Below are 115,343 nucleotides of genomic sequence, written 5' to 3'. Positions count from 1 at the left end.
GACCACCACGGATCCGCGTCCGTCGTGACCGGCGCCGACCGGGACCGAGGCGTGTGACTCGACGGTCGCGCCGAGCGACGACACGACCCGGTACGGCAGATCGCCGATCCTGCGCACGGCAGCGCCGTCGACGAACGGGTCGATCTCGTCGAGTGTGACCGGGCCGCCGGCCATGAGGGCAGCTGCCATGGACGCGGCGCCCGTGGGCTCCGCACCCACGACAGACGTGCTCGGGGACCGCTCGGCGAGGTATGCCGACACTCCTGTCATGCACCCACCGCCGCCCACCGCGACCACGACGATGTCCGGAACCGCACCGAGCTGATCCAGGATCTCGGCGGCGATGGTGCCCTGTCCGGCCACGGTCCTCGGGTCGTCGAACGGGGGCACGATGGTGGCGCCGGTGGTGCGGACATCCGCGAGAGCGGCCGCGGCGGCCGCATCGAACGTAGAGCCGACGCTGATGACCTGCACCATGTCGCCGCCGTGGAAGGCGATACGGTCGCGCTTCTGCCTCGGGGTGTTCGTCGGAACGTAGATCCGACCGCGGATGCCGAGCGCCCGGCACGCGAACGCGACGCCCTGCGCGTGATTACCGGCGCTCGCCGCCACGACGCCGACCGCGCGCTCGTCGTCGTCGAGTTGCAGCATGAGGTTGTACGCGCCGCGCAACTTGTACGAGCGCACGCGCTGGAGATCCTCGCGTTTGAGGTGGATCCGTGCGCCGGTCTGCTCGGACAGTCGGTCGCAGTACTCGAGGGGAGTCCGGGCAGCCACGTCCCGCAGCCGTACGACCGCGGCATCGATGTCGTCTGCGGTCGGCGCAGCGGCGTCGGTACGGCTCGTCGTCTCGGTCACACGAACATGCTGCCACGGTGGTGCGACGACCACCGACCCACCCTCACCTGCGGAACGGCCGCGGACGAGGGCGACGAATCAGCGCTCAGGCCCGCTCGAGCACGAAGACCGGAATCTCGCGGTCGGTCTTCTTCTGATAGTCCGCGTAGTCGGGGTATGCGGCGACCGCACGCTCCCACCACTGCTCCTTCTCCTCGCCGTGGACCTCACGCGCGACCATGTCCCACTTCTCGGTCTTGTCGCGCAGTTCCACGTGCGGATCCGCGATCACGTTGAAGTACCAGACCGGGTGCTTGGGCGCTCCGCCGAGCGAGGCGACGGCCGCGTACGCACCGTCGTGTTCGACGCGCATCAGCGGGGTGCGACGCAGCTTCCCCGTCTTGTTCCCGATGGTCGTGAGGAGGATGACGGGCATCCCCCGCATCTCGGTGCCCTCGGTCCCTCCCGAGCTCTCGTACAGGTCGGCCTGATTGGCGGCCCAGGTGGACGGACTCGGCTCGTACTCTCCGTGCAGCGGCATGATCCCAGTACACACACCTCGGCGGTCTCCGGCAACCATCCGCAGGGTGATCAGCAGGTTTCGGTCGCCCTAACTTCCATGTACGTGTAGCCTGGGGAGCAACGCATGGCACACGGAACACGAATGGTTCGGGAGGCGAACATGACCACGGTCGACCTGCAGTTCACACGCCCGCGGCACTCGACCAGCGTTCGTACCGTGGACGTGGCCGGCACCGACTGGCCGCTCTACAAGCTCGAGAGCATCATGGTCGCCGTCATCCTCTTCGCCGCTCTCGCACTGTCCGTCAGCATGCAGACGGCAGTCCTCACCTCCGCCGCTGTCGGCGTGACGCTGTGGTGGGCCCTCGGCGCGACCGAGCGGTTCCGCACCCGACACTGATCACGGACAGACGCCGACGGGGCGCCCATTCCATGTGGGCGCCCCGTCGGCGTTCGCGTGGTCCGGCCGCGGATCAGGAACCGAACGGCAGGACACCGGGGGCCAGGTAGAGACCGCTGCTCCCGGCGGCGATGCCTCCGACGAGTTCGAGCACGGCGTTGATGAAGTTGGTGATCATGGGGGTCGTCCCTTTCGGTCGAGTTCGGCGTGACGATCCGACGGTACCGTCCGTTCCTGTGAACAGTCACGAGCTCGTCTGGTACGTCGGCTACGGTTCGAACACCCTGCCCGCACGCCTCGACGCCTACCTGGGTGGCTCCGCGTCAGACAGCAGATTCGGTGCACACGCCACTCCTCGGACACTCTCGCCTCCGCGCGAGCATCGCTGGATCACCGTGCCGCACGCGGTGTACTTCGCCGGCGTCTCGGCGCGGTGGACCGGAGCGTCCGCGTTCCTCTCGCTCGCGCTCTCCCCCGAATCCGACTCCGACTCCGACTCCATCGCCCGCGCCTACCTACTGGACTGGGCCGCCCTCGACCACATCGCGACGGTGGAGAACGCGCAGACGGAGCAGACACTCGACGTCCGCGCGTCCGCACCGACACGGCCGGGAGCGTGGGCGCTGCTGCCCGTCGAGGTGTCGTCCGAGCCGCATCGCGGCAAGTACGACGCGGCACTGCGCCTGGACGACATCGACGGCGTCCCGGCGATGACTCTGACGTCGAGCCACGTGCGAGAACGCGGAGTGCCGGCCGACCGCTACCGCGACGTCATCGCGGAGGGCTTGCGGGACAACCCGTTCGGCGTCGATCCCGATGCCTACCTCTCGGCGGCCGTCGAGCGGTCGGCCGGCGTCCGACGGTGAAGCAGCGTCAGACGGTGAGGCAGCCGGGTCCGAGCAGCGCCTTGAGATCGCCCATCAGCGCCGACGACGGTGTGACGCGCAGCTTCTCGTCCACCTTGAGCATGGTGACCCGGTCGCCACTGATGAGGCGCAGGTGCACGTCGGTGGTGCCGGGATGGCTGGCCAGCACCCGCTTGAGCGCCCCGACCTTGTCCGCGGTGCACTGACGCGTCGGCAAGCTGACGGCGACGGGCTTGGCGACACCGACGGACGACAGATCGGGAACCGCGATGTCGTTCGCGATGAGCGAGATCCGATCGTCCCGAGCCGACACCCTGGCCTTCACCAGCACCACGGCGTCCTCGGCGACGTCGGCCCCGAACACCGAGTACGCCTGCGGGAAGAACAGCACCTCGATACCGCCGGTGAGATCCTCGAGCTGGGCGGACGCCCAGGTCAGACCGTTCTTGTTCACCCGTCGGTTGACCGACGCCAGAATGCCGCCCACCGTGACCTGCGTGCCGTCCTTCAGACTGCCCTCGAGGATCGTGGGAATGGCGGTGTCCGACTGCGCGGCGAGCACGTGCTCGACCCCGTTCAGCGGATGCCCGGACACGTACAGCCCCAACATCTCCCGCTCCAGCGCGAGGCGGTGCTTGCTGTCCCACTCCTCGGCCGGGATCTTCACGTTGAAGACGGAGGTGATGGACTCGTCGGCGTCGACGCCGCCGAACAGGTCGAACTGGCCGATGGCCTCCGCCTTCTTGGTGCCGAGCACCGAGTCGATGGCGTCGGCGTGGATCAGCATCAGACCTTTGCGCGGGTGGTCGAGCGAGTCGAACCCACCGGCCTTGACGAGAGACTCGGTGACCTTCTTGTTGCAGGCGGTGGCGTCGATCTTGGCCAGGTAGTCGGAGAAGTCGGTGAACTTACCCTTCTCCTTGCGCGCCGCGATGATGGAGGCCACGACGTTGGCACCCACGTTGCGCACCGCGCCCATACCGAAGCGGATGTCCTCGCCCACCGAGGCGAAGTTGAGCTCGGACTCGTTGACGTCCGGCGGCAGCACGGTGATGCCGAGCCGCCTGCAGTCGGCGAGATAGATCGCCGCCTTGTCCTTGTCGTCGCCGACACTGGTGAGCAGTCCGGCCATGTACTCGGCCGGGTAGTTGGCCTTGAGATACGCCGTCCAGTAGGACACCAGCCCGTACCCCGCCGAGTGCGACTTGTTGAACGCGTAGCCGGCGAACGGGAGCACGGTGTCCCAGAGCGCCTTGATGGCGGCCTCGGAGAAATCGTTGTCCAGCATGCCCTGGCGGAATCCGGCGTACGCCTTCTCCAGCTCGGACAGCTTCTTCTTTCCCATGGCGCGCCGCAGCAGGTCGGCCTGGCCGAGCGAGTATCCGGCGACCTTCTGCGCCAGCTGCATGATCTGCTCCTGGTAGACCACCAGGCCGTACGTCTCGCCGAGGATGACCTTCAGCGGTTCCTCGAGTTCGGCGTGAATCGGCTTGACTTCTTGACGGCCGTTCTTGCGATCGGCGTAGTCGTTGTGCGAGTTCATGCCCATCGGACCGGGCCGGTAGAGCGCCAGGACGGCGACGATGTCCTCGAATCCGGTGGGCTGCATCTTGCGCAGCAGGTCTCGCATCGCGCTGCCGTCGAGCTGGAACACGCCGAGAGTGTCTCCGCGTGAGAGCAATTCGAACGTCGCCGGATCATCGAGAGGCAGGGCGTCGAGGTCGATGTCGATGCCACGATTGGCCTTGATGTTGTCGATGGCGTCACCGATGACCGTGAGGTTGCGCAGCCCCAGGAAGTCCATCTTCAGCAGGCCGATGGCCTCGCAGGACGGGTAGTCCCAGCCGGTGATGATGGCGCCGTCCTGCGGACGCTTCCACACCGGGATGGCGTCGGTGAGCGGCTCCGAGGACATGATGACCGCGCAGGCGTGGACGCCGGCGTTGCGGATCAGCCCCTCGAGACCCTTGGCCGTCTGGTAGATCTTCGCGACGTCGGGGTTCGAGTCGATCAGCGAGCGGACCTCGGTGGCCTCCTTGTACCGCTCGTGCGTCGGATCGGTGATGCCCGCGACCGAGATGTCCTTCGCCATCACGGGCGGGGGCAGCGCCTTGGTGATCTGGTCGGCGATGGCGAAGCCCGGCTGCCCGAACTGCACGCGGGCCGAGTCCTTGATGGCGGCCTTCGTCTTGATGGTGCCGAACGTGATCACCTGCGCGACACGATCACTGCCCCACTTCTCGGTGGCGTAGCGCACCATCTCGCCGCGTCGGCGATCGTCGAAGTCGATGTCGATGTCGGGCATGGAGACGCGCTCGGGATTGAGGAACCGCTCGAACAGCAGACCGTGCGGGAGCGGGTCGATGTTGGTGATGCCCATCGCGTAGGCGACGAGCGACCCGGCCGCCGAACCTCGACCGGGGCCGACGCGGATGCCGACCTCCTTGGCGTGGTTGATGAGGTCACCGACGACGAGGAAGTAGGCCGGGAAACCCATCTCGAGGATGACGCTGATCTCGTAGTCCGCGCGGGAGAGATACTCCTCCGTCGGACCGTCGGGGAACCGGCGGTGCAGGCCGTCCATGACCTCCTTGCGGAGCCAGGTGCCCTGCGTGTAGCCCTCCGGCACCGGGAACACCGGCATCCGGTCGCGGTGCTCCCACACCTCGTCGTAGGACTGGACGCGCTCGGCGATGAGCAGCGTGGAATCGCACGCACCCGGCACCTCGTCGTCCCAGAGGGCGCGCATCTCCTCCGCGGACTTGAGGTAGTAGCCGTCGCCGTCGAACTTGAACCGGGTGGGGTCGCTCAGCGTCTTGCCGGTCTGGATACACAGCAGCGCTTCGTGATTGACCGACGCGTCCTTGGTGACGTAATGGCAGTCGTTGGTCGCGAGCGGGGGGATGCCGAGCTGCTGCCCGATACTCAGCAGTCCTTCTCGCACCCGCCGCTCGATGGACAGACCGTGGTCCATCAGTTCGAGGAAGAAGTTGTCGGGGCCCCAGATCTCCTGCCACTTGGCCGCCGCCTCGAGCGCCTCACGCTCGTGGCCCAGGCGAAGCCGCGTCTGGATCTCGCCGGACGGGCAGCCGGTGGTGGCGATGATGCCCTCGGCGTGGTTGGCGATGATCTCCTCGTCCATGCGCGCCCACTTGCCCAGCTGTCCTTCGGTGGACGCGAGGGACGACAGCTTGAACAGGTTGCGCAGACCCGTCGCGTTCTCCGCCACCATCGTCATGTGCGTGTACGCGCCGCTGCCCGAGACGTCGTCCGACTTCTGGCTGCGGTCTCCCCACAGCACCCGCTTCTTGGTGAAACGGGACTCCGGGGCGACGTAAGCCTCGATCCCGATGATGGGCTTGACCCCGGCCTTCTTGGCCTCGTTGTAGAACTCACTGGCCCCGTACATGTTGCCGTGGTCGGTCATCCCGACCGCGCTCATCCCCAGGCGCTGGGCCTCCGCGAACATCGGCGCGATCTTCGCCGCCCCGTCCAGCATGGAGTACTCGGTGTGATTGTGGAGATGAACGAAGTCCGACACGGGAGCCACTCTAGGTCGTCGGGCCGACAACATTCTCCGCACACGCGGCGTGTGACGACTGTGACGGATGAGGACTAGCGCGGGGTGTCCGCGGACGCCGCCTCGACCGGCACCGACGCCACGCGATGCGCCCGCAGACGCCGCACGGAGTCGACCGTGAAGATCGCCAGCGCGCACCAGATGAGTGCGAAACCGATCCACCGCGACGCGGGCATGTCCTCGTTCAGCACCAGCACTCCCCACGCGAGCTGCAGGCCCGGTGTCAGGTACTGCAGCAGACCGAGGGTGACCAACGGCAGCTTCTGCGCGGCGACCCCGAACAGCAGCAGCGGCAGTGCGGTGACGGGCCCGGCGAGGACGAGCAGCAGGGCGTGCGGCACCCCGAGCGAGAGGGCGCTCGCTCCCCCGGTGACGCCCAGCACCACCAGGTAACCGATCGCGATCGGCGCTCCCACGAGCCCCTCCGCGGTCAGCGACGTGGTGGGTTCGAGTCGGACCACCTTCTTCATGACGCCGTAGAGCGCGAACGAGAAGGCCAGGGTGAGGGCGATGACGGGAGGCCGTCCGTAGTCGACGGTGAGCACGACCACCGCGACGAAGGCCAGCGCGAGGGCCGCGATCTGCGCGCGCCCCAGCCGCTCCCGGAACACCACGACGCCGAGCAGGACGCTGACGAGCGGATTGACGAAGTATCCCAGGGCCGCCTCGACCACCCGGTCCTGGGAGACCGCGTAGATGTACACGCCCCAGTTGATCGAGATGAACGCCGACGACAACGCCACCACACCCCACGTGCGCGCCGGGAGACCGCGCAGCGTGGACAGGCGTCCCAGCACCGCCAGGACGACGAGCATGAGCACCAGCGTCCACACGATGCGGTGCGCGAGGACCTCGACCGGTCCGGCGAAGGACAGCACGCCGAAGAAGGCCGGGAACAGTCCCCACAGTCCGTACGCACCGACACCGCTGGCCATGCCGACGCTGGAGGACGACCGGGGAGCTCCATCGCGCCGGGAGCCGAGAGAGGACGTGAGACTGCGCACGCGCTCACGCTATCCCCGACCGGTGCACAATCGACGAGGTGGCACACAGGAAGAAGGCACCGAGCGGCGAGGCCGAGGCTCGGGCGGACAAGACCTGCGTCGTCTGCGGTCGACGGATCGAGTGGCGCAAGAAGTGGGAACGCGACTGGGACTCGGTGAAGTACTGCAGCGACGCCTGTCGACGCACCGGCTCCGCGGGAGCCGACGACGGTCTCGAGGACGCGATCCGGCGGCTGCTCGACAGTCGCGCTCGCGATTCGTCGATCTGTCCCTCCGACGTGGCTCGCACCGTGGCGCCGGACGACTGGCGGCCCCTGATGGAACCCGTCCGCCGCGCTGCCCGCCGTCTCGTCGCCTCGGGCGAGGCGGAGATCACGCAGGGCGGGAACGTGGTCGACCCGTCGACGGCCAAGGGCCCCATCCGTATTCGCCGCCCGCGCTGACGGCGACCGGTTCAGGCGCGGGCGGACCGTACTCGCCGCACCGCGTCGTCGACGGATCCGCGATGCACTCCCCCGTGTCCGGGAATCAGAACATCGGCGTCCAGGCCGACGAAGGCGTCGAGCGCGTCGAACTCCCGCGGCCGGTCGTGCGCGAACAGGGGCGGCAGCATCTGCGGTCCGGTCCGAACGCTCAGAGCGTGTCCCGTGATCAGAGCGTCACCGCTGAGAACGGCCCCCGCTCCCGGCACGTGATACCCCGTGTGACCGGACGTGTGTCCCGAGGTGTCGAGCGGCACCGGCCCGCAGGGGAGGTCCAGCGGCCCGCCCGGCACGGATCCGACGACGGAGTCGAAACCCTCGGCATCGGCGACGGCGCCCGATTCGGTTCCCCCCGCGCGGGCGATACGCACCGTCCACGCGAGTGCGCCGCGTCGCCAGACATTACGTGCCACGTCGAGCGGCGATGCCTGTTCGAGAAACTCGCGCCGAGCGTGCCGCGCCTCGGTGTCCGAGGTGAGCACCGGCGTGCCGTACGTCGAGGCGAAGTGGCCGGCGCCGCCGATGTGGTCGATGTGCGCGTGCGTCAGCAGGATCGCCCGCACGTCCTCCGGACGCCGACCGACACGACGGAGCGATTCGACGACCGCACCGACGTACCGCGGATATCCCGAGTCGACCAGCGTCACGTCCTCGCCGTCGACCAACAGTGTCCAGTTGACGTCCGGCCCGAACGCGACGTGGACGCCGTCGGCGACGGTCGTGACTTCGAGTGTGCTCACGACTGCCGAGTATGGACGGTCGGGAGCCCCGGGGGAAGACCGACGAGTCTGCTGACGCGACACGCCGATGACACGACCGAGCGGAGCCGGGTGTGTCATGACGTTGGTCACCGACGACGCGAAAAGCACGAGGCGACAGCCGCTCCCGCTCCTCGGGCCTCGTGTCGTGCACTACGCTGGTTCGACGTGATCGACGATCGAAATCTCGGCTCCGGCGCCTCCTCCACGATGACCACCACCTCACCCCACGACACCGCTGCGGACGACACCCCCGTCACCCGGCGGTGGAGTCCCGGCGGCTGCGTGTGGTGCGGCAGCCGGACCGACATCGAGATCTACCGGGACGAGCCCCGGTGCGGTGAGTGCCGTGAACACGAGAACACGATCGACGCGGCGCGTCGCTTCATCGGCATGTACGGCCTGCGTCCCCTGGGCGGCGCGGTGACGTCCGACGACGACGAGGAACTCGAGCACCGCACCGCGGCTCGCAGTGCGCGTGCCGCTCTCGACCGGGTCCGCCTGCCGAAGCGTCCCGCGGCCGCCGACGTCCGGAAGGCCTCGGCCCGCGCCGGTGCGTCCGCCGCCGTCCGCACCACCCCGTCCCGCTCGGCGTCCTCAGCTCCGTCGGGTGCCGTCAGCACGGTGGACGTCGCCGTGCTCGCCGACCGCGTGACCGGTCTGCTCGAGCAGCTCACCGCCATCGAGGCCGGCATCGCCGACGCCGAGGCGTCGTCGGGTCTGCCCGCGCGTGCCCGGCTCAGCGACCTGCAGCGCCAGCGCGCCACCGTCATGTCGACACTGGCCGCGCTGGAGAAGGCCCGCCGCGGCAGCGCAGGCTGACCGACACGCTCGATCAGGCCGGCTGAACCTCACGCAGCTCACCGCTCGCCACGTCGAACACGAAGCCGCGCAACGACGTCGTCCGCGAGACGAACGGACTGAGCTCGATGCGCCGGAGCTGTTGCCGCACATCGGTGTCCAGGTCGCCGAACGCCTCGGCCGCCCGGGTCGGTTTCACGCCCACACCTCCGGCGATGTCGGTGGAAGCGGGAGCGGGAACAATGCCGCGCAGTCCGTGGTTCCGCGTCAGCCGATCTCGACGGCGCGGCGCACCGCGTCGGTCGGTGGCGACTGCACCGCGGGCGCGGAGCCGCGGAGCACGTCCAGCACGGCCTTGGGACGCGCGAGCATCTCGCGTACGAACTGCCGCAGCAGCGAGCGCCGGGAACAGTCGCAGAGCGCGACGACGCCGGCGGCGTCGATCCCCGCCGCTCGGCACAGAGCGACCGCACGTGCGGCATGGGTGTCCTGACTGACGATGAGGGCCGTCGACACTCCGTACGTCGCCACGGCAAGTCGACAGGTGTCGTGGGTCGTCAGTCCGTACGGGTCGGCCACGATGCGGTCGGGGTCGACGCCGCGGCGCACCAGGTAGCGCGTCATCACCTCCAGCTCGTCACCCGACGTGCCGGCGGCGTTGCCCGACAACAGAAGTGCGCGCACGGTACCGCGCCGCACCAGGTCGAGTGCCGCGTCGAGACGACCGGCGAGGAACGACGACGGTTCGCCGTCCTGGACCCTAGCGCCCAACACGATGGCGACGGGAGCGCTCGGCGCGGTGTCCGCCGTGTACAGCCGACCGTGGGACGAGGCGGCGATCCACGCCGCCGATCCGAGCACGACGACGAGCACCGCCGCGGCGGACCCGCCGACGGCACGGATCAGATGTCGGCGGCCCACACGTCTCATGACCCCAGTCCATCATGTGAGGGTTCCGTGAAGATCCGCGCCGCTGACCGGACCACGAGGGCCTGGCTCGGTAGCGTCGGAGCATGCCCACCACCACCCGCACACGCCGTACCGTCGCCGGCATCGTCGCCGTCGCGGTGGTCGCACTCGCGACGGTGCTGTGGACCGCGCCCGAGCGGTGGTACCCGTGGGACAGCGCCGATTTCCCGGCGGTCGACGCGTCCCTGTCTCCCACGCAGCAGCGCGTGCTCGAGGTGGTGGAGCGCGAGTATCGCGATCCCCGCCCTGCCACGTTCTACTCCGAGGGTGTCGACGAGGCCTGGTGCGCCGACTTCGTCAGCCACGTGATGCGGGAAGCCGGTCAGCCGTTCACCAATCCACACTCGGGTGGGTGGCGCATTCCCGGTGTCTACACGTTGACGGAGTACTACCAGGAGCGGGGCCGTTTCGCGCCGGTCGGCGACCACTCCCCCGCGGTCGGCGACGTCGTCCTGTACGAGTCGGGTGGGCCCGTCGGAGATCTGCTCCTCGGCCAGCACACCAACATCGTGGTCGCGGTGGACGGCGACACGGTCACGACCGTCGGCGGCAACGAGATGGGCGGGATCCGCATCCATGATCTGGACTGGGCGGGCGACTCCGCCGTGCTCGGATTCGGCCGTCTCGGGTCCTGAGGTCAGGAGGCGGGAACCGGGCCGTCGTCGGGCTGCACCGCGTCGCCGTCGCGTTCGGGATACAACGGTGCCACCGCGAACCGGCCGTAGACCGCGTCCCCCGGCAACGCCTCGACTGCGCGGATGCCGTCCCGGCCGGTGAGCGCGGCGAGCTCCGGGACACTTGCACGTACCAGAACACTTGCGACGCACACACAGTCGGCCTGCAGGCGGGAGCTCACCACGGTCGCGATCGCGTTCCCGCGCTCGTCGCGTCCGGGCGGAACCATGCCGGCGGCGAGGCGGACGGACGACGCGAGCACGGAGTCGGTGTCCGGCACCGGGACCACCACGAGCGGGGTCTGCACGCGGTCGATCGGCACGTGCACGTGGACGACCGAGACCCTGATTCCGTCGACGGTGGGCGCGATCTCGTCGGCACGCACCGACCGTGTGAAGGACACCAGCGCCCACCGATCTCCGTCGCCGGAGGGCGGGTCCACCCGAGCCACGTACTGCGCGGCGGTCTCCTCGTTGTCCGGACCGAGGGCGTCGGTGCGAACCGACGAAACACGGACCGGGTCGAGGACACCGAGCACGAGCACCGCGACGATCAGCGCGACGACCGACGCCGCGGACACGGCGCGCACGCGTCTCAGCCCGCTCTCAACACGTCCAGTGCGTGCTGCAGATCCGCCGGGTACGGGCTCGAGAACTCCACGTAGCGGCCGTCACCGGGATGAGTGAACCCGAGCGCGCGGGCGTGCAGCCACTGGCGTTCGAGGCCGAGTCGTTCGGCAAGGCGCGGATCGGCGCCGTAGGTCAGATCGCCGCAGCACGGATGCCGCAACGCCGAGAAGTGCACCCGGATCTGGTGAGTGCGCCCGGTCTCGAGATGCACGTCCAGCAGGCTCGCGGCCTGGAACGCCTCGACCGTGTCGTAGTGGGTGATGCTGGGCTTGCCGTCGGCCGTGACGGCGAACTTCCAGTCGTTGCTGCGGTGTCGTCCGATGGGCGCATCGACGGTTCCGCTGCTCGGGTCCGGATGTCCCTGCACCAGAGCGTGATAGCGCTTGTCGATGGTGCGCTCCTTGAAGGCGCGCTTGAGCACGGTGTAGGCATGCTCCGAGGTCGCCACCACCATCACACCGGACGTGCCCACGTCGAGACGGTGCACGATGCCCTGACGCTCGTGGACACCCGATGTCGAGATGCGGAATCCCGCGGCCGCGAGACCACCGATCACCGTCGGTCCCGTCCAGCCCACACTCGCGTGTGCCGCCACTCCGACCGGCTTGTCCACGACGACGATGTGGTCGTCCGAGTACAGGATCTCCATGCCCGGCACCGGCTGCGCCTCGATGGTCAACGGACGCGCGGGCTCGGGCAGCTCCACCTCGAGCCACGTGCCGCCGCCGAGGCGGTCGGACTTCGCCACAATGGAACCGTCGACCTGGACGGCACCCTCCTCGGCGAGGGTCGCGACGACGGTCCGCGACAACCCCAGCAGCCGAGCCAGTCCCGCGTCCACACGCATGCCGTCGAGCCCGTCCGGAACGGGCATCGACCGTGTCTCCCTCACGCCTTCTTCTCCGATTCGGTCGCCGCGGCATTCTCGGTGACCTCGTGGTCGTCGTTCTTGTCGTCCGTGCGGCGAGTCCCGTCCGGCTCGATCCCGAACAGCGTGATGATCACCAGCAGAACGGCACCGCAGACGATGGCGGAATCGGCGACGTTGAACACCGGCCACCAGCCGATGGACACGAAATCCACGACGTGGCCCTGCAGTGGGCCCGGGGAACGGAAGAACCGGTCGATCAGATTGCCCAGCGCGCCGCCCAGCACCAGGCCGAGGCCCACGGCCCACCAGCCGGAGCGGAGGGTGCGTCCGATGCGGATCACGCCCACCACGACGGCGACGGCCACCAGCGTCAGCAGCCAGGTCATGCCCGTGGCCATCGAGAACGCCGCGCCGGCGTTGCGCACCATGCGCAGGGTCACGGTGTCACCGATGATCTCGATCGGTCGACCGGGCTCGATGACGGCGACCGCGACGATCTTCGTGAGCAGGTCCAGGGCGAGCACGACCGCCGCGACAGCGAACAGCCGTCGGGTGCGTCGGGCCAGGGGTCGGTCCGGATTCTCCACGTCGGTCACGGCACCATTGTCCACTACCTGACCTCACCGCTCACCGGCCGCTCAGGATCCGACGCTAACCTCGGGCCCGTGACACTGCTCTCGACACGACCCCGCAGACGCTCCACCACCCTCGTCGCCGCGGCAGCGGTCACCGTCGTCCTCTCGCTCGGGGCGTGCGGGACCGACACCGACGTACCCGCGACCGAGGAGCTGACGCCCAGTACGTCCGCGGTCACCCTCCCGGTCTCCGCCGTCACCACCACGCTGGTCGATGCCGGAGCCGAGCCGCGGGCCGTCGTCGCCGCGGCCCCGTCGGAGACCGAGCAGACCGCGACACTCGTCGCCGAATCGACGATCAGCCAACAGATCGACGCGGCCGAGGCACAGGACTTCTCGACGCCGCCGCTGACGCTGCCCATGACAGCGACCTCTCGGACGGCCGCCGGAAGCGACGGCCTCCAGGTCGACATGACGCTCGGCGCGGCGACCACGTCGGACGCCACCCTGCAGGCGAGCCTCGGACCCACGGCGGGATCCTCCGCGGGCTTCGCGACCACCGCGTCGGGTGCCGTCACCGCGCTCACCATCGACCCGTCGCCGGACGCTCAGGACATCGCCCGATCAGCCGTCGAGCAGGCGCTGTCGCAAGCGGTGTACCGCGCCGTCCCGTTCCCGGCGGAACCCATCGGCGTCGGCGCGAGATGGACCGTCACCCAGGAGGTCGTCAGCGGGATCTCGCTGCTGCAGACGACAACGGTGACACTCACCTCGTTCGACGACGGCGTCGCGACGGTCGACGTCGCCGTGACCCAGTCGCCGGAGGAACCGATCTGGCAGCTGCCCGACGAGCAGGGCACCCTGAACATCGAGTCGTTCGTCATGGCCGGCCAGGGACAGCTCCGTATCGATCCGGCAAGGCCACTTCCGCTGGGCGGCACCGTGACCGTCGGCGGCGATCAGGTCTACCGGGACGCGAACAGCCAGACGACGTTGAAGCAGACCACCAGCAACACGGTGACGTGGAGCTGAGGCGACTGAGTGCGGCTGCGGCAGCACTCGCGGTGGTGCTCGTCGGATGCGGCACCGACCGGGACGCCGGCGATGCACCGAGCGACGCCGCGCCCGAGGCGCCCACCGTCGGGCTCCCGGCCTTCACCCCTGTCCCGCCGCCGTCGGCCACCACGGGCGCCGGCCCGATCACCGACAGTGCTCTGCTCGCCGGGCGGTTGCTGAGCATCGCTGATCTCCCACCCGGCTACACCGGGTACGACCTGCCACCGCTGGACACGAGTGCGCCCGGAGCGACCGCGGAGGATCGATCGAGCACCGACCCCGCCGAATGCGCCGCGGTGCTGGCACCGATCGCCACTCAGGTACCTGGCGTCATCAGCGCGGCGTCCGTCTCCTACGGCGGGCCCGACTTCTCGTCGATCGACCAGGACGCCGCGAGCTACGACGGTTCCGGCGCACTCACGGCATTCGCGGCCGTTCAGGACTCCCTCACGAGATGCGCGACCTTCAGTGGGACGGACGCCGACGGTGTACGAGTGGACTACCGAGTCGGCTCCTCGACCCTGCTCACGGACGTTCCCCCGATGGGCGACGCATCCGTCGCGGTGCGACTCGCGGTGAGCAGTGACGGCGTCGCCCTGACGACGGACGCGATCCTCACCGTCTCCGGATCGACCGTCACCCAACTGGTGGCCACCGGAACGGAGCCGGTCGATCCCGACCTGGTGCGGACGCTCGCGCGCACCGCCGCCGATCGATTGCGCTGAGACACGACGACGCCGGCACCACCCGAAGGTGATGCCGGCGTCGTGTGGTCGGTACTGCGGTGTCAGGCGGTGCAGGCCGGGGAGGTCAGCTGTGCCAGCGACACGATCGCGCAGGCGTTGTCCTTCGACAGCTTCCACTCGCCGTCCTCGGCCACGTAGGCGACCTGGAGCGGGTTGACCTGGCCACCGAGGTCGATGGTGGCGTTCGAGCTCAGGGTGCCGTCGCCCAGATCCGTGACGTCGAGAACCTGAATCTTGGCGTTGTTCACGCGAGCGGCCTCGGCGACCTTGTTGATGAGCTCCGGATCGGCTTCCGCGCCCTGCACGTACTGAATCTTCTGCTCGAGCGGCACGTTGGGATCAAGGCTCTCCTGCAGGCGCGTGTTCAGCTCCTCGGCGGTGGGAACCGGGGGGAGATCGGACGGTGCCTCGGCGACTGCGCTGGAGGTGGTGGCTGCCGACGTGGTGGCGTCCGTGGTGCCGCCGTCCTCGCCGCTGCTGCACGCCGTCATCGTCAGGGCGGCGGCGACTGCCATGCCTGCCACCAGTGCGCGTCCGGTACGGGGAAGCTTCACGTGTACGTCCTTACATCTCGTGAGTTGACTCGGTATCGAGCGTCGGGCCAGACCTTACCGACCAGTTCTGAGGAAACGGTAAAGCTCGTCCCACCCTCGAGAGGGGTCACAGGGTGAGCGGCGCCGGCCGGCGCGGTGGTTGCCGGTGGCCACCGCGCGCACCGCACGGGGTAGCGCGCACTCTGCATCCTGCGCAGAACACCGCGCGCTGCGCACGGGGCGAACCCCTGGCCGGGTGGAGGATGCCGGGTTCGGCGCCGAACCCGCATGCATCGCGCGCATTCAGCCCACCGAGGTCCGATCAGTCGAACACTGAACGATTCAGCTGATTCGGGAGGCTGCGAATGTCGCGCCCTGACCCGCGCTGCCATTGCTCGCGTAGGTGAGATGCGCAAAGGAATTGAATCCGCCGATCTGGCACACCGGGTCTCCGAAGTTGCAGAAACTGCGAGCGCGCGGGCCGTAGGTGCCGCTCGCGGACTCGATGGTCCTCCCGGTCAGACCGAACGGGTTGCCGAACACGACGACGGCCTCGACCCTGTCGGCGACGCCGGCGGGCAGCACGGAACCGGTGACACTGCTCGGGGTGCGCAGGCCCACGGCATTGGTGACCACAGTGGCACCCTGCGAATACCCACCGATGATGAATTGTGTTGCTGGACATGCTGCTGCGACGGAGGTCACGTGCGCGACCAGGTCACGCGAGCCGGGCCCGGCGCTTGCCTGCGAGAAGTCGGCAGCGTAGTTCACGGCGTAGGTGCTGACGGACCGTCCGGCGAGCGTGGAGGTGACACTGCTGGTGAAAGGTCCACCGGTGATGCCGAGTCCGGGCAGTTCACCGGTCCCGCGTGCGAACGAGACGTCGACGTCCGCACACGGCGCCGCGGTGGCCACAGCGTTGGGAACGACCAGGGCCGCAGCGGCGACAGATGCCGCCGCACACACCCGAGCGAGAAGTCTGACATTCATGACGCGCCTTTCCGCGAGGGTGAGTGGACTCGGTCACAGTAACGGACGGAAATGTCGGGTGACAGTACTTGTTCGCACACATCACGATTGCACGAACGCATTTTTCGCATATCACCGAAAACGCCGAGGACACGGGAGGAACGAGCGCGGAAGACCGTCACGACGAGCAGTTCGGAAGCCGAAACCTCCTCGTGTCGTCCCGGGCGTCGACACATGCTGCCGACACACCGCTCAGACGTCGAGAACGGCTCGGGCCTGGAGGGCCACCGTGCGATCCGCCGCGAACGCCGCCGCCCGCAGCATTGCCGACGCCGCGTGGGCGTCGACCCGGTGACGACCGACGAGGACACCGATGGCGGTGTCGATCAGGTCGCACTCACCGCCCGGATCCGCTGGTACGCCTGCAAGACCGGAGGCCACCACCTCGTCACCCAGCACATCGGCGAGCCTGCCGACTGCCGCCACGGTCCTCTCGTCGGGTGGGAGGAGGGGACCGCGTCCATGGCACTGCAGGGTGCCGACCCGGCTGGTCGCTCCGAGGGCGACGGTCCGGACCCATCGCACTCCCGCCTCGGTCAGAGCGTCGACCAGCAGTGGCCATCGCGCACGATCCGACGCGGAGTCGACCGACACGCTGTGCATTCGACCGTCCGCCATGGTCTCCGCGTGCGGCCCCTCGCCCAGGAGGTACTGCAGATCCGCCAGCTGCACGGCATCATCGCCGGTCGGATACAGCACGCGCCTGCTGTCCGGGGCGTGCATGGAGGTGAGCACGGCGGTCGCTCCGTCCGCGTGCAGGAGATCGGCGCAGACCGCGACCCACTCGGCCCCGCGCAGTCCGGCGAGGGGGTGCCGCTGATCGCTCACCATGGGCGCGACGTGCAGAGTGTGAATCCGGTGTCGGGCACGAGCACTCCTCGCCGAACGGGTGCGGCGACGTACGCCACAGTCACGCGTATTCGGCGGTGCGCGCCCCGTGGATGGGTCGCAGCACTCGATCCGTGAGCCTCAGGCCAGACTCTCCATGGGATCCGCCACCGCGAGGTGTTCGTCGTCTCCGGAGAAGGTCCGCGCCACCCCGGGGCCCGTGCTCCGCGTCTCGAACCGCACGGTCACCACGTCGTGCCCGGCGCCCTGCACCCACCCGTGCCCGTACTCGTCGTGTCGGACGTCGAGACCCGGCCGCCAGAGCAGAACGTCGCTGGTGACGACCGGGGCCGGTTCCGCCGCGGTGACCGAGGAGTCGACGTCGAGACCCTCCTGGTCGAGTTCGGGGAACAGCGATTCCTGCCGGACGGTCGACAGGCCGGCGAGGCCCACACCCACGAGACGGATACTGCCGAGCTCGCGCGGGTCGAGAGCCTGTCGTTGCGCGGTGGCCACGATCGTCGCCAGATCGACCGTCGCGTACGGCAGCGTGGCCGAACGGGTCACGATGCTCATGTCGGACTTGCGGAGCTTGAGGACGACGGTGCGGGCCGCCCGTCCGTCCTTCATCAAGCGGGTGTGGGCGGCCTCCGCGCTCGCGACGATGGCGGATCGCAACCCGCCCATGTCGACGATGTCGGTGGCGAAGGTGGTCTCGGCGCTGACCTGTTTGGACTCTGCACGTTCCGCCACGGGACGATCGTCGAGGCCGCGTGCGAGACGGTGGAGGCTGGGGCCGACGGCGGCGCCGAGCACGGACGCCGCCTCCGCCTCCGGCATCGCAGCGAACGCACCGACCGTGTGCACTCCCAGTCGGCGAAGCTTGTCCTCGGCCACCGGCCCGATGCCCCACAGCTTCCGCACCGGCAGGGTCTCGAGCAGACCTCCCTGGTCCGCCGGGGAGACCACCCGGATGCCGTCCGGCTTGGCCAGACCCGATCCGATCTTGGCGATCTGCTTGCCCGCTCCGGCTCCGATGGAGGCCACCAGACCGGACGCGTCCAGCACCGCAGCACGAAGCGCGGCGCAGAACTCCTCGACCTCGGCGGCAGTCGCTCCCGCCAGCTCCGCCGGCTCCCCGAACGCCTCGTCGAGCGAGAGCTGTTCGATGACCGGCACCGAGCGCCGCACGGTGTCGAAGACGACGGTGCTGAGAGCCGAGTAGACCTTGCCTCGGGGCGGCACCACCACCGCACCGGGCCCGACGAGGCGCCGAGCCTGGTGCATCGGCATCGCCGACCGGGCACCGAACACACGTGCCTCGTAGCTGCATCCCGCCACGACACCTCGACCGCCGCCACCGCCGACGAGCACGGGCCGACCTCGCAACGTCGGCCGGGTGAGCTGCTCGACCGACGCGAAGAACGCGTCCATGTCGAGATGCAGCACCCAGCGTCTGCTGCGCTCGGCCGACCCGCCGCTCACACCGTCAGGCCTTCACCAACGATGCCCGCACTCCGTCGCCGAGATCGACTGCTGCCGATCCAGGATCGCCGACCTGCAGATCGGTGGCCAGGATCTCGCCGGCGATGAGATCCCGGTGCGTGTCGAACCAGGACCGGCGCTCGGCGGGAACGTCGACCGTCACCGCGATGCGGTCGGACACGTCCAGACCCGCCGTGCGTCGGGCGTCCTGGAACTCGCGGATGCGATCCTTGGCCCACCCCTCGGCCTCGAGCTCCTCGGTGACCTCCGAGTCGAGTACGACGAGACCGGCGTTACCCGGCAGTGCTGCCGTCGACTCCGGTTCCGCCGCGACGAGGCGACGGGTGAACTCCTCGGGAAGCAGCTCGAGTCCGGCCGCCGTGACGACCCCGTCGGTCTCGCTCCACTCCCCTGCCTTGACCGCCTTGATGACCGTCTGCACCTGCTTGCCGAGACGCGGACCGGCCACGCGGGCGTTGACGACGAGCTCGAAACGGCCGTGCACGTCGACGTTCTCGGTGAGATCGACACGCTTGACGTTCACCTCGTCGGCGATGAGGTCCGCGAACGGGCGCAGCCGCTCGGCGTCGTCGGCGGCGACGGTGAGCTCCTGCAGCGGCAGGCGGACACGCAGGTTCTTCGCCTTGCGCAGCGACAATGCCGCACCGCAGACGGTGCGGACCTCGTCCATCGCCGCGACCAGCTCGGGATCGGCCGGCAGCTCGGTACCGACCACCGGCCAGTCCGCGAGGTGCACGGAGCGCCCACCGGTGAGTCCCCGCCAGACGACCTCGCTGACGAGCGGGAGCATCGGTGCCGCGACGCGGGTGAGCACCTCGAGCACCGTGTGGAGGGTGTCGATCGCGTCGGCGTCCTCGTTCCAGAAGCGCTGACGAGAGCGCCGCACGTACCAGTTGGTCAGAGCGTCGCAGAACTGACGCAACTCGTCGCAAGCCCCCGCTATGTCGACCGCCTCCAACGCCTCGGTGATGACGCGCGTGGTCCCGGCCAACTTGGCCAGGATGTAGCGATCGAGCACGTTGGTGGAATCGGTCCGCCACGTCCCCGGCTTCGACGCGTACAGCTGCAGGAAACTCCACGCGTTCCACATCGGCAGCAGTGCCTGCCGCACACCCTCGCGGATGCCTTGTTCGGTGACGATCAGGTTGCCGCCCCGCAGGATCGGGGACGACATGAGGAACCACCGCATGGCATCGGAGCCGTCGCGGTCGAACACCTCGTTGACATCCGGGTAGTTGCCCTTGGACTTGCTCATCTTGAGCCCGTCCTCGCCCAGCACGATGCCGTGCGCCGCGACCGTGCGGAAGGCGGGCCGGTCGAACAGCGCGGTCGCCAGGACGTGGAGGGTGTAGAACCACCCGCGCGTCTGACCGTTGTACTCCACGATGAAGTCGCCCGGGTTGTGAGCCGGGGTGGAGTCGGTGCCGTCGAACCACTGCGCGTTCTCGAACGGGTAGTGCACCTGGGCGAACGGCATCGAGCCCGACTCGAACCAGCAGTCCAGCACCTCGGGGACCCGGCGCATGACGGACTCACCCGTGGGGTCGTCCGGGTTGGGACGGGTCAGCTCGTCGATGAAGGGCCGGTGCAGATCGGTCGGACGGACACCGAAGTCGGCCTCGATCTGGTCGAGGCTGCCGTACACGTCGGTACGCGGATAGGCGGGATCGTCGGACACCCACACCGGGATGGGGCTGCCCCAGTAACGATTACGGCTGATGTTCCAGTCGCGCGCACCTTCGAGCCACTTGCCGAACTGTCCGTCGCGGATGTGCTCGGGCACCCAGGTGATGTCCTGGTTCAGCTCGACCATGCGGTCTCGGAAACTGGTCACGGAGACGAACCACGACGGGACCGCCATGTAGATCAGCGGCTGACCGGAGCGCCAGCTGTGCGGGTACGAGTGCTCGATCGTCTCGTGGCGCACCAGCTTTCCCGATGCTTTGAGGTCCTTGATGATGACCGGATTCGCATCGAAGATCATCAGACCCTCGTACGGCGGCACCATCGCGGTGAACTTGCCGCCCGCGTCGAGCGGCTGGACCACCTCGATGCCGTTGGCCGTCGCGACATCCATGTCCTCCTCACCGAAAGCCGGGGCGAGGTGAACGATTCCGGTGCCGGAGTCGGTGGTCACATAGTCGGCCGACAGCACACGGTGGCTGTTCTCGTGACCGAGGAAGAAATCGAACGGCGGCGCGTAGGCGAGACCGATCAGATCGGCACCGGTGTGTTCGGACACCACCACGGGCTCGTCGCCGAACTCACGGGCGTAGTGCGACACCCGATCTCGGGCGAGCACGACACGGCCGCCCGCGCCGTCCTCGATCTGCACGTAGTCGATGTCGGGGCGTACGGCCATCGCCAGGTTGGACGGCACGGTCCACGGGGTGGTGGTCCAGATCAGTGCGTCCGCACCGTCGAGCGGGGAGTCGGGCGCGCTCAACGTCATCCGCACCGTGACCGCTGGGTCCTGACGCATCTTGTAGGCGTCGTCGAGCCTGGTCTCCTGGTTCGACAGCGGCGTCTGCTCGTACCAGCTGTAGGGCAGCACGCGGAAACCCTGGTACACCAGGCCCTTGTCGTGCAGCTCCTTGAACGCCCACATGACCGACTCCATGAAGTCCAGGTCGAGCGTCTTGTAGTCGTTGTCGAAGTCCACCCACCGCGCCTGACGCGTGACGTAGTCCCGCCACTCGCCGGTGTACCGCAGTACGGATTGCTTGCAGTACGCGTTGAACTCCGCCAGACCCATCGTGTCGATCTGGCTCTTGTCGGTGATGCCGAGCTGCTTCTCCGCCTCGAGCTCCGCGGGAAGACCGTGACAGTCCCAGCCGAACCGTCGCTCCACCTTGCGTCCGCGCATGGTCTGAAAACGCGGGATCAGGTCCTTCACGTAGCCGGTGAGGAGATGGCCGTAGTGCGGGAGGCCGTTGGCGAAGGGCGGCCCGTCGTAGAAGACGAACTCGTCGGCGTCGGCACGGGCGTCGACGCTGGCACGGAACGTGCCGTCCGCGTCCCAGTGCGCGAGGACCTGCTGCTCGAGAGCTGGGAAATCGGGACTGCCGGACTCCGAGGCGTACCGGACGCGCGGGTAACCGGCGTCGGGTGTGGTGGTGTCGTCGGTGGTGGTGTCGTCGGTGGTGGTCATGGCTGCGGTGCTCCTGTGCCCGTTCGATGCGGCACGGGGACGACGACCGGCGCTCTGTGCCGGGAGCCGCGGTACCACCCCGCTTGGCCGCCGAGGCGACCCACTCTCCGAACGAGCTGTGACGGGCTCGACCCGTCCGGTTCTACTGAGCACCGACCCGTGCGGGCCGAGACCGTTCTTCCGGACAGCTCCCCGGTGATGGCCGGATCATCGCTGCAACTACCTGTACTACGACGTGCGAGAGTCTACCGCCGCCGGCCCGCGAGGGCGCCGGCGAGCAGGAGGACCGCCCCCACGAGACACACCGCGATGCAGGCCCAGGCCCACACCACGGATCCCGTGACGAGCGAGACTACGAGTAACGCGAACCCGACGCCCGCCAGAACCAGCGTCAGAACAAGCACGCACTCATCCGATCACCCTCGATCCCCCCGCTGGTCCCCCCGGAACAGCCTCGACGAGGACGGATCAGTTGTTGCCCTTGGCGTACGACTGTCCGAAGTTCGACGACTGGCCGTTGTCCTTGCTGAACGGATCCTGACCGCTGTCGACCGGCAGTGCGGACGAGCGCTGATCGAGCTCCTGCAGCTGCGACTCGAGGTAGGACTTCAGGCGGACCCGGTACTCGCGCTCGAACGTCTTGAGGCGCTCGATGCGCTCCTCGAGGACCGAACGCTGCTGGTTGATGGTCGCCATGATCTCGGTGTGCTTGCGCTCGGCGTCGCTCTCGAGCGCGTCGGCCTTCTCCTTGGCCTGACGCAACTGGGTCTCCGACCGCGTCTGCGCGTCGGACAACAGTGCATCGGCCTTCTGGCGAGCCTCGGACACGAGCGACTCGGCACGGCTCTGCGCCTCGCTGACGAGACGGTCCGAGTTGGCGCGAGCACTGCCGAGCAGCTGCTCGGACTCGGTCTTCGCGTCACCGGTGAGGCGATCGGCCATCTCCTGGGCGAGACCCAGGATCTTGGCGGCCTGCATGTTGGAGTCGCCCGCGGACGACGCTGCGGCGGGGGCAGGAGCCGGTGCCGGAGCGGCCTGGACGACCGGCGCCGGCTTGGCAGGCTCCGGACGCGGCGCCGGTGCCGGAGTGGGAGCAGGCGCGGGGGCAGGGGTGCTCTGACGCGACGCTGCCGAGCTCTTGGCCTCGGCGAGATCCTGATCGAGCTCTCCGACCCGCTGACGCAGGTCGGCGTTCTCCTCGATCAGGCGCGACAGCTCCTGTTCGACGAGATCGAGAAATGCATCGACCTCGTCCTCGTTGTATCCGCGCTTACCGATGGGCGGCTTGCTGAACGCGACGTTGTGCACATCGGCGGGAGTCAGCGGCATGGAAGGGTCCCTTCACGCGTCTCGAGAGCGGTGGAGCATCGACAAGCGATGTACGCGAGCATTCGTTCGATCAACAATGACAGTGGCACCCGGCTGCCGTAGTGCGAGCAACCAGGACATTCAGTTATATCGCACAACGAGCGATGGTCACTCATCGTGCACCTTCGAGCAACATTCTGTCACACGGGACACTGTCGCCGTCGACGGAACTCGCTGTCAGCCGACGCCCTGCACGACCCGCATCAGGATGAAGACGATGAAGAGCAGCACCATGATGGACAGGTCGAGCCGGACACCGCCCAGATTCAGTGGCGGGATGATGCGCCGCAGCAGCTTGACCGGCGGATCGGTGACCGTGAAGATCGCTTCGAGTACGACCACGACCACACCCGTCGGACGCCAGTCACGTGCGAAGGATCGGATGAACTCGACGATGATCCGGCCGATGAGCAACAGCCAGAAGACGAAGAGGATGAAGTACAGGACCGCGAACACTCAGCTCACCGTCCTGCGAGACGCAGGAGAGACCGACACCGACACAACTTTCTGATCACGCACGACACCACAATGCCATCTCGCGACACGGGGAGGCCATCTCGCGACACGGGGAGGCCATCTCGCGACACGAGATGGGACCCACCGCGCCGGGTGAGACGTCACTGCTGGTTGTAGAAACCCGTCTCGGCGATCCGGCGACGCTCTTCGGCGGAGACGTCGACGTCGGCCGGTGAGAGCAGGAACACCTTCGTGGCAACCTTGTCGAACGAACCACGCAACGCGAACGCGAGGCCCGCGGCGAAGTCGACGAGGCGCTTGGCGTCGGCGTTGCTCATCTCGACCAGATCCATGATGACGGGCGTGCCGTCACGGAAGCGCTCGCCGATCGTGCGCGCCTCGCTGTAGTCGCGCGGACGCAGCGTGGTGATGGTCGACATGGGGCCCCCGTCGTCGAGTGCGGCCTGGCGGCGGTCGGACACGCGCGGTTCGGCGTGACGGGGCTCGCTGCGACGCAGCTCCGAGTGCGGGTCCATGCGAGTGTCCATCGCGAGGGCGCCGCGGGTGGAGGTGCGCATCGCGCCGCCGGAGCGGGATCCGCCACCGGAGCGCGACGACAGCGGCGCCACCCGAGCACTGTGCCGGGGCTCGGGACGCTCGTAGTCGTCGTCCTCGTCCCGGCGACCACCGACGAACGCCGGCTCGGCGTAGTCGCGATCGGCGTAGTCATGGTCGTCCATCGATTTTCCGTATCCGCCACGCGACGACCGGGATGCGACGGGCGCATCCGTGTCGTCGAGGTAGTCGTCCTCGAAATCGTCGAGTGGGACCATGCCGAAGTAAGCCTTGAACTTGTGCAACGTGCTCATCGGTCGACCTTCCTGGCGTGGCGGTGTGGCTGGTACTCGTGTGACTGGAGTAAGTCCGTGGTGACGATGGTGTTCATGTCGTCAAGGCGAGGTTATCGGCCGTGGACCGAGGATTGCGGTTCCGACACGCACACACGTGGACCCGTGTCGGACAGCCTCTTCCAGGTCGCCCGTCATCCCGGCCGAGAGTCCGGTCGCGCCCGGATGCGAGGCAAGGACCTGCGTGTGAAGACGCTGCAGATCCTCGAACGACGCGTCGGCGTCCGCACCCAACGGGGGCACCGCCATGAGCCCGGCGAGTCGCAGACCCGAGGTCTCGGACACCTGCGCGGTGAGTGCCTCCAGGTCTTCGCGGTCCACGCCTCCGCGATGCGTGTCACCGTCCAGACTTACCTGCACGTAGACGTCCAAATCCGCAGTCCTGTCACCGTTGTCCACCGCACCCGCGACCGCCTTGCCGAGTGCGGTGACCAGACGGTCGGTGTCCACCGAGTGGATCGCATGTGCCCAGGCGGCAACAGCTTTCGCCTTGTTGCGCTGCAGGCGGCCGATCATGTGCCAGCGCACACCGTCGGTGCCGATCTCGGCGACCTTGGGCGACGCGTCCTGTTCGCGCGACTCACCGAACTCGGTGCACCCGAGCTCGCGCAGCAGTGCGACGTCGGAGGCCGGGAAGAACTTGGTGACGGGAAGCAGGGTCACGGAGTCCGGTGCGCGGTCCGCGGCCGCACAGGCACGCGACAGCCGGTCACGCACCTCGGCTAGATGGTCGGCGAGGTACGTCCGCCGATCGTCCGGCGCGGTCACGAGGACGTGTCCATCCACACGACACCGGCGTGCCGGCCCGTCGGCGAACCCCGGCGATGGCTGAACAGCGAACGGTCCGTGATGGTCTCGCGAGGATCGGCCGCCACGCCGGCGATGCCTGCCTCCAGCAGTTGGCGACGCAGACCCGCGCGGATGTCGAGACCGGGTGTGCCCCTGCGTGTCCGCGTGGCGCTGCCCGGCAGATGCGTCTCGACGTCGATCTGCATGGTGCGGGGAACCTCGTACTCGTCTCCCCCGGCCGCCGGCCCGAGAAACGCCTCGATCCGGGGAACGGACGCGCCCGCCGCCACCATGGCGTCGAGAACCCGTGGGACGATACCGATCCGAGCACCGACGCGACCCGCGTGGGCAGCGGCGACGACGCCTGCGACATCGTCCGACAACAGGAGCGGAACGCAGTCGGCGGCCAGGACGACGAGTGCGAGATCACGCTGCGTCGTGACGAGGGCATCGGTGGCCTCGACCGGCCCGGAGACCGGTCCGTCCACCGTCGCGACGGATCGACCGTGGATCTGGTCCATCCACACGAGGCGCTCGGGAGACAGACCGATCTTCTCGGCGAGACGACGACGATTGGCCTCCACGTGCGCCGGATCGTCGCCGACGTGGTCACCGAGATTGAAGGAATCGTAGGGCGGTTCGGACACGCCTCCGGCGCGTGACGTCGTCACGCGCCGGACACGGTAGCCGCGATCGGAGATGCTCACCGACGCATGAAGGAGGGCACGTCCACGTCGTCGTCGCCCTCGTCCTCCACCCGGACGGGATGTCCGGTGGCACGCGCGGCGCGCTCCCCGATGGGGGGAAGAGACGAGGACGAGGAGGGCGCGTCGCGGAAGACGGCGGGACCGTCGTCCTCGGTCCGCGTCTCGCCCGCGCGAGCCGTTCCCACGGTGGCGCCGCGCGACTGACTCTGCGGTGCCTCGATGGGGCGACGGGCCGGACCGGTGCCGTCGAAACCGGCGGCGATGACGGTGACGCGCACCTCGTCGCCCAGCGAGTCGTCGATCACGGTGCCGAAGATGATGTTGGCGTCGATATGGGCGGCCTCCTGCACCAGCGATGCCGCCTCGTTGATCTCGAACAGGCCGAGATCGGATCCGCCGGCGATGGACAGGAGCACACCGCGCGCACCCTCCATGGACGCCTCGAGCAGCGGCGAGTTGATGGCCGACTCGGCCGCCTTGATGGCGCGACCCTCGCCGCGAGAGGACCCGATGCCCATGAGGGCGCTGCCCGCCCCGGACATGACGCCCTTGACGTCGGCGAAGTCCACGTTGATGAGGCCGGGAGTGGTGATGAGGTCGGTGATGCCCTGAACACCGTTGAGCAGCACCTCGTCCGCCGAGCGGAACGCGTCCATCAGGCTGACAGCCGCGTCGCCGAGCTGCAGCAGCCGGTCGTTCGGGATGACGATGAGGGTGTCGCACGACTCGCGCAGACCCTGGATGCCGACGTCGGCCTGTCCGCCGCGTCGCTTGCCCTCGAAGGAGAAGGGGCGCGTCACCACGCCGACGGTGAGGGCGCCGAGCTTCCGCGCGATGCTCGCGACGACGGGGGCTCCACCGGTGCCGGTGCCGCCGCCCTCGCCGGCGGTGACGAACACCATGTCGGCGCCCTTGAGCACCTCTTCGATCTCGTCCTTGTGATCCTCGGCGGCCTTGCGGCCCACCTCGGGATCGGCACCCGCGCCGAGGCCTCGGGTGAGTTCGCGACCGACGTCGAGCTTGACGTCGGCGTCCGACATGAGCAGCGCCTGCGCGTCCGTGTTGACCGCGATGAACTCGACTCCCTTGAGTCCCTGCTCGATCATGCGGTTGACCGCGTTGACGCCGCCGCCGCCGATGCCGACGACCTTGATTACGGCGAGGTAGTTGTGCGGGGGCGTCATGGGCTCTCGCCTTCCGTGGTTGGTGTGCATGATGCAGTCGAGGCAAACCCTCAACCTGAACCATAGGTTCATAGTTATGTCAAGTGATCGACTGGGTGAAACGCTAGAGACACCGCTCGGCGGGTTCCATTAGGCGCGCCGACACGCGCAGGAAAAATATGTGGGACGTCACCGTCACCGTCACCGTCACCGAATGGTCGGCAGATCCGGACTCGACACGTCGTAGGTCTGACCCGGCTGTGTGAGCAACGGCAGGGCGATCGACGCCTTGTACTCGGTGTCCTCACTGCTCCCCCACACCACGACCCGGCCGTCGTACAGCGTCAGCGACACCGCGGAGATGGTCGGTGCGTCGATCTGCGCCACCTGCGATCGCAACGGACCAGGCAGCGAGGTGAGCACCGACAGGGCGGCGCGTGTCTCCAGGTTTCCGAAGGACGGGCTGGCCACCACCATCCGCACCACCCCGGGCGGGGGCGGTTCCACCGCGAAGTCGACGGCCTCGGCATCCATGAGGTGGGTACCGTCCGCCGCGTCGAAGAAGACGACGGGAACGCGCTCCTCGACCGTGACCCGCACCGTGGAGGGGTACACACGCTGGACCCGGACCGACGCGACCTTCGGGATGGCGGCGACCCGCGACGCGGCAGCATCCGTGTCCACCCTCGGAAGGGGTGTCCCCTCCGCGACCTGCAGCGTCTGCACGACCTGCTCGCGCGAGACCGCAGCGTTGCCGTTCACCTGCACGGACGAGACCGCCCACAGCGGACCGAAGTACGACACCGTCACGAAGGCGACCGAAGCGACGAGCGCGAGAAGGATCAGCAGCTTGCCGCGGCGACCGACACGCGGTTCGCGCGCCGGCGCCCGCGTCGACGTGCGCGCCCGCGTCGACCGCTCCGCACCGACACGGCGCGGCGTCGCCGCGGGGCGGGTCCGGCCGGTACCGCGCGCGTTCACGGTCTGTCGTCCTGCCATGTCACGTCCCGAACTCAGCGCCGCGCCGGGGTGGAACGGAGAGCGTCGAGAATCTGACTTCCCAGCATGGTCACGTCGCCCGCGCCCATCGTCACCACGATGTCACCGGCGACACACAGATGCGCCACCTGACGCGGTACCGCGGACAGGTCGGGCTGGTAGTGCACGGGCTTGGTCACCGACCGGGCCACCGTCGCTCCGCTGACACCGGGGACCGGCTCCTCACGCGCGCCGTAGACGTCGAGCACGACCACCTCGTCGGCCAGATCCAGGGCGGCAGCGAACTGGTCCGCGAAGGTCACCGTGCGGGAGTACAGGTGGGGCTGAAACACGACGATGACGCGACCGGGGGTCGCGGTGTCCGCGGTACGAACCAGGTCCGCCGCGGCACCGAGCACCGCGCGGACCTCGGTGGGGTGGTGGGCGTAGTCGTCGAACACGCGCACGCCACGCTCACGGCCCTGTAACTGGAACCGTCGGTGCACACCGGCGAACCCGGCCAGGCCCTCGATGATCTCGTCGACTCCGGCGCCGGTCTCGCGCGCGGCGACGATCGCGGCCAGCGCGTTCAGCGCCATGTGCCGTCCGGGCACGCCCAGGCGCACGGTGCGGGCACGGTCCTCGCCGGCCAGCCGGAACTGCACCACGCCGCCGGTGTCCTCGGGCTCCCAGCCGAGCAGCGTCGCGGACACCTCGGCGCCGTCGACGTGCGCGTCGTCGGAGCCGTACGTCAGAACGCGCACACCGTCGATCGGCTTCGCGGCGACCCGACGTGCCAGCTCCCGTGACCCGGGATCGTCCGTACACACCACCAGGGCGCCGCCGGCGGACAAGCGAGCGGCGAAGTCGTCGAACACCTGGACGTAGGCGTCCTCGCTGCCGAAGTAGTCGAGGTGATCCGCCTCCACGTTGGTGACGACGATGACGTCGGGGTCGTACTGCAGCAGCGACCCGTCGCTCTCGTCCGCCTCGGCGACGAAGACCTCGCCGGTGCCGTGGTGGGAGTTGGTACCCGCCTCGTTCAGCTCGCCGCCCACGGCGAAGGACGGATCCGCACCGCAGTGCTGCAGCGCGACGACGAGCATCGACGTGGTGGAGGTCTTGCCGTGCGTCCCCGACACCAGGACGGTGCGGAAGCCCTTCATCAGCGAGGCGAGCACGGCCGGACGCAGCAGGACGGGCACACCGCGCTCGGCGGCCGCGACCAGCTCCGGGTTCGTCTTCGGAATGGCCGCGTGCGTCGTGACCAATGCCGTCGGACCGCCCTCGAGCATGTCGAGCGCCGACGCGTCGTGCCCGATCCGTATCTGGGCACCGCGGGCGCGCAGCGCCTTCACGCCGCGACTCTCCTTGGCGTCGGAGCCCGACACCTGGCCACCGCGCGAGAGCAGGATCCGGGCGATCCCCGACATGCCCGCTCCCCCGATGCCGACCATGTGCACGCGCTGCAGTTCGGGCGGCAGGGTCGCGTCGACGGTGTGTCCCGTCATGCCCGACCACCTCGTCCGGCGACCTCGAGAACGATGCGCGCGACCTCCGCGGCGGCGCCTCGATGACCCGCGCCCGCGGCGGCCGCACTCATGGCCGACACGCGATCGGGATCGGTCAGCAGCGACACGACGTCGGTGGCCACGAACTCCGGTGTGAGGTCGGCGTCGGCGATCACGACGCCACCACCGGCCGCGACGATCGGGCCCGCATTGAGCTCTTGTTCCCCGTTGCCATGGGGCAAGGGTACGTAGAAGGCGGGCAGACCGACGGCCGAGACCTCCGCGACGGTCATCGCCCCCGATCGGCACACGACGGCATCGGCGGCGGCGTAGGCGAGGTCCATGCGGGTCAGGTACGGCACTGCCACGTACGGGGCGTCCGGATCAGCCGTGGCGACGTCGAGGGTGTTCTTCGGGCCGTGTGCGTGGAGCACCGACACGTTGGCGGCCGCGAGCGCCGCGGAGGCGCCGGACACGGCGAGGTTGAGAGAACGGGCGCCCTGCGACCCGCCGAACACCAGCAGCACGGGGCCGTGCTGCGGCAGTCCGAAGTGCGCACGAGCCTCGGCGCGCAGACCGGCCCGGTCGAGCTCGGTGATCGTCGGCCGGACGGGAATGCCCACGATCTCGGCCTCCGACGACCCGCGTCCGTGGATCCCGGAGCCGGCGACGGCGGCGAGGACTCTCGTCGCCACACGAGCGCCGACCTTGTTCGCGATACCGGCGCGCGCATTGGCCTCGTGCACGATCACGGGTACCTTGCCGCGTGCGGCGAGGTAGGCCGGCAATGCGACGTACCCGCCGAAGCCGATCACCACGTCCGCGTCGACGTCGCGCAGGACCGCACGCGTGGCTCGCACCGATCGCACGACCTTCGCCGGCAACGCGAACAGCGACCGGGTGAACTTGCGGGGCAACGGCACCGGCGGAACGAGCGCCAGCTCGTACCCGCGGGCGGGCACGAGCGTCGTCTCGAGCCCGCGTTCGGTTCCGAGTGCCGTCACCCGTATCGACGGGTCCAGCTCCCGCAGGGCGTCGGCCACTGCGAGAGCTGGTTCGATGTGTCCCGCCGTGCCGCCGCCGGCGACGACGACGGACACGCCGGAAGAGCCTGTCACCGGTGATGTCTCCGTTCTCGTGAGCGTGCGTCGCGGGCAGCCGCGCTGCGTGCCATGTCCGCGGCGCCCCGTCGGGGATCCCGCGCGGACGGGCGTCCGGACGTGTGTCGATCGGGGTTCGGGCGTGCCGCGCGGGGCTCGGGCTCGCGTCGTCGCGCCTGCGGCGGCAGTGCCTGCCGCGCGGCGGGTCCCGACACCCCCGATCGGCCCGGACCACGCGGTCCGCCCCGCGCCTGCGACGCCTTGACCGGCGAGTAGGGCTCGGGGACCGGCAGTCTGAGCAGTCTGCCGAACTTTCCGTCGTGACCCGACGCGAGTGCGGCCACCGCCTCCGGCTCGTGTCGCGAGATGTTGGCGAGCAGCCCGAGCACCAGGAGTGTGATGGCAGTGGACGTTCCGCCCGCGGACACGAGAGGTAACTGCAGACCCGTCACGGGAAGGAGCCCGATGACGTAGCCGATGTTGATGGCGGCCTGCGCGAGAATCCAGACGGTGAACGTGGCCACCAGGATCTTCATGAACGGATCGGGCACCCGCGCCGCGATACGCAGGCCCGTGAAGACCAGCAGCCCGAACAGTCCGATGACCGCGATGCACCCGACCAGTCCGAGTTCCTCGCCGATGATCGCGAAGATGAAGTCGTTGTGCGCGTTGGGAAGATAGCTCCACTTGGCACGGCTCTGACCCAGGCCGAGACCGAACAGCCCGCCGTCGGCGAGGGAGTACAGCGCCTGCCGGGACTGGTACCCGGTGCCCTGCGGGTCGCTGCCGGGGTTCAACCACTGCTGGATACGCGCGGAGCGGTACCCGGCCGTCAGGGCGAGCACCACCGCCGCCAGGAAGAGGCCGCCCACGACCGATCCGAACACCTTGACCGGCAGGCCCGCGAACCACAGCAGAGCCATGAGGATGATGCCCAGGGCCACGGTGGTACCGAGGTCGGGCTGCAACACGATGAGGAAGAAGATCACCATCGCGGCGGGCACCAGGGGAATCAGCAGACCCTTGAGGTCGGCACGCTCCGCCCGGCGCGACGCGAGCAGGTGCGCACCCCACACGGCGAAGGTCACCTTCGAGATCTCCGACGGCTGGAGGCCCACTCCGCCGATGGTGAACCATCCGCGGGTGCCCTGCGCGACCGTACCGATACCGGGAATCAGCACCAGTACCAGCAGGATCACCGACACCACGAACATCGGGAACGACATCTTGCGCAGGATCCGGATGGGGAGGCGCAGCGCTACGACGAACAGCACCAGGCCGACCACGGTGAAGATGGCCTGCCGGGTGAACATCGTGTACGCGGAACCGTCCTCGGCGTAGGCCTCGACCGACGACGCGGACAACACCATGACGAGTCCGAGGATGGTGAGCAGCGCAGCCACGGTGACGATGAGGTGGAAGGACGCGAGGGGCCGGTCGACCCACGTCTCGAACTTCGCGCGGACGGGGCGTCGACGCGGGGCCGTGCGGCCGGGGCGGGCGGCGGCGACCGTTTCGGCCACGGGTCCGCCGGCGCGCGACGGGGGTGTCGTGGCGCCGCGGGCCGGGCTCATGCCGGCGTGCCGTGGTCGGCGGTGGGGGCGAGATCGTGCGGGCCGAGGCTCGCTGCGGCGGCGGCGAAGCTGTCGCCGCGATGCCCGTAGTCCCGGAACTGATCGAACGAGGCGGTCGAGGGTGCCAGGAGCACCGTGGTCCCCGGCTCGGCGCGGCGCGCGGCTGCACGCACCGCCTGTGCCATCACTTCGTCACCGTCAGTCACATCAGTCGCATCGGCCACTTCAGCATCGTCTCCCGACGGCACCCGATCCACGGGCACATCCGGCGCGTGTCGCCCGAGTGCTGCCGCGATCAGGTCGCCGTCCTGGCCGAACACCACGGCACCGACGAGCCGCGGGGCGACCTCGGCGACGAGATCGTCGACCTCGGCGCCCTTGAGCAGACCGCCCGCGAGCCACACGACGCGCTCGTGCGCGAGGATCGAGGACCTCGCGGCGTGCGGATTGGTGGCCTTCGAGTCGTCGACGAACTGCACCCCACCGAGCTCACGCACGACGGCGGCGCGGTGCGGACCGACGCGGAACGACCGCAGACCGGCCGCGACGTGCTCGGCCGAGACTCCGGCTGCGCGCGCGAGCGACGCCGCGGCCAGCGCGTCCTGCAGCCCCGCGGGCCCTGCGGGTTCGATGGCGTCCGTCTCCACCAGCGACTCGGCGTCGCCGAACGCACGGTCCACGATCGTGCCGTCCACGACACCGACATCGCCGGCAGCGGGGTCGTCAGCGGTGAATCCGACCGTGATCGGCGCAGCGGCGCGCGCTCGCAGCGTGGACGCGATCGCGTCGTCCAGTCCCACCACGGCGACATCGCCGTGCAGCGCCTGGAGCTTCGCCTGGACGTAGGCCTCCATGCCGCCGTGCCAGTCGAGATGGTCCTCGGCGATGTTGAGCACCACGCCGGCCGCGGGTCGCACCGACGGCGCCCAGAACAGTTGGAAGGAGGACAGTTCGACGGCGAGCACGTCCGCACGCGGGTCGCGTCTCAGCGCGTCCATGACCGGCACGCCGATGTTGCCGCACGCCGCGGACGGCACGCCCGCCGCATCGAGGACGGACGCGAGCATCGACGTCGTGGTGGTCTTGCCGTTGGTTCCGGTGACCACCAACCAGGTGCGCGGCGGCCCGTAGACCTCGGCCTGATCGATTCGCCAGGAGAACTCGATGTCACCCCACACCGGCACGCCGACCGTGAGCGCGGTGGTGAGCAACGGCGAATCGGGGCGGAATCCCGGGCTGGTGACGACGAGGGCGCTCTCGGCGACGGCGTCGCGGTCGGTGGCGATCGCGTCCATCGAGACCGTGTCCACCCCGAGATCGGCACAGGCCTCGAGCGACGAGGCGTCCGAGTCGGCCACCGTCACCGAGGCTCCCACCTCGAGCAGCGCGGGGATCACGGCGCGGCCGGACACCCGGCCACCGGCGACGAGAACGCGGCGACCGCGGAGATCGAGCGGTGACGTGAGGGGGTCACGGGGATCGTGCAGCACCACGTCAGTCGCCGATCGCCGAGAGGTACTCGCTGTAGAACAGAGCCAGTCCGACGGCCGACGAGATGGCGGCCAACAACCAGAAACGGATGATCACCGTCGTCTCGGCCCAACCTCCGAGTTCGAAGTGATGATGGAACGGGGCCATCCGGAACACTCGTCGACGACTCGACCGGAAGACCGCCACCTGGATCACGACGGACGCTGCCTCGGCCACGAAGAGTGCACCGATGACGACCATCAGCAGCTCGGTCCGAGTCACGATCGACAGGCCGGCGAGCAGGCCACCGAGCGCGAGCGAGCCCGTGTCGCCCATGAAGATCTTGGCGGGTGCCGCGTTCCACCACAGGAAGCCGATGCACGCACCCGCAGCAGCAGCACAGATCAGGGCCAGGTCGAGCGGATCACGGACGTCGTAGCAACCGGGCCCCGGACTCGTGGTGCACGCCTGCCGGTACTGCCAGAACGTGATGACGGTGTACGCACCCAGCACCAGGGTCATCGATCCGGCCGCGAGTCCGTCGAGGCCGTCGGTCAGGTTGACCGCATTGGACCAGGCACTGACGAGGAGGTAGCAGAACAGGATGAAGACGATGCCGCCCATGGAGACGGTCGCGATGTCGCGCACGTAGCTCAGCTGGACGCTGCCCGGCGTCAGTCCGCCGGCACCGTTGAACTGCAGCGCGAGGACACCGAAGATCACCGCGGCGAACAGCTGACCCACCAACTTGGCCGTCTTGTTCAGTCCGAGGTTGCGCTGCTTGCGGATCTTGATGAAGTCGTCGAGGAAACCCACCACGCCCAGCACCGTCGTCAGACCCAGCACCAGGAGGGCCGACACCGACGGCCCGTCCGCGTCGTAGCCGATGCCGATGAGGTGCGAACCCCAGTAGCCCGCCCACAGACCGGCGAGGATCGCGACGCCGCCCATGGTGGGCGTGCCGCGCTTGGACTGATGGCTCGCGGGACCCTCGACCCGGATCTCCTGGCCGAACCCCTGCTTCGAGAAGGCCTTGATCAACACGGGCGTCAGCAGGATCGCCACCGCCAGCGCAATGCCGCCCGCGAACAGAATCTGTCTCACCGAGTCTCCCCCTGCTCGCTGAGCACTGCCTCCGCGACGGTCCACAGCCCCACCGACTGGGAGGCCTTCACCAACACCAGGTCACCCGGCTCCACCTCGTCGCGCAGCAGCGCGATCGCGGCGTCGGCATCGGGAACCAGGTGGGCCTCCTCGCCCCAGGACCCTTCCATGACGGCACCCTGATACATGCCGTGCGACGGGCGACCCGTTCCGACCACGATGATCTTGCTGACGGCCAGACGCACCGCGAGGCGGCCGATCCGATCGTGCTCGATCACCGACTCGTCTCCGAGTTCGGCCATCTCACCCAGCACGGCCCAGGACCGCCGACCACTGTCGCGGCCACTGCGCGCCATCGTGACCAGCGCCTTCAGCGCGGCCCGTACCGAATCCGGGTTGGCGTTGTAGGAGTCGTTGACAACGGTGACACCGTCGGCGCGCGTACGCACGTCCATGCGCCGGGCCGAGGCGGCCTCCGCGCCCGACAGCGCGGCGGCGACGGTCTCGACGTCCATGCCGCAGTCCAGGCCCACGGCCGCCGCCGCCAACGCGTTGCCCACCTGGTGCTCACCGTGGACCAGCAGCGATACCGGTGCGCTCCCCGACGGCGTGACCATCGTGAACGACGCGCGCGCTGTCTCGTCGAGGCGGACGTCCAGCGCGTGGACGTCGGCTCTGGTGTCCGACCCGTAGGTGACGACGCGAGCGGTGGTCTTCGACGCCATCGCCGCCACCAGCGGATCGTCGGCGTTGAGAACCGCCAGACCACCGGCCTCCGCAGCCGGAAGCGCTTGCACCAGTTCGGACTTGGCCTCGGCGATGTTCTCGCGCGAACCGAACTCGCCGAGGTGCGCGGTGCCGACGTTGAGTTCCACACCGATCCGCGGCGGTGCGATCGCGGCCAACGCGGCGATGTGGCCGCGTCCCCGCGCCGACAGCTCGAGGACGAGGAACCGTGTCGAGGCGTCCGCGCGCAGCACGGTCCAGGGATGCCCGAGCTCGTTGTTGAAGGAGCCGGGCGGCGCGATCACGGTGCCCGCACGCTCGAGCACCGCGCGGATCAGATCCTTGGTCGACGTCTTGCCCGAGCTTCCGGTGACGCCGACGACAGTGAGATCGCCGGCGGCCAGTTCGGCGACCGACGCCGCGGCCAGCCTCCCGAGTGCTTCCAGAACGGCCGCGCCGGGTCCGTCCTCGTGCTCGACGACGATGGCGGGAACGCCCACCGGCCGCGCTGCGAGCACCGCGACGGCACCGGCGGCGACGGCACCGGCAGCATGATCGTGGCCGTCCACGCGCTCACCGGGGAGAGCGAGGAACAGTCCGCCCTCGGTGATCTTCCGGGAGTCGAACTCGACGCCGGCGGTGATCTCCACGGAGGGATCGGGGACGTCGTGCAGTGTGCCCTCCACGATGTCCGCGACGGCGGACAGGGACAGTCGGATCACATCGAGCCTTTCTGTCGGTCGAGGGCGTCGGCGAGCACACGGCGGTCGTCGAAAGGGTGCTTGATCCCGCCGACGTCCTGCCCCACCTCGTGGCCCTTGCCGGCGATCAGGACGACGTCGCCGTCCTTCGCCCACTGCACCACGGCGTGGATCGCCTCGTCGCGCGGAGAGATCTCGCGCACCTCGGCATGTCCGTCGACGGCGTCAGCGCCTCGCCGGACGGCCGCGCGGATGGCGGCCGGGTCCTCGGATCTCGGATTGTCGTCGGTGATGACGACGAGGTCCGCGGCGCGCGCGGCGGCCTCGCCCATCAGCGGCCGCTTCTCGGCGTCGCGGTCTCCCCCGGCGCCGATGACGACGGCGATGCGGCCGTCGGTCTGAGCGCGCAGAGTGGCCAGCACCGCCTCGAGTGCGGCGGGTTTGTGGGCGTAGTCGACGACGGCCAGGAAGTTCTGACCACGCTCGACGCGCTGCATGCGGCCGGGCACGTCGACCTCGGCCATCGCGGCGAGGGCGACCGCCGGATCCACCCCGACCTCCGCGCACACGGCGGCGGCGACCACGGCGTTGGCGACGTTGTAGCGCCCCGGCATCCGGAGTGACGCCGACAGGACGGTGTCCCGTGCGGCGACCTCGAACTGCTGGGTGCCGTCCGGCCCGGACGACCAGGACGTCACCGACCAGGAGGCCGTCCCCTCGGTCGTGGTCGCCACGGTGAGCGGGGCGGCTCGGCCACCGGCCGCCGCGATCTCCGCCATCCGCCGGCCCCACCGGTCGTCGACGCAGACGACGGCGCGATCCGCGCGGACCGGGGAGTCCTCGGCGAACAACCGGGCCTTGGCCGCGAAGTAGTCCTCGAAGGTGAGATGGAAGTCGAGGTGGTCCTGCGAAAGGTTCGTGAACGCGCCCACCGCGAAGGTGGTGCCGTCGACCCGGCCGAGGGACAACGCGTGGGAGGACACCTCCATGACGACCGTGTCCACCCCCTGCTCGTACATCGCCGCGAACATGGCGTGCAGATTCGGAGCCTCGGGCGTGGTCAGTGCGGACGGCACCGGCTCGGTGCCGATACGCGTCTCGATGGTGCCGATGAGCCCGGGAGTGCGACCGGCAGCGCGCAGCGCCGCCTCCACCAGATAGGACGTGGTGGTCTTCCCCGAGGTGCCGGTGATGCCGATGACCGTCATCTTGGCGGACGGCCGATCGTGCACCGCCGCGGACAGCGTGCCGAGGATCGAGCGGGGCTGCGGATGCACCAGGACGGCAGTGCCGTCGGGCACGCCGGAACCGATCATGAGGGCCACACCCTCGTCGTCGGTGACCACGGCGACCGCTCCGCGTTCGAGCGCCTCGCCCGCGAAGGCGGCGCCGTGCGACCGAGCGCCCGGCAGGGCCGCGAAGAGATCGCCCGCCAGGATGCTCTGCGCGCGCAGTTCGATGCCCGTGACGCCGACGTCGTCCGTCGCGTCGACCAGCGCACCGTCGACGAGCACTCCGTGGCGCAGACCGACCTCTCCGGCCAGCTCGGTCGCCGACGTGACCGTGGGCCGCTGCGGGCGGAGAGTCGAGCTGGGCACTTCGAGACGCTCCTCTGCTGTGGTGACGGGCGGACGGTGGGTGTTCGGGCCGGTGCGGTGACTGCCTCGGCGCCGAACATGCGAGTGCCGCCGACCGGTGGTCGGCGGCCGACGCATCAGATTACCGGCGAGTCGGCACGCCACGAGACGTGCCATGGCGAAGTCCGCCCCGGTGCAGGTGAACGCCCTGCACCGTCGACGGGTCAGTCCGCCTGCAGGAGGAGCCGACGACCTTCCTGCGAGAGCGGCACCGCGTCACGCTGCAGCATCCAGGACGCGATCGAGTGGAACAGCGGAGCGGCGGACTGCCCGCCCGATCCGTCGGAGCTGCGGGTCGGGGCGTCGAGCATGATGCCGATCACGTAGCGCGGATCGTCCGCCGGCGCGATGCCGGCGAAGGTGATCCAGTAGTTCGAGTTGGAGTAGCACTTGCACTCCGGATCGACCTGCTGCGCGGTGCCGGTCTTGCCACTGACCTGGTATCCCTCGATACCGGCGGCGACACCGGTGCCGCGCTGGTTGCCGGTGTCGTTCTGCGTGACGGCCCGGAACATGTCGCGCACGGTGCGCGCGGTGTCGGCACTGACCACCGGCACGCCCTCGGGCTGCGGCTCGTCGGTGCGCTGACCGTCCTTGCCGACGGTCGCCGACACGATGCGCGGCGGGATGCGCACGCCGTCGTTGGCGATCGCCTGGTACATACCGGTCATCTGCAGCAGGGTCATGGACAGGCCCTGCCCGATCGGGAGGTTCGCGAACGTGCCGCCGGACCACTGGTCGCGGGCCGGGACACTGCCGGCACTCTCGCCGGGCAGGCCCACGTCGGTGCGCTGTCCCAGCCCGAACTTGTCCAGCATGTCCGCGTAGCGATCCTCGCCGACCCGCTGCGCGAGCATCAGCGTGCCCACGTTGGAGGACTTACCGAACACCCCGGTGGTCGTGTACGGCGCGACGCCGTGATCCCAGGCGTCCTTCACCGTCGCACCGGACATCGTGATGCTGCCGGGTACCTGCAGCACCTCGTCGGGGTTCGTCAGACCGTCCTCGACGGCGGCGGCCGCCGTGACGATCTTGTTGACCGATCCCGGCTCGAACGGGCTGGACACCGAGAGATTGCCCATCTGCGCCGTCGGCGAGTTGTTGCCCACGCCGATGGCCGGGTCGAAGGTGCCGTCGTTCGACATGGCCAGCACCTGACCGGTGTGCGAGTCCAGGACGACGGCCGACGCGTTCTTGGCGCCCGACAGATCCTTGGCCTGCTGGACCTGCTGCTGCACGTAGTACTGGATGTCGCTGTCGAGCGTCAGCTCCACCGTCGAGCCGTCGATGGCGGGCTGCTGGTCGCGCCAGCTGCCGGGGATCACCGCGCCGTCGCTGCCGCGGTCGTATGTGCGGGAGCCGTCGGTACCGGCCAACACCGGGTCGAGGGAGTCCTCGAGGCCGAGCAGGCCGTGGCCGTCCCAGCCGGTCGCCCCGACGATGTTGGCGGCGAGCGCCCCACCCGGGTACTCGCGGATGTCCTGCCGCTCGAGGCCGACCTCGGGGTACTGCTCGGCGATGGTCGCCGCGACAGCGGGATCGATGCTGCGCACGAGGTACTCGAACGACGAGGATCCGGTCATCTTGTCGAGAAGGTCCTTCTCCGACACCAGGTCGCCCAGGATGCCGTGGACACCGGCGGCGACCTCACGGATGCGATCGTCCGGATCCGGCTTCGTGTCGTCCTTCGCCTTCGCTTCCTCGAGCTCCACACGCACTCGCTGCGGCTGGAAGGTCAGCGCCTTCGCCTCCATCGTGAACGCGATGGGATTTCCGTCCCGGTCCGTGATGGACCCTCGCGTCGCCGGATCGACGATGGTGGTGGTGCGCTGACTGGCCGACTGCGCCGACAACGACGGGGCGTCGATGCCCTGGATCCACAGCAACTGCAGCGTCGCGACGCCCAGGATCGCGAACATCGCGACACGGCCGTAGCGGAACCGGAAGTCGAACGTCTCGGACGTGCGTGGAGCCTTCCGACGCGGCGGACGAGGACCGCGAGGACCGGAGCCGGTGGCCGGCCGAGCGCGCGGGTCGCCGTGGTCGCGGCCGGTACTCCGGTACGGCTGTCGAGTGGTCACCGAGCGCCTCCTGCGATGGGTACCTGCTGCTCGCCCACCGCGGCGGCGGGAGCCGGAGGAGGCTGCGGCGCAGCATTCTCCGGCACCGGCGTGGTCGTCGGTGCCGCGGGCGCGGACGTCGTGGGGGACGGCGTGGTGGATGCTGCCGGTGCCGACGTGGTCGGGGTCGCGGACGCACTCGGCGACGTACCGGGGCGACCGACGGGAGTGAGCGCCTCACCGCCGGACGCGGGTGCCCCGGGGCGCGCACTCGGAGTCGCCGCACCGCCCGACGGGGTGGCGGCCGCGAAGTCGGGAGCCGGTGGACCGGCGGCCGGTGCCGGCGTACCGATCACCTGGACGACGCCGTCCGGCAGGACCACCAGTCGCGGAACGTCCTTCGTCGGGATCATTCCCTGTGCGGTCGCGCGACGGGCCAGCTCGGGAGCCGAGTTCGCTGTCTCCACGTCACGTTGCAGCGCGGCGGCCCGTTCCGTCAGCTCCTGGTTGGTGGCACGCCCCGCACTGAGCAGGTACGAATCCTCCGCAGCGCGTGTGCTCAACAGCAGTGTCGAGGCGAGTCCGATGGCGAGGAGCCCGATGATGCTGGCCACGAACGGGATCCGAGCCGCGACGGATCGGGTGGGTCGATGCGCGCGCGGGTCGGACTCGTGGGACATCGCACGCTGGCGACGCTTGTCGTACGCGCGCTTGGCCGCGCCCGTGCGAGCGGGAGGCCGCGGTGCGCGCACCGTCTCGAGCGAGGACCCGGCGCGGCGGCTGCCGTCCGATCCGGTCACGTCCACCGGAACACTCATGACGACCTCCTGGAAATGCGTTCTGCGCCGCGCAGTCTGACCGGAGCCGCGCGGGGGTTGTCGTCGATCTCGTCCTGCGAGGCCTTCTCGGCGCCGCGAGTGAGCAGCCGGAACTCGGGTCCGCTTCCCGGCAGCTCCATCGGGAGCCCCTCCGGAGTGGTGGACCGGGTACGCGGTGTCAGCTCCTGCTTGACCACGCGGTCCTCGAGGGACTGGTACGACATGAAGACGATGCGTCCCCCGACGACCAGCGAGTCGAGAGCCGGTGCGATAGCGTCTCGCAACGAGTCGAGTTCCTCGTTCACCGCGACCCGCAGTGCTTGGAAGGTCCGCTTCGCCGGATGTCCGCCGGTGCGACGCGTCGCCGCCGGGATGCTCGCGTAGAGCAACTCGACGAGAGGCCCGCTGGTGACGAACGGTTCCGTCTCCCGGCGGCGCAGGATCGCCGAGGCGATGCGGCCGGCGAAGCGTTCCTCGCCGTAGGTGCTGAGGATGCGGGCGATCTCACCGTGCGACGCGGTGTTGAGAATGTCCGCGGCGGTCCGACCCGTCGTGGGATCCATCCGCATGTCGAGCGGTGCGTCCACGGAGTAGGCGAAGCCACGATCGGTGGAGTCGAGCTGCATCGACGAGACGCCGAGATCGAAGAGGATCCCGTCGACGCTGTCCGTCGCGCCGAGGCCGACAGACGCCAGCGCGTCCTCGATACCGTCGTACGTGGTCGCGACCAGCGAGACGCGGTCACCGAAGGGAGCCAGCCGTTCTCCGGCCATGGCCAACGCGTCCGGATCGCGGTCGAGACCGACGAGACGCAACCGCGGATACGCGGTGAGGAAGTGTTCGGCATGACCGCCGAGGCCGAGAGTGGCGTCGATGTAGACGGGATCGCGGTCGTTCGCAGCAGCGGCGACGAACGCCGGTCCGAGAAGTTCGTCGGCCCGAGGAAGACGGACCGGAACGTGCGAGAAAGGCGAGGCGGATGCCTGCTCGTCCTCCGCCATGGTGGTGATCTCCCGCCTGATTCGCATTCGAGCTGTGTGTCGTGCCAGGTGGAGCGGTGAGTGCGTCGAGGTCTCTGTCCGACAGTGGAACCTGGCGTTGGGGAAGTACGTCAGGGTCCGACCGGTACTTGGCGTTGGGGAAGTACGTCAAGGCCCGGTTCGGGCAGAGGCCACGCGGCACTCGCCGCCGGCCGGGTGTGGCTACAACATGTCCATGAGCGATTCGTCCACTGCCTGCGAGAAATCTTCTTCGTGCTCCTGCGAGTACCGCTCCCACGACGCGGCGTCCCACAGCTCGAGATGATCCATCGAGCCGATGACGACGCAGTCCTTCGACAACGCCGCGTACTCGCGGTGCGAGGACCCGATGGTGATGCGGCCCTGTGAATCCGGCCGCTGCTCGTCCGTACCGGCCGCGAGGTTGCGGATGTACGCGCGCGCCTGCGGGTTCGACCGCGAGGCCTTCGACAGCTTCGCCACCCGCTCCGCGAACACGTCACGGGGGTAGATGGCCAGGCTGTGGTCCTGCCCTTTGCTCACCATCACTCCTCCCGCCAGGTCTTCTCGAAACTTCGCCGGCAACGTCAGTCGAAACTTGTCATCGAGCTTGGGCGTGTAGGTACCGAGAAACACTCGGCACCTCCTCGACCCCGTGTCGTGCAGTTCGCGGGACTCCATCGATCCCCGCTGTCCGCCACATTACCCCACTTTCCCCCACATTCAATCGACACGGCGGAACATTTCAGTGACCCGTCACTAAAGGGCCAGGTCGAACGCACTGAGAGCAGCGAAGTCGATCCGGCAGCGGGAAGATCCACGTGCGCGTGGTGGAGGTGTCCCCCACCGTTCCGCGGCACCCGTGAACCGGATAATCCGAGGTCGAACGGCACGTTCGCGCGTCACGGGCCCGGGTGACCGCGCGCGGCAGAGTCGCCAGGGGTGCCGGGTGGGGCGTGGTGGGGATCCGGGGGCCGAGACCACCCTCGGTGGGGCGGGGTGGGGGGATCGACACCCACGGGGCCCTGAACGGCATCAGCGCGGCACCCGTGACGGGTGCCGCGCTGATGTGTCACAGCATCGGTGTGAGAGGCGCGCTGCCCCTCACGCGAGAATCGGAGCGATCGATGTGACCGCTCCGGTCTCCTTCATTCCTGGTCGAACCGCCGCTTGAAACGATCCTCCATCCGCGAGGAGAACCCCTTGCGAGGACCTCGGCGCGGTGCGGAACCGGAACGGCGCGGGCCGCTTCCCGGTGCCGGCGGGTTGTCGCCCTCGGACTGCTCGGACTGCGGCGCGGTGGGCTTGCGCAGCAAGAGCAGCACGCCGGAGCCGAACATGAACACGAAGCCGACGAGACTGATGATCGGGAATCCACCGGGCTTGAACGGGAGGGCCACGCCTGCAATGAGCAGAATGAGGCCGATCACGAACAGAGCGACGGCCTGGAAACGACGCCGCGTGGATGCGGCTCGAATCCGTCCGCCGCGCACGGTCGACGCGAACTTGGGGTCCTCGGCATAGAGAGCGCTCTCGATCTGGTCGAGCATGCGCTGCTCGTGCTCGGAGAGTGGCACGGTACCTCCCCCGGCACTGGATGGTGGCTCTCACTTCTTGGCCAGAAGTGAGAGGTAGCCGATCGGTCCGGCTACCTGTTGTCGATGATACGAGCAGAATCGGCAGCGAGCCACCTACCTGCACCACCAGTATGCGAGAAAAAGTCGCTCCGTGGTGGCGACCAGGATTACGCGGGCACCGCAACCGCCTCGGACCGCGAGGTCACACGGTCCTCGACGCGGTGCAGAAAGCGTCCCACCTGCGAGAAGAACTCGTCCGCCTCGGCCGCGTCGAGCCGATCGGCCGAGCCCGCCTCGATGGACGCACGCAGCGTGGAATACGCGGCGAAGTACGACGCCCACTCCGTGAACTCCGGCGCAGCCGTCCGCATGCGCACCCAGGCACTGCGGGACGCCCCACGCTTGGGCACCGGATCGACCGCATCGAGCAACGCGCCGGCACCGCGCAACGCGGCGACGTAGGACTCGAGGAACATGTCTGCCGCCGACGGAGCGCCGGCCGCGTCACCGAGAATGGCGTCCGCGCGGCGCAACAGCATCCGAGCGCGTGCGTGGGTGCGCGACGGCGCTGCGGAGGCGTCGAACGAGACCACCGTGCCGTCCGTCGTCGAGCCACCACCCTCCGTGCGGCCTGCAGAGCTGCGGCGTGCCGCAGTGTGACCACCCGTGCTCCGAGCCATTGCGCTACCTCCCTCTCCGACACGTGAACCGATCGGCATCCCTACGTCCTTCTCAACACTCACGACCTGTCGGTTACTCCCTGAGCGGGCCGGTCGAACGCGATGTAAGCATGGAGGTCGGACACGTTCTCTCGGACCGCCCCGCGCGACCGACCCGATCGCGGGTCGTTCGACCCGAGGTCGATTCGTTCGAACGCCTGTTCGATGACTTCACTGTAGCGCGGACGTCCGACACGATGCGAGGGATCGAGGTGAGTACCGTTCACGACGCCGAAGGCCGCGCCTCCGACGACGGCATTCGTCTGATCGAGCTCACCCCGCAGGACATGCGCCGACGGTTGACCGAGGCCCTGTCCGTCTACGTCGCCGCGATGGGCTACCCGCGCGGTACCGAGTTGCATCGGGCGCCGATGTGGGCAGAGCACATCCTGCGGCCGGGGTGGGGCGCGGTGGGAGGAGTCTCACACGACGATCACCTGGTGGCGATCGCCTACTGCTACCGTGGAGCGCCGCATCAGTGGTGGCATCAGCAGGTCCGCGACGGGATGCGACGGGCGGGGTGGTCCGCCGAGAACGCCGAGCGAGTGCTGTCGAACTACGTCGAGTTGACCGAGTTGCACGTCTCCCCCGAGGCTCAGGGCCACCGTCTCGGGGAACGACTCCTGCTCGCCCTCATGGCGGGCCGCCGGGAGAGCTCGGTGCTGCTCTCCACCCCCGAGGTCACCGGCGAGGACAATCGGGCATGGCGTCTCTACCGGCGGACGGGGTTCCAGGACGTCGTCCGCCGGTTCCACTTCGCCGGGGACGCCCGACCCTTCGCGGTGCTCGGCCGCGAATTACCCCTGACACCCGAGACCGGACTCGGTCTCGACACCACCACAGAAGAGGGGCCGACCACGTGATCGATGCCGCCGTCGTCGGATCGGGTCACAACGCACTCGTCTCCGCCGCCTACCTGACCGATGCCGGATGGTCCGTCCGCGTCCTCGAACGAGACACCGTCGTCGGAGGCGCAGCCTCCACCGTCGAGCGTTTCCCCGGCCACAAGGTGGATCGCGGCTCGTCCGCACACATCATGATCCGGCAGACCGGCATCATCGAGGAGTTGCGCCTCGCCGATCACGGCCTGCGTTACCTCGACTGCGATCCATGGGCGTTCGCGCCGCCGCCGCCCGGCACCGACGAGCCGGGCATCGTGTTCTCCGTCGATCTCGATGCCACCTGCGCCTCGATCGAGGCGGCGTGCGGTCTCGAGGACGCGGACGCGTACCGCGCGTTCGTCGCGCTCTGGGGGCCCCGCAGCGCCCGAGTCATGAAGTCGTTCGGGAGCCCGCCCACCGGCCGGGCTCTGCTGTCCTCCTTCTGGGGCATGGACGCGAGCGACGGCGCCGCGGCACTGTCCCGCGAGTTTCTCGCGTCGGGAGACTCCCTGCTGAACCGGTGGTTCGACAGCGAGCGCCTCAAGGCGGCTCTCGCGTGGTTCGGCGCCCAGTCCGGTCCCCCGATGTCCGAGCCCGGTACGGCACCGATGGTGGCCTTCAACGCTTTGATGCACACGACCCCGCCCGGTCGCGCCGTCGGTGGCAGCGGCGCGCTCAGCGTCGCGCTGCAGACGAAGATCGAGTCCGACGGGGGCACGGTGTCCCTGGGCGACGCCGTCGTGTCGGTGACGCGAGTCGGGGACGGATGGTCCGTGCGCACCGCGAGTGGCGAGGAAGTGCGAGCCCGCACGGTCATCGCCGGGTGCCACATTCTGACCACACTCGACCTGCTCGACGCCGGCGGCTTCGACACGGCGACGACGGAGTCCTGGCGGCGACAGATCGACGTGGGTCCGGGAATCGGCATGGTGGTCCGCGCGTCGACGTCGTCGCTGCCGCAGTATCGCGGTGCGCCCAGCGTCGAGGCGTCCACCCGCGGACTGCAACTGCTGGTGCACGACCGGGCCCAGCTCCGCCGAGCACACGGAGCGGCGTCGGCCGGCGATCTCCCGCCTGCGCCGGTGGTACTGGCCATGAGCTTCAGCGCGGTCGACCCGTCGATCGCGAAGCCAGGCGAACACCAGGTCTCGCTGTGGTCGCAGTGGCACCCGTACCGACTGTCCGACGGCCGGAGCTGGCGCGGAGGCAGTCCGGAGGTGGCCGAGCTCGAGGGCGACCGCATCGTCGCCGAGGTGGACAAGTACGCCCCCGGCTTCGCCGACAGCATCCTGCGACGACACACGCAGTCGCCGTGGGACCTCGAACAGGAGCTCGGGCTCATCGGCGGCAACGTCATGCACGTCGAGATGTCGTTGCACCAGATGATGATGTGGCGTCCGATGCCGGCGCTCGCGGACATGACCGTGCCGGGCGCCCCGTCGTTCTTCCTCACCGGTGCCTCGATGCACCCCGGCGGCGGCGTCTCCGGATCCAGCGGCCGTAGTGCCGCCCGGCTCGCGATCGCCGAACGCGCGGGCAGTCCTCTGAAGCGCGTGGCGTCGCGTCTGGGCGCCGCTCTCCCGGGCCGCCGATGAGATCGGGAGACACGCTCCGGGCGACGGGCCGGGCGACACCCGTCGCGCTGGGCTTCGCCGTCGCGGCCGTCCTGGCACAGATCGGCTACCCGCTCGTCTCGGGCGGGGTCAAGGACGCCGTGACCTTCTGCGTCGTCGCTCTGCTCGCCGCCGCCTGCATCACGCACGCGGCGAGTGCTCGCGGAGCCGGGTGGGCCACACTCATGGTTCTGCTCACCGCCGGGATCGGTCTGACGGCCGAGCTCATCGGCACGCGGACGGGCATGCCCTTCGGATGTTACGAGTACGCGCAGGACCGGATCGGCCCCTCGCTGGCCCATGTGCCGGTGGTGGTGCCGTTCGCCTGGACGGCCGGCCTCTACCCGGTGTGGTGCGCCGCCACCGTCGTCGCACAGCGGGTGCGCCGACCGGTGCTGACCCGCGTGGGCCTCACCACGGTCGGCGTCGTGGGATGGGATCTGTACCTCGATCCGCAGATGGTGGCCGACGGTCAGTGGACCTGGTGCAGTCCCTTCGCACCCCTGCCCGGGCTCGACGGCATCCCGTGGACCAACTACGTGGGATGGCTTCTCGTCGCGGCTCTCATGGCCGTCGCCATGGAGGTTCTCGGGCGGACACCGCTGCGTGCGCCCGCGGTGAGCCCGCTGGTGCCGTGGGGGCTCTTCGCATGGACGTGGCTCGGCTCCGCGCTCGCCCACGCGGTCTTCCTGCCGGACCTCGGCTGGTCCGCTCTGTACGGCCTCGTCGCGATGGGTGTCGTCGGTGTCCCCTTCCTCGTCGCCTTGTCCAGACCTCGGACGGACACGGCTCGCGCGGCGCCGCGCCGCGCCGACCGACCCGTTCACTGACGGTGTCGCACTGGCCTGGCACGATGACCGCTGTGTCCCACCCCGCCGCCCCTCGCACGTCGCCGCGCGCGTCACTGCGCCGCGTGATCTCCGTCCTCGTGCTCGCCCTGCTCACGGTGCCGTTGCTGGCCGGGTGTCTCCGGGCGCAGGTGTCCATGGGCGTGTCCTCGAACGACCGGGTGTCCGGCCGCATCGTCGCCGCGACCGTGCCGACGGCCGAGGGTGACACCGGACCGGGCATGGAGGTTCCGGACAGCCTGGGCAGCAAGATCCGGGTGCAGCCGTACGACTCGGACGGGTACGTCGGCAGCGAGGCACTGTTCAGCGATCTCACCTTCGGCGACGTGCAGCAGCTCGCGGCACTGTCCGATCAGACGATGGGCCTCTACCAGCTGTCCCTGGTCCGCGCGGGCGACCTCGTCACTCTGGCAGGCCAGGTCGACCTGAGCACCGTGCCTGCCGAGGGCAGTGACGTGCAGTTCACCATCGCCTTCCCCGCCCGCGTCACCACCACCAACGGCGCCCGCGAGGGCGACAACGTCGTGTCCTGGAAGCTCCCCGCCGGCGAGCGCAGCACTCTGCGTGCCGAGGTGCGCTACTCGGACCCCAACACGCGCAGCTTCGCCGGCTGGGCCGGCATCGTCTTCGGCGTCACCGTGGGAATCGCGGCCATCGTCGGCGGCATGGCCTACGTCGCCCGCGACGCTTCCGGTGGACGCCGACGCGATGCGGAGTCGGCCGGCCGCCGGTGATCCCCCGGCGTCCAGTCCGCACCGCGGTCCGAGCCGGCTCACTCGCCTCGATCGTCACTGCGGGCATCGCCCTGATCAATGCCGCGACCGCGCCACGCGTGCGGCCCTCGTCGGCCGCGACGGTGCGAGACGGTGAGCGCATCACGGTCTGCATCCCTGCTCGCGACGAGGCCGCGCGTCTCCCCGACCTGCTGCACGACCTGCTCGCTCAGCGCACCCGGTCCGCGATGACCGTGCTCGTGCTGGACGACGACTCGTCCGACGGAACCGCGGACGTCGCCCGCGCCGTCGTGGGCGCCGATCCGCGTTTCCGGATCCTCGCGGGCCGCACGACCGAACCGGCCGACGCGCCGGGAATGGGGAAGTCCCTCGCCTGCATCGATCTCGGCCGCCGCGCGCTCGCGACCACGGATCCGACCCTCGTCGTCTTCCTCGACGCGGACGTGCGGTTGCACCCCGATGCACTGGACGCCGCCGCGTCCGTTCTCCGCGAGCACGACGTGGCCATGCTCTGCCCGTGGCCCGCGGAGACGGCGGTGACGACGATCGAGCGCGTCGTCCAACCCCTGCTCTCGTGGTCGTGGTCGGTCACCCTGGTCGTCCGCGCCGCGAATCGGGGCCGTCGACCGTCGATGGGCGTGGCCAACGGACAGTTCCTCGTGCTGGACGCCGCCTCCTATCGCGTGGTCGGCGGACACGAGTGCACGCGCTTCGCGGTGGCCGACGATCTGACGCTGGTGCGGCACGTCCGCTCCCGCGGTCTCCCGACGGCAGTGGCGTACGGCGGTCGCGTCGCGACGTGCCGCATGTACACCGACGCCGCGCAGGTGCGTGCCGGTCACGCGAAGTGGCTCTGGTCCCAGTTCGGCGGCGCTGCAGGCACTCTCGCTGTGTCGGCCGTCGCCACGGCCGTCTGGGTCCTGCCGCCGATCGCCATGATGACGCGTGGATCGACGCGCCGGTGGGGAGTCACCGGTTACGTGGCGGGATGGGTGTCGCGCATCGCCGCGCGCCGCGCGGAGGGCAGCGACGACTCGCTGGCACGGGACATCGTCACCTCGGCGTTGCACCCACTGTCCATCGCGGCCGGCTCGGCGCTGCTGGCCTCATCGGACCGGGGACGCCGCCAGGGCACTCTCGTGTGGAAGTCGCGCGTTCTGGCCACCGGCCGCTGATCCGGTACCGATCCCGCCCGTGCCCTCCGGTACCGGCCGGGCGAGGCCGAGATTGCCGACGACCTCACTGGTGGCCTTCGCGAAGTTGAGCGTGATGAAGTGCAGGCCGGGAGCACCCTCGGCGATCAGCCGCTCCCCCATCTCGGTGGCGATCTCGATGCCCACCGAGCGCACGGCGGCCCGGTTCTCGTCCGGGTCGGTCCCGGCTGCGGCGGACAGTCGCTTCTCGACCGATGCCGGCAGCACCGACCCGGACAGTTCCATCGCACGCTTGACGCTCCGCAGCGACGTGATGGGCATGATCTCGGGGATGATCGGCTTGGCGCCCTGCTCCGGATCGAACGCGGCGACACGGTCTCGCAGGCGCAGGTAGTCCTCGACGTCGAAGAACATCTGAGTGATGGAGTACTCGGCGCCCGCGCGCAGCTTCGCGACGAGATGACGGGTGTCGTGGTCGAGGTCTGGCGCCCGGTGATGTCCCTCGGGGAACGAGGCGACACCGACGTGGAAGTCGCCCAGCTCGCACACCAACCGCACCAGTTCCTCCGCGTACTCGACGCCGTCGGGGTGCTTCTCCCACGGACCCAGCGGATCGCCGGGAGGATCGCCGCGCAACACGAGGATGTTGGAGATGCCGCGGTCGGCGTAGGCCCCGACCATCGCGCGCAGCTCCGTGCGGCTGTGTCCCACGGCCGTGAGGTGGGCCACGGGCAGCAGGTTGGTCACCTCCGCCAGCTCGCCGGTGACGCGCACCGTGCGATCACGCGTGGATCCACCCGCCCCGTACGTCATGGACACGAAGGCGGGATGCATCTGCTCGAAAGTGCGCACGGCGCGCCACAAGCGGTCCTCGGCGGCCTCGTCGCGAGGGGGCGAGAACTCGACGGAGAACGGAACACTCCCGTGCGCCGCGGAATTCAACCGGTCGATCACCGACGGAGTGCGGCTGACCCGCGCGCGGGAGGATTCGTCTGTCACGCCTCACAGCATAGATTCCCGCGCCGACCTGCCCGGGCCCGCAGGTCGTCCGCACCGGCGCCGTGTCCGAATACCCGGATAGAGTCGGGGGTGTCAGGACGCTGCGTCTCGAGACCCGACCGCCTCCCGACCGACCCCATCACGACCGACTGCCCGCGGACTCCGTCCGCCGCCCGAACACCGGAGGAAACTCTGTCCGCCGCACCGCACAGCCCCGCCGCCCACCGACCGCTCGACGTGGAGTCCACCGCGGACGACCGTGATCAGTGGCCGCTGGGGACGTTCGTCGATGCGGTCGAGACGTCCCTGCGCGACTTCGTCGCGACGCAGCAGGCCACGGTCGACTCGGTCGGTCCGATCTACACCGATGCCGTGGCCGAGCTCACCTCCTTCGTCTTCCGTGGTGGCAAGCGGATCCGCCCCGCCTTCGCGTGGACGGGATTCCTGGGTGCGGGCGGTGACCCGCACGCCGTCGGTGCCGACGCCGTCCTCGACGTGTGCTCCGCCCTCGAATTCGTCCAGGCGTGCGCGCTGGTGCACGACGACATCATCGACGCGTCCTCGACCCGTCGCGGCTTCCCCACCGTCCACGTCACCTTTGCCGAACGGCACCGCGCGGCCGGGTGGCGCGGGAACTCGGACAAGTTCGGCGAGTCGGTCGCGATCCTGCTGGGCGACATCGCGCTCTGCTGGGCCGACGATCTCGTCCGCGCGGCGGCACTGAATTCCGCCACGTCGGCACGCCTCGCCCCGGTGTGGTCCGCGATGCGCACGGAGGTGCTCGGTGGGCAGCTGCTCGACATCGCCGTGGAGGCCAGTGGCGACGATTCCGTCGAGGCCGCACTCCAGATCGACCGCTACAAGACAGCGGCCTACACGGTGGAACGCCCCCTCCTCATCGGCGGCACGCTCGCGGGAGCCGGCCCCGATCTGCTGGAGGTCTACAGCACCTTCGGTGCGGACATCGGCATCGCGTTCCAGCTGCGGGACGACCTGCTGGGGGTGTTCGGGGATCCGTCCGTGACCGGCAAGCCGTCCGGCGACGATCTGCGTGAGGGAAAGCGGACGGTACTTCTCGCTGCCGCCCTGGACGCAGCGGACGAACGCGACCCCGCCACCGCGGCTGCGCTGCGCGCGGGAATCGGCACCGACCTCTCCGAGGCGGCCGTCGACGACCTCCGTGCGCACATGATCGATCTCGGCGCCGTCGACGACGTCGAGCGCCGCATCACCACACTGACCGACAGCGCCCTGGCGGCGCTGAACGCGTCCGATGTCACCGAGGACGCCAAGAGGCGGCTCACGGCCATGGCCTACACCGCCACCAGGAGAACCTCATGACGCACGCCACCGTGTCCGGCCCCACCGATCACGTGATCGTCGTGGGCGCCGGTCTGTCCGGCCTCGCCGCGGCGCTCCATCTCCGCGGTACGGGTCGCGAGGTCACCGTGATCGAGAGGTCCGACACCGTCGGCGGCCGAGTGGGGTCCGTCGCGGCACCGGGCTATCGCATCGACACGGGCGCAAGCGTTCTCACGATGCCCGATCTCATCGATCAGGCGCTCGCCGCGGTGGGTGCGACCCGCGAGTCCACCACGCCGCCGTTGCGTCTCACCCCGCTGCATCCGGCTTATCACACCCGTTTCGCCGACGGCACCACCATCGACGTCCACTCCGATCCCGAGAGGATGATCGCGGAGGTCGGCGAGAAGTGCGGGCTGGACGAGGCACGGCGCTACCGCACGCTCCGCGCGTGGATCGGATCGATGTTCGACGCGGAGTTCGACCGGTACATCGACGACAACTTCGACTCGCCGCTCGATCTCGTGGGCGAGCGCACCGCGCGTGCGAACACGTTGACCCTGCTGCGTCTCGGCGGGTTCGGCAAACTCGGCAAGCGGATCGACAAGCTCATCGACGACCCCCGACTGCGCCGCATCTTCACCTTCCAGGCTCTCTACGCCGGGGTGGCGCCCGCCAAGGCTCTCGGTGTCTACTCCGCGATCTCGCACATGGACACGTCGTTGGGAGTGTCGTTCCCGGACGGCGGTATGCAGTCGATCGCGAATGCGATGGCCGACGCGTTCGTGAGCGCGGGCGGCACGCTGCTGCTCTCCACCGGCGTGGCCGCCATCGAGAAGGGCGGATCGCGCGCTCGCGCGGTGGTGACCGAGAACGGCGAGCGACACGCGTGCGACTCGCTGATCCTGACCCCGGACCTCCTGGTGACGGATCGCCTTCTCGCCACCGCCGGTATCACCGTGCGCCGCAAGGTCCGGGCGTCGCCGTCCTGTGTCGTCGTGCACGGCCGCGTGCCGGTGGACGTCACCGCCCGATGGTCGTCCCGCTCGCACCACGTCATCGACTTCGGGCACAACTGGAACGAGACGTTCGAGGAGCTCACTGCCTCACGCGGGCGCGGCACACTCATGTCGGACCCGTCGTTGCTCATCACCCGTACGTCGCTGACCGATCCGGCACTGCGCGTCACGCACGACGGCGTCGAGCAGGAGCCCATCTCGATCCTCGCGCCGTGCCCGAACCTCGACAGCGCTCCGCTGGACTGGTCGGCGATCACCGACCCCTACGTGCGGGAGATCCTGCTCGAGATGGATCGCCGCGGCTACACGGGCGTGTCCGAGCATCTGGAGATCGACCACATCGACACGCCGGCCACCTGGCTGGCGCAGGGAATGGTCGCGGGAACCCCTTTCTCGGCGTCGCACATCTTCCGCCAGACCGGCCCTTTCCGGCGCCGCAACCTGGTCAAGGGCATCGACAACGTCGTCCTCGCCGGGTGTGGGACCACCCCCGGAGTGGGCGTGCCGACGGTGTTGATCTCGGGCCGACTGGCCGCCGAGCGCATCGATCCGTCCGTCCGTCGGTCGGCTCGTGTGGCCGTCTGACGGCAGGCCGATTCGTCTTCCGGTCCGGAGCCTCTAAACTCACGTGAGTTCTGCCCGGCTTCCGTACGGTCGCCGGCATGTCGCGTCTTCCGGGGAGGAACATGACGACGTCCTCCCCACTCCGGGCCGCGGACGCCACCGACGAGTCGTCGTGGCGATCGACACGACGGTTCTTCGGGGGACGCGCCGGCCGCGCCACGTTGGTGGGTCTGGCCGGGTCCGCGCTCATCACCTTCGGCGGTTTCGGCTCGGGTGCCGTGCGTCGTCGTGACCCGCTGCTCGAGGCGATGCACCTGTCCTGGCTCCGCTTCGGGCACGGACTCGTGTTGTCCACCGTGATGGTCTGGATCGGCGTGCTGCTCATGATCGCCGCCTGGGTCCGTCTCGGACGCGCCACGCTGGGTCACCGGACCACGGTGCGGCAGCTGCGCTGGGTGGTGCCGCTCTGGATCGCGCCGCTCCTGCTCGCGGTCCCGATGTTCAGCCGCGACGCGTACTCCTATCTCGCGCAGGGCGCCCTCCTCCGCGACGGGTTCGACCCCTACGCCGTCGGGCCCGTCGCCAATCCCGGTGTGCTGCTGGACAACGTGAGCAACGTCTGGACCACCACCACCGCGCCCTACGGCCCGCTGTTCCTCCTGCTGGGCGAGGGCATCACCTCGCTCACGGGCGACAACGTGATCGCCGGAACGATGCTGCTCCGCCTGACCATGCTGCCGGGGCTCGCGCTCACCATGTGGGCGGTCCCCCGCATCGCCCGACACTTCGGCGCGGATCCCGCCGTGGCTCTGTGGCTCGCCGTGCTCAATCCCCTGGTCCTGATCCACCTGATCGGCGGCGTCCACAACGAGATGCTCATGGTCGGTCTCATGACGGCCGGCATCGCCGCCGTACTCGACCGGCACCACGTCGCCGGGATGGGACTCGTCGCGGTCGCCGTGGCGATCAAGGCCACCGCGGGCATCGCGCTGCCCTTCCTGGTATGGATCTGGATGCTCCACGAGCGCGACCGGCTCCGCACCGAGAACGAGGCGCGGGCCGAGCGCGGAGACCCGCCACGACGTCAGCACATTCTGCTGGTGTTCGCGAAGACCGCAGGTATCGGTTTCGCCGTGTTCGTCGCGGTGTTCGTCGTCTCGTCCCTGGTGGCCGGCGTGGGCATCGGCTGGCTGACGGCACTGTCCGGCTCGGCCAAGATCATCAACTGGCTCTCGCTCCCCACCATTCTCGCCCACCTCGTCACCGTCTTCACCGGATGGTTCACCGGCGCTCGACTCGGCCCCGTGCTCGAGGTCACCAGGATGCTGTGCGCCGTGGCGCTGGCCGCGATCCTGGCCACGGCGTGGTGGCGATCGCGCCACTCGGAGCGCGGCGCACTGCTGGGCATCCTCGTGTCGCTGGTGGCCATCGTGATCCTGTCCCCGGCCGCTCTCCCCTGGTACTACTCGTGGCCTCTCGCCGTCGCCGCGGGTCTCACCATGTCGGCGACGACTCTGACCGTGCTGGTGGGCCTCTCCGCCTGGCTCATGCTGGTGTTCCAGCCGGACGGGTCGATCGGCCTCTACACGTTCCCGCACGTCGTGCTCGCGACGTTCGCCGCGGTGGTCGCCGCCCTGTCGCTCCGGACGGTCGATCCCCTCCGCCTGCGGGCGGTCACACACCCGGAGCACGAGAACACGTTCGTTCCGGCCACGCCTGCTCGCGCCGAGACCGCCCGCCCCGAACCGTCCCTTCCGGACCAGTCCAGCCAGGAGTCGAACGAGTGACCGATCTTCCCGAGGCCTACGCGCTGTGCCGGGACGTGGCGGCCGAACACGGCAAGACGTACTTCCTCGCCACCCGCCTGCTGCCGACCGACCGTCGGCCCGCGGTACACGCGCTGTACGCGTTCGCGCGCATGGTCGACGACATCATCGACGTCGACATGATCGCCGAGCGCGGCGACGACACGGCGGTCGCACTCGACCTCGCGCTGCTCACCCGCATCGAGGAGCGACTGAACGAGGGTCTCGCGTCGACCACGGCCCCGCCGACGTCGGTCCCGCCCGGACCCGACCGGCGCAACGAGCTCATCCTGGCGGCCCTGTTCGACACCGCACGCCGCTACGACATCCCGTCCGAGTACTTCACGGCGTTCATGACGTCGATGCTCATGGACGTGCCGCACTCGGCGATCTACAAGGATCGTTACGCCACCATGGACGAATTGTCGACGTACATGTACGGCTCCGCCGCCGTGATCGGGCTGCAGATGCTCCCCATCCTCGGCACCGTGTGTCCGGTCGAGGAGGCCCGCCCGACGGCGTCCGCTCTCGGCGAGGCGTTCCAGGTCACGAACTTCGTTCGCGACGCGGGCGAGGATCTCGCGCGCGACCGCATCTATCTGCCCGGCGACGTGCTCACCGCCTACGGCGTCGACGAGGACCTGCTGTGGTGGTGCCGCCGTACGGACTCCGTCGATGCGAGGGTCCGCCGCGCTCTGGCCGACATCATCGCCACCACCCGCGCGCTCTACCGCACCGCCGAGCCCGGCATCGCTCTGCTGGAACCGCGGGCGCGCGAGGGCATTCGGGTCGCGTTCGCGCTGTACCAGGACATCCTCGAGGCCGTGGAGAACGACGGTTACCGCTCGTTGTCCGTCCGCTCTCGCGTGGGCACTCCTCGGCGCGCCCGCGTCGCCGCGACCGCGGCCGGTCGAGGTCTTCTCGTCCGAGCCGGCGAACGGCTCCCGCGGCCCGGGTCACGCGCCGCCTGATCCGATCCGGCGCTAGAAGGCCATGGCCTGGGCGCGGCGGATGATCTCGCGGGCGTGGTCGCCGCGCAGCACGTCGGCCGGCATGCCCGGCAGACTGTCGTCCGGGGTGAAGAGCCACCGCAGAATCGACGGGTGGTTGTAGCCGCCGTCGAGCAGAACCGCGATCGCACCGGCGAGGTACTTGATCGGCTCGCCGTCCTCGCCGACGAACTTCGCGGGGATCGAGACCACTCGATCGCGGCGCACCGCGATCAGCTTGTGCTCACGCACCATCTGGTAGAGCTTCGTCACGGGGACGCCCATGATCTCGGCGGCGTCGGGAATCGCGATCACGGCCTCGTCGGCAGGCAGGACGTCGTCGCAGTAGGGAATGGCACTCACGCGGTCAAAGGTAGTCACGGCCCGCCGCCAGGACAATTCGCCGACGGCCCACCTCCCGCGCCGTGTTCCCGCACACGTGACTGCTACCTCATCCGTCACACTGGCTACCATCGGGTGATCGGCATCGATCGATCCGAGAACACGACAGGAGAGTGGACGCAGGTGACAACGTCAGGTCCGTCGCTGCTCGGCGCGCTGCTGGACCGTCGTTACCGCGTCGACGCGCCGATCGCGCGCGGCGGTATGTCCACGGTCTACCGGGGTCTGGACCTGCGTCTGGACCGGCCCGTGGCCATCAAGATCATGGATCCCCAGTTCGCCGCCGACCCCGAGTTCGTGCGGCGCTTCGAGTTCGAGGCGCGCGCGGTCGCCCGGCTCAGCCATCCGGGTCTGGTCGCCGTCCACGATCACGGTCGCGACGGTCAGCACGCCTTCCTGGTCATGGAACTGGTCGAAGGCGGCACGCTGCGCGAGTTGCTCCGCGAACGCGGACCGATGCCCCCGCACGCCGTCGCCGCCGTTCTCCAACCGGTGCTCGACGGACTCGCGGTCGCGCACCGCGGCGGCCTCGTGCACCGCGACGTCAAGCCGGAGAACGTGCTGATCTCCGACGCGGGCGAGGTCAAGATCGCCGACTTCGGCCTGGTGCGCGCCGTGGCCGCATCGACGACGACGTCCAACAGCGTCATCCTCGGCACCGCCGCCTACCTCTCCCCCGAGCAGGTGACCACCGGATCGGCCGACGCGCGCAGCGATGTGTACTCGGCGGGCATCCTGCTCTTCGAACTGCTGACCGGACGCACGCCGTTCCAGGGAGACACCTCCCTCTCGATCGCGTACCAGCGCATCGAGAACGACGTTCCGCCGCCGAGCTCGGTGATCGCAGGGGTGCCGCCCCACTTCGACGCACTCGTGCGCGACGCGACGGCGCGGCATCCCGAGGAGCGGTTCCGCGACGCCGGCACGATGGGCGACGCGGTGCGTTCGGTCACCAGGACCCTCGCTCTGCCCCACTACCGGGTGCCGTCCCCGTCGCGGTCGGCCGAGCATCTGAGCGCCGAGACGCTGAACGCTCCGCGCCCCTACGCTCCGCAGGCTCCGCGTACTCCGGAGACGGAGATCGTGTCCGTCCCGGCAGACGACTTCTCCGCCGTGTCCGACCGCGGGCACCCGTCCACCGGCGGTGTTCAGCACACGCGGATGGTGACCACCGCGACTCCCCGCGGCGCCGACGAACCGCGGTCCACCGCCGCCGAGCCGGTCGACCGGAAAGCCTTCGCGTTCCCGGACTTCGACGCGGACAAGCGCAGGTCGCGTCGAGTCGCACTCACGTGGCTCGCGATCGTCGTGATCGTGGCGGTCCTGCTCGGCACCGTCGGCTGGTGGGCCGGGTCCGGCCGCTTCACCGCGGTGCCGGCCATCGACGGGCTCGACCGATCCACCGCCGTCTCCGCCATCGAGGCGGCCGACCTCTCGGCGACCGTCGAGGGCCGCTACACCGACAGCGATCCCGTGGACCGATTACTCGGAACCGATCCTCCCGCAGGGTCACGGATCGCCCGGGGCGAGACCGTGACCCTTCTCGTTTCTCAGGGCAGGCCCACCGTTCCGGCCCTCGGGAACGCGGACTCGACCACGGTGGAGGCGGCGTTGCGGGAGCGGACGTTCGTCCCCGTGGACGGCGGTGACGCCTTCAGCAGCGCCGCGCCCGTCGGTGCGATCGCCGCACTCGACCCCGCGCCCGGGACGGTCCTGCCGGTGGGTAGCGAGGTCCGGGTGGTGACCAGCAAGGGCGCTCCCCCCGTCGACGTTCCCGACGTCCGGGGCGAGACGGAGCAGCAGGCGCGCGCAGAACTCGATCGGGTCGGCATCACCGTGGCGACGGTGGACTCCGTCTTCGACGAGGACGTCGACGGTGGCCGCGTCATCGGGACCGACCCGGCGAGCGGCTCGTCCGTGACCGCGGGATCGACCGTCACGCTGCGGGTGTCGACGGCCGTGGAGGTGCCCTCGATGCTCGGGCGCACCGTCGGCTCGGCGCGCTCGGAACTCGAACGTCTGGGGCTCGCCGTGGTGGTGCGCCAGGTCGCACAGACGGATCGCTCGCTCATCATCGCTCAGTCCCCCGGGCAGGGCGACCGCGTGCAGAAGGGCAGCACGGTCACTCTGACCGCGCTGCCCTGAGTTCTGCTCCGGCAGAGGTGCCGGCGATCAGCCGCGCAGCATCTCCGCGACGAGGAAGGCCAGCTCGAGAGACTGCTGCGTGTTCAACCGCGGGTCGCAGGCCGTCTCGTACCGTCCGGACAGATCGAGGTCCGAGATGTCCTGCGCGCCGCCGAGGCACTCGGTCACGTTCTCACCGGTGAGCTCGACGTGAATGCCACCCGGGTGCGTCCCGAGCTCGTTGTGCACCTCGAAGAAGCCCTGGACCTCGTCGACGATGCGATCGAAGTGGCGCGTCTTGTAGCCGGTGGACGCCTCGTGCGTGTTGCCGTGCATGGGGTCGCACTGCCAGATGACCTGGTGACCGGTGGCCTGCACCTTCTCGATGATGGGCGGCAGCAGGTCCCGGACCTTGCCGTTGCCCATGCGCGAGATCAGCGTCAGCCGGCCGGGCTTGTTGGTCGGGTCGAGCCGCTCGACGTACTCGACGGCCATCTCGGGCGTCGTGCTGGGACCGATCTTCAGTCCGATGGGATTGGAGACCAGCTCGGCGAACGCGATGTGCGCGCCGTCCAGCTGCCGTGTGCGATCGCCGATCCACAGGAAGTGTGCCGACAGGTCGTAGAGCTTGGCGTGATCGTCGTCGTTGTCCAGACGCAGCATCGCGCGCTCGTAATCGAGCACGAGCGCCTCGTGAGAGGCGTAGATGGTGGCCTGGTGCAGGTTGGGATCCGTGACGCCGCACGCGTCCATGAACTTGAGACCGTTGTCGATCTCGGAGGCGAGCTGCTCGTACCGGGCACCGGCCGGCGAGTTCTGCACGAACTCGCGGTTCCAGTCGTGCACCTTGTGCAGGTCGGCCATGCCGGCGCCGGTGAGCGCGCGCACCAGGTTCATCGCGGCGCTGGCGTTGGCGTAGGCGCGGACCAGGCGCGACGGGTCGTGCTGGCGGACGGCGTCGTCGGCCACGAGGGAGTTGACCATGTCGCCGCGGTAGGACTTCAGGCCCAGGGCGTCCACGTCGGCGGAGCGCGGCTTGGCGTACTGGCCGGCGATGCGCGCGACCTTCACCACGGGCATCGACGCGCCGTAGGTGAGCACGACGGCCATCTGCAGCAGCGTGCGGATGTTGCCCTTGATGTGGGGCTCGGTGTTGTCGACGAAGGTCTCGGCGCAGTCACCGCCCTGCAGCAGGAACGCCTCGCCGCGAGCGACGGAGGCGAGCTTCTCCGACAGCGCCTCGACCTCGCTGGCGACCGTGATGGGCGGCACGCTCTCGAGCACCTTGCGCATGGCCTCCGCCTGATCGGCGGGCCAGCTGGGCTGCTGCGCCGCCGGCTTGGCCAGCGCCACGTCGAGTTGCTCGCGCATCGACTCGGGCAGCGGGGGAAGCTCGGGCAAGCGTTCGATCGGAACGTCGACAGTCCAGTTCACGCGTACAGAGTAGTCGCCCGCTCCGACGGCCGGGACCAGCGGTGTGTCACTCCCGACCGGACCACGCTCTCGCGGCCTCGACAGCCCGGAACTTCGCGAGATTGTGCCGGGCGTCGGCGAGCGCGTCGTGCGAGTCGTCCGGCACCGGCGGCAGTGCCGGCGACCCGTGTTCCTCCCAGTACTGCTTCAACTCCCGCGTGTACCGCGGCATGATCCGCGGGAGCGCCGTCATCGAACCCCACAGCTGGCACAGCGCGACGTGGTCGTACGCCGCCACCCAGGCCCACATCTCGACGGTCGGTCCGACGGTGCCGTGCGGCGCCGACACGAACTCGAGGATGTCCTCGCGGATTCGGCTGCGCGAACGCCACAGCGGCGACGAGAACGGCGGGAGCTTCGGCAGGACGTTGCGGCGGACCCAGGTGCCCGCGCGCTCGGGATCGAACTCCGTGGACACGGCGTAATATTCACGCCCGTCCTCCGCCACGATCCCGATGGACACCAGATCGATCGTGCGGCCGTCCTCGATGAACTCGCAGTCGTAGAAGTAACGCACGTCTGCGAGCCTAGGTCACCGAAAGGATCCACCCCGACCATGACGTGGACTCTGCCGTCCGCCCCTCCCTACACCGGGCCGGGGGCGTCGCTGCCCCGACCGGTCGCCGTGATCGCGAAGGTCGCGGTGTGCGTCGGGCTCGTGGCGGGCATCGCGTTCAACGTGGTCGGCCTGCCGCCGCTGCGGGAGTGGGGCGCGATCTACCGGCTCGACCTCGACGTGTACCGCATCGGTGGCCGGGCTCTGCTCGACGGCGTGAATCTCTACGGAGTCCTGCCCCGCACCTCGGTGAACATCCCGCTGCCGTTCACCTATCCCCCGATGGCCGCGGTGTCCTTCGCGCCGATGGCGGTCCTCCCGCTGCCGGCGGCCTCGCTGATCATGACGGCGATGACGATGATCCTGCTCGCCGTCACGGTGGCGGTGTGCCTGCGCTCTCTGGTGCACCTGTCGGCCGGGACGACGGCGTGGGTCACGGGCGGCATCACCGCGATCGCGTTCGCGCTCGAACCGGTGTGGTCCACCCTCGACTACGGGCAGATCAACGTCGTGTTGATGTGCCTCGTCGTCCTCGACGTCCTGCTGAAGCGCACCCCGTGGCCGCGAGGTGTGCTCATCGGCTTCGTCACCGCCATCAAGCTCACGCCGGCGGTGTTCGTCCTCTACTTCCTGCTGCGCAAGCAGTACCGGGCGGCCGTGGTCACCGGCCTGTCGTTCCTCGGGTTCACGGCACTCGGATTCGTCGCGACGTTCCGCGATTCGGTGCAGTACTGGACCGAGGTGCTGCTCGACTCCGACCGCATCGGCGGGCCCGGGTACATCTCGAACCAGTCCCTCACCGGGATGCTCGCGCGACTGGGTCTCGCGGACGGCCCGCGGACGATCGTGTGGATCCTGTGCAGCGCCGTCGTGGGGCTGGTGGCTCTCGTCGCGATGCGGCGCGCTCTGGCAGCACACGAGTACCTGCTGGCGCTGTGCGTCAATGCCGCTCTGGGGCTGCTGGTCTCACCGGTGTCGTGGTCACATCACTGGGTGTGGACGGTGCCGATGCTGATGGTTCTGGTGCACGTCGGCGTGACGCGACGCGCCCCCGCACTGGTGGCACTCGCCGTGATCGGCGCGGTGCTACTGCACTTTCCGTCGCACTGGCGTCTCGCACCCGGGCGCTGGAACGGCCTGGGCTGGCCACTGTGGGACCAGATCCAGGCCTCGTCCTACGTGTGGTGGGGACTGGTGTTCGTGATCGCCGTGGCGGCAGTGCCGCTGCGCGATCGTCGCAGTCCCGAGAACCGCGCGGTGGCCGCCGAGGCGGTCTGACTCAGCCCGCGCGGGTGTCGGGGATGCGCGCGGCCTCGGTCGGCGGAGCCGGATCCACCGCGACGGTGGGCGTCTCCTTCATGCTCGCCGCGTACACGTCGACGTACTGCTGACCACTGAGCTTCATGAGCTCGTACATGACCTCGTCGGTGACGGCACGTTCGACGAATCGGTTGCCCGCCATGCCCTCGTACCGCGAGAAGTCCAGCGGCTTACCGATCTTCACGCCCACCTTGGCCGGACGCGGGAAACGGGATCCGATGGGGTTCATCTTCGCGGTGCCGATCATCGCCACGGGGATGACGGGGACGCCGCTCTCGAGAGCGAGGCGAGCCAAGCCCGTCTTGCCCTTGTACAGACGAACATCGGGTGAGCGGGTGCCCTCCGGGTAGATGCCGAGCAGCTTGCCGTCGCCGAGCACCCGGAGCCCCGCATCGAGTGCGTCCTGCGCAGCGGAGGCGCCGGTGCGGTCGATCGGCACCTGACCTGCGGAGCTGAAGAACCAGCGCTGGAACCGACCCTTCGGACCTCTGCCGGTGAAGTATTCGCTCTTGGCCAGGAAGGTGATGCGTCGCTTCACCACCAGGACCAGGTAGAAGGAATCGAACACAGCCTGATGGTTACTGGCGAGGATGACGGGTCCGTCGTCGGGAATGTTGTCGAGACCCTCGACGCGAGGCCGACCGATCGCCTGCAGTATGGGGCCCAGGAGGATGTACTTGAAGATGTAGTACCACATGCCCGACATGCCTTTCTCGAAGATCCCGCGACTCGCACCGCGATGCCCGCGGCCCGCTCGGACATCTCGTGGGCGTAACTGTACCGGGGCTTTATGACACCAGCCACAGTTCGAGCGTCAGCTCGGACACATCTCACACCGTCGTCATCACCCGGCCATCATCCGGACACGAACACGCTCCGAGACAGTGGTCAGGCGCGTGCCGCACCCACCTCGACGCGCGCCAGCTCGGCCGCGCCGATCATGCCCGCGGCCTCGCCCAACTGGGTTCCGCGTATCCGGGCGAGCGGCCGATGTCCCGCACCGGTGATCTGTGCCGCGTAGTGCTCTCGCGCGGTGTCGAGGAAGAGCGCGGACGACGTGGCGACACCACCGGCGATGACCATCCGGTCGGGGTCGTAGACGTCGGACACCAACGCCAGTCCGATACCGAGCCACCGTGCGAACTCGGACATCGTCTCGATGGCCACCAGGTCACCGTCCTGCGCCGCGTTGGCGATGCGTCGACCGGTGAGGGATCCGGGATCGAGGAAGGCCTCGCGCGCGAGGACCGTCGATCCCCGCGGGTTGGCGGCGAGGAGCTCGATCGCCGTGTCCACCAACGCGGTACCGCTGCAGTAGCGCTCCCAGCAACCGCGCTTGCCGCACGCGCACTGACGCCCGTCGGGAACCACCTGCAGGTGGCCGAGTTCCGGCGCGATGCCGTAGCTGCCGCGGTAGAGCTTGCCGTCGATGAGGAGTGCGGCGCCGATGCCGGTGCCGATCGCGATCATGACGACGTTCCCACCGCCCGCGGCCGCACCGAAGCGGTGTTCCGCCCACGCGGCGGCGTTGGCGTCGTGCTCGAGGATGACCGGGATGCCGAGGCGTTCCGTCATCTCTCGCGCGACCGGGCGGTTCACCCACGGCAGGTGGGGGGCGAAGCGCACGACGGTGCGGTCGGAATTGATGAACCCGGCGACGGCGAGACCGACGGCCGCGATGTCGTGGCGGCTCGCGAGTTCACGCACGGCCCGGTCGATGCCGTTCTCGAGTGCGCGGGAGGACTGCGGCGTGGGCGCCTGGGTGGAGTCGAGCACCTGGCCGTCGACGTCGACCACCGACGCGCGGATGCTGGTGCCGCCCACGTCGATGCCGATGGTCAGAGGTCGGCTGGACCGGGACTGGGCGCTCACGTCTGCGGCATCCTCACGTGGTGGCGGGCGGCCGGTGTCACCGGTCGCGATCGGGTCGGCGTGCCGGGTCGGGTTCACGCGTCCTGGTCACCGTAATCGGCTGGTAGGTCGCTGGGCGAACGACGGGTGGCGCAGCGCCCTCCGGCGCGTCGGCCCGTTCGGCGGCGCCGGGCGCGTGTCGCCCCGAACCGTGGGACTGCAGGAAGTCCCGGAGCACGTCGATCAGACCGTCCATCTCACCGGTGACCAGCGTCAGCAGGTCGTGGCGTTCCCCGCGCAGGGCGGCGGCGAGAGCGCAGAACGGGCACCAGGAGCAGCCCTGCCACTCCGGCGCGTCCTCGGTGTCGAGGCGTCGCAGCACCGGCTCGACCCGGTCGATCAGCAACTCGGCCAGCACCCGGAGTTCGGCCGCGAGGTCCCGCCGGCCCTCATCCATCGCCGGACTCCCCCGGTGCGTCCGCCTTCTGCAGGTTCTCCGGCCACAGCGCCGGATCGGGGGCGAAGGTCACGGACAGCACGCCGTCGTCGACGCCGGCACCGGTGACCACGCACCGACGCAGCACCGACGCCAACCGCAGTCGTCGTCGACTACCCTGCGCACTCACGATCACGTCGTCCTCCACCCGACCCACCGCCACCGAATCCGTGTCGACGAACGGCAGCGGGACGTCCATCACGTACACCGAGTCCAGGCCGTGCCCGGACTCGTGCCGCACCCGCGGTGACAGCGCGGCCAGCGCGGCGCCGCCGTGTCCGGCCGCCGGCTGCCCGTTCAGGTCGGCCGCGACCGCCCCCAGAGCAGTCGACCCTACCGGCTCGGTGGGTTGGGCCGACACGACGTCGACGCGGAGGTCGCCCACCGCGCCGCGGAACTCCTCCAGCGCCGCTCGATGCTCCGCGTGCGCGCGGTCCATCCAGAACACGCCGGGATGCGTGCCCAGCACGGACGACGGAGCCCCGGCCCCGAGGTCCGGGATGACCCCCGCGGCCACCACCCGGTCGACGCGGACGCCGTGGAAACTGGTGACCGCCAGCAACTCTCGCGCCGTGGCGAAGGATCGGGCGCTCGGACGCGCGACGACGACGGCCGAGGTCCGTCGGTCGTCCTCGAGCACGGCGGTGACCGACGTCGCCGCCGCCACGACGCGATCGACGAGCTCCACCAGGACTGCCGCGCGGACGTCCTGGCCCGTCGACGCGACGACGCGGGCATGACGTGGCCAGATCCGTTCGACGTATCCCGCGACGGCTCCGGGGGTCGCGACGATCTCCCGCCACGACAACGGTCCGGGGCAGTCGACGATCACCTCGTCCCACTCGCCGCTGTCGGCACAGCGCACCACCTCGAGCAGCGCGGTGAGCGGCTCGCCCCCCGGCAGCGACGTCAGCTCCTCGGGATCCGGCAGCGTCGGACCGCCGCCGTGATCGTGGCCTCCGGACATCGCCAGGGCCGTGGTCAGCAGACGGTACTGCGATTCGAGAACGGCCAGCGGGTCGATGCGCCGCACCTCGAGAGCGACGTCGGACACCAGGTCCGACGGATCCGCTCCGTCGATGGACGCGAGGAGCACACGCCGACCGGCGCGGTGCGCGTCGACGGCCAGGGCCGCGGCGACGGTGGACTTGCCCGCACCGCCTGCTCCGACGACGAACGTGATCCGCGCGGCGGTCTCGGGAACGCGATCGCTCAGCCTTCGACTCGCTTCTTCAATTCCTTCAACGCGGTGTCGGTGATGACCTTCTCCGCCTTGCGCTTGAAGAGTCCGATCATGGGAATGGCGAGATCGACTGTCAGTTCATAGGTCACCTCGGTGCTCCCCGCACCTTTCTCGGTGAGCACGTAGGAGCCGACCTGAGACTTCTGCATCTCGCCCGCGACGAGCGTCCACGAGACGGCGGTGCCGTCCGGACGCCAGTCGTACTCGAGCTCGTAGGTGTCCTTGACCATGCCCGCGTCGAGCACGAACCGGACCCGACGAGCGCGGCCCGACTCCCCCTCCTCGAGAATCTCGACCGACTTGGCCGCGGTGACCCACTCCGGATACCTGGGGAAATCGGCGATGACCGCCATCACCTCGTCCGGCGCCGCTCCGACGACGATCGATTTCGTGGTCTTGTCTGCCATGGAACTCGTTCCCTCCGCGCCGCGTGCCGTCACCTGATCGGCGTCCGTGTACCCACATGATCGACCGTCCGGTGGCACTGCCCGTACGGCGGGGTCGGTTCCTGTCGCGGGCGAGTACCCGCGAGTCAGGGCCGGAGCCCCGAGACCGGCGGTTCTCCCGCTGCCCGCCCTGCCTCGAGGAGCGCCTTGATCTCGAACGACATCTGCTTGCCCAGCACCCGTCGGCGGTGGGTGGACGGAACCTGCACTCCGTCGGCCGGCTCCGCGTGCAGGAAGTAGTGGACTACGACGCCGTCGAGCATCGGCTCGAGCCACACCTCCATCGTTCCGCGGAGCTGTCCTGCCACGACCCAGCGGACACCCTTCTCCGCCCGATCCTCCTGGACCGTGACGGTGAGACCCGGGAACCAGGCGCGCCATCGACGGGTGTCCGACACGAGCGCCGCGACGTCCTCGGCCCGCGCTGCGACAAACGTCTGGTCGGCGACCTGCACACTGCTCATGCGCACCAGAATCCCACGTGCCCTCGTCGACGGCGTCGACGACCTCGATCGACGAGGCTGTGCCGCTGACATCCGAGGAATGGACAGGATTACTGTGAAGCCTCGTCCGAAACCGCTACGACATCGGAGGAATCCGTGCGCGAGTTCACCGTCCCGGCACCATTCACCATCGAGGACGACGCGTCGGTCGTCGACGCCGTGTTCGCGCACGAGAAGACCCGGCCCGACGTGGTGGTGTACCGCCGCGCCACCCGCGACGGGTGGTCGGACGTCCGTGCAGCGGACTTCGCGGCTCAGGTTCGCGCAGTGGCCAAGGGACTCATCGCATCCGGCGTGAAGCAGGGCGACCGGGTCGCCCTCATGTCGTCGACCCGCTACGAGTGGCCCCTGCTCGACTACGCGATCTGGTCCGCCGGCGCCGTCACGGTTCCGGTGTACGAGACGTCGTCGTCGGACCAGGTGCGGTGGATCCTCGAGAACTCGGGCGCCGCCGCGATGATCGCCGAGACGGTGGCCCACACGAACATCCTCACCGACATCCTTCCCGTGCTGCCGGGTGTCGCGACGGTCCTGCAGATCGACGCCTCCGCCGAGCGGCCCGGCGCCATCGACGTCCTCACCGACGCCGGCGCCCAGATCACCGATGCCACGGTGGCCGACCGCGTCGCAGCGCTGCGCTCCTCGGACCCGGCGACGCTGGTCTTCACCTCCGGCACCACCGGACGGCCGAAGGGCTGCGTGCTCACGCACTCCAACCTGATCGCCGAGTCCCGCGGTATCGCCGCCAGTTCCATCGGTCGCATGCTCACCGAGGGACGCACCACCCTGATGTTCCTGCCGATGGCCCACGTGCTGGCACGTGCGGTGTCCATCGCTGCCTTCGACCAGGGCGCGACACTCGGGCACACCCACGACATCCCGCACCTCGTCGACAACTTCGGCTCGTTCCGACCGCACTTCATCCTCAGCGTCCCACGCGTGTTCGAGAAGGTGTACAACACCGCGCGTCAGAAGGCTCACGGCGACGGCAAGGGCAAGATCTTCGACGCGGCCGCCGACACCGCCGTCGCCTACAGCGCGGCGCGGGACACCGGTGGCCCGTCGATCGTGCTGCGCGTCAAGCACGCTCTGTTCGACCGTCTGGTCTACGGCAAGCTCCGCGCAGCGCTCGGTGGGCAGTGCGAACTCGCCATCTCGGGCGGCGCGCCGCTGGGTGAGCGCCTCGCACACTTCTACCGCGGCATCGGCGTGACCATCTACGAGGGCTACGGCCTGACCGAGACCACCGCCGCGGCAGCAGTGAACACGCCCGACGAACAGCGCATCGGCACCGTCGGAAAGCCGTTGCCGGGCAACGCCGTCCGCATCGCCGACGACGGCGAGATCCTGCTCAAGGGCGGCGTGGTCTTCGAGGGCTACTGGAAGAACGACGACGCCACCGACGAGGCTCTGACCGACGGGTGGTTCCACACCGGCGACCTCGGCGCCGTGGACGAGGACGGCTTCATCGCCATCACCGGCCGCAAGAAGGAGATCATCGTGACGGCGGGCGGCAAGAACGTCTCCCCCGCCGGTCTCGAGGACTCGCTGCGGGCCAGCGCGCTCATCGGCCAGGCCATGGTCGTCGGTGACCAGAAGCCGTTCATCGGCGCGCTCATCACCATCGACCCCGACGCCTTCCCCGGCTGGAAGCAGCGCAACGGCAAGGACGAGGGCGCGACCGTCGCCGACTTGACGAAGGATCCCGACCTCGTCGCGGAGATCGACGCCGCCGTGGCCGAGGCCAACAAGACCGTCTCGCACGCGGAGTCCATCAAGAAGTACCGGATCCTGCCGGCCGACTTCACCGAGGAGGGCGGCGAGTTGACCCCGACGATGAAGCTCAAGCGCGCCGTGGTCCAGAAGTCCTACGCGAGCGACATCGAGGCCATCTACAGCAAGTGAGCCAGTCGGGCGGCGAGGTCGTCCCATCGCCACTCGGTGGAGACGAACTCGCGTCCCGCGGCCCCCATCGCTGCGGCGCGGTCACGATCGGACAGCACGTCCACGACGGCGCGCCGGACGTCGTCGACCGAGGTGCCGTCGACGGTGGTGCCCGTGACGCCCTCGACGACGGTCTCCGGCGCTCCACCCGACCGACCCGCGACCACCGGCACGCCCGACGCGGACGCCTCGAGGAACACGATGCCGAGGCCTTCGACGTCCAGACCGGCACCGCGGGTGCGACACGGCATGGCGAACACGTCGGCGAGAGTGTGGTGTGCCGCCAGTTCCTCGGCCGGCACCGACCCCGTGAACACGACGTGATCCGCCACCCCGCACGATTGCGCCAGAGCTCGCAGGGTGTCGCCGTACGGACCGCCGCCGACGACGACCAACACGGCCCCGTCGATCTCCGCGCGAATTCCCGGTAGCGCGCGGATCAGCATGTCCTGCCCCTTGCGCGGGACCAACCGCGACAGGCACAGGACGGTCGGCCGATCCCCCAGGCCGTAGCGCGCGCGCAGCGTCTCCCGTGCCGACGCGTCGGGCGCGAACACCGTCGAGTCGACTCCCGGCGGCACGTGTTCGAGGGCCGCGTCCGCCCCGAAGGCCGCGGCGAACCGGCCGCGCGTGTAGCGGCTGACGAACGTGACGACGTCCGTCGTCGAGCCGATACGCCCGAGCACCTGCCGCGCTGCGGGGAGCATCGACCAGCCCACCTCGTGACCGTGGGTGGAGGCCACGACGCGCTCGGCTCCGGCACGGCGCAGGTGCGGCCCGAGTACGGCGAGCGGAGCAGCGGCCCCGAACCACACCGTGTCGCACTGTCGGTCGGACACCAGCCCGGCCGCCCGCCGGGCGACGGCGGGTGTCGGAAGCATCAACGTCGTGGGGTGCCGCACCACCTCGAAGGGTTGCTCCGCGTCGAAGCGCACGTGGGAGTCGCCACGCCACCGCGGTGCGTAGACCACCAGCTCGTCCGCGGGCAACAGCTGGGCGAAGGTGTGCAGATACGACTGGATGCCGCCGCGCCGCGGAGGAAAGTCATTGGTCACCAGCAGCGTTCGACGCATGGGACCACCGTAGACGGATGTCGCGATCAGCTCTGCCCGGCGGCCTGTTCGGCCACCCACTGCCCCCACTGCGCGAGAAAGTCGACGGTGCCGAAGCCCAGCGTGGCCGAGAAGACCGAGTCGGTCACGGTGGGATCGGTCGGTCCGGCCGCGAAACGGTCGTACAGCTGCCGGAGCACCGGCTCCCCGAACCGGTCGGCGACGAACGAGGCCACCGACCAGGCGGACTCGTAGGCGATCGATCCGCGACTGCCACCCGCGGCGAAATCCGAGTCCTCCGGGAGGACCCTGGGCGGTCCCGCCGCGCGGACCACGGCCGCGAGGGTGGGTGCGATCTCCTCGAAGGACAGCCCCGAGCCTCGATAGCCCGAGTAGTCGGCGAAACCCTCGAGCATCCACAGGGGCGCGTCCTCCCCGGTGACCGCGCGCATGGCCACGTGGGTCAGCTCGTGGCGCAACACGGTGCGGCGGGTCGAGTCGGTGAGCCTGTCCGGCGCAGTCGGACCGAAGACGATGCGCTGGCCGGTGACCAGGCCCCCGCGGACGGGATCCGCGATCGTCGAGGCGGCGACGTCGGTGGACGTGAAACCGTCTGCTGCACTGATGAACTCGGCATCGGAACCGGTGACCGTCAGCACGGCGCGGCGCGACCATCCGAGCCCGGCGAACTCGGTCACGGCCGCCACCGCGGAGGGCAGCTCCGCGGCGAGGTCGTCGATGAACGCGCGCTGCGCCTCGTGCCCCACGACGAGCGACGTGGTCGACCCGGTGGCGACTCGCTCCGTGACCACCGGCCCGAAGTCCCACGGGCCACGCCACGTGGTGCGCCCGTACTGCGGCAGGTCTGCATCGGACACCAGACGCCACGTGTCGCCGCGACGAGCGACGACGAGTGCGATGTCGCGACTCGTGGAACCGATGTCGGCGTCGGCCCAGGCGTAGCGGAGCGCGACGTTCGGCGCCCACACCTCGGTGGCCGCGAGTGCGTCCGCCCGGTCGACCGGCACCGGCGTCTCCGGACCCGGAGTGATCTCGTACCCGAAGTCGGACAGCGGCAGACCGCGCAGCGCCTGCGCGCGGGCGATCTCTCGATCGGCGAATCCCGGGTCCGCGCCGGAGTCGATCACCTCGCGCAGCGCGGCCTCGTCGTCGGAGCGGAGTGCGGCCGTCCAGGAGTCGAGCAGGGCCGTGACACCGACGGTGCGCGCGTCCAGGGCAACTCCACTGTCAGGCGGGGTCGTCGTGGGCGTCTCCGCGACAGGTGCCGACGGCGAACACGCCACCAGCAGGGAGAGAACCAGGCCCAGCGCCGCCAGGGCGCGGACCGTCAGTAGCGGCGAGCGCCGTAGAAGGGCCACGATGCCATCGACTCGACACGGACGGGGACACCGAAGGTCGATGCATGGACCACGTTGCCGTTGCCGGCGTACAGACCGACGTGCGATGCGTCGGGATAGAACAGCACCACGTCGCCGGGCTGGAGGTTCGCCTTGTCGACGGGGGTGCCGCCGGCGGCCTGCGCCTGGCTCGACCGCGGGAGAGTCTTGCCGATCTGCTTGTAGGCCCACACCACGAGCCCCGAGCAGTCGTACCCGTCCGGGCCGGTCGCACCCCACACGTACGGCTTGCCGATCTGCGTGAACGCGGCCGACAGCGCTCCGGCCTGAGATCCCGGCGGGAGGGCGCCGAGAATGGCGGCGGGGTCGAATCCCGGCGGGAACGCGGCGCCGGCCAGTCCCTGCTTCTCCGTGTCGGACAGCGAACCGAACGCGGCCACGACATCGGCGATCTCGCTCTGCAGGCGGCTCTGCTTGCCCTGCAGGTCGTCGCTGACCGCCTTGGCCTGCTCGGTGGCCACGCGGGCCGCGTCGGCGGACTGCTGTGACGCCGCCTCGGCTGCCGCTGCCGCGTCGCTGGCCTCGCGGAAGGTGCCGACGGTGGCGGCCGCGTCCGTGGAGATGATGTCCAGAGCGGACATCTGATCGAGCAACTGCTGCGGGGAATCACTCACCATGACCGCGAAGAGTCGGTTCGTCCGGGCGCCCTGATAGTTGGCTCGGGCGATCTTGTCGACGGCGGGCCGCACCGTGTCGATCTGCGCGGAGGCCGCGTCGAGGGCGGCGCGGTCGGCGTCGTGGCGTGCATCCGCCTCCTGCTGGGCGGCGAGCTTCGCGTCGAGCTCGATCTGGGCGTTGTGCATCGCCTCGGTGGTCTGCTCGGACTCGCGGGAGAGGTCGGTGAGCTTCGTGACCGCGTCGGAGGCGGATGTGCCGGGAATTGGGTCGGCGCCGGCGGGACCGGCGGGGAGCACGGCGATCGCCGCTGTCATCGCACTCGCGATCACCAGTCCACGCAATCTCGTACGAGACGTGGGACGAACGCGGGGGTGGACCGATGACGGCACGATGAACGGTTCTCCGATCTGGACGAGTCCGGGTCGCTCGGCAGCGGGGATGATGGCCGAGGACGTCACGGAAAGATTACGACGCGAACGATGATTCTGTCCACGAAGCCCGAGAACCCGTCGAGAACGGCGGATTCACCGACTGACGCCGCACGAAACCGACCGTGCGATCGGTTGCGTGCGGCGTCAGGGTGTCGAGCGTGGGTGTCGCTGCGTCAGGCGTAGCGACGCGCGCCGTCGAAGGGCATCGACGACAACGGAGCGATCTTGACGGGCTGGCTCTCCGTGGACGCGTGGACGACGTTGCCGTTGCCCACGTACATGCCGGAGTGCGAGCCGCCGTAGAAGGACACGACGTCGCCGGGCTTCAGATCCGCCTGCGAGACGGCCACGCCGGCAGCGGCCTGGTCGTAACTCGTGCGGGGAAGCTCGATACCGGCCTGCTGGTAGGCCCACTTCATCAGACCGGAGCAGTCGAACGCGCTGGGGCCTGCGGCTCCGTAGACGTACGGTGCGCCGACCTTGCTCTCGGCTGCCTGCACGGCGACCTGCGCTGCGCTGGACTGCGGTGCGGCCGGGCCGGGAAGCGCGGGGACCTGCGGCATGGGGGGAAGCTGGCTGAGGATCTGGTCCGGGACCTCGAAGGTGCCGATACCGGGGATCTCCACCGGCGCCGCGAAGGCGGGAGCGGCGGGGATGGCGACAGCGCCTGCGGTGAGCGCGCCGGCGACGAGAACGTTGCGGACTGGCCGCGAGGCACTGCTGGGTTTGCGGTGTTTCGCCACGAAAAGATGTGCTCCGTTTCTTCCTGATATCCGCCGACCGAGTTAGCTGACGGGTTCGGGCTGGGAAGATCAGCCCTACCCGACGAGCCGCTGGTGCGACTGCGACGGGATTCACCCCGGTGTAACGGTGGGTTCCCGGTACGACCACCCGGAAGAGGTGGCCGATTAGGCGGTGACCTTGCAGCGCAGTCCCTGGTGGCTCTGCTCGACTCCGCAATGTCTCGGAAAGATTACGAAACGGCATCCAAGATGTCGAGCCAAGCCGACTCGTGTCGCGAAACGATCACGGTCCGACTCACCCCGCGGCGTGCTCGGGCCCCGCGGCGGGTCGGTCGTGGCCGGCCTCCTGCGATGACGGGACTCCCCTGCCGACCAACCGCAACCGTGGCACCAATCCGCTCTCCGCCAGAACGGCCATCGCCTCCTGTTCGTCCTGCTCGAGACGCATTCTTCGCGTGGCGAAGGGAGTGTCTCGCGGGCCGCCGGCCGACGCGGCGGGCATGCCCGGCACCCCCAGCAACACCGAGACGACACAGTCCGAACACGCGTCTCCACGCACGGTGCACTCGCCGCAATCGACAATCATGTGATCTCCGTCTCATTATGGTTCACGGTCTCTCGCCGTGATGTTCAGCCCGGATCACACCCGATCCGACGCTCGATCACGCCTCGGAAACGGACGCTAACGACGTGCACCGACACGGCGCGCTCGTCGTGGACGGCGCGGGTTCCTGTCGGTGGGACCACCTACGGTGACGCACGTGACTGATGGGGCGACTGTGGTGTCGGGGCATGCACGCGGTGTGCAGCTCGCATTCGACGAACTGGACCAGTCGTTGCGGGACACGACCTTCGTGGTGGTGGACCTCGAGACCACCGGAGGCCGACCGGGCGAGGACGCGATCACCGAGATCGGTGCCGTCAAGGTTCGCGGCGGGAGGGTGATCGGTGAGATGGCGACACTCGTGGACCCGGGCCGGTCCATTCCTCCTGCCATCGTCCATTTGACGGGCATCACCAGCGCGATGCTTCTCGACGCCCCTCGCATCGAGCGGGTCCTGCCCACCTTCGTCGAGTTCGCCCGCGGCAGCGTGCTGGTGGCACACAACGCCCGCTTCGACACCGCGTTCCTCCGCGCAGCGGCGACGCGGATGGATCTGGCCTGGCCGTCGTTCCGAGTGCTGTGCACCGTCACGCTCGCCCGTCGGGTGCTCACCCGGGACGAGGCGCCCTCGGTCAAGCTGTCCTCGCTCGCCACCCTCTTCCAGGTGTCCACCAGGCCCACCCACCGGGCTCTCGACGACGCACGGGCCACGGTCGACGTGCTGCACGGGCTGATCGAACGGGTGGGCAACCAGGGCGTCCACAGCTATGCGGAACTGGTCGACTACCTGCCGACGGTGTCCTCGGCGCACCGCGCCAAACGCACGCTCGCGACGGGCCTTCCGCACGCCCCCGGTGTCTATCTCTTCCGCGGACCGTCCGACGAGGTGCTCTACGTCGGCACCTCACGGAACCTCCACCGCCGTGTACGGAACTACTTCACGGGATCCGAGACCCGCGGACGAATGAAGGAGATGGTCGCCCTCGCCACTCGGGTCGACCACGTCGAGTGCAGCCATGCCATCGAGGCGGGCGTGCGCGAACTGAGGCTCATCAGTGCGCACACGCCCCCGTACAACCGTCGATCGAAGTACCCCCGCAAGGGCTGGTGGCTGACCCTGACGAGCGAGGCGTTCCCACGCATCTCCATCGTCCGGACACCGGCGCCCGGTGCGCTCGGACCGTTCTCCGTTCGCGGGGCGGCCGCCGAGGCCGCCGCTCTCGTCGCCGAGCACACCCGGCTGCGCTCCTGCACCCACCGCATCGCCGCCTCGGGGGTGCACGACTGCTCCGCCGAGGCCGTCGGTGGATGCACCGCGGCCGCGGCAGGCCCCCTGACTCCCGACGAGTACGCCGGCGCGCCCGGCGCCTTCCGCGCTCTCACCGAGGGAGCCGACGCCGCGGTGCTCGATGCAATCGCCGCGCGGATCGACGCGCTGTCCGAGGATCTGCTCTTCGAGTCCGCGGCTCGCCTGCGCGACCGAGCCGCCACACTGCTGACGGCCCTGCGGTCGGTACAGCGACTGCAGGCGCTCGCGGCCATCGAGCAGCTGATCGCCGCACGCCGCGCCGACGACGGTGGGTGGGAGTTCGTCGTCGTCCGCCACGGACGCCTCGCCAGCGCCGGTCGTTCACGCCGCGGCGTCGCACCCATGCCCGTCGTGGAGGCACTCGTCGCCGGCGCCGAGACCGTCGTGCCGGACACCACTCCCCTGCGCGGCGCCACGCCGGAGGAGGTCGCGCTCATCGCGCGGTGGCTCGAGTCGGGTGGCGTCCGCATCGTCGACACCACGGACGGGTGGTGCGAACCGGCGCACGGCGCGGGGCGATGGGCTCAGTGGTGCGCCGCCGTGCGCGACGTCGGACGCCGCGAGAAGGAACGCACGATGGCCTGGGGATGACGGCACGGCCGAGAACTAGGCTGGCCCGCAGTTCGCCCTCTCACGACAGTTCGGAAGGTTCACCATGATCACCGCCATCGTTCTGATCCACGCCGAGGTGCACTCCATTCCGGAGACCGCGCGTGCCGTCGCCGACGTACCGGGTGTGTCCGAGGTGTACTCGTGCGCCGGCGACGTCGACCTGATCGCCGTGGTCAAGGTGCGCACGCACGAGGAGATCGCCGAGGTGATCACCGAGCGCGTCAACCGTGTCACCGGCGTGGTGCGGACCGACACGCACATCGCCTTCAAGTCCTACTCGAGCGCCGACGTCGACGCGGGCTTCTCCATCGGCGAGTGACTCAGGCCGACGTGAACGCCGCCCATCGCGTCAACAGGGTCTGAGCGGCCCCGTCGTCCACCGCGGCGGCCGCAGTCGTCAACGCACCGGCCATCGCGTCCTCGAGGGAACCGTCGATCCCGCGGAACGCCGCGATGGCACCTGCTGCGTTGAGCAGCACCGCGTCCCGCACGGGGCCTCGTTCGCCGCCGAACACCCGACGCGCCACGTCGGCGTTGTGTGCGGCGTCCCCGCCTCGAAGGGCGTCGAGGGACACCCGCTCGATCCCGAGGTCACGTGGATCGAGCACCGCGTGGTCGACGACACCGTTCCGCACGATGCGCACCGAAGTGGTCGTCGACGTGGTGATCTCGTCCAGCCCGTCGTCGCCGCGCACCACGAGGACGGAGTTGCCGCGCGCCGCGAACACGCCCGCGACGACGTCGATCAGATCGTCGAACGCGCATCCCACCAGACCGGCGCGCGGACTCGCAGGATTCGTCAGCGGCCCGAGGACGTTGAACGCGGTGGGGATGCCGATCTCCTTGCGAGGCGCCGCGGCGAACCGCAGCGCCGGGTGGAACACGGGCGCGAAGCAGAACCCGATGCCCAGCTCGGCGACGCTCGCCGCGACCCGGTCCGGCCCCTGGTCGATACGCACTCCCAGCGCTTCCAACACGTCGGCTCCGCCGCTCTTGGACGAGGCGGCCCGGTTGCCGTGCTTGACCACCCGGATACCCGCGGCCGCCACCACCACCGACGCCATCGTCGAGATGTTCACCGTGTGGGACCGATCGCCGCCCGTACCGACGATGTCGACGACGTCGTCGTCCACGGGCACGCGCTTGGCATGGCCGAGCATCGAGTCGGCCAGTCCGCGCAGTTCGTCCGACGTGGGGCCCTTCATCTTGAGGGCGACACCGAAGGCTGCGATCTGGGCCGCGGTGGCGTTGTCCGACATGATCTCGTCCATCGCCCACGCCGTGTCGGCACCCGTCAGGTCCTGGCGTGATGCCAGGGCCCCGAGGACCTGTGCCCATGTACGCGTGCCATCCCCAGCGCTCATGAGCGGGAAGCCTAGTGCTCCTGCGATGCGTCCTCGGCAGCCGGTTGGAGGGCGTCCCAGCCCAGCACCACCCCGTCGCGTCGTTGGGCCAACCCCGCCATCCGTGAGCGTTCCTGCGAGCAGTGCAGCGCGTCGAGCACCTGCACCCGCTGCAGCACCAGGACGGTCGCGTCCGCGACACCGCCGGGCAGACGCCCCGGAGTCTGCGCCATGGGACCTGCAGTCGCCTCGCTGTAGCCGTCCTGCGCCGCCACCGACACCGCGTCGGCGATCTGATCGGCGGGGAGGAGCAGGTGGTGGCGCAACACCACGTCGTCGTCCGCGGACCAGATCGGATCCGTGTGGGCCGCGCGCTCGAGGGTCGTCGAGCACGCCTCCACGTCGTCGAAGCACGACGCGACCACGACGAGGTCCGTGCGAGTGGGGTCGAGAGGCTCCGGAGCCGCCCGGCCGAAGAGCCGCTGCCACCACCGTGTCCGCCCACGACCAGAGCCCGAAGTCATGTCACGACAGTGCCAGATGCGGCCGGAACCGGTCTCGGAGTCGCCCGGGACCCATCGAGTCTGAAGCTCTGGTCGAGAGTCCGGCGTGCGGGATACATCACGGACGCGAGGGTCGACGGAACCCCGTCCGACGTGCACAGACGAGTACTATTGAACAGAAAGTCCAGGAAGACGGGTCGACCGGACCACGAGGAGGCATTCTGTGTCACGCGCGCGCGAACGATGCTCGACTCGCCAATACCGCCCCGGCTATGCCATCCGTACTACGACGAGTCATACTTCTCGATGTGACGAGCGCAGTAGGTACTTCGGGATCCGCCATCACCCAGCGTGTCCACTCGCTGAACCGACCGAACATGGTCAGCGTGGGCACCATCGTGTGGCTGTCCAGCGAGTTGATGTTCTTTGCCGGCCTCTTCGCGATGTACTTCGTCGCGCGAGCTCAGGCCGCTCCGGGCCAGTGGCCGCCGGAGCCGACCGAGCTCAATCTGACGCTGGCCGTCCCCGTGACCGCGGTGCTCATCGCATCGTCCTTCACCTGCCAGCTGGGCGTGTTCGCCGCCGAGCGTGGCGACGTGTTCGGGCTTCGCCGCTGGTACACGATCACCCTGGCCATGGGCGCGTTCTTCGTCGCCGGCCAGGGCTACGAGTACTACCACCTCGTCCACGAGGGCACCTCGATCTCGAGCAGCGTCTACGGCTCCGTCTTCTACATCACCACCGGCTTCCACGGCCTGCACGTGATCGGCGGACTGATCGCGTTCGTCTTCCTCATCGCCCGCACCCTGGTCAGCAAGTTCACGCCGGCCCAGGCCACCGCAGCCATCGTCGTGTCGTACTACTGGCACTTCGTCGACATCGTCTGGATCGCGCTGTTCGCGACGATCTACTTCATCCGCTGACCGAGCAGGCGTCGAATACCCGATGACAGCCTCATCGGTCGCATCCGACAAGCCGTCCCGACACGACAAGGGATACAGATGAGTTCCTCTCCCCCCGCCACTCCCGACGACGACGGCACCGTCGTGTCCGCCGGTACGCCGGACGCCTCGGCGACCAAGGCGCGTCGCAAGCGTCGTACCCGTCGCCGAGTCAGTGGCGCGATGGCGCTGTTCATGGGTCTCGTCGGCGCGGGCTTCCTCGCCGCCGCACTCACCCCTGACGCCCAGGTCGCCACCGCGCAGGAAGACAGCGCGGCCATGGTGCGCGAAGGCCAGCAGATCTATGACACGTCCTGCGTGACGTGCCACGGCGCCAACCTCCAGGGCGTCCAGGACCGCGGACCGTCGCTCATCGGCGTCGGCGAAGCAGCCGTCTACTTCCAGGTCTCTTCCGGTCGCATGCCGATGGCGCGCAACGAGGCCCAGGCCGAGCGGAAGCCCCCGAAGTACAACCAGTCCCAGGTCGACGCGCTCGGCGCCTACATCCAGGCCAACGGCGGTGGACCCACGGTGGTGCGCACCGACAACGGTGAGATCGCGCAGGACTCCCTCCGTGGCGGCGACGTCGCCCGCGGCAGCGAGCTCTTCCGCCTCAACTGCGCGTCCTGCCACAACTTCACCGGCCGCGGCGGTGCACTGTCCTCGGGCAAGTACGCACCGACGCTCGACCCGGCGAACGAGCAGCAGATCTACCAGGCGATGGTGACCGGCCCGCAGAACATGCCCAAGTTCTCGGACCGCCAGCTCACGCCCGAAGAGAAGAAAGACATCATCGCGTACGTCAAGTCCTCCTCCGAGACGCAGCCTCCCGGTGGATACGGACTCGGCGGCTTCGGCCCCGGTACGGAAGCCATCGCCATCTGGGTGGTCGGCATCGGAGCGGTCGTCGCAGCAGCACTGTGGATCGGAGTGAGGTCATGAGCGACGACAACCGCAAGGACGACGGCGTGCCCGGCGATCCGAACCAGTTCCCCGAGGGCTTCGACCCGGATCGCAAGTACACGGACGAGGAACTGGCCGCCATGAGCCGCGACGAGCTCGTCGCACTCGGCACCAACCTCGACCACGTGGACGTGGCCTTCCGTCGTGCTCGCTGGCCCGTCCCCGGCACCAAGGCCGAGAAGCGCGCCGAGCGCAGCGTCAGCCTCTGGTTCTTCCTCGCCGGGGTGTCGGCCGTGGCCTTCATCGGCATCTACCTGTTCTGGCCGTGGCAGTACGCCGGCATGGGCGAGGACAGCTACGGGCTGTACAGCCTGTACACGCCGCTGATCGGTCTCACCATGGGTCTGGCGATCATCGGTGTCGGCGTCGGCGCCGTGCAGTTCACCAAGAAGTTCATCCCCGAAGAGGTGTCCATCCAGGACCGCCACGACGGTGGATCGAGCGAGGTGGACAAGAAGACGGTCGTCGCCGAGCTCAGCGACTCCTTCGACACCTCCACGCTGGGTCGACGCAAGATGATCAAGCGCAGCCTCGTCTTCGGCGGCGGCGCGCTCGGCGTCATGTCGATCCTCCCGCTCGGTGGTCTGATCAAGAACCCGTGGGCCGAGGGCGACGAGTCCTCGCTCTGGGTCTCGGGCTGGACGCCGAACTACGAGGGCGAGACCGTCTACCTGCGTCGCTACACCGGACGCGTCGACGACATCGTTCTCGTCCGACCGGAGGACCTCGACGCCGGCGCCATGGAGACCGTGTTCCCGTTCCGTGAGTCCGAGCGTGGAAACGAGGAGGAGCTCTCGCACGCGCTGAAGGGCATCCGCAACGCGGTCATGCTCATCCGTCTGCGCACCGAGGACGCCGACCGCTCCATCAAGCGGAAGGGCCAGGAGAGCTTCAACTACGGCGACTACTTCGCCTACTCGAAGATCTGCACCCACCTCGGGTGCCCCACATCGTTGTACGAGCAGCAGACCAACCGGATCCTGTGCCCGTGCCACCAGTCGCAATTCGACGCGTTGGAGTACGCCAAGCCGATCTTCGGACCGGCCGCCCGCGCTCTTCCGCAGCTGCCCATCACGGTCAACGACGAGGGTTACCTCGTCGCCGCGGGCGATTTCATCGAGCCGCTCGGACCCGCCTACTGGGAACGTCCGGCCGGAGTACACGAGCAGGAGAGCGCTTCTGCTGCGTCGTCATCGGAAGGTTCACGATGAGTCCATCCATCGCCACGCTCGCTGCGAAGCAAGCCGAGGACGTCGACTCCCGCTATCACCTCTCAGCGGGCATGCGTCGTCAGATCAACAAGGTCTTCCCTACCCACTGGTCTTTCCTGCTCGGTGAGATCGCGCTGTACAGCTTCGTCATCCTGCTGCTGTCCGGTACGTACCTGACCCTGTTCTACGACCCCTCCATGACGGAGACCATCTACGAAGGCGCCTACGCTCCCCTGCGCGGCGTCGAGATGACCAAGGCGTACGCCACCACGCTGGACCTGTCCTTCGAGGTGCGCGGCGGTCTGTTCATCCGCCAGATCCACCACTGGGCGGCTCTGCTGTTCGCGTGCTCGATCATCGTGCACATGATGCGCATCTTCTTCACCGGTGCGTTCCGTCGCCCGCGTGAGGCGAACTGGGTCATCGGCTCGCTGCTGCTGATCCTGGCGATGTTCGAGGGCTTCTTCGGCTACTCGCTCCCCGACGACCTGCTGTCCGGCACCGGCCTGCGCGCCGCGTTCTCGGGCATCACGATCTCCATCCCGGTCATCGGAACGTGGATGCACTGGTTGATCTTCAACGGCGACTTCCCCGGCACGCTGATCATCCCGCGCCTGTACGTCGCCCACGTGCTGCTCCTGCCCGCCATCATCCTGGCGCTCATCGCAGCTCACCTCGCGCTCGTCTGGTACCAGAAGCACACGCAGTTCCCCGGCCCCGGCCGCACGGAGACCAACGTGGTCGGTGTCCGCATCCTCCCGGTCTTCGCGGTCAAGTCCGGCGCGTTCTTCGCCATGACGTTCGGTGTCCTCGCGGTCATGGGTGGTGTCCTCCAGATCAACCCGGTGTGGGCTCTGGGCCCGTACAACCCGTCGCAGGTCTCGGCCGGCTCGCAGCCCGACTTCTACATGATGTGGACGGACGGCCTCGCCCGACTGTGGCCCGCGTGGGAGCTCTACATCGGCAACTACATGATCCCGGCCGTCTTCTGGGTCGCCGTCATCATGGGTGCGGTGTTCGCGATCATGATCGCGTACCCCTGGATCGAGAAGCGCTTCACCAAGGACGACGCTCACCACAACCTGCTGCAGCGTCCCCGCGACGTTCCGGTGCGTACTGCGGTCGGCGCCATGGCGATCGCCTTCTACGTGGTCCTGACGCTCAGCTGCGTCAACGACATCATCGCGTACAAGTTCTCGATCTCCCTGAACGCGATGACCTGGATCGGCCGCATCGGCCTCGTGGTCCTGCCTCCGATCGTCTACCTGCTGACCTACCGCTTCTGCATCGGTCTCCAGCGCAGCGATCGCCAGGTGCTCGAGCACGGCATCGAGACGGGCGTCATCAAGCGTCTGCCCCACGGTGCCTACGTCGAGATCCACCAGCCCCTCGGCCCGGTCGACGATCACGGCCACCCGATCCCGCTCGAGTACCAGGGTGCGGCGATCCCGAAGAAGATGAACAAGCTCGGTTCCGCCGGCAAGCCCGGCTCGGGCAGCATCTTCACTCCGGACTCGGACGAGGAGCACCGGCTGCACGAGCGTCTGTCGCACGAGGGTGAGCACGATCAGCTCACCATGCTCCGCACCTACCAGGCGAAGATCCTGTCGCAGGGCAACGGGCACTCGAACGGCAACGGCTCGTCCAACGGCCACTCGAACGGCAGCTCCAACGGCCACTCCAACGGCAACGGCTCGTCCAACGGCAACGGTCACGGACCGGAGTCCAACGGGCACTGAGCAACTCGCTGAACGGTAGAAGAGGCGCCACCCACTCGGGTGGCGCCTCTTCTCGTGTGTCCCCTCCCCTCCCCCACCGCGTGCCCGTTCCCGCGCATCTGGTGCACTGAACCGTGTGGAGCGCGGACTACTGCACCGGATTCGACCGCCCCGCCGAGGCGAGGAACGGCAGCAGCGCACCGGCGAGCGCGCGTGGGGCCTCCTCGGCCATGTGGTGCCCCGAGTCGATTCCGTGCCCCACGACACCCGGTGCCCATGAACGCCAGATGGTCAGCGGATCGCCGTACAACTCCTCGAGGTCGTCCCGGGTGGACCACAGCACCTGCACCGGCATCGTCAGCGATGTCCCCTGCGACCGGTCGGCGCGTTCGTGGTCGGCGTCGACCGTGATCCCCGCTCGGTAGTCCTCGAGCATCGCGCGTACGACATCGGGATCGTGAATCGCCGCCAGCCACTCACGGTGGTTCTCCGCTCCCATGAGGGCCGGATCGCCTCGGTACCAGGCTGCGGGATCGGCACTGATGGCGCGCTCGGGGAGGTCGGGCCGAGCGTAGAAGAACCAGTGCCACCATCGGGTCGCGAATCGACTGTCTGCCCGGTCGAGGTGCTCGCTGATGGGGATGCAGTCGAGCAACGACAGCGCGGTCACGAGGCTGGGATGGTCCAGGGACAGGCGCAGGGCCACGTAGCTTCCTCGGTCGTGACCGACCACCGCGAACCGTCGGTGTCCGAGTGCGGCCATCACCTGCACCATGTCCCGGGCCATCGCCCGCTTCGAGTGCGCAGAGTGGTCTGGCGTCGGCGGCGGGCCTTGCGAGCGGCCGTACCCACGCAGGTCCGGACAGACGACGGTGTGGCCCGCGTCCACCAGCAGTGGGGCGACACGGTGCCACGTCGCCGACGTACGCGGGTGCCCGTGGAGGAGCACCACCGGGTCATCGCCCGCGCCGCAGTGCCGGGTGAGGATCGACGCGTCCTCGACGTCGATCATCGATTCGTCGAACTTCTCGAACACCTCGCCATCATCGCGCGTTCGGCCGGCGAGACACCAGTCCCACATCCATCCGAAGGCGTACGACCGCCCCCACCGTCGACACGAGAGCCCGACAGCGGCGCTGCTCGTAACCCGAGCACCCACCGACGCCGAACGCCCCCGACCACAGGCCGGGGGCGTTCGGGATGCGGCTGTGTCAGTGCTTCTCGGGTCCCACGTGGTACTCGAAGACCAGTCCGGCTGCTGCGGCGATGATGGCGAGTGCGCCGACCGCGAGCATCCAGGGCTCGTAGAACGCGAACGCGAGTGCCATGAAGGCGGCGCATCCGGCGAGGATGATGGGCCAGAAGCTACCGGGGCTGAAGAAGCCCAGATCGCCTGAACCGTCTGCTATCTCCGCGTCGTCGTAGTCCTCGGGACGGGTGTCCAGTCGACGTGCGACGAACCGGAAGTACGTGCCGACGATCAGCGTCAGGCCCGCCGAGAGGGCGATGGCCGTGAGGCCGGCCCACTCGATACCGGTCCGCGAGAAGCCGGTGAACACGCCGTAGAGGATTCCGACGAGGATGAAGAACCCGGTCAGGATCTCGAAGAGTTTCGCTTCGATCTTCATGAGATGTCAGTTTCCTTCTGCCACGGTCGCAGCCTTGAGGGTGCGGTCGGTGTTGAACGGCGAGGTGGAGGTCGCGCGGGGCTCTTCGCCGATCGACTCCAGTGCCTGAGCATTGGTCTGTCCGTCGCGACGCGCGGCCATGTAGGTCTCGAACGCCTCGGGGCTGACCGCGCGGACCTCGAAGTTCATCATCGCGTGGTACGTGCCGCACATCTCGGCGCAGCGTCCGACGAAGGCACCCTCACGCTCGATCTCGCTGATCTGGAACACGTTGTCGGAGTTGTTCTCGTCCGGGTTCGGCATGACGTCGCGCTTGAACAGGAACTCGGGAACCCAGAACGAGTGGATGACGTCGGAGGACGCGATCTCGAACTCGATCCGCTTGCCGGTGGGGAGCACGAGGATGGGAACCTCGGAGCTGGAGCCGACGGTCTCGACCTCGTTGTAGTGCAGGTAGGACTGGTCGGACTTCTCGCGGCCGAACAGCGGACCCGGCTCCTCACCCTCGGGGGTGCCGGCCTCCTCGGCTGCCTGCTCGCGCTCCTGGTCGGTGCCGTCGTACAGCGGCTGCCCGTCCTTGAGATCGACGGTGCGGTAGCCGAACTTCCAGTTCCACTGGAACGCGGTGACGTCGACGACCACGTCGGGGTTGTCCTGCTTCTCCTGGACGTAGTTCTGCACGACGACCGTGAAGTAGAAGAGGACGGCGATGATCACGAACGGCACGGCCGTGTAGAACAGCTCGAGCGGGACGTTGTACGCGGTCTGGCGCGGAAATTCCGGCGAGTCCTTCTTCTTGCGGTGGAACGCCACCGTCCAGAAGGTCAGGCCCCACACGATGACGCCCATGATGAGCGCTGCGATGACGGACCACGTCCACAGCTCGCGCATCCGTTCGGCCTGCGGCGTGACGCCCGACGGCCATCCGAATCGAAGTACGGAATTGTCGATGCCGCAGCCCGACAGCACCACGGCGGCCACTGCAAGAGAGGCCACCAATCCGACTCGTCGTGTCGTCCGACGACCGGATCCACCACCACGCTGCGCCACGATCACGCCTTCCTGATTGCCAGATGGAGAGTACGAGAACCGTCCGGACGAGCCACCGAAGTCGCTCGCACGCACGAGGTACTCGTGTACTACGCAGCGTAGACCAAAGCGGGCTCGGTTCTCGTGTCGGGTCGGGTGCGAGTTGGGCGACGACACCGGGCCCGGCCGGTCACTTCGGCGTTCCCGCCGCACTGCGGCATACTCGGACCGATGCGCGTCGGGCCGTCGAGGTCCCGGCGACGCCTGTGACCAGGCCCTGTACCGGGCCGACACCCGAACGAAACGAGGCGTACCGACCGTGTGTGGACTGCTGGGACTGCTGACGTCGAACGCATCCGCGGAAGACGTCGTCGATGCCGTCGGCCACGCGTCGCACTGCATGCGACACCGCGGGCCGGACGAGCCGGGAACGTGGCACGACGACGATCTGGCGCTGGGCTTCAACCGGCTCTCGATCATCGACATCGAGCACTCGCACCAGCCGCTCCGCTGGGGTCCCGAGGAGAGTCCGGAGCGTTACGCGCTGGTGTTCAACGGCGAGATCTACAACTACCTCGAACTGCGCGAGACGTTGGCACGCGAGCACGGCGCGACGTTCGCTACCGAGGGTGACGGCGAGGCCATTCTCGCCGCGTTCCACTTCTGGGGCGACGACGCCGTTCGACGCTTGCGGGGCATGTTCGCCTTCGCGCTGTGGGACACCGATAAGCGGGAACTGTTCCTCGCGCGTGACCCGTTCGGCATCAAGCCGCTGTTCTACTCGACGGGCGCCGCGGGCACCGCGTTCGCGAGTGAGAAGAAGAGCATCCTCGAACTCCTGGAGTCGTTGGGCGTGTCCGACGAGCTCGACCCCCGCGCTCTGGAGCACTACACGGTGCTGCAGTACGTGCCGGAACCCGAGACGCTCCACAAGGGCATCCGTCGCCTGGAGTCCGGCTGCACCGCTCGCCTGACCCCCAGCTCCGAGCCGACCGTCACCCGCTACTTCCGGCCGACGTTCCCGGTGCGTCCCGTCCCGTCGGGCACCGAGGCGGCGCGCTACCGCGAGATCGCCGAGGCGCTCGAGGACTCCGTCGCCAAGCACATGCGTGCCGACGTCACCGTGGGCTCGTTCCTGTCCGGCGGCATCGACTCCACGGCGATCGCCGCGCTCGCCATGCGGCACAACCCGGATCTGGTCACCTTCACCACCGGTTTCGAGCGTGAGGGCTACTCCGAGGTGGACGTCGCGGCCGAGTCGGCCGCCGCGATCGGCGCCAAGCACGTCATCAAGGTCGTCGGGCCCGAGGAGTTCGCCGCGGCGATCCCCGAGATCGTCTGGTATCTGGACGATCCGGTGGCGGACCCGGCGCTGGTGCCGCTCTACTTCGTCGCCAAGGAGGCACGCAAGCACGTCAAGGTCGTGCTGTCCGGCGAGGGGGCGGACGAGCTGTTCGGCGGCTACACCATCTACCGGGAGCCGTTGTCGCTCGCACCGTTCGAGAAGCTGCCACCCTCCCTGCGACGCGCCGCCGGTCGACTGAGTGAGCGCATCCCGGAGGGCACCCGCGGCAAGAGTCTCCTGCACCGTGGGTCGATGAGCCTGGAGGAGCGCTACTACGGCAATGCGCGCAGCTTCAACGATGCGCAGTTGCGGTCGGTGCTGCGCGAGTTCCGGCCCGAGTGGACCCATCAGGACGTGACGGCGCCGATCTACGCGCAGTCCGTCGGCTGGGACCCGGTGGCGCGGATGCAGCACCTCGACCTGTTCACGTGGCTGCGCGGCGACATCCTGGTGAAGGCCGACAAGATCACGATGGCCAACTCGTTGGAGTTGCGCGTGCCGTTCCTCGACAACGAGGTGTTCCGGGTGGCGGAGCAGTTGCCGCTGGAGCAGAAGATCACGAAATCGACGACGAAGTACGCGCTACGCAAAGCACTCGACGGCATCGTGCCGGATCATGTACTGAACCGCGCGAAGCTGGGTTTCCCTGTGCCGCTTCGGCATTGGCTGCGGGGCACCGAGCTCTTCGACTGGGCGCACCAGCAGATCGCCGATTCCCAGACCGATCACCTGCTCGACAAGGCCGCTATCACCCGCATGCTGAACGACCACCGCGAGGGACGCAGCGATCACAGCCGCCGGTTGTGGACCGTGCTCATCTTCATGGTGTGGCACGGCATCTTCGTCGAGAAGCGCATCGTGCCGGCCATCGCCGAACCCACGTACCCGGTTCGGCTCTAGCCGGCAGACGCGAACTACTGCGGGAGGATCGCGGCGATCTCGGCCGCGGCCTCGTCGCCGTACGCGTCGGTGAGGCGCTTGATCGCGTCGTCACGGACGAGCGTCCATTCCTGGGTGCCGGTGGTCTCGAGCACGAGCACCGCGATGAACGATCCGAGCTGGGCGGCGCGCTCGAGGCCCAGCCCGTTGGCGCGGCCGACGAGGAAGCCGGCGCGGAACGCGTCGCCGACACCGGTGGGGTCGACCTTGCTGGTCTCCGGGACCACGGAGACGCGGATGTCGGTGCCGTCGGCGCCGACGATCTCGACGCCGTTCTTGCCGAGCGTGGTCACGCGCAGGCCGACGGTGTCGCGGATCTGGCGTTCGGTCAGCCCGGTCTTCTGACGGAGGAGGCCCCACTCGTACTCGTTGGTGAACAGGTACTCGGCACCTTGGATGAGCTCGGTGGCCTGCGTTCCGTCGAGACGTGCGAGCTGCTGCGACGGATCCGCGGCGAAGGGGATGCCCAGTTCGCGGCACTCCGCCGTGTGGCGCATCATCGCGGCCGGGTCGTTGGCGCCGACCAGGACGAGTTCCAGGTCGCGCCCCTCAGCCACGGTGTGGACGGAGATGTCGCCGGCCTCGGTCATCGCGCCGGGGTAGAACGAGGCGATCTGTGCCATGTCCTCGTCGGTGGTGCAGACGAAACGCGCGGTGTGAGCCGTCTCGGAGAGGGTGACGGCGGAGCAGTCGACGCCGTTGTCCTCGAGCCACGTCTGGTACTCGGCGAAGTCGGGACCGACCGAGCCGACGAGCAACGGTGCGCCGCCCAGAACACCCATGGCGTAGGCGATGTTGCCGCCCACCCCGCCCTTGCGGATGACGAGGTCGTCGACGAGGAAGCTCAGCGAGACGTGTGCCAACTGATCGGCGAGGAACTGGTCGGCGAACCGACCGGGAAACCGCATCAGATGGTCGGTAGCAATGGAGCCGGACACCGCAATGGTCACGTCCGAGGGCCTTTCGCAGCAGGTGGAGGAGAACTGCTGTGAACCTTACCCGGGTGACGAGCGGGTGAACCCCATCAGACGGACGCCCCGGGACGACGCACCCCGGACACACGTCGTCCCCGGCACCCACGCAGGGTGCCGGGGACGGCGGGAGACTGCTCGGGACTCAGTTGAAGGAGTCACCGCACGCGCACGAACCCGTGGCGTTGGGGTTGTCGATCGTGAAACCCTGCTTCTCGATGGTGTCGACGAAGTCGATCGATGCGCCCTCGACGTACGGCGCGCTCATCCGGTCCACGGCGAGCGTGACGCCGCCGAAGTCCTTGACCAGGTCGCCGTCGAGCGAGCGGTCGTCGAAGAACAGCTGGTAACGCAGCCCTGCACACCCGCCGGGCTGAACCGCGATGCGCAGCGCCAGGTCGTCGCGGCCTTCCTGATCGAGCAGTGCCTTGGCCTTGGACGAGGCCGCTTCGGTCATCAGGACAGCGTGCGTCTCGGTGTCGGTGGTGGTCACGTCACTGGTGGCGACGTCGTTCTGCACAGTCATGGGTTCTCCCTATCGTTCGTGCCCTCTCGGCGACAACGCCGGCGAACTCAGTCAACGGTACTCCCGACCCCGCTATTCCACACGATCGCCGGGGCGGTCACGCCCACGAGCCGGTGCGGGCGACGTCCGCCGCGAGTCCGGTCAGCTGGGCACGCGCGTCCGACATGGCGAGGTCGACCGATCCGGCGAAATCGGTCACCGAGTGCGCCGACTCGATGCCCGCCGCGCGCATGTCGTCCTCGCCCAGACGCACCTGACCGGCGAGGACCACCGTGCGCACACCGTGCTCGCGAGCCGACCCCGCGAGAGCGGTCACGACCTTCCCGCGCAACGACTGCGAGTCGAACTTCCCCTCGCCCGTCAGCACCACGTCGACCGTCGGCATCACCTCGTGGCGACGGGTGCGCTCGGCCACCAGATCGGCCCCGGACGTGCGGGTCGCTCCCAGCGCGAGCAACGCGGCGCCCAAACCGCCGGCCGCACCCGCCCCCGGCAGGTCCGCCACCGCGCGCTCGGCGACGCGATCGAGCTCGACGCACCACTCGGCGTTCCGCTCCTCCAGGACGCGCACGGTGTCCGCGTCCGCACCCTTCTGCGGTCCGAACACCGCGGCCGCACCGGCGGGGCCCAGCAGCGGATTGTCGACGTCCGTGGCCGCGACGAGGTCGACGTCCGCGAGAGCCGCGACCGCCGCGTCGGGGCCCCCGAGGGCCTCGATCATGCCCGCGCCGCCGTCGGTCGAGCTGCTGCCACCGAGACCGACCACCACGGTGGTCGCACCGCGGGTCAGCGCCTCCGCGACGATCTGCCCCACTCCCCTGCTGGTCGCCGCGACGGCCGATTCCGGATCCGGCACGCGACCGAGCAGTGCGAGACCGACGGTCTGCGCGACCTCCACGTAGGCGGTCGCGCCGTCGAGCAACCAGCGCGCGGTCACGGCGTCGCCGAGAGGTCCGGACACGGTCGACTCGATCACCTCGCCGCCGTCGGCCGCGAGTGCATCGACGAAGCCGGGTCCGCCGTCGGACTGGGGCGCGAGGATCAGCTCGTCGTCGCGCGCGCTCGACCACCCCGCCGCGATGGCGGCGGCTGCTTCGGCCGCGGTCAGAGTGTCTCCGAAGGAATCGGGGGCGATGAGAACGCGCATCGGAACACTCTAACGAGGAGCGCCGGTCGGGAGAGCCCACGACTGCGGTGTTCGCGTGGTGGTGAACGTCGAATAACCTGTGGGGGTGAAGCTGCCCTTCGGTAAGTCGAGTGAGAAGTCCGACACCCAGACCCCCGTCGACCACGAGTCGACGAGCCTGGACGAGAGCACCGCGCAGACCCGCGGCAACGTCAGCCTCGGCAAGGGCCGTCCGACGCCCTCCCGGCGTGAGGCCGAGGGCCGCCGCCGTGGCCCGGTCGCACCGGCACCGCTGACGGCCAAGGAGGCCCGAGCGCGACGCAAGGCGACGCGGGGCAGCAAGGACGAGCGCAAGGCCGCTTCGGCCGAGCGTCGCGCGAAGGCCGCGGACCAGCGTGCCCGCATGATGGCCGGCGAGGACAAGTTTCTCCTCCCCCGCGACAAGGGTCCTGTCCGCGCCTACGCGCGTGACCTGGTCGACTCGCGTCGCAACTTCGTCGGGCTCTTCATGCCGATGGCTCTGATCCTGCTGGTCGCGCTGTTCCTCAGCCCGGCGGTGCAGTCGATCGTCACGCTCGCGCTCTTCATCATGATGATCTTCATGGGTATCGACGGCTACCTACTCGGTCGCCGCGTCAACAACAAGGTGCGGGACCGTTTCCCCGAGACTCCGGACGGCGGCTTCAAGCTCGGCTGGTACTCCTTCGTCCGCGCGTCGCAGGTCCGCAAGATGCGTGCCCCCAAGCCTCGCGTCGGCCCCGGCGACGCGGTCTGAGCGCACCCGCGGTGACGCGCACGCTCGTCCTCGGAGGTGCCCGGTCCGGCAAGTCCGGCCATGCGGAGTCGTTGTTGGCAGGCCACCCCGAGGTCCGGTACGTGGCCACCGGGCGTCGGAACAGCGCGGACGCCGACTGGGACGCCCGCATCGACAGGCATCGACGGACGCGGCCGGAGCACTGGTCCACCGTCGAGATCACCTCGTACGCGGCGCTGCCGGAGGCCCTTCGGGACGACGTGCCCACACTGGTCGACGACCTGGGAACCTGGCTCACCGGCGCGCTGGACGATCTGCACGCGTGGGACTCGCCGCGCGGCACGGTGGTGGCCGCGGTCGACGACCTGGTGGCGGCCGTCGACCGGTTCGACGGTCCGCTGGTGCTGGTCTCCCCCGAGGTGGGTCTGGGCGTGATACCGGAGTCGCGGGCGGGCAGACTCTTCCGCGACGAGATCGGCGCCGCGAACGCCCGTCTCGCGCAGGTGTGTGACGTGGTGACACTGGTGGTGGCCGGGTTGTCCGTCCCCCTCACCCGGCCGAGCGACGGACCGACTGACCGACCCGGGGACCGATCGAGAGGCACGTGGTGACCGAGAGTTCCGCACTGTTCCGTCCGGTGGATCCGCCTGACGCGGAGATCGCCCGTGAGGCGAGGGCCAGGCAGTCGTCGTTGACCAAGCCCGCGGAGTCGCTCGGCCGCCTCGAAGACCTCGCGGTGTGGGTGGCGTCGTGCCAGGGCGTAAGTCCTCCGCATCGGTTCGCTCGGGCTCGCGCGGTGGTCTTCGCCGGCGATCACGGCATCGCCCGCGGTGGGGTCTCCGCGTACCCGCCCGAGGTGACTGCCCAGATGGTCGCGAACATCGCCGCCGGCGGCGCCGCGATCAACGCGTTGGCGACGGTGTCCGGTGCGACCGTGCGAGTGGTGGACATCGCGGTCGACGCGGCCACCGACGAATCCGTGTCGTCGCACAAGGTGCGTCGCTCCAGCGGGTCGATCGACCGCGAGGACGCACTGTCGCAGGACGAGGTGATCGCCGCCCTGACAGCGGGCCGCGACATCGCCGACGAAGAGGTCGACGGCGGCGCCGACCTGTTGATCGCCGGCGACATGGGCATCGGCAACACCACCCCCGCCACCGTGCTGATCGCTGCCGTCACCAACACCGAACCGGTGGCGGCCGTCGGACGCGGCACCGGCATCGACGACGCTGGGTGGATCCGCAAGACCGCCGCGATCAGGGACGCCCTGCGGCGTGCACGCCCCGTCACCCGCGATCCGATCGCACTGCTTCGCACCGTCGGCGGCGCCGATCTCGCCGCGATGACCGGCTTCCTGGTGCAGGCCGCCGTGCGTCGCACGCCGGTGCTGCTCGACGGCGTCGTGGTCACGGCGGCGGCACTGGTCGCGAACGATCTCTCGGTCGGTGCCTCGGCGTGGTGGTTGGCCGGCCATCGGTCGACTGAGCCGGCGCACGCGCTGGCGCTCGCGCACCTGCGACTCGATCCGCTGCTCGACCTGTCCATGCGGCTCGGCGAGGGCTCGGGGGCAATGGTCGCGCTGCCGATCCTGTCCGGTGCCGTCGCGACACTCGCCGACATGGCGACGTTCTCCGATGCCGGAGTGAGCACGCGGCCCTGATGTTCCTGGACCCGGTGCGCCTGGCGTTCTCCTGGCTGACGGTGCTGCCGGTGCGTGGTCCGGACGCCGTCGATCGCGACGACGCACGCCGCGCGATCGGGATCGTCCCGCTCGTGGGCCTGGCACTGGGCGGCGCGGCAGCACTGGCTGTGTGGCTGTGCGTCGCCGCCGACCTGCCGCCGCTGCTCGCGGGACTGCTGGGCGTCGGCACCCTGGCGCTGCTGACCCGCGGAATGCATCTCGACGGGCTCGCGGACACCGCGGACGGACTCGGGTCCTACGGCCCGGCCGAGCGTGCGCTGGCGATCATGAAGTCCGGCTCCACCGGACCGTTCGGGGCCGCGACGCTCGTTCTGATTCTCGGCGTGCAGGCGGTGGCCATGGGTGAACTCGTCTCTCGGGGAGACACACTCGCGATCGTGGTCGCGGCCGTGGCGGCGCGGTGCGCCGTCGTGATCGTGTGCCGCCGCTCGGTGCCCGCCGCCACCGGCAGTGGCTTCGGCTCACTCGTGGCGGCGTCGCAGTCACCCGCCGTGGTCACCCTGTGGGTCCTCGTGGCACTCGCCGCCGGGCTGCTCGCCGTCCCCGGCGTCCCGCTGCAGGGAGTGGCTGCCGTCGCGGTGGCACTCGCTGCCGTCACTCTGCTCGCCCGGCACTGCGTCCGGCGATTCGGCGGTCTCGTCGGTGACGTGCTCGGGGCGAGCATCGAGCTGACCACTGCCGTGGTGCTCGTGCTCTGCCTCGTCGGCTGAGCGATCAGTCGCGCAGCGTGCTCATCCAGCCGTGGGTGTCGGCGAAGGTGCCGCGCTGGATTCCGGTGAGTGTGTCGCGCAGCGCCATGGTGACCTCGCCGGGCTCTCCGGTACCGATGCGGAAGTCGCCCTCGGCCGACTTCACACTGCCGACGGGGGTGATCACGGCTGCGGTACCGCACGCGAAGACCTCGGTGATCTCGCCCGACTCCGCCTTCTTCTGCCACTCGTCCGTGGAGATCTTGCGCTCCTCCACAGCGAAGCCCGCGTCGGTGGCGAGCGCCAGCAGCGAGTCACGCGTGATGCCGGGCAGCAGCGAGCCGGACAGGGACGGCGTGACCAACCGCGCGTCGGGTCCGGAGCCGAAGACGAAGAACAGGTTCATCCCGCCCATCTCCTCGACGTAGCGGCGCTCGAGGGCGTCGAGCCACACGACCTGGTCGCAGCCCTGGTCCGCTGCCTGCGCCTGAGCCAGCAGGGAGGCCGCGTAGTTGCCCGCGAACTTCGCGGCGCCGGTGCCGCCCGGCGCGGCGCGCACGTACTCGGTGGAGAGCCACACGCTGACCGGCTTGACCCCGCGCGGGAAGTACGCGCCGGCGGGCGAGGCGATGAGGAGGTAGCGGTAGGAGGACGACGGGCGCACGCCCAGCCCCGCCTCCGTGGCGAACATGAACGGCCGCAGGTAGAGCGCGTCCTCGCCGCCGGCCACGGGCACCCACTCGTGGTCGACGGCGAGCAGCTGCTCGATCGACTCGCGGAACAGCTCCACCGGCAGGGCCGGCATCGCCAACCGCGCGGCCGAGCTCTGCAGGCGTTCCGCGTTCGCGCCGGGGCGGAACGACGCGAGACTGCCGCCGGGCTGGCGGTAGACCTTGAGACCTTCGAAGATGGCCTGCCCGTAATGCAGAACCATGGCCGCGGGATCCATCGGGAACGGCGCGTAGGGCGTCACCACCGCATCGTGCCAACCGGTGCCGGCGTCGTAGTCGATGGCCACCATGTGATCGGTGAAGTGCACGCCGAACCCGGGCGCCTGCAACACCGCTGCCCGCGCTTCCGCGGTGGCGGGCGACGGGTGCTCGTGACGCGTGAATTCCAGGCCAGTCATGCCGAACACTCTAAAGCAGCGTGGTGTGGCATCTCACCGCACGTGCGCCTCGACGAACGGCGGCCTGACCACCTCGCACGCGATCGCCCGACCACGCACGTCCACGTCGACCGCGTCACCTACGGCGACGCCCGCCGCGGTGTCGAGCAACGCGAGCGCGATGCCCACCTTGAGGGTCGGCGAGAACGTGCCGGACGTGGTCGCACCGACCGGTTCTCCGGTGCCGACCGAATTCCCGGGGCGCAGGACGGTCAGATCCGGACGCAGCACACCGCGTCCGACGGCGCGGAGGCCGACGAGGGTGCGGGGTGCGCCCGCCTCCTTCTGCGCCACGAGGGCGTCGCGTCCGCGGAACTCGTCCTTCTTCCAGCCCACCGCCCAGCCGCAGCGCGCTTCCAGCGGACTGATGTCGACGGACAGCTCGTGCCCGTGCAGCGGGTAGCCCATCTCGGTGCGCAGCGTGTCGCGCGCTCCGAGACCGGCGGGCTCGCCGCCCACCTCGCGCACCGCGCCCAGCAGCGCCTCGAACAGCGACGCGGCCGTGTCCCACTGCGGCAGCAGCTCGTACCCGTGCTCCCCCGTGTAGCCGGTGCGACAGACCCGTACCGAGCCGGATCCGAACGCGACGTCCTCGAACGCCATGTAATCGAGGGAGGACGGCAGCCCGACGGCGGCGAGGACGTCGGCCGACCGCGGTCCCTGCACGGCGAGGACACCGTACTCCCGGTGCGCCGAGCGGACCTCGATGCCGGCCGGGGCTCCCTGCGCGAGCACGTCGACCACGGCGGCGGTGTTGGCCGCATTGGGTACGAGGAAGACCTCGTCGTCGGACACGAGGTAGGCGATGAGGTCGTCGACCACTCCGCCGTTCTCCGTGCAGCACAACGTGTACTGCGCCTGGCCGGGCCCGATGCGGTCGAGGGCGTTGGTCAGCACCGAGTCGACGTACGCCGCGGCGCCGGGACCGGAGACGACCGCCTTGCCCAGGTGACTCACGTCGAACAACCCCGCGGTGGTGCGCGTCGACGTGTGCTCGGAGACGGTGCCCGCGTACGACACCGGCATCGTCCACCCGCCGAAGGGGGCGAACGTGGCTCCGAGGGCGACGTGCGCCTCGTGGACCGGACCGTGCAACAACTCTTCGCTCATGGTGGGGAACGCTAACTCAGACGAGCCCGATGTCGGGGTCGGCATACGATCGACTGCGTCGCTCCACCCTCACCGACCGTCCCCGACCATCAGGAGCAGCAGCACGTGAGCAGTCAGTCGCAGCGCACACTCGGACCCGAACTGGTCCTCGCCGGAACCATCGACAAGGCCGTCGAGGTCGTCGTCGTCGGACTCGAGAAGACCGACGACGGTGTCCGCATCGTCGGCGAGGACTTCCTCGGGAACGCCGCCGCCGACGTCCTCGCCGCGGTCACGGCCCTCGGCGCCACCGGCCGGGCCGATCAGGTCACCCGCGTTCCCGCACCCTCGTCCCTGCCCGCCGCCAGCGTTCTCGCCGTCGGTCTGGGCACCGCCGCCGAGCGCACCGACGACGTGCTGCGTCGCGCAGCCGGTTCGGCCGCGCGCGCTCTCACCGGCATCGGCCACGTCGCGACGACCCTGTCCGCCGTCGGCCTCGCCGCCGCCGCGGAGGGCCTCTACCTCGGCGCCTACCAGTTCAGCGAGTACAAGCAGAAGTCGGCGCCCACGGACGACGCGACACCGATCACCCGAGTGGATCTGCTCGTCGGATCGCCGCGCGACAAGCAGGCTCGCGCCGAAGTCGCGCGCTCCGAGGCCGTCGCCGAGGCGGTCGCCACCGCGCGTGACCTCGTCAACACGCCCCCGAGTCACCTCTTCCCGGCCGAGTTCGCCGAGCGCGCCCGTGCCCTCGGCACCGAGGCCGGTCTCACCGTGCAGGTGCTCGACGAGAAGGCACTCGAGCGCGGGGGCTACGGCGGCATCGTCGGCGTCGGCAAGGGCTCGTCCCGCCCGCCGCGCCTGGTCCGGCTGTCCTGGTCCGGCGGAAAGAAGAAGTCCCCCACCGTCGCTCTCGTCGGCAAGGGCATCACGTTCGACACCGGCGGCATCTCGATCAAGCCCGCGGCGGGTATGGAGAACATGACCTCGGACATGGCCGGCGCGGCCGCCGTCGTCGCGACGGTGGTGCTGGCGGCCAAGTTGAAGCTGCCGATCGACGTCACCGCGACGGTGCCGATGGCCGAGAACATGCCGTCGTCCACGGCGCAGCGTCCCGGCGACGTGCTGACCCAGTACGGCGGCACCACGGTCGAGGTCATCAACACCGACGCCGAGGGCCGCCTCATTCTCGCCGACGCCATCGTGCGCGCCTGCGAGGACGATCCGGACTACCTCATCGACACCGCGACCCTGACCGGAGCGCAGATGGTCGCCCTCGGCACACGCACCCCGGGTGTCATGGGCACCGAGGTGTTCCGCGACCGCGTCGCTGCCATCTCGCAGCGCATCGGCGAGAACGCCTGGGCGATGCCGCTGCCGGCCGAACTGCGACCCGATCTGGACTCCCGCGTCGCCGACCTCGCCAACGTCACCAACCACCGGTGGGGCGGCATGCTCGCGGCCGGGCTCTACCTGAAGGAGTTCGTCGCCGAGGGCGTCCAGTGGGCGCACATCGACGTGGCCGGGCCGGCCTTCAACACCGGCGGGCCGCACGGCTACACGAGCAAGGGCGGCACCGGTGTCCCGGTGCGCACCATGATCTCGGTGCTCGAGGACATCGCCGAGCAGGGCTGACCACCCCCCGGCACCACTTGCGTGGGCGGGGAGCTCAGGCTCCCTGCTCGCGCCGTCGGATGATCTTCTGACGGGCGTCGTGGTCCCGCATCCGCTGCGGATACCCGGTCTTGCGCACGTCGTAGACCGGGATCTTCAGGTCCTCGCCCAGCTTGCGGGCGCCCTTCTCGCCGCCCACCGCGCGGCGGGTCCACTCACCGTCGTTCGCGACCAGCACCACGGTGATCGGAGTGACCGTCGTCTCCGGTTCGACGTAGGCCTCGACGCCGATGCGGGCGGCCGTCCAGTCGGCGAGATGCGCTCTGTCGGACGACGACGCTCCGCCTCGGGATCGACTCGAGCGCTTGAATCTGTCGAACAGTCCCACGGTGTCTCCTCCATCCGCCGAGCAGTACACGCGACTCTCGCGTGCACGAAATGCACTCAATCCGGTCCACACCATCATCCGGACGGCACGCCGACCCCACCGAGCGCGAACCGTCTCACGAAGTGACAGGATGATCGGGCATCGCGTGAACCATCTCACGGTGCGCGTCATCCGTTACCGGCACAACTCGCCGCGAGAACGGTGCGACGCGGCCACAATGGTCCACGTACCGCGACCGGCTAGACACCACACCCGCTAGCGACCACGAGCCGCTACACCCGTACTACAACTTGTCGAGGAGTCAACAGACATGACCTTCTCCGTCCAGATGCCAGCTCTCGGTGAAAGCGTCACCGAGGGGACTGTCACACGGTGGCTGAAACAGGAGGGGGACACGGTCGAAGTCGACGAACCCTTGCTCGAAGTCTCCACCGACAAGGTGGACACGGAGATTCCGTCTCCGGCAGCGGGTGTCCTGACCAAGATCGTCGCGCAGGAGGACGACACCGTCGAGATCGGCGGTGAGCTCGGCGTCATCGGTGACGCGGACGAGGCCCCGTCCGACGGCGACGACTCGAGCAGCGACGACTCGAGCAGCGACGACTCGAGCAGCGACGACGCCGACGCAGGCCCGTCCGACGCCGCCGAGCAGGCGTCCGTCGAGGGCGAGAGCGAGGCCGACGCGTCCGCACCCGAGAGCGCCGACGACGGCGGTGCGAGCAGCGGTTCCGCCGGTGGCGGCGACGGCACTCCCGTCACGATGCCCGAACTGGGCGAGTCCGTCACCGAGGGCACCGTCACCCGGTGGCTCAAGGCCGTCGGCGACGAGGTCGCCGTGGACGAGCCGCTCCTCGAGGTCTCCACCGACAAGGTCGACACCGAGATCCCGTCCCCGGTCGCCGGCACCCTGCTCGAGATCAGCGCCGAGGAGGACGACACCGTCGAGGTCGGCGGCCAGCTCGCCGTCATCGGTTCCGGTGCTCCCGCGAAGAAGGAATCCGCACCCGAGCCCGAGCCGGAGCCCGAGAAGAAGCCCGAACCCGAGAAGAAGCCGGAACCCAAGGCGGAAGCGAAGCCTGCGGACGAGCCCGCGAAGCAGGCCGATCCCGAGCCCGCCGGCGAGGTCTACACGCCCGAGCCGAAGTCGGAATCGAAGTCCGAGAATTCCTCGAAGTCCGAGTCCGAGGCGCCTGCCGGTGACTCGAACGCGAGCGGTTCCAGCCCGTACGTCACTCCCCTGGTGCGCAAGCTCGCCACGGAGAACGACGTCGATCTGAACTCCGTCAAGGGCACGGGCGTCGGTGGACGCATCCGCAAGCAGGACGTCCTCGCCGCAGCCGAGGCGAAGAAGGCCCCGGCGAAGCAGGAGTCCGCTCCCGCTGCCGCGCCGGCCGCCGCGTCCTCGTCGGCGCCGTCCACCCCGTCCACCGCGGGTGTGCGTCCGGAACTGGCGCACCTGCGCGGATCGACGCAGAAGATCAACCGCATCCGCCAGATCACGGCCAAGAAGACTCGCGAATCGCTGCAGTCGTCCGCACAGCTCACGCAGGTGTTCGAGGTCGACATGACCAAGGTCGCGGCTCTGCGCACCCGGGCCAAGGCCACCTTCAAGGAGCGCGAGGGCGTCAACCTGACGTTCCTGCCGTTCTTCGCGAAGGCCGTCGTCGAGGCGCTCAAGGTCCACCCCAACGTGAACGCGAGCATCGACGAGGCGAAGAAGGAGATCACCTACTACGACGCCGAGCACCTGGGTATCGCGGTGGACACGGAGCAGGGCCTTCTCTCCCCCGTCATCCACAACGCCGGTGACCTGTCGCTGGCCGGTATCGCCCGTGCGATCGCCGACATCGCCTCGCGTGCACGCTCGAACGGCCTCAAGCCGGACGAGCTGTCGGGTGGAACGTTCACCATCACCAACATCGGCAGCCAGGGCGCGTTGTTCGACACCCCGATCCTGGTTCCGCCGCAGGCAGCCATGCTCGGTACCGGCGCGATCGTCAAGCGCCCCGTCGTCGTCACCGACGCCTCGGGCAGCGAGTCGATCGGTGTCCGCTCCATGGCGTACCTGCCGCTGACGTACGACCACCGGCTGGTCGACGGTGCGGATGCCGGACGCTTCCTGACCACCATCAAGCACCGCCTCGAGGAGGGCGCGTTCGAAGCCGACCTCGGCCTCTGACGCTTCTTCGGTAATCTCGGAAGTCCCCGACACTTCGCAGCCCCGACCTCCGGGAATCTGTGACCTGTCGAACGAGGGGGCACCCGCTGCACACCGTGCAGTGGGTGCCCCCGTCGCCGTCCCAGGAGGCAGTCACTCGTGCGCATCGTCATCGCAGGATCGTCCGGACTCATCGGCACGTCGCTCGTGGCGGCGCTGCGCAGCGGAGGGCACGACGTCTTCCGCCTCGTCCGCCGTGCACCCGCGGGACCGGACGAGATCGGCTGGGATCCCACCGCCGGATCGCTCGCCCCGGAGGCGCTGAAGGGCGCCGACGCCGTGGTGAACCTGTGCGGTGTCGGGATCGGTGACAAGCGGTGGACCGGCGCGTACAAGCAGGCCGTCCGCGACAGTCGCATCGTCCCCACCGAGGTGATCTCCCGCGCCGTCGTCGAGGCGAAGGTGCCGACGCTCGTCAACGCCAGCGGCATCAACTTCTACGGGGACACCGGCGACACCGTGGTCGACGAGACGGCGCCGGTCGGCACGGGCTTCCTCGCCGAGGTGTGTCGCGACTGGGAGGACGCCACGTCCTTCGCTGCCTCGAACGGCGTCCGGGTGGTGTTCCTGCGCAGCGCTGCCGTCCTGTCCCGGCACGGCGGCATGATGGGCAAGCTCCGCCCGTTGTACCTGTTCGCGCTGGGCGGTCGGCTCGGCAGCGGCCGCCAGTACTTCCCATGGATCTCGCTGACGGACGAGGTCCGGGCGATCGTCTTCACCCTCGAGAATCAGGACATCACCGGGCCGGTCAACCTCCAGGGGCCCGCGCCGGTGACCAACGCCCAGTTCAACAGCGCCATGTCGCGAGCGGTACATCGCCCGGCACCGTGGATGGTGCCCGGGTTCGCGATCTCCGCGATCATCGGCGAGTTCGCGAACGAGGCCATCCTGCACAATCCGCGAGCCATCCCCGCGGTGCTCGAGAAGCACGGATTCACGTTCGAGCACAACACCATCGGAGAGGCGCTCGCGGACACCGTCGGCTGACCCGGCGGCGTACTCTTCGATGTCATGATCACCCGCTCCGCCCGCGCCGACTCCCGGCCGATGCTCGTGCGTTCGCTCGGCACGATCGACTACCTCGAAGCTCTCGAGATTCAGCGCGAGGTCGCCGGCCGTCGTGCCGAGAACGTCGGCGCCGACGAGTTGCTGCTTCTCGAGCACCCCGCCGTCTTCACCGCGGGTCGGCGTACGGCTCCCGAGGATCGGCCGCGCGACGGCACCCCCGTCATCGACGTCGACCGCGGCGGCAAGATCACCTGGCACGGTCCCGGGCAGCTGGTCGGCTACCCCATCGTGCGGCTCGCGGAGCCCGTCGATGTCGTTCGGTACGTCCGGCTGGTCGAGGAGGCACTCATCGCCGTGTGCACCGACCTGGGGCTCGTGGTCGGACGCATCGACGGCCGCTCGGGCGTCTGGCTCGCGGCCGGCGAGGTGCGCGGAGCCCGAAATTCTGGTCCGGGATGGCAGCCCGAACGCAAGGTCGCTGCCATCGGGGTCCGCGTGCAGCGGGGTGTGGCTCTGCACGGCTTCGCCCTGAACTGCAATGCGTCTCTGGAGGGCTTCGGCACCATCGTCCCGTGCGGCATCGCGGACGCCGGGGTGACCACACTGTCGGACGAACTCGGTCGCGACGTGACCGTGGACGAGGTCACTCCGGCTGTCACGCAGCACATCCTGGACGCGCTCGACGGTCGCCTGCCGTTGGCGGTGCACGATCTGGACAGAACGCCCGTCGCACCCACGCCACGCTTCACCACGGTGAACTTCGGCGGATGACCCCCCGCGAGTAGCATCGATGCGGTGACCGTCGCACCCGAGAACTCTCCTGCACAAGCTCCGAACGGACGCAAGCTTCTCCGCCTCGAGATCCGAAACGCGGAGACCCCGATCGAACGCAAACCGTCGTGGATCAAGACCCGCGCGAAGATGGGCCCCGAGTACTCCGAACTCAAGGGACTCGTCAAGCGCGAGGGACTGCACACGGTGTGCGAAGAGGCCGGGTGTCCCAACATCTACGAATGCTGGGAAGACCGCGAAGCCACGTTCCTCATCGGCGGTGAGCAGTGCACCCGCCGCTGCGACTTCTGCCAGATCGACACCGGCAAGCCGGCCGACCTCGATCGGGACGAGCCGCGCCGCGTGGCCGAGTCGGTGCAGGCGATGGGCCTGCGCTACTCCACCATCACGGGTGTCGCCCGCGACGATCTCGAGGACGGCGGCGCCTGGCTGTACGCCGAGACCGTGCGAGAGATCAAGCGCCTCAACCCCAACACCGGTGTCGAGCTGCTGATCCCCGACTTCAATGCCGACCCCGATCAGCTCGCCGAGGTGTTCTCCTCGCGCCCCGAGGTGCTCGCGCACAACGTCGAGACGGTGCCGCGCATCTTCAAGCGCATCCGTCCCGCGTTCCGCTACCAGCGCAGCCTCGACGTCATCACCGCGGCGCGCGACGCCGGCCTGGTGACCAAGTCGAACCTGATCCTGGGCATGGGCGAGACCTACGACGAGGTCACGCAGGCGATGCAGGATCTGCACGACGCCGGGTGCGACATCCTCACCATCACCCAGTACCTACGCCCGTCGCCGCGGCACCATCCGGTCGACCGGTGGGCCAAGCCGGAAGAGTTCGTCGAGCACTCCAAAGCCGCCGAGGCCATGGGCTACGCCGGCGTCCTCGCCGGTCCCCTGGTCCGCTCCTCGTACCGCGCGGGTCGCCTCTACGCGCAGGCCATGGCTCACCACGGCCGTGCGATCTCCGAGAACATGTCCCACCTCGAGCACGGCGGCGAGGCGTCCCAGGAAGCCAGCTCGCTGATGGCGCGCCTGGCAGCCCGCTGACCCCACACCCCCAGCGACACCACGCGGCCCGCCGTCCTACCGGATGGCGGGCCGCGCTGCGTCTGCGCCTATCCTGGGAGTCATGGCGAACGGCGGTACAGCAGGCAAGGGCAAGGCCTCGAAAGAGGCGAAGGCCGCGGCGAAGGCAGCACGCAAGCAGGCCTCGAAGGAACGGCGTGCCCAGTTGTGGCAGGCCTTCCAGATGCAGCGCAAGGAGGACAAGCTCCTCCTGCCGCTGATGATCGGATCGGTCGTCGGTATGGCGGTGCTGTTCTTCCTGATCGGACTGATCTTCGGGATCGAGTGGCTCCTGCTGCCGTTCGGGCTCCTCATCGGTGTGCTCATCGCGTTCGTGATCTTCGGTCGCCGCGTGCAGAAGTCGGTGTACGGCAAGGCCGAGGGCCAGGCCGGCGCCGCCGCGTGGGCACTGGACAACCTGCAGGGCGGGTGGCGTGTCAAGACCGCCATCGCCGGCACCACGCAGCTGGACGCCGTGCACCGCGTCATCGGTCGTCCCGGCGTCATCCTGGTGGCCGAGGGCGCACCGCAGCGCGTGAAGGCACTGCTGGCGCAGGAGAAGAAGAAGACCGCACGCCTCGTCGGCGACACCCCGATCTACGACGTCGTCGTCGGCAACGACGAGGGCCAGGTGCCGCTCTCGCAGCTGCAGAAGTACCTGACCAAGCTGCCGAAGAACATCGACAGCAAGCGCATGGAGACCATCGAGTCACGACTCTCGGCACTGGGCGCCCGCGGAGGCCCGGCACTCCCCAAGGGACCGATGCCGGGCGGCGCGAAGATGAAGGGCGTGCAGCGCACCATCAAGCGTCGCTAGTGGCCTCCGGCCCCACTACCGGGACATGAGGAGTGCGGTGCCCGTCGCGCGGTCGTGCATGCCGCGGCTGTCGATGTCGGTGATGACGGCGGGCACCACGAACGCGATGAACACCTGACGCACCAGCGCGCGGACGAATCCCACGCGGCCCGGGGCGTCGATACGCGCCACCTGCATGCCCATGCAGAACTGACCGGGCGTGAAGGAGAACAAGCTCACGGACACGAGTCCGAGCAGGAACCACACGCCGAGGGTCAGGGTCGAGAGGTTGCCTCCCGCGACACTGCCGCCGAGGAACAGCGCGGACACACCCATCGACATCAGCCAGTCGATGGCCAGTGCCGCCACACGCCTCGGTGTCGGTGCGAGCGAGCCCGGCCCCACCTTGGGAAGTCCCAGGTACTCGCCCTGGTAGGCCTGCTGCTCGTGGTCACCGTCGGGTAGCGCGGCGGCGGGTCCCGACAGCCATGATCCGGTCATCCGTGCCATGAGTGTTCTCCATACTGGTGTGAGTCCGGTGCCATTGCTCCAGGATAGGTGTCGTCCCGGTGGGAGGGCCTTCCCACCGGCCACCAGCTGCGACGACGGGACGCGTAACACCGACGAAACACGGACTTGACGGTGAGGCAACACCACTTCCCTACCGTCGGCGTGGCGCAGCTGCCGCACTCACTCGGACGTCGCGGACCAGCACTCGACAAGAAGGAGCCCCAGCGTGGATTTCACCACGGCCGAAGAGGTCATCAAGTACATAGCGGACGAGAGCGTCGAGTACGTCGACATCCGTTTCACCGATCTCCCGGGTATCCAGCAGCACTTCTCGATCGCGGCGAAGGCGTTCACCAAGGACACCCTCGAAGACGGTCTCGCGTTCGATGGCTCGTCCGTGCGTGGCTTCCAGTCGATCCACGAGTCGGACATGATGCTGCTGCCCGACTACGGCACCGCTCAGATCGACCCGTTCCGTCATGCCAAGACGCTGAACATGGACTTCTTCGTCCACGATCCGTACACCCGTGAGTCCTACAGCCGCGACCCCCGCAACGTCGCGCGCAAGGCCGAGGAGTACCTGGCCAGCACCGGCATCGCCGACACCGCGTTCTTCGGTGCCGAGGCCGAGTTCTACATCTTCGACTCGGTGCGGTACGACTCGCAGATGAACGGCGCGTTCTACGAGCTCGACTCGAGCTCCGGCGCCTGGAACACCGGCGCCGAGACCGAGGCCGACGGCTCGCCCAACCTCGGCTACAAGGTCCGCCCGAAGGGTGGCTACTTCCCCGTCGCGCCGTACGACCACTACGTCGACATCCGCGACGCCATCTCCACCAACCTGCAGAACGCGGGCTTCGAGCTCGAGCGCGGCCACCACGAGGTCGGCACCGGCGGTCAGCAGGAGATCAACTACAAGTTCAACACCATGCTGCGCGCAGCCGACGACCTGCAGCTGTTCAAGTACATCGTCAAGAACACCTGCTGGCAGCACGGCAAGTCCGCCACCTTCATGCCGAAGCCGCTCTTCGGTGACAACGGTTCGGGCATGCACGTCCACCAGTCGCTCTGGAAGGACGGCAAGCCGCTCTTCTACGACGAGAAGGGCTACGCGGGTCTGTCGGACCTCGCTCGTCACTACATCGGCGGCATCCTGCACCACGCCCCGTCGCTGCTGGCGTTCACGAACCCGACGATCAACTCGTACCACCGTCTGGTGCCGGGCTACGAGGCCCCCATCAACCTGGTGTACTCGGGCCGTAACCGCTCGGCCGCCGTCCGTATCCCCACCACGGGCAACAACCCGAAGGCCAAGCGCCTCGAGTTCCGCGCACCCGACGCGTCCGGTAACCCGTACCTGTCGTTCGCCGCGCAGATGATGGCCGGCCTGGACGGCATCAAGAACAAGATCGAGCCTCTCGCCCCCGTCGACAAGGACCTCTACGAGCTCCCGCCGGAGGAGGCCAAGAACATCCCGCAGGCACCCACGTCGCTGCCTGCCGTGATCGACCGCCTCGAGGCCGACCACGAGTACCTCACCGCTGGTGGCGTCTTCACCACCGACCTGATCGAGACCTGGATCTCGCTCAAGCGTGAGAACGAGATCGCGCCGGTGAACCTCCGTCCGCATCCGTACGAGTTCCAGCTGTACTACGACTGCTGAGTCACGCGTCACCACTTCTCGAGCCCGTTTCCGGACCCTGTCCGGGACGGGCTCGAGTCGTTTTCGGGACGATTCGGGAACGATGCGGACACGACACGACCCAAAGTTGGATTGAACTCCGCACTTTCGGGGTAGACACGGTTGTCCGCTGTGTTCCGAGTGACGATCCACCCGGCCGCCGGACGTCGTGGCACCACCACAGTCGCGTCTCTCCTGTTGCCGAGCGAAGGATCTGCACCTGATGGATGCTCTGTGGGACTTCATCGTCGGCCGCCGAAGGCAGCTCGCGATCGATTCCTATCTCCACGTCTCCGCCGTCGTCCAGTGTGTCGTCATCGCGACCATCCTGGGTGTCGCCATCGGAGTTCTCGTCTACCGCAGTCCCGCCGGCTCCGCCGTCGCCACGGCTCTCGCGAGCACGGTGCTCACCATCCCGTCGTTCGCGCTGCTGGGCCTGCTGATTCCCATTCTCGGTCTCGGCGTCAAGCCCACCGTCACCGCGCTGGTGCTCTACTCGCTGCTGCCGATCATCCGGAACACCGTGGTCGGACTCGACGCGGTGAATCCCGCGGTCAGCGATGCGGCACGCGGAATCGGCATGAGCCGAGCCACCGTGTTGCGCCGCATCGAGATTCCTCTCGCATGGCCGTCGATCCTCACCGGGATGCGCGTCAGCACCCAGATGGCGATGGGCATTCTCGCCATCGCCGCGTACGCCAAGGGCCCCGGCCTCGGCAATCTTCTGTTCTCCGGGCTCGCCCGCGTCGGCAGCCCCACCGCAGTTCCCCAGGCCCTCACCGGCACCGTCCTGATCGTCATCCTGGCGCTGATCCTCGACGGGATCTTCGTCCTGATCGGCAAACTCACCACCTCGAGGGGTATCCGTGACTGACACGACTCGCACCACCACCGGAGCAGAGATCGTCCTCGAGGACGTGACGAAGTCCTACCCCAACCAGAAGGCCGCCGCGGTCGACCACGTGTCGCTCACCATTCCCGCGGGTGAGGTCGTCGTGTTGGTGGGACCGTCGGGCTGCGGCAAGACGACGACGATGCGGATGATCAACCGCCTGATCGAGCCCACCTCCGGCCGCATCACGATCGGCGGCAAGGACGCGTTGTCCATCGACCCGAACGAGCTGCGACGCACCATCGGCTACTCGATCCAGCAGGCCGGCCTGTTCCCACACATGACGATCGCGCAGAACGTCGGCATGGTCCCCGGGCTCATCGGGTGGAACAAGAAGAAGATCTCCGACCGTACCGACGAGATGCTCGATCTGGTCGGACTCGATCCGGGCCAGTACCGCGAGCGCTACCCGCGCCAGCTCTCCGGTGGGCAGCAGCAGCGCGTGGGAGTGGCCCGCGCGCTGGCGGCCGATCCCCCGGTGCTGTTGATGGACGAGCCCTTCGGTGCCGTGGACCCCATCACTCGCGGTCTCCTGCAGGACGAGCTGATGCGCCTGCAGGCCGAGCTGGGGAAGACCATCGTCTTCGTGACCCACGACTTCGACGAGGCAGTCAAGCTCGGTGACCGGATCGCCGTCCTGGGCAACCAGTCCCGCATCCTGCAGTACGACACCCCTGAGGCCGTCCTGGCCAATCCCGCCGACGAGACGGTGGCCGGCTTCGTGGGCGCCGGTGCCGCCCTCAAGCAGCTCACCCTCATGCGCGTACGCGACATCGAACTCAGCGACGTTCCCGCTTTCGGTGAGGACGAGCCGGTCGAGACGATGAACCGGGCGCTCGGCAACGATCCGGAGGCATGGGGTCTCATCCTCGACGCCCGCAAGCGGCCCATCCGGTGGACGGACCGTCGCCACCTCGCCGGTGTGGGCAGCCTCCGCGACGTCGGTGTGCCGATCGGTGAGCTCGTGTCGATCCAGTCCACGCTGCAGGACGCGCTCGAGGCGCTACTCGCCGAGGGCAACGCGACCGCGACCGTGACGGGCAAGCGTGGCGAATACGTCGGCACCGTCACCATCGAGGCACTGATCGACACGATCAAGACCATCCGTTCGCAGCACGCGCACGACCACGACGACGTGGTCGACACCGGCGCGGCATCCGTCTCGGGCGCGTCGTCGTGACCGCGTCGGTCGAGGCGACCGTCGTCGACGATCCCGCCGATGCCGAGGGCGACGCGAAGTCTGCGGCCAGGGCAGCGCGCCGTGCCGAACGGATCCGTCTGGTCGTCCAGCCCGCACTGGTTCTCGTCCTCGTGGTGGTCGTGCTGGTCTACGCCCTCTCGCGTGATCTCACGGCGACGCAGGCGGCGACGATCAACGTCGCCACGATCTCCCAGCGCGTTCTCGAACATGTCCTGATCACGTTCGTCGTGACGGCACTCGTCGTACTGATCGCAGTGCCGCTCGGAATCATCCTCACCCGCAACGGATATCGACGGCTCGCACCCGTCTTCATCGGTATCGCGAACATCGGCCAGGCGGCACCGGCCGTCGGCCTGCTGGTACTGCTGTTCCTCGCGACCGGCAGCACCGGGTTCTGGGTCGGTGTCCTGCCGATCGCGTTCTACTCACTGCTCCCGGTGCTGCGAAACACGATGCTGGGGTTCCAGCAGGTGGACGCGAGCTACATCGATGCCGCACGCGGACAGGGCATGTCGGGCTCCGGCATCCTGTGGCGCATCGAGTTCCCGCTCGCGGTGCCGTACATCCTCGCCGGGCTGCGCACCTCTCTGGTGCTGGCCGTCGGTACCGCGACGCTGAGCTTCCTCGTCGGCGCCGGCGGACTCGGCGTGCTCATCGACACCGGGTACAAGCTCAATCAGCCGCTCATCCTCGTCGTGGGCGCCGTACTCGCGGTGGCGCTGGCGTTGCTCGTCGACTGGTTGGGCGCTCTCGCCGAGGCGTTCCTCGGACCGAAAGGACTGCGCTGATGCGCCGCACCCTGATCGCACTCTGCGCGGTCTCCACTCTCGCCCTCACCAGTTGCGGGCTGCAGTCCGGCAGCGCGGTGCCCTTGGCCGTGGAGCCTGGAAGCATCACGGCTCAGCCTGGCCTGGAAGGTGCCGAGCTCACCGTCGGCTCCAAGGACTTCACCGAGCAGATCATCCTCGGTTACATCCTGGAGTTCGCGCTCGAAGCCGCGGGCGCGAACGTGCGAGACCTGACGAACATCTCGGGATCCAACAGCACGCGGCAGGCCATGATCAGCGGCCAGGTCGACGTCACGTACGAATACACCGGCACCGGCTGGATCAACTACCTCGGCAACGAGACTCCCATTCCCGACGCGACCGAGCAGTACGAGGCGGTGCGCGATGCGGACGAGGAGAACGGCATCGTCTGGGTCAACCCGGCGCCGATGGACAACACGTACGCACTCGCGATGAATCAGCAGACGGCGGAGGAGACCGGCGTGAAGACGCTGTCCGACTACGCCGCCCTGGTGCAGCGCGATCCTGCGGCCGCAGCGGTGTGCGTGGAGACCGAGTTCAACTCCCGGCAGGACGGTTTTCCCGGCATGGCGGCGGCGTACGGCTTCGACGCCGGCGCGGTCGATCGCCAGATCCTGCAGACGGGCATCATCTACCAGGCGACGGCGGACGGGTCGCAGTGCAAGTTCGGCGAGGTGTTCACCACCGACGGTCGCATCAAGGGCCTGAACCTGGTGGTCGTCGAGGACGACAAGCTGTTCTTCCCGCGCTACAACGCGACGGTGAACCTCCGTCAGGAGATCGCCGACCGCTACCCGGAGATCGCGGAGATCACCGCGCCGGTGTCCGAGGCGCTGACCATCGACGCCATCACCGAACTGAACAAGCAGGTCGACGTCGACGGTCGCGAGCCCGCCGAGGTGGCGCGTGACTGGATGGTGCAGCAGGGCTTCGTCACCGCCGGCGCCGACTAGCACCGAGGTACTGGTCAGGAACCGAACGCGCGCTCGACCACGGCCTTGGCTCGACGGGTGACGCGCAGGTAGTTGTCGAGGAACTCCCCTGCGTCGCCGCTGGGCCAGCCGGCCACCTGCGCGACAGCCGACAGCACCTTGCCGGGGGCCGGCAACTGGTCGGTCGGCTTGCCGCGCACCAGGACCAGCGCATTGCGGGCCTTGGTGGCGGTGAGCCACGCCTGGCGCAGGAGGTCGACGTCGCCCGGGCTCATGAGCTCCGCGGCGCCGATCGCGTCCAGACACTCGAGGGTCGACGTGTTGTGCAGCGCCGGAATGCGGTGGGCGTGACGCAGTTGCAGCAGCTGCACGGTCCACTCGACATCGGCCAGTCCCCCGCGCCCCAGCTTGGTGTGTGTCTTCGGATCGGCTCCCTTGGGCAGCCGCTCCGCGTCGACCCGAGCCTTGATGCGACGGATCTCGCGGACGGCGTCCTCGGAGACACCGCCCTCGGGGTACCGGATGCGGTCGGCCATGAGCAGGAACCGGATTCCCAGATCCTGATCGCCCGCGACCTGGTGGGCGCGGAGCAGTGCCTGCACCTCCCACGGCTGCGCCCACTGCGAGTAGTACGCGTCGTAGGCCGAGAGTGTGCGCACGACAGGGCCGTTGCGCCCCTCGGGGCGCAGGCCGGTGTCCACCTCGAGCGGCGGATCCTGGCTGGGTGAGCCCAGGAGCTTGCGGACGCGATCGGCGATGGCGTTGGCCCACTTGACGGCGTCGCTGTCGTCGGCGCCCTCGGTAGGCTCGCACACGAACAACACGTCGGCGTCGGACCCGTAGCCCAGTTCACCACCACCGAGTCGGCCCATGCCGATGATGGCGATTGACGCGGGAGCGCCGCCGCCGCGCTCGGCGACGGACGCACGAACTGCCGCGTCCAGGGCGGCGTTGATGACCGCAGCCCACACCGAGGACAGCGCCCGGCACACCTCGGGGACCTCGAGCAGTCCGAGGATGTCCGCCGAGGCCACCCGCGCCAGTTCGTAGCGACGCAGGGATCGCGCCGCCGCGACCGCGCGCACCGGATCGTCGTAGCGCGCAGAGGACTTCAGGATGGCGCCGTACGTCTCGGTGGGATCGACGTCGAGCAGTTTGGGGCCGGTCGATCCGTCGGCGAAGAGTCGGATCACCTCCGGCGCGTTGACCAACACACCGCGCAGGTACTCCGACGACCCGAGCACCTGCATCAGCCGCTGTGCCACCGGTCCCTCGTCACGGACCAGGCGCAGGAACCAGGACTGCTCCGCGACCTCCTCGGACAGTCGTCGGTAGGCCAGCAGTCCGGCGTCGGGATCCGGTGTGTCCCCCAGCCATTCGAGCAGCGTCGGCAGCAGCAGCGACTGGATGCGACCCTTGCGCGCACCCATGCCGACGAGTGCGCTCAGGTGTCCGAGCGCGTTCTGTGGAGCCGAGTAGCCGAGCGCCGAGAGCTGCCGGATCGCGGAATCCGAACTGAGGCGCAGCGAGTCGCTGTCCAGCCGGGCCACCGATTCGAGCAGAGGGCGATAGAACAGCCGAGCGTGCAACCGCCGGATCCGCTGCGCGTTGCGACGGATCTCCTGGCGCAGAACGCCGGTCGCGTCGTGGTTGCCGTCGGGACGCATGTGTGCGGCGCGGGCGAGCCAGCGCATCGCCTCGTCGTCGTCGTCCGGCGGCAGGAGGTGCGTGCGCTGCAGCTTCTGCAGCTGCAGCCGGTGCTCGATGAGGCGGAGGAACTCGTAGGACGCGGTGAGGTTGGCCGCGTCGTCACGCCCGATGTAACCGCCGGTGGCGAGAGCGGACAGCGCGGCGACGGTACCGCGTTCGTGGAGGGAGTCGTCGGCTCGTCCGTGCACGAGTTGCAGCAGCTGGACGGCGAACTCGACGTCACGCAGGCTGCCGCGACCCAGCTTGATCTCGCGCTCGCGCAGCTCGGCCGGCACCATCTCCTCGACGCGGCGGCGCATCGCCTGCACCTCGGGGACGAAGTCCTCGCGCTCACTGGCCACCCACACCATCGGCGTCACCGCGTCGACGTAGGCCTGGCCCAGCTCGGCGTCACCGGTCATGGCGCGCGCCTTGAGCAACGCCTGGAACTCCCAGGTCTTCGCCCACCGCTGGTAGTAGGCCAGGTGCGAGTCCAGTGTGCGGACCAGTTCGCCCTGCTTGCCCTCGGGACGGAGTGCGGCGTCGACCTCGAAGAAGGCGGACGAGCCGATGCGCATCATCTCGCCGGCCATGCGGGTGGCGAGCGAGTTGGAGGGCTCGGCGACGAAGACGACGTCGACGTCGCTCACGTAGTTCAGTTCCTGCGCACCGCATTTGCCCATCGCGATGACCGCGAGTCGGACCGAGCAGGGCCCGTCGGGGAACGTGACGGTGACGGCCACGGACAGTGCCGCGGTGAGCGCCGCGTCCGCCAGATCGGACAGCTGACGACCGACCACCTCGTAGGGCACGACGGGCTCGTTCTCCACGGTCGCCGCGAGATCGGCGGCGGCCAGGATCATGAGGTGGTCGCGGTACGCCGCGCGCAGCGCGATGATGGCCTTGGGTCCGGTCAGCTCGGCCCGGAACACCTGACCGAGGGCAGCGTCGCCTGCCTCCGCGACGGCACCGACGCTCGCGAGCATCGAGTCGCGCAGCTCGTCGGCCGTGGGCAACGACTCCGTGCAGGTGGTGAGCAGGCGCCACTTCTCCGGCTCGGACACCAGGTGGTCACCGAGAGCGCTGGACGATCCGGCGAGAGCGAACATGCGGCCGCGCAGACTCTTGTCGGTGCGCAGGCGGGCGTCGAGGTCGGACCAGCCGTCACCGAGATCCTCGGCGAGCCGCGCGAGGGTGCGCAGCGCGAGATCGGCGTCGGGCGAGCGCGACAGCGACCACAGCAGCTCGGTGCTGTCCTCGTCGATCCAGCCCAGCAGCGAGAGGTTCGCCGGGGCCGACGCCTCGACGAGACCGAGCCGTCCGGGGCTGGGCACGGTGGAACGGGAACTGGGCGGAATCACGGGCGAGCCTCCACCACGGTGTACGAGTCGACCGCCGGGTCGGCGTCAGCGAACGTCGGGTGGACGAACCGCGGGTCGACGAATCTCGGGACGACGAATCTCGGGACGGTGGTGCATTCCGACATGTTCATGGCGTGTCGACGTTACTCGACAGCCCGGTCCACTCGACAATCGCGCAGTCGCGCGGGCCCTACAGACCGAGGTAGGTCTTGAGCTCGAACGGCGTCACGTGCGAACGGTACGACTCCCACTCACGACGCTTGTTGCGCAGGAAGTAGTCGAAGACGTGCTCGCCGAGCGCCTCGGCCACCAGCTCCGAGCCCTCCATGGCGGCGAGCGCCTCGTTGAGGCTGCTGGGCAGCTCCCGGTAGCCCATGGCGCGGCGTTCGGCGGAGGTCAACGACCACACGTCCTCCTCGGCCTCGGGCGGCAGCGTGTATCCCTTCTCCACCCCGCGCAGTCCGGCCGCGAGCAGCACGGCGAAGGTGAGGTACGGGTTGCACGCCGAGTCGGGGCTGCGGATCTCGACGCGACGAGAGGACGCCTTGTTCGGTGTGTACATCGGAACGCGTACCAGCGCAGAGCGATTCGACGGTCCCCAGGACGCCGCCGTGGGGGCCTCGCCGCCGTGGATCAGACGCTTGTAGGAGTTGACCCACTGGTTGGTGACCGCGCTGATCTCGTTGGCGTGCTCGAGGATGCCCGCGATGAAGGCCTTGCCGGTCTCGGACAACTGCATGGGGTCGTCCGGGTTGTGGAAGGCGTTGGTCTCGCCCTCGAACAGGCTCATGTGCGTGTGCATGGCCGACCCGGCCTGATCACTGAACGGCTTGGGCATGAACGTCGCGCGCACGCCCTCGTCGATCGCGACCTCTTTGACGAGGTAGCGGAAGGTCATCACGTTGTCGGCCATGGACAGGGCGTCGGCGTAACGCAGGTCGATCTCCTGCTGACCGGGTGCGGCCTCGTGGTGGCTGAACTCCACCGAGATGCCCATGGACTCGAGGGCGTCGATGGCGTGGCGCCGAAAGTTCGGCGCCTCGTCGTGGACGGCCTGGTCGAAGTAGCCGCCGTTGTCCGCGGGGACGGGGGGCCGACCGTCGTCGGGCAGTTCCTTGCACAGGAAGAACTCGATCTCGGGATGCACGTAGCAGCTGAATCCGAGGTCCGCGGCCTTGGAGAGCTGGCGACGCAGCACGTGCCGGGAGTCCGCCCAGGACGGTGACCCGTCGGGCATCGCGATGTCGCAGAACATGCGGGCGGAGTGCTGCTCACCCTTGCTGGTGGTCCAGGGCAGGATCTGGAACGTCGTGGGATCGGGCTTGGCCACGGTGTCGGCCTCGGAGACTCGCGAGAAGCCCTCGATCGCCGAGCCGTCGAAGCCGATGCCCTCCTCGAACGCGCCCTCGAGTTCGGCCGGAGCGATGGCCACGGACTTGAGGTAGCCGAGCACGTCCGTGAACCACAGACGGACGAACCGGATGTCGCGCTCCTCCAGAGTGCGAAGCACGAATTCCTTTTGGCGATCCATGACCGTCAGGCTAGGCACGTTGCATTAAATCCGTGTTACATCGTGAAACCGGTCGTACTTTCCGGACCTCACAGTGCGGCGTCGACGTCTGTGAGGTCGCCATTCAGCAGCGCAGACCAGCTGGTGGGGGCGTCAGGTCGACGAGGTAGGCGGACACGGCGTCGTCGATGCAGGCGATCCCGGCGAACGACGCGGTGTGCTGATTTCCCTCGTAGGAGACCAGCGACGAGCCCAGCTGCGCGGCCAGAGCGACACCGGCCTCGTACGGGGTGGCGGGATCGTCGGTGGTCGAGACCACCACGGTCGGCGCGAGTCCCGGTATCGAGACGGGACCGGGGTCGGCCGCCGAGGGCACCGGCCAGAAGGCGCACGGCTCGAGCGGCGCGGTGCCGTTGCCCCGGCCGTCGTCCAGGAACGGCGCAGCGGCGCGGAACCGGGCGTCGAGCGCGCCCTCCTCCGCCCGGTCTGTCACCCGCGGATCGTCGACGCACCGCACGGCGGTGAACGCGTCGTTGGTGTTGCTGTACGTGCCGTCGCTGAGGCGCCCGTTGTAGAGATCGGCGAGCGTGAGCAGGATGTCGCCCTGGCCGTTCCCCAGCTGAGTCAGTCCGCGCCGCAACGGTGCCCACAGTTCGGTGCTGTAGAGCGCCTGCTGCACTCCGGTCACGGCATCGTCGTAGCTCAGCGAGCGGACCCCCTCCGGCCCGGTGAGCTCAGTGCTCGCGGGCCGGTCCACCAACGGATCGACCAGTGCCCGGAAGGAACGCACGGCTCCGGCCGGGTCGGTGCCCAGCGGACAGTCGGACCGTCCCGCGCAGTCGGCCGCGAAGGCGTCGAAGACGGACTGGAAGCCGGCACCCTGGGCGACCACCTCGTCGGCCGCGTTCGCCGCCGGGTCGAGAGCGCCGTCGAGCACCATCGCGCGCACGTTCTCGGGAAAGAGTTCGGCGTAGGTGTAGCCCAGCCGCGTTCCGTACGAGAATCCGAGATACGTCAGCTGATCGTCGCCGAGCACCGACCGGACGACGTCCATGTCCCGCGCGACGTCGGCCGACGTCAGGTGTTCGAGCAACACCGGATCGTTGCGCTCGGCGCAGCGCGCGGCGTAGTCCTGGTTCTCCTTCTCCGTCTCGGCGATGCCGGCGGGCGAGGTGTCCACGTCGTTGTCCGCGCGCTCGGCATCGAACTCCCGCGGGGTGTCGCAGCGCACCGCGGGCACCGACGCACCGATCCCCCGAGGATCGAATCCGATGACGTCGAAGGACGATTCGACAGAGGTACCCCGTGCCACGGTCGCGGTGGAGAGGCCCGACGCGCCGGGTCCGCCCGGATTGACGAGCATCGAGCCCACCTTCTCCCCCGTCGCCGCCGACCGGGACAGCGCCAGTGAGGCGGTGGGCCCGGCCGGATCGTCGTAGTCGATGGGCACGGTCACCCGGCCGCACTGCAGGCTCGGATCCAGCTCGGACCCGTCGGTCACGAATCCCTCGCACGATCCCCACGTGACGCGCTGCGCCCGGAAGGCGTCGAGCGTCGACGGTTGATCTGCCCGCGTCTGCGTCGTCGTGACGGGAACTGACCCACCCTCGTCGTCGGTGGCAGTGCCGCCGACATCGGAGCCGCACGCCGCGGCCAGCACCGCGAGAACCGAGAGGGAGACGGCGAGACGGACGGACGCGCGACGGGAGGGCACGTCTCGATGGTGGCACGCCGTCGTGTGTGACCAAGCGCACTCGTGCCGTGGGACCCCGACGGTGGCAGACTGAACGCGTCATCACCTCTACCCGGGGACCCGCCGAGCGGGCCTCGAGGACGAAAGGGACGCACGATGTCTGCTGCTGAGACCCCGCTGTACGGATCCGCACCCACGGGCCGCAAGACCCGCACCCACCACCTGCAGGCGATGAAGGCCTCCGGCGACCGCTGGAGCATGCTCACCGCCTACGACTACTCGAGTGCCCGCATCTTCGAGGAGGCCGGTA

Annotated in this window: 108 protein-coding genes, 1 pseudogene and 1 riboswitch (2 of these 110 cut by a window edge); of the genes and pseudogenes, 43 read left to right on the top strand and 66 right to left on the bottom strand. The window is 69.1% G+C overall.

Going from position 1 to position 115,343, the window contains the following annotated elements; translation table 11 throughout:
• On the bottom strand, window positions 1–858 hold the 5' portion of the coding sequence (gene ilvA / locus HQ325_RS19080; protein WP_222631781.1) for a threonine ammonia-lyase IlvA. Its footprint begins 474 nt before the window's first position; the window shows 858 of its 1,332 coding nt (coding positions 1–858); the start codon lies at window positions 856–858; the stop codon falls past the left edge of the window.
• An 85-nt stretch (window positions 859–943) separates the two neighbouring features.
• Complete coding sequence (locus tag HQ325_RS19075) at window positions 944–1,378, bottom strand: nitroreductase family deazaflavin-dependent oxidoreductase (RefSeq protein ID WP_222631780.1); 435 nt, start codon at window positions 1,376–1,378, stop codon at window positions 944–946.
• A gap of 141 nt (window positions 1,379–1,519) precedes the next feature.
• On the opposite strand from HQ325_RS19075, the gene HQ325_RS19070 reads away from it, so the two are divergent.
• Entirely contained in the window at window positions 1,520–1,759 is a 240-nt protein-coding gene (locus HQ325_RS19070) for a hypothetical protein (protein WP_222631778.1), read from the top strand.
• Between the two features lie 236 nt (window positions 1,760–1,995).
• On the top strand, window positions 1,996–2,625 hold the full coding sequence (locus HQ325_RS19065; RefSeq protein ID WP_222631776.1) for a hypothetical protein: 630 nt from the start codon (window positions 1,996–1,998) through the stop codon (window positions 2,623–2,625).
• 7 nt (window positions 2,626–2,632) lie between these two features.
• Here the strand turns inward: HQ325_RS19065 and dnaE are convergent, their stop codons facing one another.
• Together dnaE and rarD are read right to left on the bottom strand one after the other, a co-directional pair.
• The gene (dnaE, locus tag HQ325_RS19060; protein WP_222631774.1) at window positions 2,633–6,199 is read right to left on the bottom strand and encodes a DNA polymerase III subunit alpha; all 3,567 of its coding nucleotides are present in this window, start codon (window positions 6,197–6,199) and stop codon (window positions 2,633–2,635) included.
• A 41-nt stretch (window positions 6,200–6,240) separates the two neighbouring features.
• Window positions 6,241–7,140, bottom strand: coding sequence for an EamA family transporter RarD (gene rarD / locus HQ325_RS19055; protein ID WP_222632586.1), 900 nt, complete (start codon window positions 7,138–7,140; stop codon window positions 6,241–6,243).
• A 107-nt stretch (window positions 7,141–7,247) separates the two neighbouring features.
• On the opposite strand from rarD, the pseudogene HQ325_RS22905 reads away from it, so the two are divergent.
• Both HQ325_RS22905 and HQ325_RS22665 read left to right on the top strand, forming a co-directional pair.
• A pseudogene (locus HQ325_RS22905) lies at window positions 7,248–7,382 on the top strand (DUF2256 domain-containing protein); the annotation flags it as partial.
• Window positions 7,365–7,652 (top strand): DUF3253 domain-containing protein, encoded by a 288-nt coding sequence (locus HQ325_RS22665; RefSeq protein WP_308014769.1) that lies wholly within the window; start codon window positions 7,365–7,367, stop codon window positions 7,650–7,652. The pseudogene HQ325_RS22905 and the gene HQ325_RS22665, both read left to right, overlap by 18 nt.
• Before the next feature lie 11 nt (window positions 7,653–7,663).
• Here HQ325_RS22665 and HQ325_RS19045 read toward each other — a convergent pair whose 3' ends face one another.
• Window positions 7,664–8,431 (bottom strand): MBL fold metallo-hydrolase, encoded by a 768-nt coding sequence (locus HQ325_RS19045; RefSeq protein WP_308014673.1) that lies wholly within the window; start codon window positions 8,429–8,431, stop codon window positions 7,664–7,666.
• 186 nt (window positions 8,432–8,617) lie between these two features.
• Between HQ325_RS19045 and HQ325_RS19040 the strand changes: the two genes are divergently transcribed.
• Entirely contained in the window at window positions 8,618–9,271 is a 654-nt protein-coding gene (locus tag HQ325_RS19040; RefSeq protein WP_231476323.1) for a hypothetical protein, read from the top strand.
• A gap of 13 nt (window positions 9,272–9,284) precedes the next feature.
• Here HQ325_RS19040 and HQ325_RS19035 read toward each other — a convergent pair whose 3' ends face one another.
• Both HQ325_RS19035 and HQ325_RS19030 read right to left on the bottom strand, forming a co-directional pair.
• Window positions 9,285–9,449, bottom strand: coding sequence for a hypothetical protein (locus HQ325_RS19035; protein WP_374107242.1), 165 nt, complete (start codon window positions 9,447–9,449; stop codon window positions 9,285–9,287).
• 68 nt (window positions 9,450–9,517) lie between these two features.
• On the bottom strand, window positions 9,518–10,171 hold the full coding sequence (locus HQ325_RS19030; RefSeq protein WP_374107258.1) for a vancomycin high temperature exclusion protein: 654 nt from the start codon (window positions 10,169–10,171) through the stop codon (window positions 9,518–9,520).
• A 92-nt stretch (window positions 10,172–10,263) separates the two neighbouring features.
• On the opposite strand from HQ325_RS19030, the gene HQ325_RS19025 reads away from it, so the two are divergent.
• Window positions 10,264–10,854: a CHAP domain-containing protein gene (locus tag HQ325_RS19025; RefSeq protein ID WP_222631769.1), complete on the top strand. Its 591-nt coding sequence runs from the start codon at window positions 10,264–10,266 to the stop codon at window positions 10,852–10,854.
• A 2-nt stretch (window positions 10,855–10,856) separates the two neighbouring features.
• On the opposite strand, the gene HQ325_RS19020 is transcribed toward HQ325_RS19025, so the two are convergent.
• The 3 genes from HQ325_RS19020 to lspA are packed head-to-tail and all read right to left on the bottom strand — an operon-like array spanning window position 10,857 to window position 12,990.
• A complete protein-coding gene (locus tag HQ325_RS19020; protein WP_308014675.1) occupies window positions 10,857–11,483 on the bottom strand; it encodes a hypothetical protein in 627 nt (208 codons plus the stop codon).
• A gap of 5 nt (window positions 11,484–11,488) precedes the next feature.
• A complete protein-coding gene (locus tag HQ325_RS19015) occupies window positions 11,489–12,415 on the bottom strand; it encodes an RluA family pseudouridine synthase (protein WP_204868070.1) in 927 nt (308 codons plus the stop codon).
• Entirely contained in the window at window positions 12,412–12,990 is a 579-nt protein-coding gene (gene lspA / locus HQ325_RS19010; protein ID WP_308014676.1) for a signal peptidase II, read from the bottom strand. Before lspA ends, HQ325_RS19015 begins: the two co-directional genes overlap by 4 nt.
• A gap of 69 nt (window positions 12,991–13,059) precedes the next feature.
• Here lspA and HQ325_RS19005 point away from each other — a divergent pair, with 69 nt between their 5' ends.
• Both HQ325_RS19005 and HQ325_RS19000 read left to right on the top strand, forming a co-directional pair.
• Complete coding sequence (locus HQ325_RS19005) at window positions 13,060–14,001, top strand: hypothetical protein (protein ID WP_222631767.1); 942 nt, start codon at window positions 13,060–13,062, stop codon at window positions 13,999–14,001.
• On the top strand, window positions 13,992–14,750 hold the full coding sequence (locus HQ325_RS19000) for a hypothetical protein (protein ID WP_222631766.1): 759 nt from the start codon (window positions 13,992–13,994) through the stop codon (window positions 14,748–14,750). The genes HQ325_RS19005 and HQ325_RS19000 overlap by 10 nt, the downstream gene beginning before the upstream one ends.
• A gap of 62 nt (window positions 14,751–14,812) precedes the next feature.
• Here the strand turns inward: HQ325_RS19000 and HQ325_RS18995 are convergent, their stop codons facing one another.
• From HQ325_RS18995 to HQ325_RS18870, 26 genes are all read right to left on the bottom strand, one after another.
• The gene (locus tag HQ325_RS18995) at window positions 14,813–15,325 is read right to left on the bottom strand and encodes a hypothetical protein (protein WP_222631764.1); all 513 of its coding nucleotides are present in this window, start codon (window positions 15,323–15,325) and stop codon (window positions 14,813–14,815) included.
• A gap of 321 nt (window positions 15,326–15,646) precedes the next feature.
• Window positions 15,647–16,294 (bottom strand): cutinase family protein, encoded by a 648-nt coding sequence (locus HQ325_RS18990; RefSeq protein WP_222631762.1) that lies wholly within the window; start codon window positions 16,292–16,294, stop codon window positions 15,647–15,649.
• Between the two features lie 231 nt (window positions 16,295–16,525).
• The gene (locus HQ325_RS18985) at window positions 16,526–17,164 is read right to left on the bottom strand and encodes a hypothetical protein (protein WP_222631760.1); all 639 of its coding nucleotides are present in this window, start codon (window positions 17,162–17,164) and stop codon (window positions 16,526–16,528) included.
• 138 nt (window positions 17,165–17,302) lie between these two features.
• A complete protein-coding gene (locus HQ325_RS18980) occupies window positions 17,303–18,595 on the bottom strand; it encodes a DNA polymerase IV (protein WP_374107257.1) in 1,293 nt (430 codons plus the stop codon).
• 55 nt (window positions 18,596–18,650) lie between these two features.
• Entirely contained in the window at window positions 18,651–21,818 is a 3,168-nt protein-coding gene (ileS, locus tag HQ325_RS18975; RefSeq protein WP_222631758.1) for an isoleucine--tRNA ligase, read from the bottom strand.
• Window positions 21,819–22,063: 245 nt separating this feature from the next.
• Complete coding sequence (locus HQ325_RS18970; RefSeq protein ID WP_027505858.1) at window positions 22,064–22,222, bottom strand: hypothetical protein; 159 nt, start codon at window positions 22,220–22,222, stop codon at window positions 22,064–22,066.
• Window positions 22,223–22,286: 64 nt separating this feature from the next.
• Entirely contained in the window at window positions 22,287–23,147 is an 861-nt protein-coding gene (locus HQ325_RS18965) for a DivIVA domain-containing protein (RefSeq protein ID WP_027505857.1), read from the bottom strand.
• Window positions 23,148–23,363: 216 nt separating this feature from the next.
• Complete coding sequence (locus tag HQ325_RS18960; RefSeq protein WP_027505856.1) at window positions 23,364–23,642, bottom strand: YggT family protein; 279 nt, start codon at window positions 23,640–23,642, stop codon at window positions 23,364–23,366.
• A gap of 161 nt (window positions 23,643–23,803) precedes the next feature.
• Complete coding sequence (locus tag HQ325_RS18955) at window positions 23,804–24,511, bottom strand: cell division protein SepF (protein WP_027505855.1); 708 nt, start codon at window positions 24,509–24,511, stop codon at window positions 23,804–23,806.
• Between the two features lie 81 nt (window positions 24,512–24,592).
• Window positions 24,593–25,318: a YggS family pyridoxal phosphate-dependent enzyme gene (locus HQ325_RS18950; RefSeq protein WP_027505854.1), complete on the bottom strand. Its 726-nt coding sequence runs from the start codon at window positions 25,316–25,318 to the stop codon at window positions 24,593–24,595.
• Window positions 25,315–26,040, bottom strand: a complete 726-nt coding sequence (pgeF, locus tag HQ325_RS18945; protein ID WP_222632579.1) for a peptidoglycan editing factor PgeF — start codon at window positions 26,038–26,040, stop codon at window positions 25,315–25,317. The genes HQ325_RS18950 and pgeF overlap by 4 nt, the downstream gene beginning before the upstream one ends.
• A gap of 2 nt (window positions 26,041–26,042) precedes the next feature.
• On the bottom strand, window positions 26,043–27,230 hold the full coding sequence (ftsZ, locus tag HQ325_RS18940; RefSeq protein WP_222631754.1) for a cell division protein FtsZ: 1,188 nt from the start codon (window positions 27,228–27,230) through the stop codon (window positions 26,043–26,045).
• A 186-nt stretch (window positions 27,231–27,416) separates the two neighbouring features.
• The gene (locus tag HQ325_RS18935; RefSeq protein ID WP_222631752.1) at window positions 27,417–28,208 is read right to left on the bottom strand and encodes a cell division protein FtsQ/DivIB; all 792 of its coding nucleotides are present in this window, start codon (window positions 28,206–28,208) and stop codon (window positions 27,417–27,419) included.
• 14 nt (window positions 28,209–28,222) lie between these two features.
• A complete protein-coding gene (gene murC, locus HQ325_RS18930; RefSeq protein WP_222631751.1) occupies window positions 28,223–29,698 on the bottom strand; it encodes a UDP-N-acetylmuramate--L-alanine ligase in 1,476 nt (491 codons plus the stop codon).
• On the bottom strand, window positions 29,695–30,816 hold the full coding sequence (gene murG / locus HQ325_RS18925) for an undecaprenyldiphospho-muramoylpentapeptide beta-N-acetylglucosaminyltransferase (protein WP_222631748.1): 1,122 nt from the start codon (window positions 30,814–30,816) through the stop codon (window positions 29,695–29,697). Before murG ends, murC begins: the two co-directional genes overlap by 4 nt.
• A complete protein-coding gene (gene ftsW, locus HQ325_RS18920; RefSeq protein WP_222631746.1) occupies window positions 30,813–32,372 on the bottom strand; it encodes a putative lipid II flippase FtsW in 1,560 nt (519 codons plus the stop codon). Before ftsW ends, murG begins: the two co-directional genes overlap by 4 nt.
• Window positions 32,369–33,859 carry a UDP-N-acetylmuramoyl-L-alanine--D-glutamate ligase gene (gene murD / locus HQ325_RS18915; RefSeq protein ID WP_222632576.1) on the bottom strand — a complete coding sequence of 497 codons (1,491 nt, stop codon included), beginning with the start codon at window positions 33,857–33,859 and terminating at the stop codon, window positions 32,369–32,371. Before murD ends, ftsW begins: the two co-directional genes overlap by 4 nt.
• A 7-nt stretch (window positions 33,860–33,866) precedes the next feature.
• Window positions 33,867–34,946 (bottom strand): phospho-N-acetylmuramoyl-pentapeptide-transferase, encoded by a 1,080-nt coding sequence (gene mraY / locus HQ325_RS18910; RefSeq protein WP_027505847.1) that lies wholly within the window; start codon window positions 34,944–34,946, stop codon window positions 33,867–33,869.
• Entirely contained in the window at window positions 34,943–36,394 is a 1,452-nt protein-coding gene (murF, locus tag HQ325_RS18905; protein WP_222631744.1) for a UDP-N-acetylmuramoyl-tripeptide--D-alanyl-D-alanine ligase, read from the bottom strand. The genes mraY and murF overlap by 4 nt, the downstream gene beginning before the upstream one ends.
• The gene (locus tag HQ325_RS18900; RefSeq protein WP_308014679.1) at window positions 36,391–37,971 is read right to left on the bottom strand and encodes a UDP-N-acetylmuramoyl-L-alanyl-D-glutamate--2,6-diaminopimelate ligase; all 1,581 of its coding nucleotides are present in this window, start codon (window positions 37,969–37,971) and stop codon (window positions 36,391–36,393) included. Before HQ325_RS18900 ends, murF begins: the two co-directional genes overlap by 4 nt.
• Before the next feature lie 203 nt (window positions 37,972–38,174).
• Window positions 38,175–40,091 carry a penicillin-binding protein 2 gene (locus HQ325_RS18895; RefSeq protein WP_308014680.1) on the bottom strand — a complete coding sequence of 639 codons (1,917 nt, stop codon included), beginning with the start codon at window positions 40,089–40,091 and terminating at the stop codon, window positions 38,175–38,177.
• Window positions 40,088–40,888 (bottom strand): hypothetical protein, encoded by an 801-nt coding sequence (locus tag HQ325_RS18890; RefSeq protein ID WP_261778536.1) that lies wholly within the window; start codon window positions 40,886–40,888, stop codon window positions 40,088–40,090. Before HQ325_RS18890 ends, HQ325_RS18895 begins: the two co-directional genes overlap by 4 nt.
• The gene (gene rsmH / locus HQ325_RS18885) at window positions 40,885–41,889 is read right to left on the bottom strand and encodes a 16S rRNA (cytosine(1402)-N(4))-methyltransferase RsmH (RefSeq protein WP_222631424.1); all 1,005 of its coding nucleotides are present in this window, start codon (window positions 41,887–41,889) and stop codon (window positions 40,885–40,887) included. Before rsmH ends, HQ325_RS18890 begins: the two co-directional genes overlap by 4 nt.
• Before the next feature lie 201 nt (window positions 41,890–42,090).
• Window positions 42,091–42,522: a division/cell wall cluster transcriptional repressor MraZ gene (gene mraZ, locus HQ325_RS18880; protein ID WP_027505841.1), complete on the bottom strand. Its 432-nt coding sequence runs from the start codon at window positions 42,520–42,522 to the stop codon at window positions 42,091–42,093.
• Window positions 42,523–43,034: 512 nt separating this feature from the next.
• Window positions 43,035–43,463, bottom strand: coding sequence for a DUF3040 domain-containing protein (locus tag HQ325_RS18875; RefSeq protein WP_027505840.1), 429 nt, complete (start codon window positions 43,461–43,463; stop codon window positions 43,035–43,037).
• A 167-nt stretch (window positions 43,464–43,630) separates the two neighbouring features.
• Complete coding sequence (locus HQ325_RS18870) at window positions 43,631–44,143, bottom strand: SAV_6107 family HEPN domain-containing protein (protein ID WP_261778535.1); 513 nt, start codon at window positions 44,141–44,143, stop codon at window positions 43,631–43,633.
• A 326-nt stretch (window positions 44,144–44,469) separates the two neighbouring features.
• On the opposite strand from HQ325_RS18870, the gene HQ325_RS18865 reads away from it, so the two are divergent.
• From HQ325_RS18865 to HQ325_RS18845, 5 genes are read left to right on the top strand one after another with little or no spacing between them, the layout of a single operon-like run.
• Window positions 44,470–45,045 (top strand): N-acetyltransferase, encoded by a 576-nt coding sequence (locus tag HQ325_RS18865; RefSeq protein ID WP_261778712.1) that lies wholly within the window; start codon window positions 44,470–44,472, stop codon window positions 45,043–45,045.
• A complete protein-coding gene (locus HQ325_RS18860) occupies window positions 45,042–46,658 on the top strand; it encodes an NAD(P)/FAD-dependent oxidoreductase (RefSeq protein WP_222631740.1) in 1,617 nt (538 codons plus the stop codon). Before HQ325_RS18865 ends, HQ325_RS18860 begins: the two co-directional genes overlap by 4 nt.
• On the top strand, window positions 46,655–47,506 hold the full coding sequence (locus tag HQ325_RS18855; RefSeq protein ID WP_222631738.1) for a carotenoid biosynthesis protein: 852 nt from the start codon (window positions 46,655–46,657) through the stop codon (window positions 47,504–47,506). Before HQ325_RS18860 ends, HQ325_RS18855 begins: the two co-directional genes overlap by 4 nt.
• A gap of 23 nt (window positions 47,507–47,529) precedes the next feature.
• Window positions 47,530–48,258, top strand: coding sequence for a DUF3153 domain-containing protein (locus tag HQ325_RS18850; protein WP_222631736.1), 729 nt, complete (start codon window positions 47,530–47,532; stop codon window positions 48,256–48,258).
• Window positions 48,255–49,433, top strand: coding sequence for a glycosyltransferase family 2 protein (locus tag HQ325_RS18845; RefSeq protein WP_222631734.1), 1,179 nt, complete (start codon window positions 48,255–48,257; stop codon window positions 49,431–49,433). Before HQ325_RS18850 ends, HQ325_RS18845 begins: the two co-directional genes overlap by 4 nt.
• Here HQ325_RS18845 and HQ325_RS18840 read toward each other — a convergent pair.
• Window positions 49,365–50,363 (bottom strand): methylenetetrahydrofolate reductase, encoded by a 999-nt coding sequence (locus HQ325_RS18840; RefSeq protein WP_222632565.1) that lies wholly within the window; start codon window positions 50,361–50,363, stop codon window positions 49,365–49,367. The genes HQ325_RS18845 and HQ325_RS18840 overlap by 69 nt on opposite strands.
• 285 nt (window positions 50,364–50,648) lie before the next feature.
• Between HQ325_RS18840 and HQ325_RS18835 the strand changes: the two genes are divergently transcribed.
• The 4 genes from HQ325_RS18835 (at window position 50,649) to HQ325_RS18820 (ending at window position 56,072) form a co-directional block, all read left to right on the top strand.
• Window positions 50,649–51,752, top strand: a complete 1,104-nt coding sequence (locus tag HQ325_RS18835) for a polyprenyl synthetase family protein (RefSeq protein ID WP_222631732.1) — start codon at window positions 50,649–50,651, stop codon at window positions 51,750–51,752.
• Window positions 51,749–53,317 carry a phytoene desaturase family protein gene (gene crtI, locus HQ325_RS18830; protein WP_222631730.1) on the top strand — a complete coding sequence of 523 codons (1,569 nt, stop codon included), beginning with the start codon at window positions 51,749–51,751 and terminating at the stop codon, window positions 53,315–53,317. The genes HQ325_RS18835 and crtI overlap by 4 nt, the downstream gene beginning before the upstream one ends.
• 101 nt (window positions 53,318–53,418) lie before the next feature.
• Window positions 53,419–55,083, top strand: coding sequence for an alpha-(1->6)-mannopyranosyltransferase A (locus HQ325_RS18825; RefSeq protein ID WP_222631728.1), 1,665 nt, complete (start codon window positions 53,419–53,421; stop codon window positions 55,081–55,083).
• Window positions 55,080–56,072 carry a phytoene/squalene synthase family protein gene (locus HQ325_RS18820; protein ID WP_222631727.1) on the top strand — a complete coding sequence of 331 codons (993 nt, stop codon included), beginning with the start codon at window positions 55,080–55,082 and terminating at the stop codon, window positions 56,070–56,072. The genes HQ325_RS18825 and HQ325_RS18820 overlap by 4 nt, the downstream gene beginning before the upstream one ends.
• A gap of 12 nt (window positions 56,073–56,084) precedes the next feature.
• On the opposite strand, the gene HQ325_RS18815 is transcribed toward HQ325_RS18820, so the two are convergent.
• A complete protein-coding gene (locus tag HQ325_RS18815) occupies window positions 56,085–56,453 on the bottom strand; it encodes an Rv2175c family DNA-binding protein (RefSeq protein WP_027505833.1) in 369 nt (122 codons plus the stop codon).
• A 162-nt stretch (window positions 56,454–56,615) separates the two neighbouring features.
• Here HQ325_RS18815 and pknB point away from each other — a divergent pair, with 162 nt between their 5' ends.
• Window positions 56,616–58,637 (top strand): Stk1 family PASTA domain-containing Ser/Thr kinase, encoded by a 2,022-nt coding sequence (gene pknB / locus HQ325_RS18810; protein ID WP_308014681.1) that lies wholly within the window; start codon window positions 56,616–56,618, stop codon window positions 58,635–58,637.
• A 27-nt stretch (window positions 58,638–58,664) separates the two neighbouring features.
• Here the strand turns inward: pknB and HQ325_RS18805 are convergent, their stop codons facing one another.
• Both HQ325_RS18805 and HQ325_RS18800 read right to left on the bottom strand, forming a co-directional pair.
• Entirely contained in the window at window positions 58,665–60,050 is a 1,386-nt protein-coding gene (locus HQ325_RS18805) for a class II 3-deoxy-7-phosphoheptulonate synthase (protein ID WP_222631726.1), read from the bottom strand.
• 46 nt (window positions 60,051–60,096) lie between these two features.
• Entirely contained in the window at window positions 60,097–60,606 is a 510-nt protein-coding gene (locus HQ325_RS18800) for a polyadenylate-specific 3'-exoribonuclease AS (RefSeq protein ID WP_222631725.1), read from the bottom strand.
• Window positions 60,607–60,645: 39 nt separating this feature from the next.
• On the opposite strand from HQ325_RS18800, the gene HQ325_RS18795 reads away from it, so the two are divergent.
• Window positions 60,646–61,923: a glycosyltransferase 87 family protein gene (locus HQ325_RS18795; protein WP_222631724.1), complete on the top strand. Its 1,278-nt coding sequence runs from the start codon at window positions 60,646–60,648 to the stop codon at window positions 61,921–61,923.
• Window position 61,924: 1 nt separating this feature from the next.
• Here HQ325_RS18795 and HQ325_RS18790 read toward each other — a convergent pair whose 3' ends face one another.
• The 6 genes from HQ325_RS18790 to HQ325_RS18765 all read right to left on the bottom strand — a co-directional run bounded on the left by HQ325_RS18790 (window position 61,925) and on the right by HQ325_RS18765 (window position 66,465).
• Window positions 61,925–62,662 carry a 1-acyl-sn-glycerol-3-phosphate acyltransferase gene (locus HQ325_RS18790; RefSeq protein WP_222632561.1) on the bottom strand — a complete coding sequence of 246 codons (738 nt, stop codon included), beginning with the start codon at window positions 62,660–62,662 and terminating at the stop codon, window positions 61,925–61,927.
• A gap of 191 nt (window positions 62,663–62,853) precedes the next feature.
• Window positions 62,854–63,837: an ROK family protein gene (locus tag HQ325_RS18785; RefSeq protein WP_027505827.1), complete on the bottom strand. Its 984-nt coding sequence runs from the start codon at window positions 63,835–63,837 to the stop codon at window positions 62,854–62,856.
• 37 nt (window positions 63,838–63,874) lie between these two features.
• Window positions 63,875–64,273, bottom strand: coding sequence for a hypothetical protein (locus tag HQ325_RS18780; RefSeq protein WP_222631723.1), 399 nt, complete (start codon window positions 64,271–64,273; stop codon window positions 63,875–63,877).
• A complete protein-coding gene (locus HQ325_RS18775; protein WP_308117870.1) occupies window positions 64,266–65,495 on the bottom strand; it encodes an ArsA-related P-loop ATPase in 1,230 nt (409 codons plus the stop codon). Before HQ325_RS18775 ends, HQ325_RS18780 begins: the two co-directional genes overlap by 8 nt.
• A 29-nt stretch (window positions 65,496–65,524) precedes the next feature.
• Window positions 65,525–65,962, bottom strand: coding sequence for an SRPBCC family protein (locus tag HQ325_RS18770; RefSeq protein WP_027505826.1), 438 nt, complete (start codon window positions 65,960–65,962; stop codon window positions 65,525–65,527).
• A gap of 125 nt (window positions 65,963–66,087) precedes the next feature.
• Window positions 66,088–66,465, bottom strand: coding sequence for a polyketide cyclase / dehydrase and lipid transport (locus HQ325_RS18765; RefSeq protein WP_222631719.1), 378 nt, complete (start codon window positions 66,463–66,465; stop codon window positions 66,088–66,090).
• Between the two features lie 135 nt (window positions 66,466–66,600).
• On the opposite strand from HQ325_RS18765, the gene HQ325_RS18760 reads away from it, so the two are divergent.
• A complete protein-coding gene (locus HQ325_RS18760) occupies window positions 66,601–68,409 on the top strand; it encodes a long-chain fatty acid--CoA ligase (RefSeq protein WP_222631718.1) in 1,809 nt (602 codons plus the stop codon).
• Here the strand turns inward: HQ325_RS18760 and HQ325_RS18755 are convergent.
• The 5 genes from HQ325_RS18755 to HQ325_RS18735 all read right to left on the bottom strand — a co-directional run bounded on the left by HQ325_RS18755 (window position 68,397) and on the right by HQ325_RS18735 (window position 73,296).
• Window positions 68,397–69,521 (bottom strand): glycosyltransferase family 4 protein, encoded by a 1,125-nt coding sequence (locus HQ325_RS18755; RefSeq protein WP_222631716.1) that lies wholly within the window; start codon window positions 69,519–69,521, stop codon window positions 68,397–68,399. The genes HQ325_RS18760 and HQ325_RS18755 overlap by 13 nt on opposite strands.
• 26 nt (window positions 69,522–69,547) lie before the next feature.
• The gene (locus HQ325_RS18750; protein ID WP_222631714.1) at window positions 69,548–70,879 is read right to left on the bottom strand and encodes a hypothetical protein; all 1,332 of its coding nucleotides are present in this window, start codon (window positions 70,877–70,879) and stop codon (window positions 69,548–69,550) included.
• Window positions 70,849–71,850, bottom strand: coding sequence for a C40 family peptidase (locus HQ325_RS18745; RefSeq protein WP_222632559.1), 1,002 nt, complete (start codon window positions 71,848–71,850; stop codon window positions 70,849–70,851). Before HQ325_RS18745 ends, HQ325_RS18750 begins: the two co-directional genes overlap by 31 nt.
• A gap of 290 nt (window positions 71,851–72,140) precedes the next feature.
• On the bottom strand, window positions 72,141–72,710 hold the full coding sequence (locus HQ325_RS18740) for a C40 family peptidase (protein WP_222631713.1): 570 nt from the start codon (window positions 72,708–72,710) through the stop codon (window positions 72,141–72,143).
• A 16-nt stretch (window positions 72,711–72,726) separates the two neighbouring features.
• Window positions 72,727–72,892, bottom strand: a riboswitch (cyclic di-AMP (ydaO/yuaA leader).
• Between the two features lie 113 nt (window positions 72,893–73,005).
• Entirely contained in the window at window positions 73,006–73,296 is a 291-nt protein-coding gene (locus HQ325_RS18735; RefSeq protein WP_261778534.1) for a hypothetical protein, read from the bottom strand.
• 175 nt (window positions 73,297–73,471) lie between these two features.
• Between HQ325_RS18735 and HQ325_RS18730 the strand changes: the two genes are divergently transcribed.
• Together HQ325_RS18730 and HQ325_RS18725 are read left to right on the top strand one after the other, a co-directional pair.
• Complete coding sequence (locus tag HQ325_RS18730) at window positions 73,472–75,214, top strand: DEDD exonuclease domain-containing protein (protein WP_308014683.1); 1,743 nt, start codon at window positions 73,472–73,474, stop codon at window positions 75,212–75,214.
• A gap of 64 nt (window positions 75,215–75,278) precedes the next feature.
• Window positions 75,279–75,554: an Lrp/AsnC family transcriptional regulator gene (locus HQ325_RS18725; protein ID WP_027505818.1), complete on the top strand. Its 276-nt coding sequence runs from the start codon at window positions 75,279–75,281 to the stop codon at window positions 75,552–75,554.
• A gap of 1 nt (window position 75,555) precedes the next feature.
• Here the strand turns inward: HQ325_RS18725 and trpD are convergent, their stop codons facing one another.
• A complete protein-coding gene (gene trpD, locus HQ325_RS18720) occupies window positions 75,556–76,599 on the bottom strand; it encodes an anthranilate phosphoribosyltransferase (protein ID WP_222631712.1) in 1,044 nt (347 codons plus the stop codon).
• Window positions 76,600–76,610: 11 nt separating this feature from the next.
• Window positions 76,611–77,102: a hypothetical protein gene (locus HQ325_RS18715; RefSeq protein ID WP_222631711.1), complete on the bottom strand. Its 492-nt coding sequence runs from the start codon at window positions 77,100–77,102 to the stop codon at window positions 76,611–76,613.
• Between the two features lie 287 nt (window positions 77,103–77,389).
• Here HQ325_RS18715 and HQ325_RS18710 point away from each other — a divergent pair, with 287 nt between their 5' ends.
• The 4 genes from HQ325_RS18710 to HQ325_RS18695 all read left to right on the top strand — a co-directional run bounded on the left by HQ325_RS18710 (window position 77,390) and on the right by HQ325_RS18695 (window position 81,935).
• Window positions 77,390–78,004 (top strand): heme-copper oxidase subunit III, encoded by a 615-nt coding sequence (locus HQ325_RS18710; RefSeq protein WP_027505815.1) that lies wholly within the window; start codon window positions 77,390–77,392, stop codon window positions 78,002–78,004.
• A gap of 78 nt (window positions 78,005–78,082) precedes the next feature.
• The gene (locus HQ325_RS18705) at window positions 78,083–78,964 is read left to right on the top strand and encodes a c-type cytochrome (RefSeq protein ID WP_204868164.1); all 882 of its coding nucleotides are present in this window, start codon (window positions 78,083–78,085) and stop codon (window positions 78,962–78,964) included.
• Window positions 78,961–80,196 (top strand): ubiquinol-cytochrome c reductase iron-sulfur subunit, encoded by a 1,236-nt coding sequence (locus HQ325_RS18700; protein WP_222631710.1) that lies wholly within the window; start codon window positions 78,961–78,963, stop codon window positions 80,194–80,196. Before HQ325_RS18705 ends, HQ325_RS18700 begins: the two co-directional genes overlap by 4 nt.
• Window positions 80,193–81,935, top strand: a complete 1,743-nt coding sequence (locus tag HQ325_RS18695; RefSeq protein WP_222631709.1) for a cytochrome bc complex cytochrome b subunit — start codon at window positions 80,193–80,195, stop codon at window positions 81,933–81,935. Before HQ325_RS18700 ends, HQ325_RS18695 begins: the two co-directional genes overlap by 4 nt.
• A 127-nt stretch (window positions 81,936–82,062) precedes the next feature.
• Here the strand turns inward: HQ325_RS18695 and HQ325_RS18690 are convergent, their stop codons facing one another.
• The 3 genes from HQ325_RS18690 to HQ325_RS18680 all read right to left on the bottom strand — a co-directional run bounded on the left by HQ325_RS18690 (window position 82,063) and on the right by HQ325_RS18680 (window position 84,595).
• Window positions 82,063–82,950 carry an alpha/beta fold hydrolase gene (locus HQ325_RS18690; RefSeq protein ID WP_222631707.1) on the bottom strand — a complete coding sequence of 296 codons (888 nt, stop codon included), beginning with the start codon at window positions 82,948–82,950 and terminating at the stop codon, window positions 82,063–82,065.
• 175 nt (window positions 82,951–83,125) lie between these two features.
• Entirely contained in the window at window positions 83,126–83,542 is a 417-nt protein-coding gene (locus HQ325_RS18685; protein WP_027505813.1) for a cytochrome c oxidase subunit 4, read from the bottom strand.
• Window positions 83,543–83,548: 6 nt separating this feature from the next.
• Window positions 83,549–84,595 carry a cytochrome c oxidase subunit II gene (locus tag HQ325_RS18680; protein ID WP_374107255.1) on the bottom strand — a complete coding sequence of 349 codons (1,047 nt, stop codon included), beginning with the start codon at window positions 84,593–84,595 and terminating at the stop codon, window positions 83,549–83,551.
• A 295-nt stretch (window positions 84,596–84,890) separates the two neighbouring features.
• Between HQ325_RS18680 and asnB the strand changes: the two genes are divergently transcribed.
• The gene (asnB, locus tag HQ325_RS18675) at window positions 84,891–86,816 is read left to right on the top strand and encodes an asparagine synthase (glutamine-hydrolyzing) (RefSeq protein ID WP_222631703.1); all 1,926 of its coding nucleotides are present in this window, start codon (window positions 84,891–84,893) and stop codon (window positions 86,814–86,816) included.
• Window positions 86,817–86,830: 14 nt separating this feature from the next.
• On the opposite strand, the gene HQ325_RS18670 is transcribed toward asnB, so the two are convergent.
• The 3 genes from HQ325_RS18670 to HQ325_RS18660 all read right to left on the bottom strand — a co-directional run bounded on the left by HQ325_RS18670 (window position 86,831) and on the right by HQ325_RS18660 (window position 89,499).
• Complete coding sequence (locus tag HQ325_RS18670) at window positions 86,831–87,805, bottom strand: carbohydrate kinase family protein (protein WP_027505810.1); 975 nt, start codon at window positions 87,803–87,805, stop codon at window positions 86,831–86,833.
• 166 nt (window positions 87,806–87,971) lie between these two features.
• On the bottom strand, window positions 87,972–88,352 hold the full coding sequence (locus tag HQ325_RS18665) for an iron-sulfur cluster assembly accessory protein (RefSeq protein ID WP_027505809.1): 381 nt from the start codon (window positions 88,350–88,352) through the stop codon (window positions 87,972–87,974).
• 97 nt (window positions 88,353–88,449) lie between these two features.
• On the bottom strand, window positions 88,450–89,499 hold the full coding sequence (locus tag HQ325_RS18660; protein WP_222631701.1) for a glycerate kinase: 1,050 nt from the start codon (window positions 89,497–89,499) through the stop codon (window positions 88,450–88,452).
• 85 nt (window positions 89,500–89,584) lie between these two features.
• Between HQ325_RS18660 and HQ325_RS18655 the strand changes: the two genes are divergently transcribed.
• The 4 genes from HQ325_RS18655 to cobS are packed head-to-tail and all read left to right on the top strand — an operon-like array spanning window position 89,585 to window position 92,644.
• Window positions 89,585–90,253 (top strand): DUF3043 domain-containing protein, encoded by a 669-nt coding sequence (locus HQ325_RS18655; protein ID WP_374107241.1) that lies wholly within the window; start codon window positions 89,585–89,587, stop codon window positions 90,251–90,253.
• 11 nt (window positions 90,254–90,264) lie between these two features.
• On the top strand, window positions 90,265–90,843 hold the full coding sequence (locus tag HQ325_RS18650) for a bifunctional adenosylcobinamide kinase/adenosylcobinamide-phosphate guanylyltransferase (RefSeq protein WP_308014688.1): 579 nt from the start codon (window positions 90,265–90,267) through the stop codon (window positions 90,841–90,843).
• On the top strand, window positions 90,837–91,892 hold the full coding sequence (cobT, locus tag HQ325_RS18645; protein WP_374107240.1) for a nicotinate-nucleotide--dimethylbenzimidazole phosphoribosyltransferase: 1,056 nt from the start codon (window positions 90,837–90,839) through the stop codon (window positions 91,890–91,892). The genes HQ325_RS18650 and cobT overlap by 7 nt, the downstream gene beginning before the upstream one ends.
• On the top strand, window positions 91,892–92,644 hold the full coding sequence (cobS, locus tag HQ325_RS18640; RefSeq protein ID WP_261778533.1) for an adenosylcobinamide-GDP ribazoletransferase: 753 nt from the start codon (window positions 91,892–91,894) through the stop codon (window positions 92,642–92,644). The genes cobT and cobS overlap by 1 nt, the downstream gene beginning before the upstream one ends.
• A 4-nt stretch (window positions 92,645–92,648) precedes the next feature.
• On the opposite strand, the gene HQ325_RS18635 is transcribed toward cobS, so the two are convergent.
• Both HQ325_RS18635 and gcvT read right to left on the bottom strand, forming a co-directional pair.
• Complete coding sequence (locus HQ325_RS18635; protein WP_222631699.1) at window positions 92,649–93,752, bottom strand: branched-chain amino acid aminotransferase; 1,104 nt, start codon at window positions 93,750–93,752, stop codon at window positions 92,649–92,651.
• Window positions 93,753–93,785: 33 nt separating this feature from the next.
• Complete coding sequence (gene gcvT, locus HQ325_RS18630) at window positions 93,786–94,901, bottom strand: glycine cleavage system aminomethyltransferase GcvT (RefSeq protein ID WP_222631697.1); 1,116 nt, start codon at window positions 94,899–94,901, stop codon at window positions 93,786–93,788.
• Window positions 94,902–95,006: 105 nt separating this feature from the next.
• On the opposite strand from gcvT, the gene HQ325_RS18625 reads away from it, so the two are divergent.
• The gene (locus HQ325_RS18625; RefSeq protein ID WP_222631695.1) at window positions 95,007–96,515 is read left to right on the top strand and encodes a leucyl aminopeptidase; all 1,509 of its coding nucleotides are present in this window, start codon (window positions 95,007–95,009) and stop codon (window positions 96,513–96,515) included.
• A 34-nt stretch (window positions 96,516–96,549) separates the two neighbouring features.
• Here HQ325_RS18625 and HQ325_RS18620 read toward each other — a convergent pair whose 3' ends face one another.
• A complete protein-coding gene (locus HQ325_RS18620) occupies window positions 96,550–96,882 on the bottom strand; it encodes an oxidoreductase (RefSeq protein ID WP_222631693.1) in 333 nt (110 codons plus the stop codon).
• Window positions 96,883–97,192: 310 nt separating this feature from the next.
• Between HQ325_RS18620 and sucB the strand changes: the two genes are divergently transcribed.
• The 5 genes from sucB (at window position 97,193) to HQ325_RS18595 (ending at window position 102,776) form a co-directional block, all read left to right on the top strand.
• Window positions 97,193–99,061, top strand: a complete 1,869-nt coding sequence (gene sucB / locus HQ325_RS18615; RefSeq protein ID WP_222631691.1) for a 2-oxoglutarate dehydrogenase, E2 component, dihydrolipoamide succinyltransferase — start codon at window positions 97,193–97,195, stop codon at window positions 99,059–99,061.
• A 138-nt stretch (window positions 99,062–99,199) separates the two neighbouring features.
• Window positions 99,200–100,087: a TIGR01777 family oxidoreductase gene (locus HQ325_RS18610; RefSeq protein WP_222631689.1), complete on the top strand. Its 888-nt coding sequence runs from the start codon at window positions 99,200–99,202 to the stop codon at window positions 100,085–100,087.
• A 24-nt stretch (window positions 100,088–100,111) separates the two neighbouring features.
• Window positions 100,112–100,879, top strand: a complete 768-nt coding sequence (lipB, locus tag HQ325_RS18605) for a lipoyl(octanoyl) transferase LipB (RefSeq protein ID WP_222631687.1) — start codon at window positions 100,112–100,114, stop codon at window positions 100,877–100,879.
• A 24-nt stretch (window positions 100,880–100,903) separates the two neighbouring features.
• Complete coding sequence (lipA, locus tag HQ325_RS18600; RefSeq protein ID WP_308014691.1) at window positions 100,904–101,941, top strand: lipoyl synthase; 1,038 nt, start codon at window positions 100,904–100,906, stop codon at window positions 101,939–101,941.
• 82 nt (window positions 101,942–102,023) lie between these two features.
• Window positions 102,024–102,776, top strand: a complete 753-nt coding sequence (locus HQ325_RS18595; RefSeq protein ID WP_222631685.1) for a DUF4191 domain-containing protein — start codon at window positions 102,024–102,026, stop codon at window positions 102,774–102,776.
• Window positions 102,777–102,791: 15 nt separating this feature from the next.
• On the opposite strand, the gene HQ325_RS18590 is transcribed toward HQ325_RS18595, so the two are convergent.
• On the bottom strand, window positions 102,792–103,265 hold the full coding sequence (locus HQ325_RS18590) for an RDD family protein (protein WP_222631683.1): 474 nt from the start codon (window positions 103,263–103,265) through the stop codon (window positions 102,792–102,794).
• Window positions 103,266–103,491: 226 nt separating this feature from the next.
• On the opposite strand from HQ325_RS18590, the gene glnA (HQ325_RS18585) reads away from it, so the two are divergent.
• From glnA (HQ325_RS18585) to HQ325_RS18565, 5 genes are all read left to right on the top strand, one after another.
• On the top strand, window positions 103,492–104,928 hold the full coding sequence (gene glnA, locus HQ325_RS18585; RefSeq protein ID WP_222631682.1) for a type I glutamate--ammonia ligase: 1,437 nt from the start codon (window positions 103,492–103,494) through the stop codon (window positions 104,926–104,928).
• Between the two features lie 241 nt (window positions 104,929–105,169).
• Window positions 105,170–105,820 carry an ABC transporter permease gene (locus tag HQ325_RS18580; protein WP_222631681.1) on the top strand — a complete coding sequence of 217 codons (651 nt, stop codon included), beginning with the start codon at window positions 105,170–105,172 and terminating at the stop codon, window positions 105,818–105,820.
• The gene (locus HQ325_RS18575; protein WP_222631680.1) at window positions 105,813–107,018 is read left to right on the top strand and encodes an ABC transporter ATP-binding protein; all 1,206 of its coding nucleotides are present in this window, start codon (window positions 105,813–105,815) and stop codon (window positions 107,016–107,018) included. Before HQ325_RS18580 ends, HQ325_RS18575 begins: the two co-directional genes overlap by 8 nt.
• Entirely contained in the window at window positions 107,015–107,827 is an 813-nt protein-coding gene (locus tag HQ325_RS18570; protein ID WP_222631679.1) for an ABC transporter permease, read from the top strand. Before HQ325_RS18575 ends, HQ325_RS18570 begins: the two co-directional genes overlap by 4 nt.
• Window positions 107,827–108,801: a glycine betaine ABC transporter substrate-binding protein gene (locus HQ325_RS18565; protein ID WP_222631678.1), complete on the top strand. Its 975-nt coding sequence runs from the start codon at window positions 107,827–107,829 to the stop codon at window positions 108,799–108,801. Before HQ325_RS18570 ends, HQ325_RS18565 begins: the two co-directional genes overlap by 1 nt.
• 14 nt (window positions 108,802–108,815) lie before the next feature.
• Here HQ325_RS18565 and HQ325_RS18560 read toward each other — a convergent pair whose 3' ends face one another.
• From HQ325_RS18560 to HQ325_RS18550, 3 genes are all read right to left on the bottom strand, one after another.
• Entirely contained in the window at window positions 108,816–111,830 is a 3,015-nt protein-coding gene (locus HQ325_RS18560; protein ID WP_222631677.1) for a bifunctional [glutamine synthetase] adenylyltransferase/[glutamine synthetase]-adenylyl-L-tyrosine phosphorylase, read from the bottom strand.
• A 190-nt stretch (window positions 111,831–112,020) separates the two neighbouring features.
• Window positions 112,021–113,361: a type I glutamate--ammonia ligase gene (gene glnA, locus HQ325_RS18555; protein ID WP_027505789.1), complete on the bottom strand. Its 1,341-nt coding sequence runs from the start codon at window positions 113,359–113,361 to the stop codon at window positions 112,021–112,023.
• Between the two features lie 103 nt (window positions 113,362–113,464).
• Entirely contained in the window at window positions 113,465–115,054 is a 1,590-nt protein-coding gene (locus HQ325_RS18550; RefSeq protein WP_308014694.1) for an alpha/beta hydrolase, read from the bottom strand.
• Between the two features lie 135 nt (window positions 115,055–115,189).
• Between HQ325_RS18550 and panB the strand changes: the two genes are divergently transcribed.
• Window positions 115,190–115,343, top strand: partial view of a 3-methyl-2-oxobutanoate hydroxymethyltransferase gene (gene panB, locus HQ325_RS18545; RefSeq protein ID WP_222631676.1) — the start only. 683 nt of this gene lie beyond the right edge of the window; only the first 154 of its 837 coding nucleotides appear in the window; it begins with the start codon at window positions 115,190–115,192; its stop codon lies off the right edge, out of view.

Origin of the sequence: Rhodococcus sp. BP-349, from assembly GCF_019835845.1 — a bacterium.
GTDB lineage: Bacteria > Actinomycetota > Actinomycetes > Mycobacteriales > Mycobacteriaceae > Rhodococcoides.
Note: the sequence above shows the minus strand (reverse complement) of the source record. Positions and strands in the feature narration are given on the sequence as shown.

Bases quoted from the DNA above. Each gene is read 5' to 3' on its own strand.
- ileS (WP_222631758.1), bottom strand. From the start codon at position 21,818: ATGACCACCACCGACGACACCACCACCGACGACACCACCACACCCGAC.
- HQ325_RS18635 (WP_222631699.1), bottom strand. From the start codon at position 93,752: ATGACTGGCCTGGAATTCACGCGTCACGAGCACCCGTCGCCCGCCACC.
- HQ325_RS19075 (WP_222631780.1), bottom strand. From the start codon at position 1,378: ATGCCGCTGCACGGAGAGTACGAGCCGAGTCCGTCCACCTGGGCCGCC.
- HQ325_RS18590 (WP_222631683.1), bottom strand. From the start codon at position 103,265: ATGGCACGGATGACCGGATCATGGCTGTCGGGACCCGCCGCCGCGCTA.
- HQ325_RS18660 (WP_222631701.1), bottom strand. From the start codon at position 89,499: ATGCGCGTTCTCATCGCCCCCGATTCCTTCGGAGACACTCTGACCGCG.
- HQ325_RS19025 (WP_222631769.1), top strand. From the start codon at position 10,264: ATGCCCACCACCACCCGCACACGCCGTACCGTCGCCGGCATCGTCGCC.
- HQ325_RS18870 (WP_261778535.1), bottom strand. From the start codon at position 44,143: ATGGCTCGGAGCACGGGTGGTCACACTGCGGCACGCCGCAGCTCTGCA.
- HQ325_RS18705 (WP_204868164.1), top strand. From the start codon at position 78,083: ATGAGTTCCTCTCCCCCCGCCACTCCCGACGACGACGGCACCGTCGTG.
- lipB (WP_222631687.1), top strand. From the start codon at position 100,112: ATGATCACCCGCTCCGCCCGCGCCGACTCCCGGCCGATGCTCGTGCGT.
- HQ325_RS18795 (WP_222631724.1), top strand. From the start codon at position 60,646: ATGACGTGGACTCTGCCGTCCGCCCCTCCCTACACCGGGCCGGGGGCG.
- dnaE (WP_222631774.1), bottom strand. From the start codon at position 6,199: ATGTTGTCGGCCCGACGACCTAGAGTGGCTCCCGTGTCGGACTTCGTT.
- HQ325_RS18965 (WP_027505857.1), bottom strand. From the start codon at position 23,147: ATGCCGCTGACTCCCGCCGATGTGCACAACGTCGCGTTCAGCAAGCCG.
- HQ325_RS18855 (WP_222631738.1), top strand. From the start codon at position 46,655: ATGAGATCGGGAGACACGCTCCGGGCGACGGGCCGGGCGACACCCGTC.
- glnA (WP_027505789.1), bottom strand. From the start codon at position 113,361: ATGGATCGCCAAAAGGAATTCGTGCTTCGCACTCTGGAGGAGCGCGAC.
- HQ325_RS18735 (WP_261778534.1), bottom strand. From the start codon at position 73,296: ATGATTGTCGATTGCGGCGAGTGCACCGTGCGTGGAGACGCGTGTTCG.
- cobS (WP_261778533.1), top strand. From the start codon at position 91,892: ATGTTCCTGGACCCGGTGCGCCTGGCGTTCTCCTGGCTGACGGTGCTG.
- HQ325_RS18850 (WP_222631736.1), top strand. From the start codon at position 47,530: ATGACCGCTGTGTCCCACCCCGCCGCCCCTCGCACGTCGCCGCGCGCG.
- HQ325_RS18935 (WP_222631752.1), bottom strand. From the start codon at position 28,208: ATGGCAGGACGACAGACCGTGAACGCGCGCGGTACCGGCCGGACCCGC.
- HQ325_RS18990 (WP_222631762.1), bottom strand. From the start codon at position 16,294: ATGAATGTCAGACTTCTCGCTCGGGTGTGTGCGGCGGCATCTGTCGCC.
- crtI (WP_222631730.1), top strand. From the start codon at position 51,749: ATGACGCACGCCACCGTGTCCGGCCCCACCGATCACGTGATCGTCGTG.
- rsmH (WP_222631424.1), bottom strand. From the start codon at position 41,889: ATGGCGGAGGACGAGCAGGCATCCGCCTCGCCTTTCTCGCACGTTCCG.
- HQ325_RS18890 (WP_261778536.1), bottom strand. From the start codon at position 40,888: ATGAGTGTTCCGGTGGACGTGACCGGATCGGACGGCAGCCGCCGCGCC.
- HQ325_RS18665 (WP_027505809.1), bottom strand. From the start codon at position 88,352: ATGACTGTGCAGAACGACGTCGCCACCAGTGACGTGACCACCACCGAC.
- HQ325_RS18825 (WP_222631728.1), top strand. From the start codon at position 53,419: ATGACGACGTCCTCCCCACTCCGGGCCGCGGACGCCACCGACGAGTCG.
- HQ325_RS18725 (WP_027505818.1), top strand. From the start codon at position 75,279: ATGATCACCGCCATCGTTCTGATCCACGCCGAGGTGCACTCCATTCCG.
- trpD (WP_222631712.1), bottom strand. From the start codon at position 76,599: ATGAGCGCTGGGGATGGCACGCGTACATGGGCACAGGTCCTCGGGGCC.
- murC (WP_222631751.1), bottom strand. From the start codon at position 29,698: ATGACGGGACACACCGTCGACGCGACCCTGCCGCCCGAACTGCAGCGC.
- HQ325_RS18685 (WP_027505813.1), bottom strand. From the start codon at position 83,542: ATGAAGATCGAAGCGAAACTCTTCGAGATCCTGACCGGGTTCTTCATC.
- HQ325_RS18755 (WP_222631716.1), bottom strand. From the start codon at position 69,521: ATGCGTCGAACGCTGCTGGTGACCAATGACTTTCCTCCGCGGCGCGGC.
- HQ325_RS18580 (WP_222631681.1), top strand. From the start codon at position 105,170: ATGGATGCTCTGTGGGACTTCATCGTCGGCCGCCGAAGGCAGCTCGCG.
- HQ325_RS18790 (WP_222632561.1), bottom strand. From the start codon at position 62,662: ATGTGGTACTACATCTTCAAGTACATCCTCCTGGGCCCCATACTGCAG.
- HQ325_RS18700 (WP_222631710.1), top strand. From the start codon at position 78,961: ATGAGCGACGACAACCGCAAGGACGACGGCGTGCCCGGCGATCCGAAC.
- HQ325_RS18565 (WP_222631678.1), top strand. From the start codon at position 107,827: ATGCGCCGCACCCTGATCGCACTCTGCGCGGTCTCCACTCTCGCCCTC.
- HQ325_RS18865 (WP_261778712.1), top strand. From the start codon at position 44,470: ATGCGCCGACGGTTGACCGAGGCCCTGTCCGTCTACGTCGCCGCGATG.
- HQ325_RS18980 (WP_374107257.1), bottom strand. From the start codon at position 18,595: ATGGACGCGTTCTTCGCGTCGGTCGAGCAGCTCACCCGGCCGACGTTG.
- HQ325_RS18715 (WP_222631711.1), bottom strand. From the start codon at position 77,102: ATGACTTCGGGCTCTGGTCGTGGGCGGACACGGTGGTGGCAGCGGCTC.
- HQ325_RS18770 (WP_027505826.1), bottom strand. From the start codon at position 65,962: ATGGCAGACAAGACCACGAAATCGATCGTCGTCGGAGCGGCGCCGGAC.
- HQ325_RS18985 (WP_222631760.1), bottom strand. From the start codon at position 17,164: ATGGTGAGCGATCAGCGGCACCCCCTCGCCGGACTGCGCGGGGCCGAG.
- ftsZ (WP_222631754.1), bottom strand. From the start codon at position 27,230: ATGACGCCCCCGCACAACTACCTCGCCGTAATCAAGGTCGTCGGCATC.
- gcvT (WP_222631697.1), bottom strand. From the start codon at position 94,901: ATGAGCGAAGAGTTGTTGCACGGTCCGGTCCACGAGGCGCACGTCGCC.
- rarD (WP_222632586.1), bottom strand. From the start codon at position 7,140: ATGGCCAGCGGTGTCGGTGCGTACGGACTGTGGGGACTGTTCCCGGCC.
- HQ325_RS19070 (WP_222631778.1), top strand. From the start codon at position 1,520: ATGACCACGGTCGACCTGCAGTTCACACGCCCGCGGCACTCGACCAGC.
- sucB (WP_222631691.1), top strand. From the start codon at position 97,193: ATGACCTTCTCCGTCCAGATGCCAGCTCTCGGTGAAAGCGTCACCGAG.
- HQ325_RS18780 (WP_222631723.1), bottom strand. From the start codon at position 64,273: ATGGATGAGGGCCGGCGGGACCTCGCGGCCGAACTCCGGGTGCTGGCC.
- ftsW (WP_222631746.1), bottom strand. From the start codon at position 32,372: ATGAGCCCGGCCCGCGGCGCCACGACACCCCCGTCGCGCGCCGGCGGA.
- HQ325_RS18595 (WP_222631685.1), top strand. From the start codon at position 102,024: ATGGCGAACGGCGGTACAGCAGGCAAGGGCAAGGCCTCGAAAGAGGCG.
- HQ325_RS18695 (WP_222631709.1), top strand. From the start codon at position 80,193: ATGAGTCCATCCATCGCCACGCTCGCTGCGAAGCAAGCCGAGGACGTC.
- HQ325_RS18745 (WP_222632559.1), bottom strand. From the start codon at position 71,850: ATGACAGCGGCGATCGCCGTGCTCCCCGCCGGTCCCGCCGGCGCCGAC.
- HQ325_RS18955 (WP_027505855.1), bottom strand. From the start codon at position 24,511: ATGAGCACGTTGCACAAGTTCAAGGCTTACTTCGGCATGGTCCCACTC.
- HQ325_RS18765 (WP_222631719.1), bottom strand. From the start codon at position 66,465: ATGAGCAGTGTGCAGGTCGCCGACCAGACGTTTGTCGCAGCGCGGGCC.